This is a genomic window from Albibacterium bauzanense (assembly GCF_004339765.1).
GTDB lineage: Bacteria > Bacteroidota > Bacteroidia > Sphingobacteriales > Sphingobacteriaceae > Albibacterium > Albibacterium bauzanense.
Map to the genome: position 1 here is coordinate 519,044 of NZ_SMGO01000002.1, position 115,343 is coordinate 634,386.

Here is a 115,343-nt window from a genome sequence, read left to right on the forward strand (position 1 = left end):
AAGCGATTATTGACGATTGGATCCATACAAAAGGGATAAGATACTTCAGTGAATTGACCAATACAGCCATATTAATGGAAGAAGTTGGTGAAGTAGCACGTATTATGTCTAGAAAATACGGCGATCAATCTTTCAAAGGATCAGAAGAAAATGTCGACCTGGGAGATGAAATGGCCGATGTATTATTTGTGCTTATTTGCCTGGCCAATCAAACCGGAATCAATCTTACCGAATCATTGATTAAAAATCTGGAGAAAAAGACTATCCGGGATAGCGATCGTCACAAAAACAACCCCAAGCTTAAACCTTAAATAGATTTTGATTTCAGATCTATACTTAAATCTACCTGACTGCCATTTAAGGAGCTTTTCACCTCATTCAGCTTGATTAACTTTCCATCTCTTAAAACCGGAATTGTATCAATCAGATCAACCTGCAGGCAAAATTCTACATCTTTCCCAATATGCAGTTTTTTCAAACGCTCACGATGAGATGACTTTTTCAGATAGCCATTTAAGTTGCCTTTAGCACAGTGATATAAGTCTAACGATGCAATAGCGCCATCGTCATGTATTTCAAAATCATGCTGAAGCTTTTCAACTACAGCACCTGCAAATAAAGCATCTTCCAGACAAAAATTATCCTTCCAGCCGGCACAAACCAATACGACTGATTCACTTTGTTTAGCAAGCCAGTTACATAAAGCAGTTAAATTCAAGAAAGAACCCAGTACTACTTCTTTGGCATTCATCGAAAGACGGATAGACCTTGTTCCATTCGTTGTCGTTAATACGATTGTCTTTCCCTGAACTTTTTCAGTAGTATATGAAAATGGAGAATTTCCAAAATCGAACCCTTCAACAACACGGCCATCGCGTTCTGCTGCCAATAAATAATCTTCGTCCTTATGCGATAGACATTCCTCAATCGTTGATACCGGTATAATGGCTTCAGCTTTATTATGGATACCATAACATATGGAAGAAGTGGCTCTGAAAATATCTATTATAACCGCAATCTTGCCTTCTAATGTATGTAGAGGCAGCATGGCCGGTGATAAGCATACGCTTACTGTTCTGGATTTAAGTTCTTTAATCAATATGTATCTTTATTTTACAAACGGAGGTTTTACCACAACAGCCTTCACTGCTTTATTTCGAATATTTACAAATATTTCAGTCCCTTCTTTACTGAACTCTTTTTTGACATAGCCTAAACCAATTGGTTTTTGAAGTGTAGGTGATTGTGTTCCGGAAGTAACCCGACCAATATTTGCTCCTGAAGCATCTTGTATCTCATAATCATGCCGGGCAATTCCACGTTCAAGCAACTCAAAGCCAACCAGTTTATTAGCAATTCCTGCTTCCTTTTCCTTCTTTAAATTTTCTGAATTAGTAAAGCTCTTTGTGAATTTCGTTACCCATCCCAAACCAGCTTCTAATGGAGAAGTTGTTTCATCAATATCATTACCATATAAACAGAAACCCATTTCTAAACGCAAGGTATCGCGTGCACCCAAACCAATAGGAGTAATTCCATACTCTTTACCTGCTTCAAAAATAGCATCCCAAATAGCATTGGCATTGGCATTCTCAAAATAGATTTCAAAACCTCCTGCACCGGTATAACCCGTGGCAGATATTAATACATTCTTTATCCCTGCAAAAACGCCTTTCTTAAAGCTATAATAATCCAATGCAGATAAATCAATGTCAGTCAATTTTTGAAGAACATCAATAGATTTCGGCCCTTGTACTGCTAACAAAGACGTTTTATCTGAAATATCAATCATTTCAACACCTTCAGTATTGAATTTTGATATCCACTCCCAGTCCTTTTCAATATTAGAAGCATTAACAACCAATAAATACGTCTTTTCGTCAATGCGGTATACAAGAATATCATCTACAATTCCACCTGTTTCATTCGGCAGGTAAGTATATTGAATCTTTCCATCAAATAGTTTAGAAGCATCATTGGCGCTAACTCGTTGAATCAGATCCAATGCTCTCTCTCCTTTTAAGATGAATTCGCCCATATGGCTCACATCAAAAACTCCTACCGAATTACGGACAACCTCATGCTCGCTGTTTATCCCGGCATATTGAACGGGCATATTAAAACCGGCAAAGGGAACCATTTTGGCACCCAAAGAAATATGTACGTCGGTTAAAGCGGTATTCTTCATTATTGATTATTAATTATAAAATTCTCGCAAAACTACATAAAAGCTCTCAATTAACTAAATATTTCAAGCTGCAAAGCATTGGTGCGAAAAGTTTTACGATGATAAGGACTCAAGCCATGTTCTGTCACTGCCATCCGATGTTTCAAGGTAGCGTAGCCTTTATTATTTTGCCAATCGTATTGAGGATATTGAATGGCCAGATTAGCCATATAATCATCTCTGTATGTTTTTGCTAAGATAGAAGCCGCAGCTATCGATAAATATTTACCATCTCCCTGAACAATACATTCGTGAGGTAAGGACCGATAGGGTTTAAAGCGATTGCCATCAATAATAAGGAAACCCGGCGATACGGCCATTAAATCCAGTGCACGGTGCATAGCAAGAAAAGAAGCATTCAAAATGTTAATCTCATCAATCTCTTCAGCATCCACTTGTCCAACCGCATATGCGATGGCTTCTTTTTGAATAAGCTCCCGTAAAGCATAACGTTGCGAGCTGGTTAATTTCTTTGAATCGTCTATTCCCACATATTTAAAATCAGGAGGAAAGATCACTGCCGCAGCAAAAACAGGTCCTGCTAAACAACCTCTTCCGGCTTCATCACAACCGGCTTCAATGTGTTTATTCTGAAATGCTGAATATAACATTTTGTTTTTTTAATGAGCTTCTAACCAATTCTTCCCTATTCCTATTTCTACTACGATAGGAACTTCCATTTTTATTGCATTCTTCATCCGAGATTCAACGATCTGTTTAAAGATCTCTATTTCATCTTTTGGAACATCAAAAACAAGCTCATCATGAACCTGCATAGTCATCCGGCCTTTTAAGCCTTGTTCTTTTATATCATTATGAATTCCAATCATTGCAACCTTAATCATATCAGCAGCAGATCCTTGTATAGGTGCATTAATTCCATTTCGTTCTGCAAAACCACGAACAGTTGCGTTTTGAGAGTTAATGTCCCGTAAATATCTTCTTCTTTTTAATAAGGTCTCTACATAGCCATGCTCTCTTGCAAAATTGATGGTATCATTCATGTAGGCTTTAATACCCGGATATTGGATAAAGTATTGTTCAATCATATCCGCAGCCTCACGTCTTGGTATCCCTAAATTCTGAGACAATCCAAAAGCAGACTGACCGTAAATAATACCAAAGTTAACAGCCTTTGCATTTCTCCGCATAGCAGAAGTAACTTCATCCAAAGAAACACCGTAAACCTTAGCTGCAGTTGCAGTATGAATATCTACTCCTTCTATAAAAGCCTCTCGCATGGCTTTATCGCCACTTATTTCAGCAACGATACGTAATTCAATCTGCGAATAATCGGCAGCCATAATAACATGATTGTCGTCTCTGGCAACAAAAGCTTTTCTTACTTCCCGACCCCTTTCTGTTTTAATTGGAATATTTTGAAGATTAGGGTTGGTTGAACTCAGCCTTCCGGTAGAAGCAACTGCCTGATTAAAGGAAGTATGAATACGTGCCGATTTAATGTTTAAAAGCTCAGGAAGAGCATCTAAATAAGTTGATTTCAGTTTCTGTAATTGTCTGAAATTTAATATATCCTGAACAATATCACTTTTAGAAGCCAATGCAAGTAAAACATCTTCTCCTGTTTGATACTGACCTGTTTTCGTTTTTTTAGCCTTCGGGTCAAGTTGTAATTTATCAAATAACACCTCTCCAAGCTGTTTAGGAGATGCTATATTGAATTTAACACCAGCCTTTTCATGGATTTGACCCTCATGTTCAAAGATCTCTATCGTAATAACCCTTGAGATTTCTTTTAAAACACTTATATCCAAACATACCCCCTCGCGCTCCATTGCAGCCAATACATAGATGAGTGGAAATTCTACTTCGTTTGCTAACGAAAGGGCACCTATTTCCTCCAGCACAGGCATAAAAACCTCTTTTAATTGCAAGGTTATATCAGCATCTTCCGAAGCATAAGGAGCAGCATCTTCTATAGGCACATCGCGCATATTTCCTTGCTTCTTGCCTTTAGCACCAATAAGTTTACTGATTGGAATGGTTGAATAGCCTAAATAATTTTCAGCTAAAACATCCATATTATGTCTGGAATCGGCATCTATAAGGTAGTGGGCCAACATGGTATCAAAGAGCTTTCCTTTAACTTCAATATCATACCAGCTTAAAATCAGAATATCATATTTCAGGTTTTGACCAATCTTTTCGATCTCTTCATTCTCATAAATAGGCTTAAAGAGATTTAATACGCTCAGGCATTCCTCACGATTTTCCGATAAAGGAACATACCAGGCCTTTCCAACTTCAACGGAAAAAGAAAGACCTACCAAATCACAGCAATTAGCATCAATACCTGTCGTTTCAGTATCAAAACAAATGGCCTTTTGCTGGCTCAGGAAATGAACCAGTTCATTGATTTCCTCCGCCGTTTGAGCAATCCTATAATCGTGCTCTGTATTATCTATATTTTTACCAGCTTGCGGAGCTACGTATTCAGCCTTATTTAAATTGCCTGCTGATTGTGGCTGGCTAAATAAATCAATTTGAGTACCTTCCTGCAGTTTAGACTCATTAACATTGAATCCTTCTCCAAAAACTCGTTTCCCTAAGGTTCTAAACTCTAATTCAGCAAATAAAGGTTCAAGCAATTCTTTATCCGGCTCCTCAAGTCTCAGCGATGCTTCATCAAAATCAATAGGAACATCCAGTAAAATAGTCGCTAGTTTTTTAGAGATTATTCCCTGTTCGGCAAAATTCTCAATGTTCTCACGCTGTTTCCCCTTCAGCTCATGGCTGTGCTTAATAATCTCTTCTACACTTCCGTATTCCTGGATAAGCTTCTTGGCAGTTTTCTCTCCAATTCCGGGGATACCTGGAATATTATCAACCGCATCTCCCCATAAACCAAGAATATCAATTACTTGTTCAACCCTTTCAATTTCCCATTTCTCCAATACCTCTTTTACACCATGAACTTCAGCACCATTACCCATTCGGGCAGGTCTGTAAAGCAATATATTTTCTGAAACTAACTGTGCAAAATCCTTATCCGGAGTCATGCAGTATACCATGAAACCTTCTGCCTCTGCTTTTTTTGCAAGAGTCCCGATAATATCATCTGCTTCAAAGCCATCGTAAGTGATAACCGGGATATTAAATCCTTTAATAAGCTGATATATATAAGGAATTGCGGCCGAAAGATCTTCAGGCATAGCTTCCCGATGGGCTTTATAAGCCTCAAATTCAATATGTCTTGTGGTAGGTACTGCCGTGTCAAAAACCACTGCAATATGTGAAGGGTTCTCTTTCTTCAATACCTCCAAAAGTGTATTTGTAAAACCCATAATAGCAGAGGTATTAATACCAGCTGCCGTAAAACGGGGAGTTTTACTTAATGCAAAGTGCGCGCGATAAATCAGCGCCATTCCATCTAATAGAAAGAGTTTTTTCACCAGGTTCTAATTTTTTATATATTTCATTAAATCGAAGCCAATATCTGTTCTGAAATAACGTCCGTTATAGAAAATTCTTCCAGAATCAGCCGTAGCCTGTTGTAAAGCTTCAAAAAGGCTGTTTTCTAATGCAGTAACGGCAAGTACACGTCCTCCATTAGTTTGTACGGTACCGTCTTTTAGCGTGGTTCCAGCATGAAAAACAATCGATTCATGGACATTCTCCAATCCGGTAATAACCTTTCCATTTTCATATTTTTCAGGATACCCTCCTGAAACCAATACAATAGTAGCGGCCGTCTTATTGGATAAAGTTAATGTTTTCTCGTGTAAATTTTGATTGGCTACTCCCGAAAGCAGATCAACAAGATCACTTTCTATCCTTGGCAGAACGCTTTCTGTTTCCGGATCGCCCATTCTAACATTATATTCAATCAGGTAAGGATCATCATTTACGATCATTAAACCCAAAAAGATAAATCCTTTATACGGGATCTCTTCTTTCTTTAAACCCTCTATGGTAGGGATAATAATTCGATCTTCTACCTTTTTAAGGAATTCATCGCTGGCAAAAGGAACGGGAGAAATTGATCCCATACCTCCTGTATTTAAACCTTTATCTCCTTCACCAATTCGTTTATAGTCTTTTGCCGAAGGCAATATTTTATAAGAAACACCATCTGTAAGTACAAAAACCGAAAGTTCAATTCCATTCAGGAATTGCTCTACAACCACCATATCTCCTGCTTCTCCGAATTTAGCGTCCATAAGCATGGCTTTTAATTCTGTTTTCGCTTCTTCACGGCTTTGGCAGATTAGCACTCCTTTTCCGGCAGCTAATCCATCTGCTTTTAAAACAATCGGCAAGCTATGGCTATCCAGATAAGCCAATCCTTCCTGTAAAGTTTCTTTTGTAAATGTTTCTGAAGAAGCTGTAGGAATTCCGTGCTTATTCATAAATCTCTTCGAGAAATCTTTACTTCCTTCTAATTGAGCGCCGGCTTGTTGAGGGCCAACCACTGCAATTTTGGCTAAATCCGGGCGGTTTAAGAAATAATCATGAATGCCTTTTACTAAAGGTTCTTCCGGACCCACAAGAACGATATCAATTGCATTTTCAGTAGAAAAATTAGCAATGCCCTCAAAATCAGTAATCTTTAAAGGAACATTGGTGCCATAAATACCTGTACCGGCATTTCCTGGTGCAATATATAACTTGTCAATTTGTTTGCTTTGTGAGATCTTCCAAGCAAAAGCACATTCTCTTCCTCCCGAACCTACTATTAAAATATTCATATTTTTATTTATTCTTCGCCAATATGTAATTTAAAAAGTCAAATATTTACAAAGATATTTTTTTTATAACATTAACCTGTTTATTAAGGCAATTTCTTAATAATCATTATTTACTGCTCCTCCAATAAATCGTATCTTTACATTTCTTTCAAAATACCCCAAGAATGGAAACTTTAAAAGTAACGATAAACGAACGTATGGCCCTAATAGGCTTAGATCGGGGAAAATCGAACGCCATTAATTTAAAAATGCTCCAGGAGTTAAATGTCCTCCTAAAAGGCATCGAGAATGATGATTCCATAGCCGGAATTATTTTACATGGCAAAGAACGTTTCTTCAGTTCCGGATTGGATCTGATTGAGCTTTTTGATTATAACGAACAAGAGATCAAAGAATTTTGGATACAGTTTCTAGATTTTGTAAAAACCTTTGTTGGCTTTAAAAAACCAAGCGTTGCTGCCATTAGTGGTCATAGTCCGGCCGGAGGATGTGTTTTAGCTCTTTGTTGCGATTACCGTATAATGAACGAAGGCGATTTTATTATTGGATTAAATGAGGTGCCGGTTGGAATCATTGTTCCTGATAGTATTTTCCACTTATATAGCTTTTGGATCGGACAGGCAAGAGCCTACCGGAACCTTCTGGAAGGAAAACTTCTAAGTCCTCAACAAGCTTTAGAGATCGGTTTGATCGATGAACTTGTTAGTCCGGATAAATTAAGAAGCAGAGCAGAAAAGCAATTGTTAGTCTATTTACAACAAGATGCAAATACCTGGCAGCAAAGTAAATTGAACATGCGTAAAGATTTAATAGGCCAGATGGGAAATACATCCGATGAGGTATTAAATAACATTTTAAAGCAGTGGTGGTCTCCATCTACCCGCTCTATTCTAAAAACCATTATCACAAACCTAACTGGTAATAAGGAAAATGGAAAATAACAATCATAGCCAAGGCGCGCTTCGGGACGATTCGTTGAAAGGAAAAACCATTGTAATAACTGGTGGAGGAACCGGTTTAGGAAGAGCGATGGGAACCTATTTCTTAAAGCTAGGCGCAAACTTAGTGATCACAAGCCGCAAACTTGATGTATTGCAAGAAACGGCCAAAGAATTGGAAGCCGAAACAGGTGGAAATGTATTAGCCGTAGCCTGTGATGTTCGAAACTACGAAGAGGTTGAAAATATTTTAAAGGAAAGTATAGCCCGCTTTGGAAAAGTTAACGGACTAGTAAATAATGCAGCGGGTAATTTCATTTCTCCCACTGAGCGCCTATCAGCAAACGCTTTTTCTTCCATCATCGATATCGTCTTAAAAGGAACGGTTAATTGTACCTTGGCATTTGGTAAACATTGGATTGCGGAAAAACAAGCTGCCAGCGTTTTAAACATTGTAACAACCTACGCTTTTACAGGATCAGGATATGTGGTTCCATCTGCAGCAGCAAAAGGAGGTGTCATTTCCTTAACAAAGTCACTTGCTGTAGAATGGGGAAAGTATGGAATAAGACACAATGCGATAGCTCCAGGGCCTTTTCCGACAAAAGGAGCATGGGAACGATTGCTACCTGGTGATCTGGCTGAGAAATTCGACTTCAAAAAACGAGTTCCCCTTAATCGTGTAGGCGATCATCAGGAACTGGCAAATTTAGCAGCCTTTTTAATATCTGATTTCTCAGGATATATTAATGGTGAAATAATTACCATTGATGGCGGCGAATGGCTGCAGGGCGCCGGACAGTTCAACGATCTTAAAGAAATTCCTGACGAAATGTGGGATTCGCTGGAAGAACAAATTAGAAAAACAAAGAAATAACAAACAACCTGAATTTATAAACCTCTTTTAACAAAAATTGTAAGCAAATGGCGGATACTCAAGTCGAGGAAAAAACCTATACCCTGGATGAGATATTGACGGTGGTAAATAGAAATCATCGTCTGATTTTATGGAATGATGATACCAATACTTTTGAACATGTAATTCATTGCCTGATTAAATACCTGGATTATACCGATAGTCAGGCAGAAAAGATTGCCTGGATTGTACACACAAAAGGCAAATGCACGGTACTTGAAGGCACATGGACTGAGATAGAAGTGTACCGTAAAATACTAAAACACGAAGGACTGTCTGTTACGAATGAGTAATCATTTAATCAATAAACCTGTAGTGTTCACCTGAAGATAAACCTGTTTTTTAAAAATAACCTTATAAATGCTGTAGATATTTGAACACTACAGTTATTTATGTTCTAAAACTCCCTAGTAATATTGGTAGTAAAATCAGTAATCTGTATACTATTCACATCGTAAATTATAGGCACCTTTGTATTGTAGGGAGAAACAACATACAGAGGTTTTTGTTAAACGATTTACAGATTAAAGTGCATGATTATGCAAAAGATTAAATTAAATAATGGAATTGAAATGCCTATCCTTGGCTTTGGTGTTTTTCAAGTAAAGGATTTAGATGAATGCGAAAGAAGTGTAGTGGATGCAATACATACGGGTTATCGTTTAATTGATACCGCAGCATCTTATGCAAATGAGGAGGCTGTTGGGAGAGCTATCAAAAATAGCGGTGTAGAAAGAGAAGATTTATTTATTACAACAAAGCTTTGGATCCAGTCTCATGGCTATGAGGGCACAAAAAAGGCTTTTGAAGATTCGATGCGAAGGCTCCAATTAGATTATCTTGATTTATACCTGATCCATCAACCCTTTGGCGATATATATGGAGAATGGCGGGCTATGCAAGAATTATATAAAGAAGGAAGAATCAGAGCCATAGGTGTCAGCAATTTTCATCCCGACCGGCTAATTGATTTAATAGTTCACAATGAAATTACACCAGCTGTAAATCAGATTGAAATACATCCGTTTCATCAGCAAAATGAAGCGCAACAATTTTTGCAAGAAAACAAAGTTCAAACCGAATCTTGGGGACCCTTTGCAGAAGGGAAGAACAACATTTTTCAGAATGAACTATTAACTGCTATCGGCAACAAGTACAATAAAACCGTGGCACAGGTAATACTTCGTTGGTTTATTCAAAGAAATATTGTGGTAATTCCTAAATCAGTACATAAAGAACGAATAGCTGAGAACTTCAACATTTTTGATTTTGAACTTAGCCAAGAAGATATGGAGAAGATTAAAGCTTTAGATGAAAAAGTCAGTGCCTTTTTTGATCATAGAGATCCAGCTATGGTGAAATGGCTAGGTGAGAGAAAAATAAGTTAAAGGAATTATACAACCAGTAGGTTATGAAATATGTTGCAAGCTTCTTTTTGATAATAAACTTGGCTATTTGTATACTCTCTGGATGTGCAAATGCACAAAATTCATCAGCTGAAAAGAAGGAATCATTAGTAGATAAAGAATCGTTGACAGATGAAAATATCTTAATAGTTTATTTATCGCGCACCAAAAACACCAAAGCAATTGCTGAAATCATTCATGAAAATGTAGGCGGAACCTTGGTAGAGTTGGAACTAGAAAACCCATATCCTGAAAATTACAGAGAAATTGTCGATCAGGTAGCCGATGAAAATGCGACAGGGTTTTTACCTCCCCTCAAAACGAAAATCGACAGCATTGAAAAATACGAGGTAATATTTATTGGCTTCCCAACTTGGGGAATGCGATTGCCACCACCAATGAAAAGCTTTTTAAATCAATATAATCTGAGTGGGAAAACTGTAATTCCATTTAATACCAATGCAGGCTATGGTATTGGAAGCAGTTTTGAGACTGTTAAACAGCTATGTCCTGATAGTAAAATTTTAGAAGGATCCTCAATCAAAGGAGGTATAGAAAGGGACGGGTTCTTTTTGTAATGGAAGGTGAAAAAGAAAAGCAAGCACAGGTTGAAGTGAAGAAGTGGTTGCAGAAGATTGGCTTAATGAAATAGGGCTTTCTATTACATCCTTTTACACTTAATCACAGTTATAAATTTTGCCTTCGTTGTATCTGCGTTAAAACGGCCAAAAAAACGCAGACTCAACGGAGGGACCACTCGGTAACAATCCGTGAATGTAAAGCAATGTATTTACAAGTTAAATATCAGCTATGTTTTTTCATAAAAATGATGGATTAAGCAGCTTTATAGCAGAGTTTTTGAAATAGTTGTTTGCTCAGTTATTGACTATTCCTTTCCGACAAACGTATGATCACTTAAAGTTTTAATAAAAGAAATAGCATCTTGTTTTTCCTGTTCGGTTAGAGGTATCCTATTGCCGTTCTCTTTTAAAAAAGGGTCGAGATTATCGGCATATAAAACACCATTATCGAAATAATCCAAAACAGCTTTCAAAGTAGGAAACTGACCGAAACTTCCATATGGTGCAGTATACTCGACATTCCTTAGAGAAGGAACTCGAAAGCTCATATAATCTGCAGGAATTCCAGTTATTCTGGCACGGCCGGCCTCTTCTATACTAGGGTTTATAGGAAAACCAACATTTCTGAAACTTTGGTCAGTAAACAGTTCTGTACTGTGACAACTTGCACATTTCTGTTTAAATACCTGATAACCTCGCGCTTCGCTTTCTGTAAATATCTCTCCTTCGTTTCGTTTTACTCTATCATATTTGCTATTAGCAGAGATCAGTGTATATTCATACTGCGCAATGCTTCGATAAATTCGCTCGGAGGTTATGCTTTCATCACCAAATGCTTTTTTGAACAGGTCCTTATATTCGTGTACCGTACTAATCTTATCAATGACTTCTAAAATGGAAGAGTTCATTTCTTCATGCGTTATAATGGGAACCAATGGTTGCTTTTCTAATTGAAGAATATTTCCGTCCCAATTATAAAAGTTCATAAATGCCATATTTTGAATGGGTGGTGTATTCCGAAGTCCGACGCGGTCATGGATTCCTATGGCTTGAATATTTTTATCGGAAAAGGCATTCGATTGTTGGTGACAACTGGCGCAGGAAACTGTATTGTTTGCGCTGAACATCTTTTCGTGAAAAAGTTTTTCTCCTAACTCTACACCGAACTTTGTGGGCTTATTTCCGTTTACTGAACTGTTCAATGATGGAAAACCAGTAGGTATAGTCAATGAAATTTCGGGATTTTCTTCAGGCGCAGGCTCAATGATATCCTCTTTGCTACAGGATATCAACAGCAAGAAGATGGGTAAAATTGCAATTGCTTTTTTCATTTCAATGAGTCTATATATTAAGAGAGCCGCCATTCTTTTAAACTTCAGGCGGCTCTTTTAATTAATTGTTTTCTACGTTACTGATAGAAAACATTCCTGAGGTGTCGTTTGATCCGTTTCCTCCCAAGTTATCGACAAACAGGACCATATTAGCTGCCGTATGTACGCTAGGTGTAGCATTTCCTGATCCTAATGTAATCGTATTGGTTTTTCCACTCAACAGTTTGTCAAAATCAGCATTGATCGTGATCTTAGGAGCATTCCTGCCAACTATAGGATGAGCAGGAAAATCCAAAATAATTTCCCGATATGCATCCACGCCTTGCGTGTAGGCGCCTTCTTCTCCCTCAATAGTACTTCCTGTATGAATGGACATTTCTTTATTATCAGTATCATAAAAGCCTTCTAATTTAGTAAAGCGGTATCCGGTTCCCCACTCCCAATGCATTTCGGTATCGTTAGCTCCGGCTTCTGCATAAAATTTAGGAAATTTTGTTTGGTCCAGTGTATTCAACTCCTGTTTAACTCCCAATCCAAATTTTATCTGTTTGTATTCACCTGCTGGAATATTACTTAACACATAGTCAAGCGTCTGCGGTTTTGATTGATTTACAACAGTTGCACCTTTATCCAGATCATTGATGTTATAAGGGATTTCATTACCGTCTGCTTTTATAAGACGAATATTACTGATCACATATTTTAATTCTGAAAAGTGATGAACTTGTCCATTAGCAGAGGTATTTACTGTGGCAGTGGAAGATGCGGCATCTCCGAGAACAATTGTTGTAGTTTTAAAAGTGTTGTTGAAATGCAAGGTAATATTGTTTGCGACAGGAGTGCTGTCGTTTTTACTACAAGAAATCAATGCCAATGGTAAGATTGATAATAATAAATAGTTTTTTATATTTTTCATTTTTAAAATTTTATTTCATTTATGTTGGTTCATTTATCATTTAAATTCACTTAAATAAATCTGGCAATAGGAGGCGGTACAAAAATGTCTCGGTAAGGTTCCGTGTATAAGGTTTCCTTATAGATGAATCTTTTTGGCGATAATTCTGTTATCAGACATTGTGTCTCGAGCTCAATGACTGCAACAGGTAGCATATCAACCTTTTGATATATATTAATTGAGGCGGACTCGGTATCCTCTTTTTGCTGCAATTGCTTTTTTAAATAACAGGTTCCATGACATTGCAACTCCGGCTTATCTTTGTTGATACAAAATTCTTGTTCTATGGTGTCCTGATTTAGCTTAAAGTGCATGACAATGATCGCTTGCTGAAACCCGATCAGTAAGGATAAAGCCATTAACAGAAAACTAAGAACCCTTTTCATCCTATTAGAAATTGACTTTCAATGAAGTGAAAATATTCCGTCCCATTCTTGGAATATTCCCCCAGTCTGCATAAGTGCTATAATATTTGTTGGTAACATTCTCCGCCCCTACCTGTAAAACGGTTTTAAAGCTTTTGAAATTGAAATTATAATCTGCTGAAATATTCCAGATCATATAAGATGGAGTTTGATCTTCACCATATTCAGGGCTATAATTTTCTTGTGTAAAATCGCCACTCACCGAAGTTTGAAAGCTAAATTTATTATACATCCAATGAAGAGATGTTTGATAATTCAAGGGGCGAATGAACGGTAAATTTCCATCCTTATCGTCTGTGCCCCGCGCATAATTGAGGGTTCCTTTCCAATGTAAATGATGCAGAATATCGTAATTCGCATTCAGAGACATATTGAAAAGTCTGGCGTGGCTTAATGATGTATATCCTTTTACACCAACTGACTGATAATTCATCGGGCTTCCTAGACTCAAAACCCTTCCGATGATGTAATTTTGAATATGGAAGTAGTTCACTTTGCCTTCTATACTCAATTTTTCGTTCTTAAATCCTGCACTTGCATTGGCTTCGTAAGAAATTTCATCTTTTAGATCGGGGTTTCCAATGTAATCATAACGGTCAAAACTGTTGTAGATATAATATCCATAACCTTCTGATACAGAAGGTGCCCGTTGCCCGTATCCCGTTCCAACAGAAAAATCAAATTGATCGATACTCAATTGATAGCTTGCGTGCAAACCAGGCAAGAGCCTGTTTTTTTCCTGTGGTGCTCCAGGGTGGAAGATCCAATTGAATTCTACATATTTGGAATGATTGTAATTCAAACCTAAGGAGCCGCCAAAATTCAATTGACTCCTGTCTGAGATTTCCCACGAATTATTCATCGAAAGTCCTGTAAAACGAGTTGTAACCCACGGCCAGCTATAGGCAAACATCGTTCTCTTGTTTCGGTCTTGCGGATACATTCGCATCTCCGCGATAGATACATTTTCATATGCATTTAGTTGAATTTCAGAAGAATAACGGTCTTTTTGAAGATTAATATTAGAAACCAGTCCGTAAGTAGTACTCCAGCCCGGCATATCCATGTGAACCAGGTTTTCGGGACGCGTAGTATCATCCATGTAGTGTTCTATTGCGTTGAAGTATAATTTGGTGTCCCAAACTCTCACTAAGCCTTCTTCAAATAGCTGTTTATAGGAAGCCGATGTAATAATTGCACGAGAAAGCCACAGGTCCATGGGAAGCGCTGGGTAGCCTACATCTTTTGCTTGGTCAAAAATGGCATCCACCCTTACCGAAGACAAAGGACTTATCTTGTATGCCAGCGCCAGGGAGGTATTGAATTTATTGTATTGCGAATGATTAACTTCATCCTGATTTCCATCAAAGTAGTTGTCTGCTTTCCTGAAGGAAATGCTTCCATCTGCCACAATCTTGTCACCTGCATAGGATGCGTTTGCAAGATTGAAGAACTGTTTATTATTGAATTCAAAACCGGTTTGGTAAGCACCGCTAAATTTCTTTTCAAGACCAAACGGCGTATTTTTCCTTTTCAAGTCAATGCTGCCACCAATTGTAGCGCCGTGCAGACTGCCTTCCTGGCCAGATTTTATATCGATGGTAGAAAGGTTATTGCTTTCTACATACGAGGTGATCGGATCCATTTTATCGGTACATGCTCCGAAAATATGCATTCCGTCTATTGTCAGAGTAGAACGTTCCGAACTCATGTTATTGAGTAACGGTTCCCATGCATAGGCGCCACGTTTAATAAAACTTATATTTTCTGAAGAGGCCAGAAACTCATCGACCGAAACGGCCATTTTCATATCAGTCTCGATTTTTCTTTTGGCAACCCCAATTATTTTTACTTCTTCCAGGCGTTTGCTGGTGTCTCTTGATGCTTCAATATCTTGTGCATTTGCGTTCATTCCAAGAAAAAGAACTAAAAGAATAACACTTAACTTCTTCATAAACTTTAGAATAAAATATCGATATATAATTCACTTTTAACTCCTTCAACTCCCGGGGTAAAATCTCCCGGTACCTTGGTTCCTTTCAGGATTTGGCCATTTTGGTTTAGCATAATGAAATTCAATGTCCAGTTCCCTGTCATGGTGTAATTGACGACTCCATGATAAAGGCCGTCGCTTTGCTGCACCAAATTTTTATTATTGAGAGAAGAGTGATTCCCCATCGAGGGCTCTGGCATGCGTGGATCCAGCATTAAGGTATAACCACTGACCTCAGTATATGAGAACTGTGATGGGTCTGGAAAAGTTCCTGATGGAGAATTGGTGGACTTGTTGAATTTGTAAATTCCGGCAACCAATTCGTTTTCTGCAATTTTCGGCTTTTGCGGAGAAACTAAAGCTATAAAGTACTGCTCGTCGTCTTTTCCTGTAAATGCTGTCATATTCAGGTTCTTGTTGGGTTGATCCTGAACAGAAATGCTTTGCTTTGCTGTATATGTTTGATTAGCAACGGTGAAACTGATGTAAAGTTCCCACTCTTCATTTACATTGCTTTCACTTGTAAATACTGAATATCCAGAAAAATAGTTATCATCAGGTTTATACAGTAAATCGTACTGATGGGGACAGGAAATATTGCTCCCATCAGCATGGGTCATAATTGGCAAAAAGGTTGCTGCAGATACATTTACTTTTTCGTTGTTCTGTGTATTTGTTATTATCAGATGGATTTCGTTGTAACCCTTATAGAAAGTTCCGTTCAATGCTTCAATACTGATTTTATAATCTTCACTATTGATCGAGGCGGCTTCCTTAAACTCATAATGTTCGGTAACTACAGTATCTATCTCTGCTTCGTAATCCGTTTTTTCTTTTGTACATGACGCAACAGCAAAGCACACTGCGGCCAGAAAAAGTATTATTTTTTTCATTGTTGATGAATGTTTTGTGAGAAATAATTTGAGTCCAGCAGTCTGTTTTCAGATTAATAGCGTCAGGTGGCAGAGACCGGCATTGCTTCAGGATTTAAGGATGCAATATTACAGGCACCTCTCATATACTGAAATGTTGTTTTCAAATCTACTCTAAAAATGAGACTGTACCGACCTAATATAGATCACTTCAGCTCTATCGTTATCAGAAACGAAAAAGACATTCAATAAAGGTCAAGTTGACGTTAAATTTTGTTCCGCTGGTTAGAGTTAACTAACTGGAGGCCGGAATATCGAGGTGTTATATTCGAATCGGTAATCAATTAGATAAGGTGAAAAAGACTTTTCACCGCTTTCTTCATTCGGTTGGTATATTGTTAAGGTAATGTGTTCTTTGTGGACATAGAGTGCACTATAATCATATACTACTAGATTCTTTTTTGCTTCCTTCTGCTCATTTTCCTTTATCTTTTCCATTAATACACACTTGCCGTTACAGTGGAGCTCAGGTTTATCTTTATTTATACATTTCGATAGATATTCGGGTAAATGTATCTGATATTCCATAAACATAATGTTGCGGTAAAACGATTGCAACATCAGAGTGATTAATAGAATATATGTACAAAAACGTCTCAAGACTTATTTTAGTTTCTATTGAAATGATCTTTTCAAAGATATAAAAGATTCTTCCATAAAAATGACGGGCATCATTTTATAAGAAATGTAATCTTAACTATCCTTTGCAAGATTGAAAAAACAAATATAGAAATTTGGCTTTAAAGTTTGCTAGAATCAACGTTAATCAAAATCTAAAGAAATAGTTGAGCTTCTCAAAAAAATCTGTAGATTTGAGGTAAAGAAAAAAACGATATGGATCTATATTTAGCATTGAAACACCTACATTCGGGATGGCGTTTTGTAGCTTTGGTGTTACTTATTCTTGCTATAGTTGGCGCACTTTCGGGTTGGTTAAGCAAAAGCAATTACACCCCGCGCAGCAGGAAATTAAACCTGTTTACTTTAATCGCATTTCATATACAAATCTTGATAGGCCTGGCGCTTTATTTTATGAGCCCAAAGGTTCGTTTAGATGATATGGCATTGGCGATGAAAGATACGATTAGTCGTTATTGGACAGTTGAACACATCTTTATGATGATTCTTGCTGCTGTATTGATTACGATAGGTCATTCTAAGTCTAAAAAGATCTCTGAATCATACCAAAAACATAAAACAATTGCCATTTTCTATATCCTTGCTGCAATTATTGTAATTGTTGCGATACAAATGAGCGGGATCCCGATTTGGGCGATGTCTTAAAAATAATTAAATAAAATTCTTCTTTGTGAGAAATCTTTATAATTTTGCTTGCATGACAAACATTAACTATATAAACAATTGGTGGTGGTACGGTAAAAACCGCGCCGGGAAACTTATATAGTAAACATAAAGATATTATATTAATAACGAACCCGACGTGTAAAATGTCGGGTTTTTTTATGCATAAAAATTGGTGAAATGAAACAAATAAATATTAAAACATCCTATAAGAAGATGCTTGCAGATACTACAACCCCGGTTAGTATCTATCTGCGACTGCGTGATATTTTTCCAAATAGCCTGTTACTGGAAAGCTCTGATTATCATAGCCGGGAAAATAATATGAGCTATGTATGCTGCATTCCTATTGCAGGAATAAAGCTGGATAAGGATGAATTAGAAATTAGTTATCCGGATGGTGAAGTAGTTAGCAAGCCTGCTGATTCTATTAATCTTCGTCAAGAGGTTTCTGATTTCTGTTCTTCTTTTACAGGCGATAAGGATGCTGAATTCAAATTTATATCGAACGGTCTTTTTGGGTATTTCACTTTTGATACCATTAGCCATTTCGAAGATATTACTTTAACAACTGAGGCTGATCCGGGAAGGGGTATTCCTTTTATGCAATATAATATCTATCAGTATGTTATTGCAATTGACCATTTTAAGAATGAACTTTATCTTTTTGAGCATCGGGCTACAGATGATGAGCCTTATGGTTTAGAAAGGATCGAGTACTTGATTCAGAACAAAGATTTCCCTGATTATCATTTCTCTTTAAATGGAGAAGAGCAATCAAACTTGACCGATCAGGAGTTTAAAGATACGGTTGAAGTGATGAGAGAGCATATTTTCAGGGGCGATGTTTTCCAGATTGTGCCATCAAGAGCTTTTTCACGTTCCTTCCGGGGTGATGAATTTAATGTATACAGGGCTCTTCGATCAATTAATCCTTCGCCTTATCTTTTCTATTTTGATTACGGAGATTTCAAGCTATTTGGCTCTTCTCCGGAGTCTCAGCTTACTATTAAAAACAATGAAGCAGCGATTTATCCTATTGCAGGAACCTTTAAACGCAGTGGGAATGATGTGGAAGATAAGCAAATTGCAGAATCATTAAAGAACGATCCGAAGGAAAGTGCAGAACATGTTATGCTGGTTGATTTGGCGCGGAATGACTTAAGTAAGCATTGTGAAAGTGTAAAAGTACAGTCTTTTAAAGAGTCGCAGAATTATTCGCATGTTATTCATTTGGTATCAAAGGTTACCGGACAAGTTTTGCCGGGTGTTAACCCGTTTGATATAGTGGGCGATACATTTCCGGCAGGTACTTTAAGTGGTTCGCCGAAGCATAAAGCGCTTACATTGATTGATAAGTATGAGAATTTGCAACGAAGTTTTTACAGCGGTGCTATAGGTTATATGGGCTTTAATGGCGATTTTAACCATGCTATTATTATACGATCTTTTCTAAGTAAGCAGAATACGTTGCACTATCAGGCTGGAGCAGGAATTGTAGCTGACTCAGTTGCAGAAAGTGAACTCAAAGAAGTAGATAATAAAATTGCTGCTCTGCGTAAGGCTTTAGAATTTGCCGAAACGATTAATAAAAGATCCGATAAATAGTATGAAAACGCTTATTAAAAATAAAGTCGTTGTAGTTGATAATTACGACTCTTTTACATACAACTTAGTACACCTATTGAATGAATGTGGATACGATGCTACGGTATGGAGAAATGATAAATTTGAATTGAAAGATTTGGCTACGTTTGATAAAATTTTATTGTCGCCCGGACCAGGTTTACCTTCAGAATCGGGACTCCTGCTGGATGTTATCAGAGAATATGGCAGTAAGAAAAGTATTTTGGGTGTTTGCCTTGGATTGCAGGCGATAACCGAAGTATATGGTGGATCTTTATATAACTTGAAGAAGCCGGTTCATGGAACGGCAACACCATTGAATATTTTAAAACCAGAGGAGATCCTTTTTAAGGGCATCCCTAATAATTTTATGGTAGGAAGGTATCATTCATGGGCAGCAGATAAGGCAAATTTTCCGGATGAGATGGAAATTACAGCCGTAGATAGTGAAGGAGTGATTATGGCAATAGCTCATAAAACATTGGATGTAAGGGGTGTTCAGTTTCATCCTGAATCAATATTGAGTGAGCATGGCAAGGAAATTGTAAGTAACTGGTTAGAGAATTGATATGAATATCTTAGAAAAAATAGTTCAACACAAAAGGATTGAGGTAGCTGAAGCGAAAAAGGGCATATCTGTTGATGAACTGAAGGAAAAGTCGCTTTTTAACAGAACTTGCTACAGTTTGCGGGAGTCGGTTTTAGATCTTGATAGGAATGGTATCATAGCAGAATTTAAGCGTGCTTCCCCTTCTAAAGGGATTATTAATGACCGTTCTGATGTAAGTGAGATTGCTAAAGCGTATGAGCAAAATCATGTGTCTGCTATTTCTGTTTTAACAGATTCTGAATTTTTTAAAGGCACGCTAGACGACCTGGTTGCAGTAAGGGAGGCGGTTAAGATTCCTGTTTTACGTAAGGAATTTATCGTTGATCCTTTTCAGATTACGGAAGCGAAAGCATATGGTGCAGATATTATTCTGTTAATTGCCGCTTGCCTTTCTTCAAAAGAAATTAAAGAATTTTCGGCTTATGCTAAAAAGATAGGACTGAATGTTTTATTGGAAATTCATAACGAAGAAGAGTTAAAGGATAATAAGTTTGACACGATTGATGCTATTGGGGTGAATAATAGGAATCTGATTGATTTTTCTGTGTCGATACAACATTCTCTTGATCTTGCTAGTTTAATTCCGGTGCAATATATTAAGGTTTCCGAAAGTGGGATCAGTGACCCTGATACAATAAAATTATTGAAGAATGAAGGTTTTCAGGCTTTCTTAATTGGCGAAAACTTTATGAAAACGGAGGATCCTGCTCAAGCAATTCAGGATTTCGTTAAACATATCTAATTCTATTTTAGAATATATTATAGAGGTTAGCCGGGTTATAGATTTTTAATCGGGGAAACTTATTTTTCCAAAGCAAACTGCTGGTGCGCCTGCCATTTTAGGAAAGGTGGTTGCTGCACCGGCAACAGTTTCATTTGCCAATAATGAAAAAAGGATGGCTTCTTTAGCATCCGGATCTATTCCTAAGGCAGTAGTATTTTCAATTGCGATATCTGGCAGATAGTTTGATAGCATTTTTAACAAGGTAGGATTCTTACAGCCTCCTCCGCTCACATACATTTTTGCATCAGGATGCTGAGCTGTGATTGCTTCGATAGGCTGAGCAATAGATTTTGCCGTTAAGGCGCATAAAGTGGCCATGATATCTACATGGTCGATCGTAATTGTATTACTTTTTAGTTGAGCATTTGATAGAAAGGACAGATTGAAATCTTCAGGACCTGTAGTTTTAGGAAAACTGTAGGAGAAAAAGGGATGATCTAATAAGGCTGTTAGTAGTTCATCATTTACCTTTCCAGACGCAGCAATAGCACCACCATCATCATAAGGCTTTGAATAATATTGTTGAGCGTATTGATTCATTAATGTATTTCCAGGACCAATATCAGTTGAGATGAGATCATTAGTCTGGCCTCCTATGGGTAGGAATGTAAAATTAGAGACCCCACCGATGTTAAGTAAAACTCTGTTCTCATTACTATTGGCAAATAGAAGATAATCGCCATAAATTACTAATGGAGCGCCTTCGCCGCCCGCAGCTACATGCTTTTGGCGAAAGTCAGAAACTGTAATAATTCCTGTGTTTACTGCAATATGATCACCATCACCTATTTGCAGGGTGCTGTTAGGATAATTACTTGTTTTATTATGAGTTTTTGGGGCATGAAAGACAGTTTGTCCGTGGCTGGCAATCAGATCTACATCTTTGGCTTTAATCTTCCATTTAGCCAATGCTGCATTTACCAAATGTGCATGCTCTATCCCGATGCTCGCATTCATAACGCATAGCAATTTCATATCTACGGTGTCTTTTGAAAAGACAGCTTTAATACTTTCCCGAAAGGAGATAGTATATTCAATAGTTTCAAAAGCCAGCATTTCTATCTGTGTTTGGATGCTGCAGCCTTTTACTTTGCATAGAACAATATCAAGTCCGTCTAACGAAGTACCCGACATAAGTCCAACTATTAGCCTGGATTCTTTGTTAGCTATGTTATAGAGTTTAAGGATGTTGTTATTCATGCAGTATTACCAGCTCTAATTTTTGATTTTTGCTCTTTAAATTAAGACAAATTAGTGAAAAGGTATGACTGTACAGATATATTAATTAGATTTGTTACTTACCCTAAACGTATTTAACCATAATGGCAAGATTAAATCTTTTGGAAGAAACGCGCTTCGAAAAACTCCCTGTTACAGTTTATCCGAACCCTGAAATAGCTTCTATTGCAGTTGCTCATAGAATTGCTTCTCTCATTAAAAACAAACAACAAAAAGGAGAATCAGCTGTATTGGGTCTTGCCACAGGATCAACACCTCATCGGGTTTATGTAGAGCTTATTCGTATGCACAAGGAAGAAGGCTTAAGCTTCCAAAATGTTATTACGTTTAATCTTGACGAATACTATCCAATGCAGCCAGATGCAGAGCAAAGCTATGTGTCTTTTATGTATAATACGTTTTTTGATCACATTGATATTGATAAGAATAATGTTCATATACCTGACGGAACCATTTCTAAAAATGAGATACATGGATATTGTTTAGAATATGAAAGAAAGATATCAGCCCTCGGTGGTCTTGATTTACAATTATTAGGAATTGGCCGTACCGGGCATATCGGATTTAACGAACCGGGCTCTGCCCCTAACTCAGGCACCAGGTTGGTTACCTTGGATGATCTTACTCGCAGAGATGCTTCCCGCAACTTTGGAGGGAAGGAAAATGTGCCTACGAAAGCAATTACGATGGGTGTTGGTACTATTTTTAAAGCCAAGGAAATTATCCTGATGGCTTGGAATAGTACAAAAGCAGACATTGTAAAAAAGGCAGTTGAGGGTCCGATTACTGCTGAAGTTCCGGCTACCTATTTACAGCTTTCGGATAATGTGGAGTTTGTTTTAGATACCGAGTCGTCATCAGCTTTAACTCGTTTTGATACACCATGGCTTACAAACGATTGTGAATGGAATGAAAAAACGATCAAGAAGGCAGTTATTTGGTTAGCAAAGACCCTAAAAAAACCTATTCTGAAATTGACGGAAGAGGATTATAACAATAATGGGATGGCTCAACTAGCTACTGAGAAGGGCCCGGTTTACAATATTAATATACAGATTTTTAATCTGATTCAACATACCATAACCGGTTGGCCGGGTGGAAAGCCGAATGCAGATGATAGTCAGCGTCCGGAGCGTGCAGAACCTGCGCAGAAAAGAAGTATTATTTTTTCCCCTCATCCGGATGATGATGTGATTTCTATGGGCGGAACGTTTATTCGTTTATGTGATCAAGGTCATGATGTGCATGTTGCCTATCAGACTTCGGGCAATACAGCGGTTTGGGGCGATGATACCTTGCGCTTTATTGAGTTTGCTCGTGATTTTTCTAAATCAATGGATCTGGATACGAGTGTGTTGGAGAAAGTATATGCAGATACGCGAGATTTTTTAAAGACTAAGAAGCCCAATCAAACAGATATTAAAGAGATATTAATGGTGAATGAGCTGATCCGAAAGGGCGAAGCTACAGCTGGTGCCCGCTTTGCGGGATTGCCTGATAAGAACATTCATTTTCAGAATCTTCCATTCTATGATCGAGCTAAATATGCCAAGAATGTATCTGTAGAGGATGATATTTTACAAACTATGGAGTTTTTGCAGCAAATAAAACCACATCAGATATTTGCTGCAGGCGACTTTGCCGATCCTCATGGAACTCATAAAGTGTGTTTTAATATCATTAGAGAGGCTCTTATCCGACTGCGTAAAACTGAAAGCTGGATAAAGGATTGCTGGATCTGGCTGTATCGGGGAGCCTGGCATGAGTTTGAGATCCATGAAATTGAAATGGCTGTTCCGCTATCACCGGCTGAGGCTATCCGTAAACGAAATGCTATCTTTAAACATCAGTCGCAGAAGGATACACCTGTTTTTCCGGGAGATGATTCCAGGGAATTCTGGGTACGTGCAGAACAGAGAACTACAGAAACTGCAAGGATCTATGATGAACTAGGACTTGCAGAGTATGAAGCTATTGAAGCTTTTATCCGCTGGAAATTTGATGATGAAGTGGCAGGCTAATTGCGCCTGTTATTAACGTTGGAAGTTGCCTTTTTCATTAACTTTAATACTAAAAGGCTGCAAATAGGTATCAATTAAAATGGCGGCCTGTTTTCTGGTTAATAAGCATTCGGGATCATAACTGCCTGTAAAATTGAATTTCTTTTCCCAACCATTTTCTATTTGAGTATCCAGCTCATCTCCTTTGAGGGCGATGAACTTTATTAAGCTTATTAAGTCTTTTAATTTTAGCTCTTCAATGGATTTGTCACTAAACCAGATTTGGCTTCTCGTATAAAGACTGCGCATAACGGGTTCCAGTTCCATAGAAGATACATGCTTATCGACATCAAAGATCAGCTTAGCGCCTTTTCCATCTTCATTGTCCATTCTGCCTTGTATAATTCCGGTTAAGCCAACCCGTTGAATGCTCGAATTATTGACATCCTCAAAGGCCACATCATGGAAAGGCAATAGCTGAGCTTTATATGCTAATAGTTCACCTTGCAAAGTCCGGATATTGATTTTATCCGACGTTGTTTCAAAGAATGCACAATAAGAAGCGATTGCCCCGATAGATTGTCCATATAACATGAGTGAAGGTACATCTTGAATGGACTCTTTAGGCTCTTTGATTAAACCGTTTGAGCCATGAACCACAAAAAAGTTCTCTGCATAAGGTTTTAATAAGGAGGCGGTTGGAATTATCCATTCTTGTTGATCTCTGTCTTCCACCATTAAACTCGTTCTGTAGATAGTTGAGCCATACAGTTGATCGGTAGTAACAGGATTAATTGAATCAGCTTCTTTTGCTGGAAGTTTGTCTTTGTCGTTTATTAGTGGAACTAACTTAGCTTGCAGGCTAGCATCAACTACGGCATAAACGCTATAGTTTTGACCGTTTGAGAGATCTATTTTCCATCTTTTACCTGATTTCTTCATTCTTTTTATCTCAGTATTATAAACTACGGTAAGATTCTTTGAGGAATCAATCATTTGCTCAAAGGTGTTCTTTGAGATCTGCGGACTGAGGTAAACTTTGGCATGGTTGAAAACTGAATCTGAATAATCTTTTGCATTCAGCGATAGTTTCAGGAATTCGGCCCAGAGCCCGGCGTCTAAGTTCTGATATGAATTTATTGATTTAATATCCTGGCCTTCTGTAAGAGCGCTGTTAAAAGATGCATCCGGGTTTATCCATAAAGCAGAAACGCCAGATTTTGAAGCCTGGACTGCGCTGGCCAATGCTGCTTCGCCTTGACCATATATAATAAGTTTTGCTTTGCTTGGCTTTTGAGCAAAAGAAACAGAACTAATTAATAATAAAACACACAATACAGAGATTCTATACATTTTTAATCAATTAATTTATAAAACTAACAAAAAAAAGCTGCGATGGAAACCCATCACAGCCTAAAGAAACGTTTTTGTTTTTAAATTATTGACCTGCTTCTGCTTTAGCTTCAGCTTTCATTTTATCGTTTGCAACGATAACAATTTCAACTCTTCTATTTTCAGCTCTTCCAGCATCTGTTTCATTACTAGCGATGGGTTCGCTGGCACCTTTACCAGTTGTTCTGATACGGCCGGCATCTAAGCCTTGTGTAGTGGCATAGCTCTTAACAGACAATGCACGGCGTTCTGATAATCCTTGATTATATTCTGCTCTACCTACATTATCTGTATGGCCGACTACTAAAATATCTGTATCAGAATTTTCGTTCATTGATTTAACTAACTGACGAATGTTTTCTTTTGCATTGGGTTTTAAATCAGCTTTATCGAAATCAAATAAAATACCTGAATCGAATTTTACGATAATACCTTCACCTGCTTGAATTACTTCTGCACCCTGAACGGTGTTTTCTATCTGAGCAGCTTGCTTATCCATCTTTTTCCCGATCAAACCTCCGGCTACACCACCAATAGCACCACCAATAACGGCACCTACAGCTGTATTACCAGCTTTATTTCCAATCAGCGCTCCTATCCCGGCTCCAGCACCTGCTCCTATCCCAGCTCCTTTTTGAGTGTTCGTTAAATTGGATAGTGAATCACAACTAACTAATAACATGGTAGAGGTTGCAATTGCTATCGCATATACAGCTACTTTTCTTTGAATATTCATAATGTTGATATTTTTATTTTGTTTTGTTGATTATTGCAAACACAATGCCAAAAACGTAAATTCGCCGCTTATACAATCATCAAATTATGCTACCAAAAGTTAATTTTAACGAAACCCCGGCTTTTAAATACCTTAGTAATCACTATATTGAGATCGCACCTCAATCAATGAGAGATTTGTTTAAATCAGATCCTCAACGATTTGAAAAGTTTTCTATCAGCAATGGGGATATTTTATTTGATTATTCTAAGAATCGGATAAACGATGAAACCATGGCATTGCTTCTTCAATTAGCACGTGAATGCAAGGTGAAAGAAGCAATTCAAGCGATGTTTTCTGGAGATCTTATTAATGAAACTGAAAATCGTGCTGTTTTACATACAGCTCTTAGAAGCCAGGATGCTAATCCAATTCAGGTTGACGGGGAAGATATTAAACCAGAGATCAAAAAGGTATTGAAGCAAATGGAATCTTTCTGCGACCGGATATTATCAGGCGAATGGAAAGGTTACACCGGTAAAGAAATAACCGATGTGGTAAATATTGGAATAGGTGGTTCTGACTTAGGACCTGTGATGGTTACTGAAGCATTGAAGGCATATAAAACCCGACTTAATTTACATTTCGTTTCTAATGTTGATGGAACGCAAATGGTAGAGACGTTAAAGCCTTTAAATCCTGAGACTACGTTATTTTTAGTAGCATCAAAAACCTTTACAACTCAAGAGACTATGTTGAACGCTTTTTCGGCTAAAGACTGGTTATTGAAAAGTGGAGGAAAGGAAAGCGATGTAAGTAAACATTTCGTAGCCCTATCAACCAATACAGAAGCTGTTAAAAAGTTTGGTATTGATACTGATAACATGTTTGTGTTCTGGAATTGGGTTGGAGGACGTTATTCTTTATGGAGTGCAATTGGTTTATCAATTGCTTTAGGGATAGGATATAAGAACTTTGAAGAACTTTTAAAAGGTGCTAACGCGGCTGATGTTCACTTTCAAGAAAGTGAATTCGAAGAGAATATTCCGGTGATTATGGGAGTATTAGGCGTTTGGTATAACAATTTCTTTGACTCTGAAACCCAGGCTATTTTACCATACGACCAATACATGCATCGCTTTGCAGCATATTTTCAACAAGGAGATATGGAAAGTAACGGTAAGAACGTTGATCGTAACGGTAAAAATGTTGATTATCAAACAGGACCTATTATTTGGGGAGAGCCAGGTACGAACGGACAGCATGCTTTTTATCAACTTATCCATCAGGGAACAAAGTTAATTCCTTGTGATTTTATAGCACCTGCTCAAAGTCATAACCCGATAGGCGCCCATCATACTTTTTTACTTTCTAACTTTTTTGCCCAAACAGAGGCATTAATGAATGGAAAAACAGAAGAAGAGGTATATAAGGAACTTCAGGATAGTGGGCTAAGTGAGGATGCAATTAAGAAATTGCTTCCTTATAAAGTGTTCGATGGGAATAGACCTACAAACTCTTTCCTGATCAAGAAAATAAATCCCTATACTTTGGGTACTCTGATAGCTTATTATGAGCATAAGATATTTGTTCAAGGCATTATTTGGAATATCTTTAGCTTCGATCAATGGGGTGTAGAGTTAGGTAAACAACTCGCAAATAAAATTTTGCCTGAGTTGGAAAATAACGATGAAGTTAATACACATGATACTTCTACCAATGGTTTGATTAACCAGTTTAAAAAATGGCGGTAAGTATATTTAATATGTAATCGTTAACTTTGCAAATGTTTCCTGTCAATTTGACGGATAGCGAGTTTTGGATTATTTATTGACAAACCAAAGAAGATCAATTAAAAATATTATAGATGTTAGGATTCTTAAGTAAAGTTTTCGGAAGCAAATCTGCACGAGACATAAAACACATTCAGCCTTTAGTTGAAAAGATTAAAGCTGAATACGCAAAGTTAGATTCAATCACGAATGACGAGTTGCGTAGTAAAACAATCGCGTTTAAAGAGAGGATAGCTGAGCACTTAAAGGAAACTGACTCGGAAATAAGCAAGCTTAAAAAAGAAGCTGAGCAGCCTGATCTGGAAATGTCAATAAAGACATCTTTATATGAGCAAGTTGATAAACTTGAGAAAAATAGAGATAAGGAATTAGAAGAGGTATTGATGGAAATACTTCCGGAAGCTTTTGCGGTTGTTAAAGAAACGGCCCGTCGTTTCACAGAAAACAAAACGCTGGAGGTTACGGCTCTTCAATTTGATAGAGATTTAGCTGCTACTCGCCCTCATATAGAAATACAAGGTGATAAAGCTGTTTGGCAGAATACCTGGATAGCTGCCGGAACCCCGGTTACCTGGAACATGATTCATTACGATGTTCAGTTAATTGGAGGTATTGTACTACATGAAGGTAAAATTGCGGAAATGGCTACTGGGGAAGGTAAAACCTTGGTTGGTACGTTGCCTGCCTATTTAAATGCTTTATCGGGTCAGGGAGTTCATATTGTAACAGTCAACGATTATTTAGCACGTCGTGACTCTGAGTGGAATGGCCCTATCTTTGAATTTCATGGTTTGAAGGTAGATTGTATTGATAAACATCAACCGAACTCGGAAGCCCGTAGAAAAGCTTACGCTGCAGATATTATATTTGGTACGAACAATGAATTTGGTTTTGATTATCTACGTGATAACATGACTCAAAATCCTGAAAGCCTGGTTCAGAGAAAATTGCACTATGCAATGGTGGATGAGGTTGACTCAGTTTTAATTGATGATGCTCGTACTCCTTTGATTATTTCAGGCCCGATTCCTCGTGGTGATGAACATGAGTTCTATGAATTGAAGCCCAGAATTGAGCGCTTAGTGAATGCACAAAAAACCTTTATCAATACGGTTTTAAATGATGCTAAGAAAGCAATCAGAGCTGGTGATACAGAACCTGAGAGCGGTGGCCTGGCATTATTACGTGCATATAGAGGTTTACCAAAGAATAAAGCTCTTATTAAGTTTTTAAGTGAGGGAAGCAATAAGCAAGTGCTTACGAAAGCTGAGAACTTTTACATGCAAGAGCAAAGCAAGAATATGCCTAAGGTTGATGCTGAACTGTTCTTTGTTATTACTGAAAAACATAATCAAGTAGAGCTTACTGAGAAAGGTATTGAACTGATCACTGCTTCTGGCGAGGATGCAGGGTTCTTTATTATGCCGGATGTAGGTTCTGAAATTGCTGAATTAGAGAAGTCTGATTTAAATGCTGAAGAGAAAGTTGCAAAGAAAGATGAAATCATGCGTGATTTCTCTATCAAATCTGAGCGTATCCATTCAGTTAACCAATTATTAAAAGCATATACCTTATTTGAAAATGATGTTGAATATATCATTGATGAAGGCAAGGTAAAGATCGTGGATGAGCAGACAGGCCGTATTATGGAAGGCCGTCGTTATTCTGATGGTTTGCACCAGGCAATTGAAGCAAAAGAAAACGTTAAGGTTGAAGATGCTACTCAAACTTATGCTACTGTTACATTACAGAACTATTTCCGTATGTATCATAAGTTAGCGGGGATGACCGGTACTGCAACAACGGAAGCAGGTGAGTTATGGCAGATCTATAAATTGGATGTTGTTGAAATTCCAACCAATGTTCCAATTCAACGTGAGGACTTACAGGACGCAGTTTATCGTACTGCCCGTGAAAAATATAATGCAGTAGCTGAAGAAATACAGCGATTAACAGAAGCGAAAAGACCAGTACTAGTTGGTACAACTTCGGTTGAAATTTCTGAATTGTTAAGTAGGATGTTGAAGATACGCGGAATTAAACACAATGTTTTAAATGCGAAGCTTCACCAACGCGAAGCAGATATTGTTGCTGAAGCCGGTCATGCCGGAACAGTAACGATTGCTACAAACATGGCTGGTCGTGGTACGGATATTAAATTAGGAGAAGGTGTTAAGGCTGCTGGTGGTTTAGCTATCATTGGTACAGAGCGTCATGAATCCAGACGTGTCGATCGTCAGTTAAGAGGTCGTGCTGGTCGTCAGGGAGACCCGGGTTCATCCCAATTCTTCGTTTCTCTTGAAGATAACTTGATGCGGTTATTTGGTTCAGAAAGAATCTCCAATATCATGTTAAGAATGGGAATTGAGGAGGGAGAGGTTATTCAACACTCCATGATTACCAAATCTATTGAGCGTGCCCAGAAAAAGGTTGAAGAAAACAACTTTGGTATACGGAAACGACTGTTAGAGTACGATGACGTAATGAACTCTCAGAGAAGTGTAATTTACTCGAAAAGAAAGAATGCGCTCTTTGGTGAACGTTTAGATGTTGATTTAAATAATACCATTTTTGATACTATTGAGGAAATAGTTAGCGAGTGTAAAGAAGGCGGACATTATGAAGACCTTCAACTTGAGTTTATCCGTACTTTTTCAATAGATCCGGAGTTAGATGAAAACATCTTTAATAATGAAGGTATATCTTCTTTAACTCATAAGTTGTTTGATAAGGTAAATGAGTTCTATCACCGTAAGGCTGAAGTGATTGCTAAACAAACATTCCCGGTTTTAAAAGATGTATATGATACTCGTGGAGAACAAATTGAGAACATTGTTGTTCCTTTTTCAGATGGAACAAAAGGTATTCAAGTAACTTCTAACCTTAAGAAAGCAGTTGAATCAGATGGTAAGGAAGTTTTCAAATCATTTGAGAAAGGTGTTGTTCTTGCTTTAATTGATGAAGCATGGAAAGAGCATCTTCGTGAAATGGACGATTTAAAACAATCTGTGCAGAACGCTGTTTATGAGCAAAAGGACCCAATTATTATTTATAAAATGGAGGCCTTTAACCTGTTTAAGGATATGTTGATTAACATGAATAAGGAAGTTGTCAGCTTCTTATTCAAGGGAGGAATTCCTACTCAGAATCCACAGGAAGTTAGAGAGGCTAGACCTGCGCCATTACAAAACAAAAACATTAAGGTGTCTAAACCAGAATTAGCTACTGCAGGAGCAGGTGTTGGAAATTTGGGAGAAGATACCCGAGAATTGCAAAAGACTCAACCTATTAGAAACGATAATAAAGTTGGTAGAAACGATCCTTGCCCATGTGGAAGTGGCAAAAAATATAAAAACTGTCATGGGATCGGGCAGGTGTAATTAGATATTAGCATATGAATTGCAAATCGGTTTTTCTTGGATTAAGCTTTCTGTTATTTTCCTTTGCTGCCATGGCGCAGAACAAGAAGGGGAGCCTGGAGATTGTTAAGGATCCGATGATTGACCTTTTACAACAGAGCCGTATTGTCTTTAACAATACTTTAACTGAAGATGAGCCTGAAGTTAGAAACGAGAAAGGTACGAGAGGAACTGCTTTAGGTTTTCGGATTCAGATATTTTCTGGCTCAAGTCGTAATGAGGCCTATGCAATTCAATCACGTTTCCAACAACGGTATGGAGATATCAGCACTTATATAACCTATACTCAGCCTAATTATAGGGTGAAAGTGGGAGATTTTCGTAGCCGGAGTGAAGCCCAGTCATTTATGGCTGAGTTGAAAAAAAGCTATCCTTCTGTCTTCCTGTTTACCGAACAGATATACGTGTATTATTAGATTTGAAGTTCATGTTAAAAGAAGAGATAAAGGAATTAGCAAAGAACAATTTTTCAGAAGTTGTCAGCAATCGCAGGCATCTGCATGCTAATCCAGAATTGTCTTTTGAAGAATATAATACTTCATCTTTTATTAAAAATAAACTCGACGAACTAGGTATTAGCTATCAAAGTATGGCTAATACGGGTATTGTTGCTCTGATTAAAGGCGATAAGCCTTCGGATAATATTATTGCATTAAGGGCCGATATAGATGCGCTACCCATTCAAGAAGTTGAAGGCCGTGAGTATGGCTCTAAAAACCAAGGAGTAATGCATGCTTGTGGACATGATGTGCATACTTCATCTTTATTGGGCACCGCTAAAATTTTATCTCAGTTAAAAGATAAATTTGGAGGAACGGTGAAGCTTATCTTCCAGCCTGGTGAGGAAAAACTCCCGGGAGGTGCAAGTATTATGATCAAAGAAGGGGTACTAGAGAACCCTGTTCCGCAAGCCGTTATTGGACAGCATGTAATGCCTTTTATTGAAATAGGTAAAGTGGGTTTCCGCTCTGGAAAGTACATGGCTTCTTCTGATGAAATTTATGTACGCGTAACTGGTAAAGGCGGCCATGCTGCCCAGCCACAACAAAATATTGATCCCATTGTAATTACGGCTCATATTATAACAGCTCTTCAACAAATTGTAAGCCGGGTGGCTGATCCTAAAATACCATCTGTTCTTTCTTTTGGAAAGATTAAAGCAGAGGGTGCTACCAATGTAATCCCAAACGAAGTTTATCTGGAGGGCACGTTTCGTACATTTGATGAAGCCTGGAGAAAGCAAGCGCATCAAAAAATGAAAAAGATGGCTGAAGGTATGGCTGAAAGTATGGGTGCAACATGTGAATTTGAAATCAGACATGGGTATCCTGTCTTAATAAACGAAGAAAAATTAACGACTTCCGTTCGTTCGTATGCAGCTGATTTTCTTGGTGAAGAAAATATAGTTGATCTTGATCTTTGGCTGGCAGCAGAAGACTTTGCTTATTATTCGCAAAGTGCTAATGCATGCTTTTATAGGTTAGGAACTGCCAATACTCCAAAAGGAATTACTTCGGCCGTACATACACCTTCTTTTGATATTGATGAAAATGCTTTACAGTTAGGTACAGGATTAATGGCCTACCTGACTATAAAACAGCTTGGTAATTAACCTGGCTTATTTTATAAACATAATTAATTCCCCTTTTCTTTATGAATGAATTAGAAAATAATTTAGAGACATCCTCCAATTTTATCAGTCGGTTCTCTTATGATTTACTTATAAAATGGGGGGTGGAGCAAGATCAGGCGGCATTGGTAAATTGCTTGGTATTATTGGCCGCATTAATCATTCTGATATTTGTTGTTCTAAGCATTGTTCGGGGGATTCTGAGACTGGTTATAAACTATATAAGTAAAGCTCAGAAACTAAAGTTTTTAAATTATTTAAGAGCACATCGATTTGCACATTACCTGGCACTAATAGCTCCTGTAAGTTTGGTTCGTGCCGGCATACCCATTGTATTCGAGAGTTTCCCTGCGTGGATTAAACCACTATCATTGCTTACAGACATTTATTCTGTTTATATGGTGGTTTCTATCATTACTTCCGTTATAAGGGCTTTAATTGATTCTTTAAAAGAGTCGAATGAAACTTTCCGGTATAGACCAATGGAAAGTTATATTCAGGTAATGAATTTTGTGCTTTTCTTTTTTGGGGCAATCTTCATTTATGTGCGTTTAACCGGTGAATCACCTTTAGCATTTTTTGGAGTGCTGGGGGCTACTTCAGCTATATTATTATTGATTTTTCAAGATACCATTAAAGGATTTGCAGCGAGTATTCAGGTTACGACCAATGATATGGTTCGAATCGGTGATTGGATTACCATACCAAAATACAATGCCGATGGGACTGTACTGGAAATTACTCTGACTACTGTTAAGGTACAGAATTTCGATAAAACCATTACCACTGTTCCAACCTATTCTCTGATTTCAGACTCATTCAATAACTGGAGAGGGATGCAGCAATCAGGCGGCAGACGAATTAAAAGGTCGATAACTGTTAAACAAACATCCGTTCGTTATTTAGAGGATGATGAACTGGAAACTTTCAAAAAAATAAGTGGTATATCAAGTTATATTGATAAACGGCAACAAGAAATATCAGAACACAATACCAGGCTTGGATTCGATAGGAATCTGCGCGTAAATGGCCGGAATCTAACTAATGCTGGTTTATTTCGTAAATATATTGAATGGTATTTGCTTTCTCATCCCGGCATTAATAAAGATATGTCATTAATGGTGAGGCAATTGGAGCCAAGCAATAAAGGACTTCCTTTTGAAGTATATGCTTTCACTAATACGGTAGTTTGGAGAGATTATGAGAATATTATGTCTGATATCTTTGATCACCTGATCGCAGCGGTGATGTATTTCGACCTACAAATTTTTGAAGATGTTGCAGGGAGCGACGCAGATGCCTTAAAACTTCAGAACCCAATTTGGAGGGATATAATTCCAGGTAAAGAAAAATAATTAACTTTACTTAGGAGGAAATGAATTGATAAAGCAAACAACCATTGACCGGGTATTTGATGCCATTCAGATAGAAGAGGTAGTTGGAGACTTCGTTGATTTAAAAAAACGTGGTACCAGTTTGCTTGGTCTTTGTCCCTTTCATAATGAAAAAACTCCTTCCTTTAATGTTTCAGTAAGTAAAGGAATCTATAAATGTTTCGGTTGTGGAGAAGGCGGTCATGCTGTCGACTTTGTCATGAAGCATGAAAAGTATTCATATCCGGAAGCTATTCGTTACCTCGCTAAGAAGTACAATATTGAAGTAGAGGAAGATGAACAAAGCGAAGAACAACAACTTGTACAGGATCAGAAAGAAAGCCTCTTTATTGTAACCAATTGGGCTGCAGAATTATTTCAAGACAGCTTGTGGAATACCAATGAAGGTAAAACAATAGGTTTAAGCTATTTTAAAGAGCGTGGATATCGAGAAGATATCATCAAAAAGTTTGAATTAGGATATTCGCCCGAAAGCTGGGATTATTTATATACAAAGGCAGTACAGGCAGGGCATCAAGAAGAATATCTTGAAAAAACGGGCTTGATCATTAAGAAAGAAGGGGGAAAAACATACGACCGATTCAGAAGTCGCGTCATGTTTCCCATTCATAATCTTACAGGAAGAACATTAGGATTTGGAGGGCGTACCCTTAAAACGGATAAGAAGATTCCTAAATATGTTAATTCTCCAGAAAGCGACATCTATCATAAGTCAGCAGTTTTATACGGACTATATTTCGCTAAGAAATCAATTGTTACGGTTGATAATTGCTACTTAGTTGAGGGCTATGCAGATGTTCTTTCCATGCATCAGGCTGGCGTTGAAAATGTGGTTGCCTCTTCTGGTACCTCTCTTACGATAGAGCAGATAAAGCTAATAGCACGTTTTACGAAGAATGTAACCATGTTATACGATGGAGACGCTGCTGGGATAAAAGCATCGCTTCGGGGAACGGATATGCTCCTAAAGGAAGGCTTGAATGTTAAGGTATTGCTTTTTAGCGACGGTCATGACCCGGATTCTTATATTCATAAGTTTGGCCCTAATTCCTTCCAGGAATATATTCAGAAGAATCAGCAGGATTTTATTTCCTTTAAAACTCAGATTCTTCTGCAAGATGCTGGTAATGACCCCATCAAGCGTGCTGGAGTTATTCGTGAAATCGTTGAAAGTATTGCTCTGATTCCTGATCAAATTAAGGCTTCTGTTTTCATTCGTGATTGCAGTGTTAAGCTTGATATTGAAGAAAGGGTTTTGATATCTGAGCTTAATAAAATGCGGCTACAGCAGTCGAGGAAACAGAATCCTTCACGCAATGAATCTTTATCAGACTTGCCACCTGAAAACCTGTTTGATGATGAAACAGTTGCTACAGAGAACCAATTGCCAGAGGTCAATTCAAATGATCTGCAAGAGCAGGAGATTATTCGTTTATTATTGCATTATGGAGAGATGCCTGCAACCTGGTTAGAGGAAAAGAACTATCCGATTGCGATATTGATCTTATCGTCTTTACAAGATGTGGAATTTACTGATCCTGTTGCGAAAAAGGTTGCTGCCATTTATATTGAATATTTAAACCGGCAAGAATTACCGGAACAACGGGTATTTATAACAAATTCGGATAAGGAGGTTTCAAACCTGGTTATCTCATTGCTTTCGTCACCTTATAATTTAAGTCCGAATTGGAATGATGATAAACGGCAGATTTATGTGAAGCAGGAGACCGATAATTTAAAAGAGACAGTTTTAAAGGCTATCTTTAGAATGAAAAAGCGTAAAATAGACGAGCGGATTCAAAAAGTTCGCGATGAAATTAAGGAAGAGACCAATCCTGAAAATATTGCTATTTTATCACATAAATATTTAAAACTAAAGGAAGTCGAAAAAGAAACTCTGGCATTCTTAGGAACAGTTATTAGCAAATAAATGGCTAAACATTTGGAAACCGGCCAATCCGGAGAAATTGCTGCATTACACTACATTGAAAACCTAGGATATAGAATATTAGCTAAAAACTGGCGCTATAAGCACTTAGAGGTTGATATTATTGCAATGGATGGTTCTGTCCTTTTATTTATAGAAGTGAAAACGCGCCGTAGTTCTTCATATGGTCTGCCTCACGAAGCTGTAAATTATCAAAAACAGCAACAGCTTGATCGTGCCGCAAATCTCTATATTTCTTATATTAAGCATATAGGAGAAATTCGTTTTGATATTGTCTCTATTTTAATAGATGGCTCAAGCAATTACCAAATAGAACATATTAAAGATGCATTTTGGCCAGAATAATAGAATTAGTGTAGAAATAATTACTTTAGTATCAATAAAATTTTAGTCATCGCCATTTTAAAACAATTATTCTGATGAAAAATTTACTCTTTCTTTCTCTTCTTAGCTTCTTTTCAATTGCTGCTTGTACGAGTCAAAAGAAATCAACAAGTATCTCGTTTTTAACTCCTCAACCGGGGCTCGTAAGTTTAGGAGATACTATAAAACTGCAGTTAGATGTCCCTGAAGATCAAACAACCGACTCAGTATTGTATTTTGTAAATAATGAACCTATTAATAAAACTATTGGCAACGAACCTGTGTATTTTAATAGTAGCGACCTGAGCTTTGGAGATCAGCTATTAACTGCAAAACATTATGAAAAGGGAGAGGTAGCAGAAAGTAGCGTAGCTGTAACGGTAGTTGCCAATAAGGCTCCTGTACAATATAGTTTTTCAGTGGTTAATACTTTCCCTCATGATGCAGGAGCTTATACACAAGGCCTGGAGTACCATGATGGCGTACTTTATGAAAGTACGGGGTTGAATGGTGAATCAAGCTTGCGGAAGGTAGATTTAAAGACAGGAAAAGTTCTTCAGCAGATCGACCTTCCTAAAGAGTTATTTGGTGAAGGTTTAACCATAGTAGATGATCATATTATACAACTTACCTGGGAAGCAGGTTTTGGGATAGTTTATAATAAAAACACCTTTGAAAAGATCAAGGAATTTAGCTATCAAGCTAGTAAAGAAGGATGGGGATTGTGTTATGATGGCGAAAAGTTAATCAAATCTGACGGTACCAACCGGATCTATTTCCTTGACAAAAATACGTATGCAGAAACAGGTAAATACATTGATGTGTATAATGATAAAGGGCCGGTAGATGCTATTAATGAATTAGAATACATTGATGGAAAGATATTTGCCAATGTGTATCAAACAGATAAAATAATAATTATTGATCCATTAACAGGGCAGGTAGAGAGTGAGCTGAATATGATCGGGCTTCTTCCTCAGAAAGATTATACGCCAGATACAAATGTACTCAACGGTATAGCCTACGATCATCAGAACAAGCGTATTTTTGTTACTGGTAAAAAATGGAATACTTTGTTTGAGATTAAGATGCTGGAACGTTAATCCAGGTTCAGTTCTTTATTCTCTGCTCAATTCCGGAATAACCAGTTTTGGCAAAGTGGGAGCTTTTGGCCGGCCTTCTCCATCAAATTTCGTAAAAGCCTTTTTAATATAACTGGTAGCATCGTATTCGTTCCAGTTTCTCACTAAATCGCTGGAAGGACGATAGATAAGCATAAAATTAGTTAAATCTTCATCCTTTAAATCGGTTAAAGAAGCAATTAATGCTTTGTTAAACTTGCGATCTACCAAGAGTTCTTCCTGCTCATAATTGATGTATTCCCGGAAACGTTTTGCACGCTTACCTGTTTTACCAAAAGTTTCATGAAGTGCAGAAATAGGATTAAATATATACGCTAAAACAGGTGGCTTACCATTATAATAGCTTCCTTGTTTGCGATAATCATTCATCGCATCCTGCATTTCCTGCTCTTTTGTTATTCCATATACGTTAACAGCCTTAAGCTCTGTAATACCCTTTAGGCGTACAACAATATCCTCATTAGAGGCAATAACAATATTTTGTTCATTATATCCGGTTCTGGCAATTTTTAAAGTATCGCCTATATTACCTACAACGTTAAATATCCCTAAGCCATTACTTACTAAAGTCTGTTGTGTTCGTAGATTTGTAATTTCCGCATTCCCAATTCGAACTTCCGTTGCATAATCTAATACTACACCTCTTATTCCATCTTGACCGAAAAGAGTATTCGGCAATAAGAAACATAAGACTATTATATATTTAATTAAGCAATTCATTTTTTATAATATCGGGTAAACTTAGGCAAATCACCACAAAGAATATGCTAAAAAATGTTAAATGGGCATATGATGTCTTAAGGGAAAATATAAAACAATAGAAATTAATTTATCTTTGCGAATGATTAAATCAATGACCGGATTCGGTACCGCAAATTTCAACAATGAGCAAGGGCATTATGCAGTTGAAATTAAATCGCTAAATTCCAAGTTTTTAGAGCTTAGCCTTAAAGTTCCAAAGGCATTTGCAGACAAGGAATTGTTTTTAAGAAATGAATGTACCAGACTGTTAGAGCGTGGTAAAATCAATATCAGTATTAGTGCTGAACAGGATGATGCTACCGCAAGTGCAGCGACTATAAACAGAGATCTTTTAACGCATTACTATACTGAATTAAAAGAGATTGCCGATAACTTAGGTGCATCGGATGCTGACTTGTTAAAAACAGCACTTAATTTTCCGGATGTAGTAAGCTATAAGGAAGAAAAAGCCGACGATAAGGAATGGGAAAAGGTTTATGAAGTTTTTTTATTAGCTGTTCAGGAGTTTCAACAATTTAGGATGGATGAAGGTGCAGTTCTGAAAACAGACTTAGCCATGCGTTCTAATAAATTATTAGGATTACTTAGTCAGGTAGAAGCAAAAGAAACAAGCCGTATTCCTTTGATTCGCGAAAAGATTAATCATTACCTGGAAGAAGCAGTAGGCAAAGAGAATGTTGATAAAAATCGCTTTGAACAAGAGCTGATCTATTACATTGATAAACTGGATATCACAGAAGAGAAGGTTAGACTAAGGAGCCATTGCAATTATTTCATTAAAGCTTTAGAAAGCGAAGATGCAAATGGAAAGAAACTAGGGTTTATATCACAAGAAATGGGACGTGAAATTAATACCTTAGGGTCAAAAGCAAACAATGCCGAGATTCAGCAAACAGTTGTGCAAATGAAGGAGGAGTTGGAGAAGATCAAAGAACAACTATTGAATGTTTTGTAATATGGAAGGTAAACTTATTATATTTTCGGCTCCTTCAGGAGCAGGGAAAACTACCATTGTTAAACATTTGCTTAGTAAATTCCCAGATAAATTAGCTTTCTCGATTTCAGCCAGTACCCGCCAGCCACGGACTAATGAAGTAGATGGAAAAGACTATTACTTTATCTCCAAAGAAGCATTTCTACATAAAATTGCGCATAAAGAATTTGTCGAATTCGAAGAGGTATATTCAGGAACCTTTTATGGAACCCTGCGCTCTGAAATAGATAGAATTTGGGCAAGTGGAAAAATCGTTATATTTGATATTGATGTAATTGGTGGGTTGCATTTAAAAAAGAAATTTGGCAAACAGGCTTTAGCCATCTTTGTTCAACCGCCATCATTAGACATATTAATACATCGTTTACGTTCTCGGGGAACTGATAGCGAAGATAAATTAAAAGAACGTATTGCGAAAGCAGATAAAGAGTTGAAATTTTCTAGCGAATTCGATATCATTCTCGAAAATGATAACCTGGAGGATGCATGCATTCAGGCAGAAAAGCTTGTAGAGAGTTTTTATACGAACAATTTGGTGGTCAATGAGTAAAATAGGTTTGTTCTTCGGATCGTTTAACCCCATTCATATCGGACATCTGATAATTGCCAATTATATGGCTAATCATACAGACCTATCCGAAGTATGGTTGGTGGTATCCCCACACAATCCTTTAAAGAAGAAAGATAACCTGGCTAATATGTACGACCGTTTGGAGATGGTTAATTTAGCACTTGCTGATGCTGAAAATATAAAGAGTAGTGATTTCGAGTTCCGACTTAAACAGCCTTCCTATACCATTGATACATTAACCCATCTTAAAGAGCGCTATCCTCAAAAGGAATTTGTTCTGATCATGGGTTCAGATAATTTGGTTAGTTTGAAGAAATGGAAGAATTATGAGATCATCCTTCGTGATTATCAGATCTACGTTTATCCGCGTCCGGATTATTATGATGAGGAAATGGCAAAGCATTCATCCATCACCATTACTACAACACCTTTAATGGAATTCTCTTCCACCTTTATCCGAAAATCAGTTGCAGCTAATAAGAACATCAAGTACTTTCTGCCTGATGCTGTGATAGATTTTATTGATAAGAAAGGTTTATATCGTTAGAATTTCCATTTCATTACCTCAATCATATAGGTATCAATCAGGTTGGCATTAACAACATCGTGTATATAGGCAATATACATATCTGGACGTACTAAGATCATTTTATTTTGCTCCTGATTTATCTCAAAAGCGTCAAAGACGGCTTGATTCTTAGATGAATAAGGCAGGTAAAACAGATGCATATAGCTGGTATATTTTTGCTTCATCCATTGAGCTAAAATAAAAAGAGAGTTGTTGCTCAGGTTTCCCAATACCAATAAAACAAAGCCCGGGCGCTTACACCATTGAAACAGATCGGTTTCCTCCTGCTTCTTTTCATCATAAATATTAATAAAAGGAAGTCTGTCTCCTGCCTTAATCTTCCTTCCTCGAGAATGATGAACCGATAGATTGCTCTTCTGATAATTAGAATCAACATCATACCAATCACTCTTCTCGAGAATCTTTTTTATAGAATATTTACGTGTGTTATAAGGTAAAATTAACGAGCCTTTAAATAGCTTAAATAGCCAGCTGATTTTCTTAAAACGAGCATCGTTTATGCCCTTCCGTTCTTCCTGATAGGAATTTAACAACGATTCTTCTTGTTTGCCCAGGCAAATGTTTGCAAGCTTCCACCCGATATTGTAGGCATCTTGCATGCCGCTATTAATCTCATTTCCCATAAATCCGGATTGCCGAAAAACAGCATTTCCAATTAGTAGACAGCGTTGTTTATAACATTCATTGGCTAAATACGATTGTAAAACAGTTGTTTTATGCCACTCCTCGGATTCAACAGGGATAGAAAAGCCTAAAGCTTTATCCAAATGTTGCTTAATATCGTTAAAGTCTATTTCTAATGAGGTTCCTTTTGGTAAAGACCCCACAAAATCATAGCTCCCAGAATCGTTAATGGGTGTGGCAAATGCAAAACCATTTCCTTTTAAAAATAAGTGTTGGTTTCGGTTATGTAATTCGTCTGTTCGAAGAACCAATTGATAAATAGAGCGATTAGTTGACCAGTGATTATAAGAAATATTGAGGTTCTCCTTTATATTAAATTGTTCTTTCTCGGCAACTACTAACCATTTAAAGATCCTGGTGCCAACATGGCCATCTTTGTTTAATTCAATACGAACGGTGCTGGAGTTTTGGTTAAAACTTATTAATTCCGAATTCCAATAGATCGGACAAGCTTTAACCGTCAGGTAGTTTATCAGTACTTCCTCAATTTTTCGCTGCTCAATATTTAATAGAGAAGAGAATCCTGACTCTGAAACCCATTGAGCATAGCTAATGTAATTAATAACCTCACTTTCTATCTGTATCGCAAGTCCATCACATTCTAAACCTGCATGCAATAGTTCGTTAACCAGATCCAATTGATTGAATATTTCAAATGTTCTTGGTTGAAGGAGGATAGAAGGTGATATTTTTGAAGACGAAGATTTGTGATCAATAACAACAGGATGTATACCAAACCTTAATAATTGGGCTGCCAGGAGTAGGCCTGCAGGGTTAGCACCAATAATTAAAACTGTATCTGTTTGATCACCAGTATTCATTTAGAATAGTAAAAAGATAGCGGGTATTTTATGAAGGTCGATCTTTCTTTTCTTCCAATCTTTTATTGATTCGCTGATAATAACTTCATCCACACCTGTTAAATTACAGGCAATGCATAGCATCCTTTGATCACTGCAGGTATTCAGGATGGTTTCTAACATTCGATTGTTTCTGAACGGTGTTTCTATAAAGATCTGGGTTTGTTGTTTTTTCGAAGCGTCCTGTTCTAATTGTGCTAATCTTTTTGCACGAGGCTCCTTATCTATGGGTAAATAACCGTGAAAGGCAAAACTTTGTCCGTTAAAGCCAGATGCCATTAAGCCCAACATAATAGAGCTGGGGCCTACTAATGGAGAAACCTTTATGCCTAATTTATGAGCATGCGCAATAATGTCTGCACCCGGATCTGCAATACCCGGGCAACCCGCCTCACTCATTAAGCCAACATCTTTGCCTGCTAATAAACCTTTAAAGAAAACGTTGATAGAAGCCCGTTCTCTTTTATGCTTTCCATAATCATGAATTGTAAGATTGCTTTGCGGAGTTTTGAGACCAGCTTCTTTTAAGAATTTGCGTGCAGTCTTTTCATTTTCAACAATATATTCATCAATGTGATTAATTGTATCACTCAAATAAGGAGTAAAGGAAGCAGCACCTGCTAAAGGAGCTAATGGAACAGGGATTAGAAAGAGACAGCCTTTTTTCATCAGAATAAATTGTTTTTAGTTGTGATGAAGCTATCATGAGTGTTTATTTTATCTCGATTTGTGCAGTTTGCAAACTCATGATGGTTTCATTTACAAATATGATGTTTTATCAGATAAGCGGGCTATTAAACGATGATAAATTGAAAAAGAAAAAGGGAGATCGCTATAATCTCCCTTTTTCTAAAAAAATCAACATAAAAAATCAACAATTAAAAATTTTTTGTTTTTCTTAAAGCTTAACCTTGTAATACTTGACTGAAACAGATAGATGGCTTTCTAAAATAGGCTTTAAGTACGTTCCCTTAACTAGTGTTAAATTTAACAAAAAATTCGAAGCGGATCCAATTAAGTTTTCAACAGAAAATGGGTTATCAACATAAGATTGTTAATAACCCATCATCACTTATAATCTAAAAAGCTATTTATCGATAGATCCCAGAACGCGTTTCATAAAGCTATTTAATGCTTCCTTTTTGTCCATTCCTTCGTTTTTAATAAGTTTGTCAACTTCCAATGCACCATACATATTTGAAAGTAATTCACCTATCACATCTAATTCTTCATCTTTTAAACCTGGCGCATCAATGATAGACTCTAATGTTTCAATAGTTTCGATTACAAAGTCTTCGTCATTATCCTCAATAAATTGAGTCAAATGCTTAATTACTGGTAATTTCATTTATCAATTGTGCTAAGGGCTCTAACTTATTTGTTTGTACTTGATTCAATAATTTACCACCCTTAAAAGTGGCAAAAGTTGGCAAGTTATTTACATTCGCTAATTTTCTTGATTCAGGAAAATTCTCCGCATCAGCAATAACAAATTTATAACTCTCATTCTCTGAAGCCGCTTTCTTAAACTTTGGCTTCATAATTTTGCAGTTTCCGCACCATGAAGCAGAATATTGTACAACGACAATGTCGTTATCATTTACTATTTCTGCTAAATTGTCTTTATCTAATTCTAATATCATCTTCTTTTATTTTAGTGAGCTGCTAAATAACTTGCAACTCCATCGCGATTCGCATTCATTGCATCTTTTCCTTCTTCCCAGTTAGCCGGACAAACTTCTCCGAATTTCTGAACATGAGCATAAGCATCAATTAAGCGAATATATTCTTTTACATTTCTACCCAAAGGCATATCATTCACACTTTCATGAAAGACTTTGCCGGTTTCATCTATTAAGTATGTGGCTCTATAAGAAACATTAGATCCTTCAATGATCATTGTATCCAATTCCTCATCATATTCAGCTTTTTGAACGTCTAATATTCCTAATACATTGGATAGATTACGAGTAGTATCTGCAATAATAGGATAGGTAACTCCTTCGATACCACCATTGTCTTTAGCTGTATTTAACCATGCAAAGTGAACTTCATTTGTATCACAAGATGCTCCGATTACAATCGTATTACGTTTTTCAAATTCAGGAAGAGCTTCTTGAAAGGCATGTAGTTCTGTTGGACAAACAAAAGTAAAATCTTTTGGGTACCAGAATAATAAAACTTTTTTACCTTTTGAACTGGCTTCCTGAAAAATATTAATTTTTAAATCGTCGCCCATATAATCCATCGCATCCACTGTAATGTTTGGGAATTTCTTTCCTACTAAACTCATAATTTTATTTTCTTTTATTGTTGTTTTTTGATGGTGCAAATATACATAATACATCCCTTTTAAGGTATCTTTTATATTGATATCATATAGTCTAAATCTATAGTGACAATAGTATGATATTGCTAAAAACAATACTTGTCTGTACTTAAACAATTCTACAATTATTTCCAAATAAGCGTGAAAATATTATTCGAAATCGTATTTTTGCGGACTATGGCCTCGTAGTTCAACGGATAGAATAGAAGTTTCCTAAACTTTAGATATGAGTTCGATTCTCGTCGAGGCCACAAAAATAAAAACCTACTTAGCCAAAATTAAGTAGGTTTTTTGTTTTATCATAAATCAGACAAATCTTCAATAGAATATTGACACGAATTTTAATTTATTGAATCAATAATATCACGCCATGAAATATTTGTAATTTCATGGGTGATATTTTGTTCATATAATACACTTAATAATAAACACTCAATATATAATAATGGATAACGACAGATTATCAACGGTTGAACTGCGTGAAACTTTTTTTATGGCGCTTTACAAAAAGGCTTTTTTCCCTGTTAGCCGTTATGTAGCGCGGATGGGAGGCAGCTTTGAAGAAGCTCAAGATATTTTTCAGGATGCGCTAGTTATATACTATGAAAAAGTAATGTCTGCGCAGGACGAAATCATTTTAAATGAGAAAACGTATGTGTTAGGTATTGCTAAAAGATTATGGCTTCAGCGTTATAAAACCAGTGGTAAGAATCAGCCTTTAAATGATTATGATATTGAAGCTGTACCTGATGAACAACTGGCTACCGCCAAAATACTGTATTATCTTGAATCTGCTGGTAAGAAATGCATGGAATTGCTAAAAGCTTATTATTATGATCATTTATCAGTCGGAAATATTGCAACGTTGTTTGGTTACTCAAGTACGCATTCAGCTACGGTAGCAAAATATAAATGCCTGGAAAAAGTTAGAGAAACTGTTAAAGAAAAATCATTGAATTATGCGGACTTCATTGAATAATATCAAAACTATTGACGACTATGTTTCAGGTCGAATGGCCCCTGATGATGCGCTTTTGTTTGAGGCCAACATGTTATTGAACGATGATCTGAGAAACGAAATAAATGATCAGCAAAAAACGTATGCAATTATCAGGAAATATAGCCGGAAAAAGGTAAAGGGTGAGATCATTGCTGTGCAAAAAATATTTACTACTGCACCACAATATCAGGGCTTTATGCAGCGCATTGCCAACCTATTTAAAAAGCAATGAAACAAGGACAAGCTATCCTTAATCTAGACCATACAGTAGGGAATACAGACTAAATCTGTTTATATAATTAGAGTTAAAAAATAAATGTAATATCATGAATGAAGAGAGAATACTTAAAAATCAAGAGCTAATTAAAGATGCTTATGCTGCTTTTAACGCCAGAAATATTGATGCAATATTGCAGGTTATGCACCCGGAGGTAAAATGGTCAAAAGCATGGGAAGGAGATTATGCAAATGGACATGATGAAGTTAAAGCTTACTGGCAAAGACAATGGAAAGAGATTGATCCGAACGTTATTCCGGTTGGTTTTCGTGAAAGAGAAAACGGAACTTTAGAAGTTGAAGTTCAACAACTGGTGAAAGATTTCGATGGCAATATTTTATTTGATGGAAAAGTAATGCATGTATATGTAATTAGTGATGGTTTACTGCAACAGATGGATATTGAAATGAGCTGATATAATGTCTTAGAACGCTAATGCAGCCCCATTTTCTAATCCCTCATTGTATTTCTCTTTATCAAATCTATAAAGAAAAGGAGATCGATGCGCACCGATTCGCTTGGTTTCATTTAATTTTACAATAATTCCGGTTGCCATTAAACGTTTGGCGAAGTTTCTATCGTCTAAAGGCTTTCCTAAAATGGTTTCATATAGGCTATGGATTTCTGGTAATGTGAATTTTTCAGATAGAAGTTCATAGCCAATCGGATAGTGAGCAATATGCAATCTTAAGGCCTTTAGAGCTTCAGAAATAATATGCTCATGATCGAACATGAGTGCCGGCAAGTCATCTATAGGCCACCATTGGCATTCTGCCTCATAGACCCCTTTCTCTATTTTAACCATCGAAAATTCTGTCAGCGTATAAAATCCAACTGATACGAAATAATCGAAGATCCACAAATCATCAGGCACCTCAATTCCTGATAGTTTGGTGAAGTTTTTTGCATTCTTGGAACCGTCTATTGATCGGGTAGGATTTCCAAAAGCACGAAATTGCTGAAAGAACAGATTTTTTAACCCAGTCCTTGAATAAGCAATTCTATTAGCAGCTTCTTCAATTGATTCTGTTTTTTTGATATAACCACCAGTAACCGTCCATTTATCTAAAGCAATAGGTTGCTGCAGCAATACCTTAAGCTCTTTATTATGGTAACCAAAGATGACATTATCTACAAGAACATTTCGGAGGTATTGATCCGGATTTATAAGTATATCGTCAATGTCTGATTGCTTCATATTAAATTAGGATGCTGATTGAACAGACTCAATGTGTGCTTATTGAGCTCTCAAAACTACAAAAAATATCATTACGTAAAAAATACGGATTAAAAGTTTGGAAGTATGGATTTAGTATTATACTTTTATTCCGTTAAATATACGGAATAGTAGCTAAAGCAGTCATGTTTAACTACTTGACCCGGAAGGATCAATTTAAATTATAAAAACTATTATTATGAAAAAGCTAAGCTTACTATTCGCGATTGTTATGGGGTTATTTATGACTTTGGATACCAATGCGCAAACTACTGAAGGTACTTTTGAAGGTAAATGGAATGTAACTATTTTCGATACGCCTAATGGCGATGCTCAAATGACCTTCGTATTTGAAAACAAAGACGGAAAATTAAACGGCGTGGTTTTAGATACGAATGGTGGGGAAATGTCTAAGGTTACAGGAATTACTATGAGCCAAAATGATAAAAGACTTTATGGCGATTTTACTGCCGAAGGTTATGATATTAATATCATGCTAAATCTTGTAGATAATGATCATGTTAAGGGAAATGTAATGGATATGTTTGATGCCAGTGGTGTTCGTATAAAAGAGAATCAATAATCAACTTTACCTCAATATATTAAAAACCATCTATTAAAAAAGGGAAGATGCATTGCATCTTCCCTTTTTTAATAAGTAATTATATCTTTAAAAGCTTTCCTAAATTTCTATCCTTATAAGGAGAGTGAAAGTGTTTCTGGCTTTTCTTTTCCGTTATGGCAGGTCTGACAAGAAATATTGAGCATTGATCCATCCATCCCTGGGTCATGGAAATACTTCTTGTTTATTTGAGCTGTCATCTTCATCATCTTCCTTGCCATTAGTTTCTCTGGTTTTTCATCACTGGCAAAATCAAGTTTTTTCGGATCAGCAGCTTGTGAAGCATGGCAAAAGCCACATTTAACACCTAAAGCAGCTTTAAATCCATCCATTACATCATCAAGTTCGTCCTTTGTAATATTCTTCGGAAGGACTTTTAGATTTTTAGCTTTAAATGCTGGTTCTGGTTGTTGAGGTTCAGGCTGTTGAGGCATAAATGCGCTTAACATAAAGCCAACAGCTACAACGAATAGTAGGATAATTGAGGTTCTATATTTCATGGTCAGTCATAATTAAGTAATCTTAACACTAATGTATATATAATTTAGCATTAAAATGACAATTTGATTTGTAATTTTTATGTGCTATAATTCCAGGATTTAGATTATAGTTAGAGCGCTTAATCGTATAATTCTGCTGTCCTTGAATAATATCAAACAAGGACCAAACAGGGTTTAAACAGGGACCAAACAGGGGCAAAACAGTCATTTTTTCCCTGTTTGATCCTTGTTTGGTCCTTATTACATTCCTTTTATATAATACTCATGTCTTTTTAAATAGGTTGATGGGTTGTTTTCTATTTATTCATATCGTAATGCTTCTATCGGATCTAATCCGGAAGCTTTTAATGCCGGATAATAGCCGAAAAAGATTCCGGTTACAGCGCAGACAAAAAAGGAAACAATGATCGAGGTGTCAGAAATTGAAGCAGGCCAGTTTAATAATGACGAGATGATTAATGATGCTGAAACTCCGAGAGCTACACCTATAACTCCTCCTGTAATGCTGATCATGATTGCTTCGATTAAAAATTGAAGAAGGATATCAATTCCTCTGGCTCCAATAGACATTCTTAATCCGATTTCACGGGTTCTTTCGGTTACCGAAACATACATGATATTCATAATCCCGATACCTCCTATGACAAGAGAGATGCCGGCAACAGCAGTTAATAGAGTTGTTAACATGCTGCTTATTGAATTTAAGGTCGACATTAGCTCTTCTTGCGTTCTTACCTGAAAATCATCTTCCTGGTCGGCTCTTAAACGGTGGGTTCCGCGAAGTGCATTTGTAACATCTTCTACCGCAGCAATGGAAGCACTTTCGCTGATTGCAGAAGCGTAAATACTGTTAAAGTAAATGGAAGACAACAATCTTTTCTGTACGGTGGTGTATGGGGCCAGTATAATATCATCCTGATCTTGTCCGAAATTACTTTGTCCTTTAGGAACAAGAGTACCGATTACCTGCATTGGGATTTTATTAAAGCGAATGATCTTTCCGATAGGATCTTCTCCATTTGGGAATAAATTATCTACTACGGTCTGACCTAATAAACACACCTTGGCTGAAGACTTTACATCTTCTTCTGAAAAAGGAATACCGTCCTTTATTTCAAGTTTTCGGATATCCAGATATTCCGGGCTTACACCTTGTATACTGGTAGGCCAATTGGAAGCACCGTTAATAGCCTGACCGCTTGACGATGCTAATGGTGATATTTTATCAATATTAGGTGCATCTTTTTCCAAGGCTTCAACGTCTACGATCGTTAAATTCTTAAGATTGCTTCCCATCATTGTGGCACCTCCTGGTTCGTTGCTATAAGGAGTAATGGTGATCATATTAGAGCCCATACTGGATAAAGATTCATTGATGCTAAGTTTGGAACCTTCTCCAATAGACATCATTGTTATTACAGCTGCTACGCCGATAATGATACCTAACATAGTTAGTAATGCGCGCAGTTTATTGCGTTGTAATGCTCTGATAGCGAGTCTGATGAGGTTTGTTATTTTCATGATAATAATAATTAATAGTCGTCGCTTACAGGAAGGGAAATTAAAGCTTCTCTTGCCGAACGGCTGTTCATATTTTGAGTATCTTTTTGTACTTTACCATCTTTCAGCATTACTGTTCTGCTGCTAAAAGCGGCTATATCAGGCTCATGAGTAACAAATACAATTGTTTTTCCTTGCTGGTTTAATTCTTGCATCAAAGACATGATTTCATAGGAAGTACGCGTATCTAAGTTACCCGTTGCTTCATCAGCAAGAATCATGACCGGCTCATTGACCAGCGCGCGGGCAATGGCTACCCGCTGTTGCTGGCCACCCGACAGTTGATTGGGCGTATGGTCTAACCGATCACCTAACTTTACAGCTTCCAGGGAAGCAATGGCCCTTTCCCTTCTTTCTTTGGTGCTGATTGAAGGATTATAGAGCAAGGGCAATTCAACGTTTTCAAGTGCGGATGTTCTGGGTAATAGATTATACGCTTGAAAAACAAAACCAATTTTTGTGTTTCTTAGTTTGGCAAGTGCATCTCTTGATAGCTCCTTTATATTTACATTGTCTAACATATAGATTCCGTTAGAAGGTTTATCCAGACAACCTAATATATTCAAAAGCGTTGTTTTGCCTGAACCACTGCTTCCCATAATGGTGACAAATTCTCCTGCATTTACATCAAAAGAAACACCTTTTAAAGCTCTTACAGTTTCACTTCCCATGGTAAACTCTCGTTTTACATCATGGATTTCTAAGATTTTCTTGCTCATTATCTTGCGGGTCTTTTAGGTAAGAATGGACTTGAAGCAGCTCCTTGAACAGCTACTGCCTGGCTTTGTGTTCCGGTAGCAATTACATCATTGGGTGTTAAACCACTTAGAACCTCTATATGGGTATTGTTATTCAAACCGGTTTTCACTCTTTTTTGAACAATTTTATTGCCTTCAACTACCCAAACGCTACCTTCACCTACTGCTGAAGGATTGGTTTCTGCATCTGCCAGCGGGATAATTTGATATTGACTTACAAGAGCTGCATCTGGTTGATAGTTTAATGCCTTGGCAGAAATTAATGTAGCACCTTCTAGCTCTTTTGTATAGATAATAATGCTGGCTGTCATACCGGGTTTAAGTTTCTTATCGTCATTGGGTGCATCTATTAAGGTAGAATAGGTAACAACGTTAGAAGAAATTGATGGTTGTAAGCGGATGTCTTTTACCGTACCATTAAAGGTGTCATCAATAAAAGCATCAACAGTAAAGGTAGATCGTTGTCCTTTTGCAACAGAGCCTATATCAGCCTCATCGACTTTTGCAACAACCTGCATTTTTGTAATATCTTTTGCGATTGTAAAAATGGTTGGTGTGTTGAAACTGGCTGCAACAGTTTGTCCGATGTTTACACTTCTACCTAAAACTACTCCATCAATTGGCGAGTAAATGCTGGTAAAAGAAAGGTTTCTTTGGCTTGATCTTAACTGTGCTTCAGCATTGGTTACACTGGTTTTTGCTACCTGGTAATTGTTAAGTGCCAATTCATATTCAGCTTTGCTGATAGATCCTGAATCATACAGTTTCTGCTGACGGGCAAAGGTTGTCGATTGGTAATTTTCATTACTTTTCGCTTGGGCTAAGCTTGCTTTGGCTTTATCTACATCTGCTTGAATCAGTGTTTTATCTAGCTCAGCTAAGAGTTGGCCTTTGGTAACAGTTGAGTTAAAATCGGCATATAAGGCTGATATTGTGCCTGATACCTGTGTTCCTACACTTACGGTATCTACCGGTTGTATAGTTCCGGTTGCAGTTACACTGGTAGAGATTTTTCCTATTGTTGGTTTTTCCGTAGTAAGTACAAGCGGTTGCTCTGTAGTTCTAAGAAAGAAGTACCAGATTAGTCCAATTAAGACGATAATCGAGATAAGGATGGTGATGGTTTTTTTTGATTTCATGATTTATAGATTAATAGGTACTCCAATATAAAATTCATAGATTTTGGCAGCTAATACAGCATTGTATTTGGCTTGAATGTTTGATTGTAAGGCTTGTACGTATAGGTTTCTTTGTTGATAGAAGTCGACGATATCAACCTCGCCTATTTCTAATTCTTCATTTGCTATACGATAAGCTTCTTCGTTATATTTTAACTGTTCAGAAGCTGCTGCGAGTTGATTTCTTGAATTCTGAGCATTGATAAAAGCATTTTCGGTTGCAAGCGAAAGGGTTGTTTTGGTATCCTCATAAGCTAATTGGGCTTTTTCGGTTGCTATATTCGCGAGTGCAACATTAGTTTGATTCCTCTTTTTAGTAAAAATTGGAATGGATAAGTTGATGTTAGCCTGCTGATGAAAATTATTATCGAATTGCTGTAGGGCATTGTAAGTAGGGTCGTTGGCATAGCTGGTTCCGATTCCTGTACTCAAAGTAATGGTAGGAAGATAGCCTGCTTTTGCTTTTCCAAGACCCAGGTCAGCAATTTGTATTTGTAGAGCTGCATTTTTTACTTCCGGACGGTTGGCTAAAGCATATTCTTGTACGGCTGAAAGTTCAGGAATAATTTGATCGGTTACTATGGTATCCGGCTTTACGATATCGAAATTCTCTAGCTCCGGTAATTGCAGTAGCTGTTTTAGTGTGATCTTATCTTGGCGTTCTGCATTTTCAGAAGCGGTTAGATTGTATTGATCGCTTGCAAGCTGTGCTTCTAATTGAACTAGGTTTTTACGGGCAGTTGCACCAGCATCATACAGTCTTTGTGCTTGTTCAAGTTGGGCGATGGAAGTAGCAACCAGATCCCTGTTATAAATAATGCTCTCTTTATCTAAGAGAATACTTAAGTATGCTTGTGTAATTTGTAACGTAATGTCGTTTTCTGTCTGAAGGATATTATAGTTAGCAGACTGAACGGCCAGGTCCTTTTGCTGGATGTCCATTTTTAAATAGCCAGCCTGGTATAATGTCCAGGTTGAATTTAAACCATAAGAGCCCGATGCATTGATAGATGATGAGTTACCTGAGTTTAAATTGTAGTGGTTGAATGATTGAGAAGCTGAACCGCTTAAATCAGGAAATACGGCAGCTTTAGCAAGTATTTGATTCTGCTCAGCACTTTGCTTGTCTAGTTTTAAACTCTGCACCTGAATGTTATTGTCTTTAGCATATTGTAGGCAAGCTGCCAGATCCCATATTTCAGGTAATGTTTTTGTGGCCGGGGCTTGGCTAAATCCTTCTAACCAGAAGAATCCCAAGAGAGGAATGAGGAGGTATTTAATTTTGAAATGTGACATAAAATGTTGTTTAATTTCTGTTTATCTTCACCAAATCAACGCTTCTTAAATCAAACCTGAAAACGTAATAGACGAGCGTCAGAATCATGTAGACCAACGGCAGATTGTAATCGATGAAAATATTTGGACAAGTCTTATAAGGTTGATTACCTTGGTGAACCGTTAAACGTATTTAACTTTACAAGAAATGAATCCATTAAAAAGGCGCTCTTATATCACTGTTCTATTGCATGTATTGCTGTGGACGCTGTTTGCCGTTACTCCATTTTTTATTCTCCCTTTAACATGGAATGTTAGCCTTCCCTATCAGTTTTGGATTAAACAAGCCGGGGTTATTTTTATGTTAATTGGCATATTCTATTTTAACAGCGATATACTGGTACCCCGCCTTCTTTTAAAGAACAGGATCTTCTTATTTATAATATCAGTTCTTATTCTGTCTTTATTGGTGGGGCCTTTGGCTAAATTATTAGATGATGTATTGCAGTTGCAGAGTGCAATGAATGAAACATTTCAAAATTTAGGGATGAGGCCAATGAGGGGAATTGAAACGGAAATATTTAATTCAGTTCTAACCTTAATGGCCCTTTTTATTGTTACGATTAGTACAAGCGTTTCATTAATGCAGAAGTGGCAGGCAGATAAACTTCTTCGGGAATCGTTGGAGAAAGAAAAGATAGGATCAGAACTATCTTTCTTAAAAGCACAGATTAATCCTCATTTTTTCTTCAATACATTGAATAATATTTATGCATTAACCTATGTAGACGTAGAGACTTCGCGCAGTGCTTTACATAAACTATCTCGCATGATGCGTTATCTATTATATGATACTCAGGCAGGTAATACACCATTAAGCCAGGAGCTGTCTTTTGTGAAAGACTATATTGAATTGATGAAACTGCGGTTAAATGATACCACTAAGGTTATATTTAAAGAACCGGACTTGAAAGAGGATATACAGATTCCGCCGATGCTCTTCTTACCTTATATTGAAAATGCGTTTAAATATGGAGTGAGTACTGCGGTATCTTCTGAAATATCAATTGAGTTTAAATTAGAAGACAATAAATTGGATATGATTGTTAAAAACTCAGTATTTAACGAGCATATAGCAGCGGTAGATGAATATAGCGGTATTGGTTTGACCAATACTAAAAGACGTTTGGATTTGTTGTACCCGGGTAAACATGTGTTTACTGCTCGTAAAACAGATGACGATGAGTTTATTGTTCACTTAACATTAATACTCAATGATGCTTAATTGTATAGTTGTAGATGATGAGCCTTTTGCTCTTGGTTTGGTTTGCAGTTTTATTGAAAAGACTCCCTTTTTAAAGTTAGCCGGTAGTTTCTCTAATGGAATAAAGGCGTTGGAGATGTTGCATGATCAAGCAATTGATTTGATTTTTCTGGATATTCAGATGCCAGATATAACTGGAATTCAATTAGCCCGATTATTGGAGAGGCAGCCGGGAGGTGCTGGTCCACGGATAATTTTTACTACTGCTTTTAATAATTTTGCATTGGAAGGATATAAAGTAGATGCCCTGGATTATTTGCTCAAGCCTTTTGATTATGAAGATTTCTTAAGAGCTGCAAATAAGGCAAGAGCCTATGCTGAGATGTTAAAACCGGAATCGGAGGTACCTATCAGTTCTGAAGAGTATATTTTCCTGAAAGTTGAGTATAATCTAATTCGTGTTGCGATTAAGGATATTGTTTATATAAAAGGCTTGAAGGACTATGTGATGGTTTATCTGGAAAATACGGATAGGCCTATACTTACTTTAATGAGCTTGAAATCACTTGAACAGAAGCTTTCTTCAAAAAAGTTTATGCGCGTACATCGTTCTTATATTATTGCGCTTGAAAAGGTAAACTCCATAACAAAGAATGCCGTTAATATTGGAGATGTGAATATAGTTATTGGCGATCAGTATAAAGATGCCTTTAATGAATACTTAAGCAGATGGCTATAAAGTTTCGTTTTTTATAAAGCGATATAGATAAGGTGCCTTATGCGCTCCTCCTGTCATTCTTTTAGCTACACGTTCCAATATTGCTAAGCTTAACATTTTTCGTTGAAAGGCGGTGCGTTGTAATTTCTTATTTAAAATAGTTTCATAAACAGATTGTAGTTCTGCCATGGTAAAGGTTTCGGCTAATAGGTTAAAGCCGATAAGTTTGCTATCAAGGTTGGTTTGCAGTGTTTCTAAGGCTTTTTTTATAATGAGATTATGATCGAGCATGATATTGGGCAAATCAGAGAGATCATACCATTGACAATTATTTGAAATCTGATCAGGTTGAGGTATAACCTTTTTGAAATCTACGAGTGCAAAGTAGCCCACACTGATAAATCTATCTAGCAGCCAATGGTCAGGTTGTGTTGAAGCTCCTTCAGCAGAGAGGATTTTTTTTATAGGTTTGGTATCATGGCGACTGGTATCTCCGAAAACATAAAATTGTTCTATAAAGATATCTTTTAAGCTTGTTCGTTCACTTACCACGCGCCTGGCAGCATCGTTTAGATTTTCATTTTTAAGGATATACCCAGCTGGCAGACCAAGTAAACCGGTACTTTTATACTCAAGCAATAAAACTTTTAATTGATTTTCATTAAATCCAAAAATTACAATGTCGATGGCAATGCCTTTTAAATATTCTTCTCCTTTTACGGAAGTTACATTGTGATTATTGCTCATTAAGTTTTGTTTTATATGAATGTAAAAATAGGTTTTAAAAAGTATATTTTAATATTGTAACATATTGAGACAATATGTATCTTACATTATAATTCAATGGCTCTAAAATATAAATTAACCAATAAACATGTAAAAATGAAACTATTTAATCTAATTATTGCAATACAATTTGTAAGTCTGATGGCCTTTTCACAAACTAATTCAAACCTTCAGGTGAAGGTTTCTAACGGGACTCTTGAAGGTGTCCTTGAATCTTCTGGTATCCGCAGTTTTAAAGGAATACCCTTTGCTCAAGCTCCTGTGGGAGATCTTAGGTGGAAGGACCCTCAGCCTGCTAAAGACTGGACGGGTGTAAAAAAGGCTGATAAGTTCGGACCTAATGCGATGCAGACAAAAGTTTTTGGAGATATGAATTTTCGTTCTGCTGGTATGAGTGAAGATTGTCTTTATTTAAATGTGTGGACTCCAGCGAAATCACCTAATGAGAAATTACCGGTTTTGGTGTATTTCTATGGTGGTGGATTTATGGCAGGTGATGGATCTGAAGCTCGTTATGATGGTGAAAAAATGGCTGAAGAGGGTATTGTTGCTCTTACAGTAAATTATAGACTTGGTGTATTTGGTTTCCTTGCACATCCGGAACTGACGAAAGAGTCTCCTCATAATTCATCAGGAAATTATGCTTTAATGGATCAAAATGCGGCTTTAAAATGGGTACAGGAAAATATAGCTGCTTTTGGCGGAGACCCTTCACGTGTAACCATCGCCGGTGAATCAGCGGGTTCAATTGCGGTATCTGCACAAATGGCGTCTCCGTTATCAAAAGACCTGATTGCTGGTGCGATCGGTGAAAGTGGTGCTATGATCTTCCCAACGCTTGCTCCTGTTACGATGGAACAAGGCGAGAAAAATGGTCTTGCTTTCGCTGAAAGAGTTAAAGCAGGTTCTTTAGCTGCATTGCGTGCAATGCCAGCCCAAGATTTGCTTCAAGCAGCTTCAATGCCTGGGGCATTTAGTGCATCTTCAACTATTGATGGTTATTTTTTGCCTAAGCAACCTTCTGCAATTTTTGCAGCTGGAGAGCAAGCTAAAGTTCCTTTGTTAGCAGGGTGGAATTCAGCAGAGATACCTTATCAGGCATTTATGGGGGCTGATTCACCTACTCCTGAGAACTATGCAAAAAAGGTTAAACAGGAATATCCTGATCAGGCGGATTTGGTTTTGAAATTATACCCTGGAAATACTCAGCAAGAAGTAGTTCAATCGGCTACAGATTTGGCGAGCGATCGGTTTATTGTTTATAGTACATGGAAGTGGATTGATTTACAAGCAAAAACTAGCGGAAAGCCCGTTTATCGTTATTTGTTTTCGAAATCAAAACCACCAATGACTTCTGAGTTCTCAAATTCAACTCCTGGTTTGGCTGGCGGGATAACACAAGGCGGACAAGCAGCAACGGCACCTAAAGCCCCGGTTTCAGAAGGTGCTCCACATGCATTTGAAATAGAATATGCGATGGGAAATTTAAGTACAAACCCTGTGTATGCATGGACTCCTGATGATTATAAGGTATCAGCAACTATGTTTAAATATTTCGCCAATTTTATAAAGACAGGAAATCCGAATGGTTCGGGACTACCCCAATGGTCGCCTACCACAAATGCAGACAATGCTCCATTTATAAATATAGATATTACTACCAAAGAGGAAAAGGCAACTGATCGTGGCCGATATCTCTTCTTAGATGGAATATATACTAAATAAAAGCAGCTTTTTGTTGGATGGGACAGGATAGAGGTGGATGGTACAGGATAGTTGTTTAGAATATAAAAGTTAGTTTCGTAATGATTAATTATTATGATGGTTTATTTAAATGGTAGTACATATTTGTAAGGGTGGTGTTTAATAAAACTTCACCCCTGCATATGTACTTTCAATAATCATTTGGTAATTATGACGAGGTACGAGAGATCCTTGCTACGATTTATTATTGGACAGAATAAAAATATTTAATATCTGCATTGATTTTATAATTCCTTAACAGGACGTAAAAATATAATGCAATTGAGAAATTCCTTTTGTTAAGACTGGAATAGAGTGGTTTATTGATCGGTTTATTGTAAGCATGTTTATTGTACGAAGATCTTCTGATCATGGTACAATAACATGCTTTTTTTATTAAAATGCAGTAAATTGGTCTAAAGAATAGAAGATCTCGTTCAGGTTTTTACTGTATACGTTTTTCTCATTATTATATAAAGATTACTTTTTTGATTTTTTTATTGTAAATTTCAAATATTAACTCCAATTATTATGAAGCTAATGCCTTTTTTTGAGCATGTTACGATTGATGAACATTCAATAACTCCAAAATATATACAACTTACAAACTCAGTATTAAAGGCAATTGAAATGGGTAAGTTGAGAAAGGATGAAATTCTTCCTTCTATCAATGAGCTCAGTTATATTCTTGAAATATCAAGAGATACAGCTGAGAAGGGGTATAAACATTTGAAAAAGATGGGAGCCTTAGGGTCTGTGCCGGGAAAAGGATATTATATATTAAATACACATTTAAAACAAAAGCTGCATGTAGTTCTCTTTTTTAATAAATTAAGTGCGCATAAGAAGTTAATATACGATGCTTTTATTTCAACCATCGGAGAAGATGTTTCTGTTGATTTTTATATCTATAACAATGATTTAACCTACTTCAAGAAGCTTCTATTAAATCCTAAGCGTGAATATACTCACTATGTAATCATCCCTCATTTTGTTGATGGTAGAGATAAAGCAGTAGAAATAATTAATTCAATACCGAAGGAGAAGCTGGTACTGGTAGATAAGGAGATTCCGGGTGTTGATGGTAATTATGCAGCGGTATATGAAAGTTTTTCAAACGACATCTATAATGCGCTTGAACAAGCTAGAGAGAGGTTAAGTAAATATGACACTTTGAAGTTGATATTTCCTGATAGAAGCTATTACCCGAAAGATATTATAAAGGGTTTTTATAGATTCTGTCAGCAGTATGCATTTACTCATTTATTAGTAAGCGATATATCTAAAGAACCAATTAAAGCCGGGGAAGTTTATATTAATTTGATGGAAGATGATCTCGTAAAATTACTGGATAGAATTATGTTGTTAAAGTTGGAAGTGGGAAAAGATGTGGGTGTGATTTCGTATAATGAAACACCGCTGAAAAAGTTTATTATGAATGGGATTACAACTGTATCGACAGATTTTAGCCACATGGGGGTCACTGCAGCGAAGTTAATTCTTGAGAATTCGACTCGTCATGAGGAGGTGCCTTTTTATTTAACTATTCGTTCATCACTTTAAAAAATGCCTTATGTAGAATGATGATTTAGTGGAGCTATTACTTATCTCATAACAGCACATGACAGTTATATAGCTCATGTTTTTTATCATTGTGACATAGAATAATCAATTAATATTAAACTTTAAATCTTATACATTGCTTGTTAATCTTCTAAATAAATAGGGGGGTTCATAGAGAATTGATAAAAGAATTGAATTAGATAACGTAACTATATGACAAACTTAAAATCCAAACTTACTTTTAGCCATGTTAGCTATCTCTGGGATGAGGAGACTGCGGCTAAGTTGACAGGTGATGAAGTAGCTTTGCTGCTTTATCGTTCAAATCTGCTTGGTTCAGATTTGCGTTTAACCAATTACGGTGGGGGTAATACTTCCTGTAAAACTGTTGAGAAAGATCCTCTTTCTAATAAAGCAGTAGAGGTGATGTGGATTAAAGGATCAGGTGGAGATATTGGAACATTGAAGAGGAGTGGGTTGGCTGCCTTGTACTTAGATAGATTATTGGATCTTAAGAATGTATATAAAGGGATAGATCATGAGGATGAGATGGTGAATTTATTCAATCATTGTATTTATGATTTGGATTCTAAAGCTCCTTCAATTGATACGCCTTTGCATGGGTTTTTACCTTTTAAGCATATTGACCATTTGCATCCGGATGCTGCGATTGCAATTGCAGCTGCAAAAGATGGTGAAAGAATAACTAAAGAGTTATTTAACGGAGAGATTGGTTGGGTTGGATGGCAAAGACCAGGTTTCGATTTAGGCTTGAAGCTTAAAGAATGCTTAGATAATAATCCAGGTATAAAAGGGATTATGTTGGGCTCGCACGGATTGTTTACCTGGGGTGATACAGCTTATGATTGCTACGTTAATACATTAACAGTTGTTGAGAAATGTGCTCAATATATAGAAGATAAAGTAGAGCGAAATGGTTCCGTTTTTGGAGGACAGCGTATTCAGAGTTTAAATGAAGAAGATCGTAAGGCACAGGCTGCAAAAATTGCACCTATCTTGCGTGGGCTTTGTTCTTCTGAGCGACATATGATTGGTCATTTTACAGATGATAAGCGTATTCTGGAATTTATTAATTCAAATGATCTTGATCGTTTGGCCCCTATGGGAACCAGCTGTCCGGATCACTTTTTACGCACGAAGATAAGTCCGCTTGTACTTAATTTAGAGCCTGATGCTGATTTAAGCAATGTGGAGGAAGTTGTTTCAAAACTTCAGCCTTTATATGAGGATTATCGGAAAATGTATGCTGAGTACTATGAGACTTGTAAGCATCCAAACTCACCTAAGATGAGGGATCCAAATCCGGTAATTATTTTATATCCGGGAGTAGGATTGTTTTCTTTCTCAAAAGACAAACAAACTACAAGGGTGGCTGCTGAGTTTTATACCAATGCAATTAATGTAATGCGTGGTGCTGAAGCTATTTCAGAATACACTTCATTGGATAGACAAGAAGCTTTTAATATTGAATATTGGTTGCTAGAGGAAGCGAAGCTTCAGCGTATGCCAAAACCGAAACCATTATCAGGTAAGATTGCTTTGGTAACAGGTAGCTCGGGTGGTATTGGAAAGGCAATAGCCAGAAAGTTTATTGAAGAAGGTGCTGTTGCAGTTTTGAATGATATGGATCAGGAACGTCTTGCAATTACTGGCAAGAAATTTCTAGAGCAGTATGGCAAGGACAGCTTTATTACAGTGCCTCTGAATGTAACGAAAGATGAAGAGATTCAACATGCTTTTGATGCTGCAGCTCTTAGTTTTGGAGGAGTGGATATTGTAGTGAACTGTGCTGGTTTATCGATTTCAAAATCTATTGAAGATCATACCGAAGCAGACTGGGATCTTTTATATGATGTGCTTGTAAAAGGACAATTTAAAATTACTCAGGCAGCTGCTAAAGTTTTGAAAAAACAAAAGATAGGTGGAGATATATTGAACATTGGTAGTAAAAACGGGTTGGTTTCAGGACCTAATAACTCAGGCTATGGTTCAGCAAAAGCAGCTCAGATACATTTGAGTAGATTAAATGCAGCAGAACTTGGAAAGGATAAGATTCGTGTAAACGTTGTGAATCCGGATGCTGTAATTTCTGATAGTAAGATTTGGGAAGGCGCTTGGGCAGAAGGTAGGGCAAAAGCTTATGGAATTAAAATTGAAGAGCTTCCTGCTTTCTATGCTAAACGTACTTTATTAAATGAAACTATTTTGCCTGAAGATATTGCAAACGCTTGTTTTGTTTTCGTTGGAGGCTTAATGAATAAGGCTACAGGAAATGTATTAAATGTAGATGGTGGAGTTTCTATGGCTTTTGTGAGATAGGATATAGAAGATCAATATGAAAAAACCAGTTATAGCTGTATTTGATGTAGGAAAAACGAATAAAAAGCTTTTCCTATTTGATGAGCAGTATAAGATAGTTTTTGAACGATCGGCTCGTTTCCTTGAGATTACAGATGAAGATGGTTTCCCTTGTGAGAATTTGGAGAGTTTGCGACTTTCGATATTTGATTCTTTGCATGAAGTGTTCCGTAAATCTGAATTTGAGATAAAAGCGATTAACTTTTCTACTTATGGGGCTAGTTTGGTTCATGTAGATGAGAATGGACGGCCTTTAACCCCACTGTATAGTTATCTGAAACCGTATCCTGAAGATATTCAACGAGAATTTTATTCAAAGTATGGCGGAGAAGACCAGTTTACGTTTCAAACAGCTTCTCCTGTTTTAGGGAGCCTGAATTCGGGAATGCAGCTTTATAGGATAAAGAAAGAAAGACCAGAGTTATTTAAGAAAATAAAATACTCTTTGCATCTTCCGCAATACATGAGCTTTCTTATTTCAGGAAAACTATACTCAGATATTACAAGCATTGGCTGCCATACTAACTTATGGGATTTTAGCAAGAATACATACCATGAGTGGGTTGAGAAAGAGGGAATAAAGGATAAATTAGCACCGATTGTACCTTCCGATAGTGTAGTGCCTGCAACTTTTCCAGGCAACAATTATGGAGTAGGCACAGGCCTACACGATAGCTCAGCGGCTTTAATACCTTATTTGGTAAGTTTTCAGGAACCGTTTATCCTTATTTCAACCGGAACCTGGTGTATAAGTTTTAATCCTTTTACATCCAGTCCTTTAACGAAGGAAGAGCTTCAATCTGACTGTCTTTCATACATACAGTATCAAGGTACACCAGTAAAAGCTTCGCGGCTTTTTGCAGGTCATGAACATGAAGTAGAAGTCAAAAGGATAGCAGAGCATTTCAATCAGGCTACTTCCAAATATAAGAGTATAGCTTTTGAAAGTAAATATTTTGAAATAGTGAATGATAAGAGAAATACTCAAGCTTTCTCAAGCCTTGACTTATCTTCATTTTCATCAGATATTGAAGCATATCATTATTTGATGATGAACATTGTTACGCAACAAAAGCGATCGACAGAATTGATTATTAATAACTCCGGAGTTAATCGAATTTTCGTAGATGGAGGTTTTAGTAAGAATTCAATATATATGAACCTTCTATCACGAGTATTTCCTGAAATGGAAGTTTTCGCTGCTTCAATGGCTCAAGCTACTGCAATGGGAACTGCCCTGGCAATCCATAAGTCATGGAATACTCAGCCATTGCCCAATGATTTAATTGAGTTGAAATTTTACGCTGCTTCTAAGCAGACGAAGATATAATTTAACATACGTAATGGAAAAGATGAACGGAAATGATAGTTTATTGAAGTACAATCCTCAATATCCATCTATCTCTGATTTGAAAAGAAAAGCCAAACAGAGAATGCCGAAATTTGCCTTTGATTATCTTGAAGGCGGTTGTAATGATGAAGTTAATTTATCACGCAACGAAACAGATTTTCACAAAATTACCTTAATGCCCCATTATCTTAGAAAGCTTAAAGGAATGGACATGAGTGTTGATCTGTTTGGTCATCGTTATGCTGCTCCTATTGGGATTTCTCCCATTGGGTTGCAAGGTTTAATGTGGCCTAATGCTCCTGAAATATTAGCAAAGGCTGCTTTAAGACAGAATATCCCTTATATTCTAAGTACTGTTTCAACTAGTAGTATTGAAAGAATTGCAGAGGTTTCAGAAGGTCAGGCTTGGTTTCAATTATATCATCCAACTGAAAATAGTTTGCGTGATGATATTTTAAGAAGGCTGGATGCCGTTCAATGCCCGGTTTTAGTTGTGCTTGTTGATGTTCCCTCTTTTGGCTTGCGTTACAGGGAAATAAAGAGCGGTTTATCTATGCCTCCGAGAATGACTATTAATAATTTTCTGCAAGCCGCTATTCGTCCAACCTGGGGTATTGAAACACTTCGGGTAGGTATACCTGAATTCGCTACCTTAAAACCTTATATGTCTAAAGACTTAAATTTAAGTCAGCTAGGTAAATTTATGAATTCTACTTTCACTGGTAGAGTTGATATGGATAAGATTGCTGCTATTCGTGATATTTGGAAAGGAAAGCTGGTAATTAAAGGGGTCGTAAATGAAGAGGACGCAGAGAAGGTAACAGCTATTGGTGCAGATGGAATTATTGTATCGAATCATGGTGGCCGGCAGATTGATGCTGGAGAATCGACCATTAAACCGTTGAAAGGTTTGGTGGATAAATTTGGCGATAAATTAAAAGTAATGATTGATAGTGGCTTAAGATCCGGACCAGATATTGGACGGGCATTAGCTTGTGGTGCTGATTTTACTTTTATGGGCAGACCGTTTATGTATGGAGTAGGCGCATTGGGTAAAAAGGGAGGTGATCATACCATTGCTATTTTAAAGCTGCAATTGAAGCAGGTTATGGAGCAATTAGGTTGCGAAACACTAGAAGATTTCAAAGAGTGTTTGATTCAAGAATAATGAATCAGGTTACTGGGAAAATGTAATTAAAACGCTTCTCCTAAACTTATTGAGACTCCGGAATAGCCTTTACTTAAACCATAATCGATCGCAATATTCGTATTAGAACCTTTATTGAATTTTACACGTAACCCTGCACCTGCGGCAGGGTTAATGTGTTTAAACCTTTTGCTATCAGGCTCTGTTACAGAGTTGATGCTGGCAAATACTACAAATCCAAATAAACCATTATTAGTGATATCCCTGCGGTACTCGCTTTCAAGATAAATCAGGCTTTTCCCCCGATAACGGCTCTGTTCTATCCCTCTACCCGATTTATATTGAGGTTCCATCCCAATACTTGGTAAGTTCAGGTAAGGTGCATGGTTATCTAAGATTGTCCAGAAATAAGACCATACGGCTAATACATTTTGTTGACCAGGTTTCTTAGCTAAAGGAATATATTTTCGGGCATCGAAATAGATTGATCGCCAGGTAGTTTTAGTTCCTAAAAAGGTTGGATTTATTCGATATATTAAGTTGGCATAAACACCAGGTATAGGATTGATTGAATTATTACGAGTATCGTATAATAAGTTTAAAGTAATGCCCGATGAGAAAGAATTAGAACTTTCTTTAGTTCCATAATCATAGCTCGTAAACCCTGCTAAACCTGTTGGATAATCTGTATGGATATTGTGAAAGTAGTCCAGATTGTATCCAATACCTGCATAAAAATAGGGCTTAATTCGTTTCAGGGCACTTTGGTAGAACCGAATATAATTATAATTAATCAGGAGCTTATCTTCATAAGGCTGCCCTCCTCCTAGTCCCCAGGTATATTGCGGATAAACCATAAAATGCGTATCGCCTTTAATATTCCAGGTATTATTAGCAAGCCAGAGGTTGCTTCTGAATGGAATACCAAAACGACTTTTAAAATTCCAGTAAGGAGTAAAAACTACAGAAGATAAATATGTGCTGTCTCGATTTCCTAAATAAAAGCCGGCTGTTGTAGAGGTTATTAAAATATTGCCACCGCCAGGTAAGGCTCCTGAGGTTGGTAATATTGAAAAATAAGCTTTCTTGTTTTTCTCCTCTTCCAGAGTTTTGGGTTTTATCTTTAATATTGATTTGCCAATATCAAGTAAATCTTTTTGTTTAGAAGTATCGCTGGCTATGTTGTTTTCAGCTATTGCATTACTAGCATTCTGAGAATAAGTAAAAAGTGGGATTATTGCTAATAAAAGGCAAAGGTGGATCAAGCGCAATAATCTATGCATACTTATACATGGTATATTTTTTAACTTCAAGAGATGGTTTCAGCATTTTTATGATTCAAAATGTTTCAGATCCTATTAATTGATGAACATAGGTACTAGTTCTTTTGTTTCGTACATTTAATAATTAGGGATTGTGTAAAATATTAATGACTTTAGTGATTAATTGATATAGGTCAAGATTTCTTAAGTAAAGGTAGTGTACCTTTGAAGCAATAAAAGGAAAATTAATTAATATTAAAAGAATACAATTAGATTATCATGAGAAAAATCACTTTATTTTTAGCCTTGCTATTTGTTTCAGCTGGAGTATTTGCACAAACTACGTGGGTAGCAGATCCAAATCATTCGAAACTAGGATTTACTGTAACACATTTGGGTATTGCAGATGTTCCTGGACATTTTGATAAATTCGATGTAAATATTACTTCTTCTAAAGAAGACTTTAGTGATGCTGCAATTGAATTGACGGTTCCAACTAACACAATTAATACGCGTGTGGAACAAAGAAATACTCATTTAAAGAGCCCTGACTTTTTTGATGTTGAAAAATTCCCTACAATGACATTTAAAAGCACTTCAATTGAAAAAGTAGGTGATGCTAAATATAATGTAAAAGGAAATCTTACTTTATTAGGCGTGACTAAACCTATAACTGTAACGATGAATCACCGTGGAACTATTGTAAATGCTCAAGGAGCATCTGTTGCGGGAATCCAGATTTTAGGTGCGTTTAAACGTTCAGATTTCGGACTTGGACCTAAATTTCCTGCACCAATGATAAGCGATGAAGTAATTGTTAAAGCAGACGGTGAGTTTCAGCATAAGAAATAAGATCACATAAATAGAATTTGGAAAGCGGATTATTAATAATCCGCTTTTTTTGTGCATTAATTTGTTATTTTACAATTTGAATAAATCTATTAGATTATTGGGATGAAAATTCTTCATACAGCAGATTGGCACCTTGGAAAACGTCTTGAAAAATTCTCGCGTATAGATGAACAGCGCGAGGTTTTGGAAGAGATTATACAAATTGCAGAAGATAATGATGTAGATGCAGTATTGATAGCCGGAGATTTGTTTGATAATTTCAATCCTTCTACTGAGGCTGTGGAATTGTTTTATAGAAGCCTTAAAAGACTTTCAAATAATGGAAAGAGGGTGGTTGTTGCTATTGCAGGTAACCATGATTCTCCAGATCGGATTGAAGCTCCGGATTCTTTAGCACGAGAGTGTGGTATTTTATTTGCCGGATACCCGGATTCTACCATAGCTGTCGGAGAATTGGAATGTGGTATTTCTATCCTTCAAAGTGAACCGGGTTTTCTTGAATTAAAATTACCTGAACATGAGGCGGCGCTTCGTATAATCATTACTCCATACGCCAATGAATATCGTTTAAAAACGTTTTTAGGAATAGAGGAGACAGATCGTGAATTGCGGAATGTTTTAGAAACCAGGTGGAAGGAACTAGCAGATAGATATTGTGATAATAAGGGTGTCAATATATTATTGACGCATTTGTTTATGATGAAGAAAGGTTCTACACCCCCTGAAGAACCAGAAGATGAGAAGCCGATTTTACATGTTGGAGGCGCGCAGGCTATATATTCTGAAAATGTACCTCAACAGATTCAATATGTGGCATTGGGGCATCTACATAGATATCAGGTAATAGACAACAAACCTTGTCCTTTGGTTTATTGCAGCAGCCCTTTAAGTTATAGCTTTGCTGAGGCCGAACAGCAGAAATTTGTTGTGATATTAGATATAGAGCCGGCAAAAGAGGTTCAGTATTCAAAGATCCCTTTAACAAAAGGTAAAAAGCTACAACGTAAGCGCTTTGAAGATATCGATGTGGCCGTTAACTGGCTGCAAGAGAATGCAGATTCGCTTGTAGAACTTACTATGGTTACAGATCAATATATGCGATCTGACGATCGGAAACGGCTGCTACAAGCACATAGTGGAATAGTTACCCTTATCCCGGAGCTGGTCAATTTAGGAGCATTAGAATCTCATGCTCAATCGCTTGATCTTAATCAGAGTATTGAGGATTTGTTTAAGCAATATTTTCAACATAGACATGGCGTAGAAGTGAATGATGAATTATTCGATTTATTTAAAGAGATTAAAGCTGAGCAGAACGAAGAATGATACCTATATCATTAACTATTAAAGGATTATACTCCTATCAGGAATCACAGACGATTGAGTTTGATCGGCTGATTGAAGGGCAACTGTTCGGAATATTTGGATCTGTTGGTTCTGGTAAGTCCTCAATTCTTGAGGCTATCTCTTTTGCACTTTATGGAGAAACCGAAAGGTTGAATCAGCGAGATAATCGTAATTACAATATGATGAATTTGAAATCGGATGATCTATTAATCGATTTTAAATTCAGAAATTTTGATGATGAGGAATATCGTTTTATAGTGCGGGGAAAGAGGAATGGAAAAGATTTCACCAAAGTAAATACTTTTGATCGCAGCACTTACAAATATGCAAATGGTGAATGGTTACCATTAGAACATACTTCGGCAGAATCGATATTAGGCCTTAGCTATGAGAATTTCAGAAGAACGATTATTATTCCACAAGGAAAGTTTCAGGAATTTCTGCAATTGGGTGATAAGGCCAGAACGGATATGTTGAAAGAGATATTCAACCTTAATAAGTATGAGTTTTTCTATCAAACGGCTAGTTTGGAACGCAAGAACAATGAAAATCTTCAGAATTTAATTGGCCAACTTTCTCATTATGATAACCTTATAAAGGAAGTAATTGACGAGAAGGAAATAGAAGTGCATCAATTAAAAGAAGAATTAGACCTTAAAAAGTTGCATCTACTTGCAGAGGAAAAACTATATCAAGTACAATTAAAGCAGAAAAAACTTTATGATGATCGTGCTTCCTATCAACAGCAATTAGACTTGCTTCTAGAATCTGGATTGGATATAGAACAGTTAGATAAAAAGGTACAAGATTATGAATATTGTCAATTACATTTTAAGAGCAAATTAGAACGCAAAGCGGAGATTGAGGCTTCCATTAAAAAGCAAAGAGATTCTCTGGATGAATCACTACGTCTTTTCAATGAATGTTCTACAGAGCTTGAATCTTTAACAAAAGAGCAAGAAGGGATAGAATCAGAATATAAGAATCAAGAGAAATATAGAGAATTAGCGATTGATTATAAGCACATTCTTTCTTTAATTCAAATAAAGGTTGATGAAGAGAAACTTAAAAAGCGGATCGAAGAGGGACAGATTTATGTAGATAAAGAGGCTAAAGAAAGAGAAGTTGTTGAGAATAAATTAGTTGCATTAAAGACAAAGAATCAAGAGCTAAAGGCATCTTTGCCAGATTTAAATATTCTTTCAGATTTAAGAGCATGGTTCTTTAAAAAAGAACACCTGGATCAATTGATAAAAAATTACGAGGGTAAATTAACTGACTTAAATGAGAAAGCCAAGGTTACTGCTTCAACTATTCAACAACAATTAACTCACCCTTTATTGAAAGATGTTGATTCTGGCGTTTCTCCTAATTATCATCGTGAACAAGTTTTGCGATTGAGGGAGCATTATCGTGGAAAACATCGGGAGGTTCAAGGGGCAATAGATCAATATACCCTGCAGGTAAAATTAGGTGAATTTAGCAGCCAGCTAAATGATGGAGAGCCTTGTGTTTTATGTGGTTCAATCCATCACCCGGAGCCTTTAAAGGCAGATAATGTGTTAGCGCATTTAGAGAATGCAACTACTCATTTAGAAGAACTAAGGGGAATTGATGAATCTTTAGAAAGACTTCTTGCAGACCTGTCGCATCTTTTATATGAAGAGCAGATAATTTTACAGCAGATTGCGAGTATCAAACAGCAGTTGGAGCAGGAAAATTTGGCTAAGCTAGAACATGAAAAGGCTTTTATATGGACGGATTATTCTTCACAAAAGCCAGAATTGGTGGATTCGGCAGTTAAGCAAACTGATAAAATACAAGCGGAAATCAAGGCTATAGAAAAAGAAATTACGGATCATGAGACCTTATTACTACAAAAGAATGCAGATTATGATCGGTATCGGAATGCAGTTAATGGATTTGAAATTCAGTTGGTTGGAAAGAGCACAGAGTTTTTAACTCTTGAACGGCAACTTAAAAGTCTTTCTTTTGAAGATCATCAACAAGTATCGGAAGCTGATTTGAGATTAAAGATTGAAGAGTTGTATGCTAACATCGAGTCTGTCAAAGAACGCTTTGAGGCTTTCGCTGAAAAACAAAAGGTTCTTACTAATCAGAAGATTACTTTATCGGAGCGGATTAATTCATCCAAGCGGTTTATATCTGAAAATGATCAGCTACTTCAAAGGCTTGAGATTGAATTAACGAATGATTTAGCACAGTCTCCTTATTCTGATTTTGAACAAATCCAGTTGATCTTAAAAGAATCAATTGATCTGGTATCAATTAGAAAAAGGATAATAGATCATAAACAGCAAGTGTTTGCAATTCAACAGCGCCTTAGTCAATTACATGATGTATTAGGCGATCGTGTGTTTAATGAGGAAGCATTCTTATCGCTCGAAACAGGGCTTAATGAGTTGAAAAATCAACTTGAAAGTATTCATTCCAATTATGTACGGGAGTCGGAATTGCTAAAAAAGAATAAGCAAGATTATGATAAGAAAGTCCTTCTTGAGAAGGAATATGAGAAGTTACAACACCGAGCTTTAAATATTAATACACTTAAACAGCTCTTTAAAGGAAGCGGTTTTGTTAGTTACATATCGACAGTTTATTTGCAGAATCTATGCCATGCCGCAAACAATCGCTTCTATAAGCTCACAAGGCAGCAGCTACGTTTAGAAGTTACCGATAAGAATGATTTTCAGGTAAGAGATTTTTTAAATAATGGGAAAGTTAGAAATGTAAAGACCTTATCAGGCGGACAAACCTTTCAAGCCTCCCTTTCGTTAGCATTAGCTTTGGCTGAGAGTGTACAGCAGCAAAACAAATCGAATCAAAACTTCTTCTTTTTAGATGAAGGTTTCGGCTCCTTAGACAAAGAGTCACTTCAAATTGCTTTCGAGACCCTGAAATCACTTCGCAAAGAAAACCGTATTGTAGGAATCATATCGCATGTAGAAGAACTACAACAAGAGATTGATGTGTTTCTTACTATCGTAAACGACCCTTTTACAGGAAGTAAGATTACCGGGAACTGGGAATAATTACCGAACCTTCCACAGGAAGGAAAGAGTTAAAGGAATATTATAATTCCTTTAACTCTCCTACTAATTTGGTTATAGTTTGTTTGGCGTCTCCAAAAAGCATTAAGCAATTATCAGCTCCGAATAGCTCGTTTTCGATACCTGCATAGCCTTTACCCATACTTCTTTTAGTTACAATTACAGTTTGCGCTTTCTCAACATTAAGGACAGGCATTCCAAAGATCGGACTATCAGGATTTGTTTTTGCAGCTGGATTAACAACGTCATTTGCACCTACTACAAATACTAAATCTGTGTTTGCAAAGTCATCATTAATTTCATCCATTTCAATTAGTTTATCATAAGATATATTCGCTTCTGCTAGCAAAACGTTCATATGGCCGGGCATTCTTCCTGCAACAGGGTGAATTGCAAAACGAACATTTATATTTCTTTTTTCACACAATTCACTTAATTCACGAATAGCATGCTGTGCTTGTGCAACAGCCATTCCGTAACCCGGAACAATGATTAGAGAAGATACAGAATCAAAGATTTGAGCAGCTTCTTCAACACCTACTTCTTTAACAGCAATCTCCGGCCCGTCAGCCTGATTGCCACTTCCAGACGTTTGTCCGAAGCCACCTAATAAAACATTGATCAATGAGCGATTCATCGCTTTACACATGATTTGAGTAAGAATAATTCCTGACGCACCTACCAAAGCTCCGGCTACGATTAATACATTGTTATTGAGCACGAAACCAGTAGCACAAGCCGCCATTCCAGAATAAGAATTCAGTAAGGAAATAACTACCGGCATATCAGCTCCCCCAATAGGGATTACAACCAATACTCCTATAACCAACGATAAAATTGCCAGGGCAATCATAAAAGTAGGATTTGAGAAATCAGTCAATGCAAATACTGAAACACCAACTGCAGCAATTAATAAGAGAAGGTTAATAAGGTGTTGACCAGTAAATGTGATGGCCTTTCCTGAAACCTTACCATTAAGTTTTAAATAGGCAATTAAAGAACCAGTGAAAGTAACCCCGCCAATTAAAATACTGATCGCAACACTGATACCAGTGATTTGATCAACCTGTAGGCCTTTTTCTTGTGTATTTAGCCAGAAATCTGCTAAAGCTACTGTAAGGGAAGCCAAGCCTCCAAATCCATTGAATAAGGCAACCATTTCAGGAACCTTGGTCATTTGAACTTTAAAGGCAATAAATAAACCAAGGGCAGAACCAATGATTACACAGATTAAAATATCAACCAAGGTTATGGCCTCAACTTGAATGACAGTAGCAAAGATGGCAATGAACATACCTAAAGAAGAAAGGAAATTTCCCTTTCTAGCAGTACTGGTACGGCCAAGCATTTTAATGCCAATAATAAATAATATAGATGCTGCTAAATAAGCAATTTGTATAAGAATATTCATTACAATAGGTTAGTAGAGTTTGTATAATTCCTCTAAATTGAAGAGTTTATTTCTTTTTGAACATTTTAAGCATACGATCGGTAAGAGCGTATCCTCCTACAACATTTATGGTAGCTAATATTAATGCAATCATACCTAACCATTTACTAATAGCTCCATAATTTAATACGTTACAGGCAATAATTGCTCCTACAATAGTAATCCCTGAAATGGCATTTGAGCCAGACATTAAGGGCGTATGGAGTGTAGGCGGTACCTTATTAATTAATTCAAAACCTACATAGCTGGCCAATACCAGGATGTATAATAAAATGATAAATGATTCTGCAGTCATAAAATATATTTTCTAGATTTTTATTTTATTTAGATAGAATAGACTTAGTAAATTCATGCACAAGCTCACCCTGATGGGTTATCAAAGCTCCTTTTGTAATATCCTCTTCCATTTCCCATTTAAAACCCTCTTTGTTGGCTAAGTGCAGTAAAAGAGTACTTATGTTAGTAGCATAAAGTTGGCTGGCATTGATAGGAAGAAGCGCGGGTAAATTAGATTCACCGATAATCGTAACCCCATGCTTTACTACTGTTTTATTAAATTCAGATAGCTCACAATTTCCTCCTGATTCAACAGCCATATCAACAATAACAGATCCTGATTTCATAGATTTAACCATCTCTTCTGTAACCAATAAGGGAGATTTCTTGCCAATAACCAAAGCTGTAGTTATAACAATATCTGCATCTTTTATTTTATCTTCAACTAGCTTCTTTTGCTTAGCTAAGAATTCAGCAGAAACCTCTTTGGCATAGCCACCTTCAGTTTTTACTTCATCTGCACCCTCTACAACCAGGAAACGGCCACCTAAAGATTCAACCTGCTCTTTGGTTTCAAGCCTTACATCAGAAACCTCAACCACTGCGCCCAAACGTTTAGCAGTAGCTATGGCTTGTAATCCTGCAACACCGGCACCAAAAATCAAAACCTTCGCTGGAGTAATAGTTCCTGCTGCAGTCATCATCAAAGGAAATATTTTACCCAATGCATCGGCAGCCATGATTACGGATTTATAGCCAGCAAGATTTGCTTGCGAACTTAAAGCATCCATTTTCTGAGCTCTTGATATACGAGGTACAGCATCCATTGCAAAGGCAGAAATCTGTTTGGTTTTAAATACTTCTAAAAGTTCCTTTTGTGTGTAAGCATATAACAGAGAGATACTTATTGCACCATTCTTCATAAGATTTGCTTCCTCTAGAGTGGGAGCATTTACTTTCAGGATAACATCAGTATTGCATATCTCAGATTTGGAAGCGATACTAGCTCCTGCAGCTATATAATCGCTATCAGAAAACTTTGATTCATCTCCTGCACCCTGTTCGATAAGGATTTCAAATTCTTTTTTAATAAGCTGTTTCACCAATTCAGGAGTAAGAGCTACTCGCTTTTCCTTCTCTTTGGATTCTTTTAGTACGCCTAATTTCATTCGATTTTAAGGTTTTTAATTTTGGTCTTGCTTAGTGTTAATTGCAATAGATTCAAATATAAAGGTTTAATTATTAATTGCTTAATCTATGTGGCAATATTAAAAATTATGGACGATATGACTGTTATGTGCTGTTATGAGCTATGTGTGTAATGTTTTATGAAGATTGTCAATCTACACATGACGTTTTTCTTTTAAAAAGATAAACGAGCATGTTAGTATCGTTGTAATTCTATTCATTGAATAAATTGATTGAAAATATATTTGAGTATTCTTTGATTTGTAGTATAAAGGATTATCTTTGCAGTCCGAAAATAGGATGTTATTTTCGATTACAATGGCCCGTTCGTCTAGGGGTTAGGACGTTAGATTTTCATTCTAGAAACAGGGGTTCGATTCCCCTACGGGCTACATTAAATTCAGCGGATTGCTTTCAATCCGCTTTTTTTATGCTCTAAAACCAGACTTTCATTTCAGCACTACGCAGGTTAAAGCAGTAAAAGGCATATAATTCATGCTCTTGTTGTACCCATTGTTGTACCCAACATTAACTCTATCTTCAACCTAATTCTAGAATTAATGGCAACTACACGAGTAACGAACTCAGTTAAGCAAACGAAAGGAAGACAATACAAAACTAAGTTTGCACGTTTGCAAATCCTTATATAAGGATTTGCAAACGTGCAAAGACCCATAATTATCCTTTCTCAATAATTTCTAATTGATCATAATTCAATCTATTAGTTTTTTAGGATTCTCTCTTTTTATTAAAGGTCAATAATAAGCTGAATTAGAATGAGGCAAAATTAGAAAGATTCCAAGTTTAAATTAACGATTCTAATATTCCAAAGGATAGGAATAAGTAAAATATTAATGGATGATCTGTTAATCAGTAGTTATAAGAGTTAACATAAAATACTCTATATTCGTTAATGTGTAAAGTCTTAGTTAATTAGATTAACCACTAAAAATTATTATTATGAATGAACTTGATCTGATAAAAAGAATCAAGAATTGGTTATAGTAGCATTTATATTTGAATTTTATTAAATCAACTTTTTGAATTATGGCAAATTATGAATTTGTTACTTTAGTATTTTCAGGAATTGTAGCATTATCTACAGTTGTATATTCTATTTTAACTTGGAAACTTGTAAAAGAAAGCCGTTTAACAAGAGAATTTCAAAACACACCTGATATCAGCATATATTTTAAACGTGCTGAAGCAGATGTATCATTCATATATATAGTATTTGAGAACACTGGGTCGGGTTTTGCCAAGAATGTTCGATTCGAAATTATAAAAAATTTCGGATTCTATGACAACAAGCTATTTGACTTGGCGTTAAAAGGTATTATTTTAAATGGGAAAGAAAACTTTTATTCTAAACAGAGATTTGAATACTTTTTTACTGATCTATCACAGGAACATCAGGCGAAGATTAAAGATAACATAACTTTAAAAATTAACTATAGTAATATTTATGGAAAGAGATATGAAAGGAAAATAAATCTTGAGCTAAAAGAATTACTAGGAGTAAGTATTACTAACCCACCTACTAATTATGCTGGGAGAATTGCATACGAATTAAAAGAAATTAAAAACATTCTTAAAAATAATAAAAACTAAAATTTGCATCCACACTTAATTTCCTTACCTGGCACACGAAAACAAATAATGCAACCCAACCAGCAAGCCAAGAAAAGTTATTCCTCCTCCTGAAATAACCCCATCACAAATTTTCTTCGCTTCTAACTCCAACTGAGTTTATTAATAATATGACTAATATTCCCAGAAAATACCTCCAGTACAGAGTGTCGATTAAAGACCATCAATTGAATATGGTTAATTGCAGCACTTGTGGTAGATAAACGTAAATTTTGGGTAGGAACTTAATGCATAGGATAAATTCTGTGTAAAGGCAACAAAAGTTTTAAAGGATAAAGAATGAGAATGAGCTTCTAAGTTTTATAAAAGTGATCGACATTACGTTTGTAAGTGACTTGAAGCAAATCAAGCTCTTCACTAAAGCTTTACCTTCGTTGTAGTTATAGATAAAGTACATTTAAATTATACATTATGAAAAGATTAGAAAATAAAATTGCTTTAATAACTGGAGGTGCTGGTAGTATTGGTAGACAGACTGCTAAGGTGTTTCTAGAAGAAGGAGCCAAGGTGTTTTTGGTGGATCTAAACGAAGATGATTTAAAAAAGACGGTAAAAGAGTTGGGTGAAGAAAATGTTCAATATTGCGTTGCTGATGTCTGTAAATCTAGTGATGTTCAGAAATATGTGGATGAAGCAGTAAAGGCTTATGGAAAGATCGACATCTTCTTTAACAATGCGGGGATAGAAGGTGTAGTGAAACCTATTGAGGATTATCCGGAAGATATGTTTGACAAGGTAATCGCTGTAAACGTAAAAGGAGTTTGGTTAGGTGCTAAATATGCTTTACCACAAATGAATGATGGTGCAAGCATGATTATAACCTCATCGGTTGCAGGTTTGAATGGTAGTCCAAATGTAAGTGCTTATATTACTAGTAAACATGCCGTTGTAGGAATAATGAGGGCAACAGCTGTAGAGGCTGCACCTAGAAAGATACGAGTAAACTCGGTACACCCTTCTCCTGTTGATAATAGAATGATGCGTTCTTTGGAAGAGGGTTTTGCGCCAGGAGCGGCTGCGGAAGCTAAGAAAGAGCTAGAGAAAACAATTCCTTTAGGTCGCTATGCTACGGCGGATGAAATAACGAAAGCAGTTTTGTTTTTGGCGAGCGACGATAGTCAGTTCGTAACTGGAACCACTGTTGTTGTGGATGGAGGATTGAGCGTTCAATAGATAATAAGGCTGTAAGCCTCGTTTTTAATGGGCTAAAGACAGAAAAGTTAAACTATATATTCATTTATTCAAAGGGGCGGTATTTCATTGGTTCGCCTCTTTGAATTCCCTACTGCTATCGACTTACATCTCAAGTCAAATTGAAATATACATTTCTTTTCGTATGTAAAAAGCGGCCCAATCCAAATAGCGAAATGCTAATTCTCTTGTTATGGTAAAGTACCAGTGCATTTTGAGATGATTTGGCTGCAGAGTAATATCCACTGGAAAACTGCGTAGATAAAGACTTATCGACATTTGTTTTAGCACCGGCAAGTCGTATATTGTATTCTTCAAATTAAGAGAAATGAACGGAATGATATAATATTCAGAAGAGATTACTTGTTAAGTGTAACGAAGAACATAATGAATAAAACTTTCGATTTTCAGGGCTTGTCTAATGAAGAGGTTCTTCTAGCAAGAGAAAAGTTTGGCCAAAACCAATTAGTTTTTAAAAAAGAAAATAGATTTATTGATGCTATAAAAAGCCTCTTGAAAGAGCCCATGATTGCCTTATTGTTGGTCGCTTCGCTTATTTATTTTATAAGTGGGGAATACAATGACGCTATTTTTCTTGCAGTAGCTATCATATTGGTTGGTACAATTTCTTTATATCAGGATTCAAGAAGCCGAAATGCCCTGGAGAAACTGAAAGATATATCTCAACCACATTGTAAAGTCATACGCAACGGCCAGGCCCAAGAAATTAAGAGCGATGAATTGGTCATATGTGATTATTTAATAGTCGAAGAGGGGACATTAATTTCTGCAGATTGCTCAATCGTATATTCTAATGACTTTTCGGTAAATGAATCCATCCTTACTGGAGAATCGTTACCTGTCATTAAAGATAAAACAAAAGAAGATAATACTATATATCGCGGAACGAGTGTGGCTACCGGTATGGCTATTGGTAAAATTACTGCCATTGGAAATAATACTAAATTAGGAAAGATTGGGAAGAGCTTAGAGAATATAAAAGAAGAAAAAACACCGTTAGAACAGCAGATTAGTAGTTTCGTTAAAAAAATGGTTTTCGTAGGTGCCATTGTGTTTTTGATTGTATGGGGCATAAATTATTTTCGTTCTTTTGATTGGTTAGATAGTTTGTTAAAAGCATTAACGCTTGCCATGAGTATTCTCCCTGAAGAGATTCCTGTTGCGTTTACAGTATTTATGGCCTTAGGTGCTTGGCGATTGATGAAAATGGGGGTTGTTGTTAAGCAGATGAAAACGGTTGAAACCCTGGGTAGTGCAACAGTAATTTGTACCGATAAAACAGGAACCATTACCGAGAATAAAATGAGTCTGGCTAGGATTTTTGCATTGCAATCGACCAAAATATCAACTCTTGAAAACAATATCAATGAAGATGAAAAACACCTAATTAGTATAGCGATGTGGGCGAGTGAACCCATTCCATTTGATCCTATGGAAATAGCATTGCATGATGCTTATACCAAAACCATAGAGATAGATGAACGTCTGGATTTTAAAATGATTCATGAGTATCCATTAGGAGGAAAGCCTCCTATGATGACTCACATCTTCGAAAATAAAGAAGGAAAGAGAATCTTAGCGGCTAAAGGTGCACCCGAAGCCATCATAGCGGTGTCCAGCTTGTCTGTCTCAGAAAAGGAGCAAATAGAAAATGCTATTATAACCTTGGCTGAAAGTGGTTTTCGGGTATTGGCTGTGGGTGAAGCCCAATTCGATGGTGATATGTTTTTAATTGAACAACAAGCCTATAATTTTAAACTCCTAGGCATCGTAGCTTTTTATGATCCTCCCAAAAAAAATATTAGAGAGGTTTTAAAAGGGTTTTATGGAGCAGGAATGGATGTAAAAATTGTCACTGGAGATAATGCTGCTACCACATCAGCCATTGCTAAACAAATAGATTTCAGAGGTTGTGAAGCTAGTATGAGCGGTGATGAGTTGATGAAACTCAACGATATTGAATTACAAGAAAAAGTAATGGATATCCAGATCTTTACTCGAATGTTTCCTGAAGCAAAACTAAGAATAATCAATGCGTTAAAGGCGAATAATCAAATTGTAGCGATGGTAGGTGATGGTGTAAATGACGGTCCGGCTCTTAAATCAGCACATATTGGTATTGCTATGGGTAAAAAGGGTACTGAAATTGCCAAACAGGCAGCGTCTTTAATTCTTTTGGAAGATGATCTTGCCAAGATGGTCGATGCAGTCGGGATGGGAAGAAAAATCTATACCAATCTAAAGAAAGCCATTCAATATATCATATCCATTCATATTCCGATTATCCTCACGGTTTTTATTCCTTTGGCATTGGGTTGGGTTTATCCCAATATTTTTTCACCTATTCATATTATTTTTCTAGAGTTGATTATGGGGCCAACTTGTTCCATAATTTACGAGAACGAACCAATGGAGAAAAATATTATGGAAGCTAAGCCAAGACCCTTTACATCTACCTTTTTTAATTCTAGTGAGTTGATTACGAGTGTGATACAGGGCTTGATGATTACCGTTGGAATTTTATTTACTTATCAATTAGCAGTTAACCAAGGTTTTGACGAATCTGTGGTAAGAACCATGGCATTTTCTGTTTTAATTTCTGCCAATATTTTTTTAACGCTTATTAATAGATCGTTCTATTATTCGATACTGACCACATCCCTCTATAGGAATAATTTAGTATATATGATTATTGGAATAACTATACTGGCTGTAGGCATCATGATTTATTCGAGTGCAACAGCAAATTTTTTTGGTTTTGAGTCATTAAACTATAAACAGTTAGGTATTAGTATAAGTATTGGTTTTTTATCTGTTATTTGGTACGAATTAGTGAAGTTGGCGAAGCGCAGAAGATTTTGAATGAAGGGCTAGTTCATCGTATCAGAACTTTAATCGAACACCTATCCCAAGCTGAAAAATATCAGATAATGATAGAGACGAAGTATTTTGAAGATAATTAACAATATAGAAATCGTTGGTATTGAATTCTGTATATAAGCCTATTTTATTAATACCCAAACCATCCCATGATTCTGGTATAGAAAGTTCAATTTCGTTGGAAAACGATAGATGCGGTCTTAACGCCGGTGACCAATAATAATAACCTCTCGGGTATTCACTTGAGTGAAATTTGTAAGCCAGGTCTTCTTGAAAAGTATAACTAAGAAAGAAACCTGGATTAAAAGGATATAGTTTTGCCCAATCGCTCAATTTTATTTCAAACGGTTTATAAGCCAATTTTACTGTTACAGCATGAAGTTCTCCTCCTTTAAAAGCAGGCACATAACCATAATTGAAGTCTAAATATCCTTTTTTATTCTTGAAGATTTCATACCCGGCACCTACGCTGAAGTATCCAATACTGCCTGCATGTTGCACTATGCCTGCATCAGGAATTAAGAATTTTAGTTTTTGTGCAAAAGTTTTCGCTGTTCCTAAAAAGAGAAACAGGATGATAAATGATACTTTAAAAAGAAATTTGTTCAAAACTTAATTTAGTATTTATAATCTCCGCCAATAAGAACTCACGCTTTCCCATAGCACTTGTAATTACATAAGGGATATTGGAGTTATCTAATTTGAACTCTTCGAAATTATGAGTGTGTCCATGAAAGGAAATAAGAAAACCCGGAGTCTCATCAAAAGCAGCTGCATAGTCTTTTACAAGCTTTTCATCAAAGTCGTCAGAAATAGGAGGCACATGAGAAATTGCTACATAATTACTTATTCCAACTTCAGGCTGCAGCTGTTTTCTAAGCCACGGTATATTTGGTACATTGCCACTAAACTGATATTCTCTGCTATTTGTATCATGGCAAATAAACTTTACTCCTCCGTAATTAAAAGAATAATTGAGCTCACCATACATTCGTTTAAAAACATCTCTTCCTCGCATGGTCAGATCATGATTTCCTATAACAGTTACGTATGGAACCGTTAGATTATTCAGTTCCCGGGCTAACCATTGCATTTCTTTTAAAGTACCAAACTCGGTAACGTCCCCGGCCACAATAACAAAGTCTACTTCTGGTATGGAGTTAACTTTTCTATAAAATTTAATGGTTTCATCGTATGATCTTTGGGTGTCGCCAGTTACAATAAACCGTACAGTATCATCCTGGCTGCCATCACCTAATCTTTCCAAATTACTTGCATTTATATTTTTATAAGAGTCTTTATCAAGTATTTGACTGGGGCTGTATTCGAGATTTTTACAACTGAAAATGCTTATACAGAAAAACAGTAATAAATAAGAAGCTTTCATTATTACAAAAATCGCTATCAATTACCTCTTAAAAAAGGTTGGATCTTCGTCTAAACTGGTCAAATCATCTGATTAAAAATTATTGACATAGAGATGATTTTTTATTAACCAATTAAAGCGGCTTATGTACTTTTTCTTGTTTTCAGAAAAAATTATAAAAAATATTTTGCACTTACGAATAGTTTCGTACATTAGTATACGAATTGATTCGTACATATGAATGACATAAATAATGATTGAGAAAAAACCCACTGAAAGTGAAATGGAGATTCTTCAAATATTATGGAGGATGGGATCTTGTACTGTTCGGAGTGTACATGAGGAATTGATAAAAAATAAGGAATCTGGATATACTACGACATTAAAGTTAATGCAGATTATGCACGAAAAAGGCTTAGTAGACCGAGATACTTCCAGTAAATCCCATGTATATAGTGCGATGATCAATCAAGATAAAATAGAAAAGCAATTGGTTGGAAAAATGATTGATGATATTTTTAGTGGATCAGCATCTCGCTTGGTAATGCAAGCTTTAGGGAATCAGCAAGCCAGCGAACAAGAGATTGAGGAAATTAAAAGGTATTTAGATAGTTTAAAATTGAAATAAGATGGAAGAGTTTGTTGTAAAATTTAGCTCCGCTCTTGGATGGAGTATATTGCATTCTTTATGGTTTGGCTTTATTATTTATATATTAATTCTTTGTTTGTTTTATGTTTTTCCAAAAATGAGCGCTTCAGCGAAGAGTCACTTTTCTCTCCTAGGTTCTTTTGCTTTGTTTTTCTTTTTTATAACAATATTTCTGAAAGGTTTTCTTACAATGAATGCCGAAATAGCGATGCAGCTATTAGAAAACCCTTTACAGTATCCTTCTGCTCTTGTAAACACTGTTGAAAGCCATCTTTTCATTGAGCCTTATTTTCCCATTATTGTAAGCGTGTATATCATTGGAATACTGATAGAAGGAATAAAGTTGGTAAGAAGCTATTTCAAATTGAACAAAATAAAATCTAAAGGTCTTTCATCTGTTCCACATGCCTGGCAGTTACTATTTGATGATTTAATAATAAAGATGGGAGTAAAAAGGAAAGTAAATTTTCAAATCTCATCTTTGGTAGAAGTGCCCATGATGATCGGATATTTAAAGCCCTTTGTATTTTTTCCCATTGCCGCGGTCAATAGGTTAGATATGCAGCAAGTGGAGGCGATATTGATTCATGAATTGACGCATATTAAGCGCAACGATTATTTACTCAATTTCTTAAAAGTTTTCATTGAAACTATTCTTTTTTTCAATCCGTTTATTTGGCTTTTGGGAAACTTGATCGAAAAAGGAAGAGAATATGCTTGTGATGATTCCGTTATCAAATTAAATGTTCAACCCAGAATATATGCTGAAGCTCTTTTGCACCTCGAACAATTAAGAAAGAAGGGCCATCATCCTTTGGGAATGGCAGCATTTTATACTAAATCTGATTTATTAAATAGAATTAAACGTATAATAACCATGAAAACAAATTATGTAAACCGCAAACAAAAATTGGTAGCGCTGTCTGTAGGGATTATCGGTATAGCAGCTATTGCTTGGACACAACCCACCGCACAGTCTTCCAAAAATCAAATAAAAATAACTGGATCAACGTATTCACCAAACTCTCTTAATACAGTTCTTCATCCTAACGCAAAACCTTCTTCTGTCAAAGTTGATTTTATAGCAAAAGTATCCAATATGGATGCGACCAAGAAAATGGAGAAACGAGATACTCTATGGAGCAGTTTACAAGATTCTACTGCAACATATTTTCAATCACCGGAATGGAAATCTAAAATTGCCGGGATAGAGAAAAATGCTCAAGGCCTATCTGAAACCGCTAAAGAATTGGCCGCTCAATTTAATTCTGAAGAGTGGCAATCACAAGTAAAAGCGCAAGTTGAAGCAGGGAAATTATTATCAAAAGAGTGGGAAGAGAAGTTACAATCACCTGAGTGGAAAGCAAAGATAGCCGACATAAACAATGCAGCTAAGATTTCTGAGAAAATGGCTAAAGAGTTCGCTGAAAAATTTAACTCTGAAGAATGGCAATCACAAATAAAAGTACAAGTTGAAGCGGCTCAATTATTATCAAAAGAATGGGAAGAGAAGTTACAGTCGCCTGAGTGGGAAGCAAAGATAGCCGACATAAAAAATGCAGCTGATATGTATGAAAAAATGACCAAAGAATTCGTTGAAAAATTTAACTCTCTAGAATGGCAGGATAAAATAAAAACACCGGTTGAAGAAGGGCAAAGCAATAAAAGAAATTAACAAATAATCTAATATCTGTTCTTATTCAGAATTTATGTTAACTTAATATCAAATTAATAACATGGTTGTAGATTTAACTCAAATATGAAACGTATCCTTTTCAATTTGATTGTTATTTTCGGAATGTGGACACAAGGTGTCTATGGTCAAGATATTTTAAAAAGTGGTTACTTGGTTGCCACTGGCGATGATAAAGTATTTATTATCGATCCCAATAAATCCAATGAGAATCACACTGAAGTAATCTGGCAATGGAATGCCGCGGAGGCTACCGATATACCTGCAGAATATAAGAACTATCTTAAAAGTCTGGATGAATGTAAACCAGTTTTAAACAATACTAAGATATTAGTTTGCTCATCATCTGGCGCTACGCTATTAATCGATATTGCTACTAAGAAAGTCGATTTTTATGCTAAAACACCCATGGCTCATTCAGCAGATCTTCTGCCGGGAAACCGGATTGCTGTTGCCAATTCTACACATAAAGAGGGTAATAGTTTAGAACTCTATGAGATCGGCAAATCAGAACATAGATTGTTTTCTGATACGTTATACTCAGGACATGGGGTTGTTTGGGATGGGGAGCGAGAAAGGCTGTTCGTTTTGGGCTACAAACTCCTAAAGGCATATTCTCTGGAAAACTGGAATAGCAACTCGCCGGGCCTTAAACTTGAAAAATCATGGATTATTCCAGATGAGGGAGGGCATGATCTTTCAATGGTCAACGGAAACCATCTATTGGTCAGCACACATCGCAATATCTTCAATTTTGATATCGAAGAAGAACAATTCACCGAATTTGCACCCTTAAAAGGACGTGAAAATTTAAAATCAGTGAACTATAATCCAGAAAGGGAGAACATTATATATACCATTGCTGAAGAAAGCTGGTGGACAAAAAATATCTATCAAACCAACCCCAAGAAAACAATCAGTCTTCCAGACGTTCATTTATATAAAGTTCGTGTCGCCAAATAGAGATAGAATAATCCAATATCTCTAACTTCGCTCACTCTTGTTATAAACCTTTTGTTATATAACGCCCCATACTTGTAGCATTAAACAAACGGTAATCGTATATATCTTAATAGCCAATATATCTTTTACCTAATTTCTAAAAATACTACAATGAACAAAAAAATTTGCTTACTTATCTTATTGATCGGATTCTTTTTCACCTCTTGTAAAAAAAGCGACATTGAATATCAGAATAGTTTCGAAAAAAGTCAACAAGCATGGTTGAATTTCAAAAAGGCAAATAACAATTCTTATCAATATACAGTAACAGGGGGAACTTGGATAGGTAGGTCATGGGAAACAAGATTAAGTATTACTAATGGAAAAATTACCCAACGTCATTTTAAGTATACTAATCTTGATGAAGAATTCGAGAGTAACATCCCGGAAGATCAATTGGAATGGACTGAAAATGAAGATGAGCTTAATTCACATGAACAGACTCCTGCTGCTGCTAGTCTCACGCTTGATGAAGTGTACGAAACCGCCAAGAACGTATGGCTGAAAAAGCAAGAAAATGCCACTACATACTTTAAAGCAGATAACGATGGACTAATTTCTTCCTGTGGATTTGTAGAAAACAACTGTATGGATGATTGCTTTGTTGGCATCACAATCGCAAAAATAGAACCTTTAAACCAGTAAATATCATCATCGATATTTTACTGGCGAGATCACAGACACTCCATGATGGTTGTATAAAATTTGGTTATTATCTTACACTATGCGTTTATTCATCTATCTATTTATTGCTTTTGGGTATGTGTTGCCCACCTTTGGTCAGGAAAAAAATGAAGCTTCATTTATAGCTCCCTTGCATTTTACGAAGATGAAGGTTTCTTCGGAAACTTATGAATCTGTGGGTGTCTTCGATGTGAATGGAGACGGTCATCCCGATCTTATTTCTGGTGCGTTTTGGTATCAAGGACCCAAATTCATCGAACGTCATTTAATTACCGAAGTGAAACGAGTTGGAGAATATTGGGATGATTTCTTAACCATCCCTCTAGACGTAAATGGAGATGGGAAAATGGACGTTATAACTGGAGGATGGTTTGGAGCTACTCTCTATTGGCTCGAGAATCCGGGCACAAACGGAACGTGGAAGCAGCATATCATTGATGAAACAGGGAATATCGAAACAGCGCATGGATGGGATATTGATGGGGATGGAATAATGGAAATCTTTCCTAACAACCCAGGTAAGCCGTTAAAATATTACAAATTAAACAAAGATGCTGAAGGAAAGGGAACTGGTCTATTTACGAAATTTGAAGTTGCTGAAACACAGGGTCACGGATTAGGCTTTGGCGATGTAAATGGTGATAGCCGGAGTGATATTATTGTTAATAATGGTTGGCTGGAGGCTCCCTCAGACTCGAAAGGGAAATGGTCACTTCACCAAGAATTTGATTTTGGAGATGCTAGTGTTCCCATTTTGGTCGTTGATGTAAACAATGACGACTTAAACGACTTAATTGTCGGTCAAGCCCATTCCTATGGATTGGACTGGTATGAACAAAAAGTAGATCAAGAAGGAAAACGGAGCTGGATAAAGCACCCCATTGATCCTTACAATTCGCAGTTTCATACAATGCAATGGATGGACATTGATGGAGATGGTAAACCGGAGCTTATCACAGGAAAGCGATATCGTGCCCATAATGGTAAAGACCCTGGAGCGAACGATCCTTTCGGACTATATTATTTTAAATGGAATGGAGAATCGTTTACCAAAAACATTATCAGTTACGGCTCGGTAGATCAAGGAAAAGGGGCTGGTATTTACTTTTCGATTGCTGACCTGAGAGGTTCGGGACGAAATGATATTGTTGTAGCAGGCAAGGATGGATTGTACATATTCTTTAATGAAGGATCTGCTTTGTAATGGGGATAAAAGCAGCATTAAAAAGCCATAACTCTTACCTTCAATATACATTGCTTTACATGCTTGAGTACTCTTTGAGTACTTCTTCCGTTGAGTCTGCGTTAAAAGGGCTAAAACAACGCATATACAACGGAAGAACAATTCATAAAGGATTTTAGTAAGCTTACGCAGTTTAAATACAGGAAACCATAAAGTAGTCAATATATTTCCCATTTTTGCTGAAAATATAGCGATACTTATATTGTACTTGAAAAAACACTGTATTGAAACAAACTAGCGAGAAGCCTGAAGATCAAAAACTCAAAAGGGGTTTGCAAAACAGGCATATTCAGTTAATTGCTCTCGGCGGAGCTATAGGAACCGGTTTATTTCTAGGTGTTGGCCCGGCAGCTGTATTAGCTGGTCCGGCTGTAATTTTAGGCTATGCGCTGGCAGGCATTATCGCCTTTTTTATTATGCGTCAGTTAGGTGAGATGGTGGTTGAAGAACCTGTTTCGGGTAGCTTTAGTCACTTCGCAAATAAGTACTGGGGATCTTTTGCAGGCTTTGCTTCTGGCTGGAACTATTGGGTGTTATACATTCTGGTAAGTATGTCGGAACTGACCGCCATTGGCATATATGTGCATTTCTGGTGGCCTGAAATCCCACTTTGGACATCAAGCCTTTTCTTTTTTATCGTTATTAATGCCTTAAATCTTACTTCAGTTAAGGTGTATGGTGAGGTAGAATTCTGGTTTTCTATAATCAAGGTGATAGCCATTATCGCTATGATCATTTTCGGAGTCTATTTGCTTATTAGTGGCAACGGAGGTCAACAGGCAAGCATTCAAAACTTATGGAATGATGGGGGATTTTTTCCAAAGGGTTTCTTAAGTGCTGATGGAAAAGGAGGCTTTCAGGGATTGTTTGCTGCAATTGCATTAATCATGTTCTCATTCGGTGGATTAGAATTAATTGGGATAACGGCTGCAGAGGCCGAACAGCCTGAAAAAACGATCCCAAAGGCTACCAACCAAGTTATTTACCGGATTCTGATTTTTTATGTAGGTGCGCTTGTGATCCTATTTTCATTATCTCCATGGAGAAATATTACCACCGATAGCAGTCCTTTTGTAATGGTTTTTGAAAGTTTAAAAGGCTTTCAGTTTAGCTTTTTGGGAAAAACCATTTACTTTACGAGTTTGATTGCTAATATGCTGAATGTTATTGTGTTGACAGCGGCCTTATCTGTCTATAATAGTTGTGTTTACAGTAACAGCAGGATGTTATTTGGGCTGGCGGAACAAGGAAATGCCCCTTCTTTTTTATCGAAATTGAATAAGAATTCAGCACCTATCAATGCGATTCTAATATCGAGCTTATTTGCGGCGATCTGTATTATAATCAATAAGATAATGCCCGAGAAAGCATTGGAGATTTTGATGTCGTTGGTAGTGTCTTCGCTAATTATCAATTGGCTGATGATCAGCATTACCCATTTAAAATTTAGAAGAAGTAAAGAGGCGGATCAGATTAAAACCAAGTTCCCGTCTTATATTTACCCCCTATCAAACTATATATGCCTGATATTTTTAGTAGGTATTTTAGTGATTATGTGGATAACAGGGTTGAAAATATCGGTTGAGTTGATTCCAGGATGGATTTTACTGCTTTACGTTTGTTACCGGTTTATTATTAAAGGAAAAAGCAAAAACGAGAGGGAAACTAAAACAAATTAAAGATTTGTAATGATGTAAACTTGATGGTTATCTCTGTTTACAACTTCATTATTACCTGACGGTAATTATACTTCATGAGGTTCTTCTACTTGTGCAGGAGCCTCTACAGGTTTCTTTTTATTTGTAAACAGCTTGACAATTACCGGTGCTGTTGCAAGCACAACAATTCCCATGATAACGTATTCGAGATTTCGTTGTACCCAAGGATTCTCACCTACTAAGTAGCCAAGAGTTACTAAAGTTCCCACCCAAATAATGGCGCCCACGATATTATAAAGTGCAAATTTCCTGAAATCCATTTCTACTATACCAGCCACGATTGGTGCAAATGTACGTACGATGGGTAGAAACCGGGCTAAAATAATCGCTCCTCCTCCCCGCTTTTCATAAAACTCTTGAGCTTTGTGGATATATTCTTTCTTGAAAAGCCAGTTATCTTTCATCTTTAGCAAACGATGACCAAAGTATTTGCCGCACCAATAGCCCACAAAATTTCCCACAATAGCTGCTATCGAAATCAATATTATCCAATATAAAAGCGTCAGTACGGGATTGGTGGCGCTAAGCGACATGTTAGCGATAATAACTCCTGAGATGAAGAGAATAGGATCGCCTGGTAAGAAGAATCCTATTAGAATTCCGGTTTCAGCAAAGACGATAAACAACAGCAAATAAAGACCGCCATGAGTTACGATCCAGTCTGGATCGGTCAGGTTATTGAAGAACTCTAAAAACACTTCCACAAAATCATTCTAATATTCAGCTGCAAAGGAACGAACAAATACTGGAAACATAATGTAAAAATCCGATTATATATAAATATTGTGGTACCAAAGGAATCGGTACCTTTGCGCCGTGAAATTATTCCCCCTGCTGTTATCTATAATTTTATTGACACTTAATCATGAAAACATTAATTACGCTGATGGCTATGCTGTTTCTTACAGCTTCTGCCTATGCCCAGAATACTTATAAAGCAATCATTAAAGATGCCAATACGCATCAAACATTATCTGGTACAACAGTCAAAATCCAAAATACAACGTTAGGTACAATATCAGACGCAAATGGACTAGTTGTCCTGAATAATATTCCATCAGGTAAACAAGTAATTGAATTTAGTTACGTTGGTTATATAAACGAAACCGATACACTAACCTTCCCAATCGACAATACTACTCCATTACTTGTGATGTTAGAAATAGCTAGTGAACACGAGGAACTGGAAGAAGTAGTAATTTCGGCTACTAGAAGCACCAGAACTATTGATAATATTCCCACCCGTGTAGAAGTTATTGCAGGAGAAGAATTGGATGAAAAGGGCAATATGAAACCTGGAGATATCCGCATGCTGCTTGCAGAAAGTACAGGTATACAAACTCAACAGACTTCTGCGACCAGTGGAAACTCAAGCATTCGTATACAAGGGCTTGATGGGAAATATACCCAAATTATTCGTGATGGATTTCCTTTATATTCAGGATTTTCAGGAGGATTGGGGCTGCTTCAGATAGCACCGTTAGATTTGCAACAAGTTGAGGTAATCAAAGGGTCTTCCTCTACCTTATTTGGAGGGGGCGCTATAGCAGGTTTGGTAAATCTTGTATCTAAAAAGCCCACCGAGGAACGCCAATTTAATATTCTTTTAAATGGAACATCAGCTCTAGGTGTTGATGCAAGTGCGTTTTACGCTCAAAAACTTGAAAACATAGGGACAACTATTTATGCTGCTTATAATAAAGGTACAGCTTATGATCCTTCAGATATTGGATTGTCGGCTATTCCAAAATTTGACCGCTTTACTTTTAACCCCAAATTGTTTCTGGATTTCAATGATGCCACTAAACTTTCCGTAGGATTGAACACCACCATAGAAAAACGTATAGGAGGTGATATGGAATATCTAAAAGGAAATGGCAGTGTTACCCATTCTTATTTTGAAGAAAACAGAACACAGCGATATAGTACACAGCTTGAATTGGAACATATACTAAATGATAAAGCAAAGCTAGTTTTTCGTAATTCTGTAAGTTACTTTGACCGTAGTATTCGTTTGCCTGATTATTTGTTTTCAGGGTTACAGCTATCTACTTATTCTGAAGCTAATTACAATCGTCATGATGAAAGAACAGACCTCGTAGCAGGGATTAACTTTCTTACAGATAACTTTAAAGAAGATCAGAACAGTGATTTTGCCTTAAGAAGCTATAATTACAAAACAATTGGCGGTTTTGTCCAAAACACATGGAACGCAACAGAGAAATTTACAATTGAATCAGGTATTCGTGGAGATTATCACAACGAGTATGGCTTCTTTTTTCTGCCAAGAATTTCAGGTTTATGGAAAGTCAATGACCATTTCTCAACTCGTTTAGGTGGCGGCTTGGGCTATAAGGCACCAAGCGTTTTTACTGAAGATGCTGAAAGAGTTCAATTCAGAAATGTTCTGCCAATTGAGGTTGCTACTACAAAAGCCGAACGTTCATATGGTGCCAACTATGATATCAATTATCGCACAACATTATGGGACGGTGAAGTTGGTTTCAGCATGAATCAATTGTTCTTTTATACCAGAATCAATAATCCTATTTTACTAACTGCTTCCACTAGCAACGACTTGGCTTATGTACAACCACAGGGTAATTTAGATACCAAGGGAATAGAAACTAATGCTAAAATTACTTATCAGGATTTTAAATTATTCGTTGGATATACATTTGCTGATGTAAACCAGCATACAAACAGTAGCAATACTGCTTATCCACTTGTATCCAAACATCGATTGAATAATGTGTTGATGTATGAGGTAGAAGATCAATGGAAAATTGGTGCAGAAGCTTATTACTTCGGAAAACAAAAGTTAAATGATGGAACTACAGGGAAAGCGTATTGGACAACAGGGCTAATGGTTGAGAAACTATGGGAACGTTTTTCTATCTTCATTAATTTTGAGAATTTGACCAATACTCTTCAAACAAAATTTGATTCAATTTATACTGGTAATATAACCAGTCCAGTCTTTAGAGATATTTATGCACCTGTGGATGGTATGGTAATTAATGGAGGGATAAAAATAAAATTGTTTTAATAATAAGTAAATAGTGCCATAGAAACTAACAATAGTACAATGAGGAGGTTTTTCTTAGTCGTATCTTTGTATTGCTATGAGACATCAAAATACCGCTGTTAAATATGAGTTAGTTCCTATTGGCAAAGCTCTGTGGAACGCCAAATGTGTTCGTTGTCGTAAAGGGAATATGTTTAAGCCAGGCTTAATGAGTCAGACTATGTATAAAAGATGCCCTTATTGTGATTTGTTTTATGAAAGACATCCGGGCTATTTTTATGTATCCATGTTCGTTAGTTACGCCATGGCAGTAGCAGAGATAGTTACTTTTGGTGTTGCAACCTCGGTGCTTTCTGGCGGTTCTGAAAATGTATATCTTTATCTAGTAGTCATATTATCTGCTATTGTATTACTTTCTCCTTTCAATTATAGGTATTCAAGGGTGTTGCACATGTATTTTCTAGATCCTGGATTGAGATACGAGCCTGAAGTTGCAGAGAAAATCCATCAGGAAATGGTTTTGGCTATGCAAGAGAATATTGCTAATAAATTGTAAATTGGATAAATGCCAGAACTACATATAAAAAATATGGTATGCGATCGATGCATATCAGTTGTTCGCCAAGGATTCAATGAATTAGGAATTCACCCTGAGGAAGTAGGCTTGGGAGTAGTAAAACTTAAGGAAGCTTTAGATGCTAAGACAAAATTGGTAGTTTCTGAAATGTTGATATCCCTGGGTTTCGAGTTATTGGATAGTGATAAATCACGCTTAATTGAGCGTTTGAAAAATAGCATTATCGCTAAGATCCATCATACAGATTATGTGGATGTCAAAGTAAACTGGTCAGTGCTTTTGTCAGAAGAATTAAAACAGGACTATAATTCTTTAAGTTCTTTATTCTCTTCAGTAGAAGGTATTACTCTTGAGCAATATATTATTCGTCAAAAAATTGAATGTGTAAAAGAACTCCTATTTTATGATGAACTTACTTTAAGTGAGATCTCTTATAAAGTAGGATATAGCAGTGTTCAACACCTCTCCAATCAGTTTAAAAAAATAACAGGCCAAACACCTACCCAGTTCAAATCCACAAGAAACCTTGAAAATTCAAGGAAATCCTTAGATTCCATTAATAATAGTCGTTCTTAAGAGGCTGGTCTTATTGCCGACAGCTATTTTCTTTATGAAATTATATAAAAGAGAATGGGATTTATGTAAGTAGTCGCACTGCCTTATTGGTGACCTTTGTATAGACAAAATAAAAGGTACACTAAAGCAGTAGATAATGGAAACAGAAGTTTTAAATAAGCCAATACGTAAAAGTTTTCCTGTTACAGGGATGAGTTGTGCTTCCTGTGCGGTGAGTATTGAGTCTAGCCTTAAATCCTCATCTGGAGTGATCGATGCAGGTGTTAATTTTGCCAATGAAAGTGCTTGGGCTGAAATAGATGAGGAAGTAACAAACCTTATCGATTTACAGAAAGTGATTCAATCCATTGGTTTCGATCTAATAATTGATGCTGAAGATCCTTTACAGCAGCAAGAAGAAATACAACTAAAACATTATGAGCAAGTAAAGCAAAGAACCATTTGGGCTTCAATTTTTGCATTCCCAGTATTTTTAATAGGAATGTTTTATATGGATCTGCCTTATGGTAACTGGATATCCATGGTTCTTACAGCGCCTGTTTTATTCTGGTTTGGAAGAAATTTCTTCATCAATGCATGGAAGCAGGCCAAACATGGAAAGGCAAATATGGATACTTTGGTAGCATTAAGTACCGGTATTGCCTTTATCTTTAGTGTTTTTAATACCCTGTATCCTGAATTTTGGGAAAGTCGTGGATTAGAAGCTCATGTCTATTATGAAGCAGCAGCAGTAATCATTGCCTTTATATCTTTAGGGAAGTTGCTGGAGGAAAAAGCGAAATCGAATACTTCTACCGCTATTAAAAAATTAATGGGCTTGCAACCTAAAACGGTTCGGATTGTGGTTGATGATGTAGAAGAGGAAATTCCGGTGTCTCAAGTTATACAAGGGGATGTTATTATCGTCAGACCAGGAGAAAAGATTCCGGTTGACGGAACAGTGATTTCCGGATCGTCTTATATTGATGAAAGCATGATCAGTGGAGAACCAATTCCTGTCCTAAAGAAAAATAATGATGAAGTATTTGCAGGTACAGTAAATCAAAAAGGAAGCTTTCGATTTAAGGCTGAAAAGGTAGGAAGCGATACCTTGCTTTCACATATCATAAAAATGGTGCAAGAAGCCCAGGGAAGTAAGGCTCCTGTACAAAAACTGGTAGATAAGATTGCTGGAATCTTTGTCCCGATTGTTATTGGTATTGCCTTGCTTACTTTTTTAACCTGGATACTAATTGGCGGTGATAATGCATTTACCTATGCTTTGTTGACATCGGTTACTGTATTGGTAATTGCCTGTCCTTGCGCATTAGGCTTAGCTACACCAACTGCAATAATGGTTGGAATTGGAAAAGGTGCTGAGCATAATATTCTGATTAAGAATGCCGAAAGTTTAGAATTAGGATATAAAGTAAATGCCTTGATTTTAGATAAAACGGGTACAATCACTGAAGGAAAACCAAAGGTTACTGCCATGGAATGGGAAATAAAAGAGGATCTTGAAGTGTATAAACAAGTATTGTACAGTATGGAAATTCAATCAGAACATCCCTTAGCTGAGGCAGTAGTGAATGAGTTAAAAGATCAGCAGGTTTCAGGTATAAGTTTTAACTCTTTTGAAAGTATTACAGCAAGAGGAGTTAAGGCAGAATATAATGGTATGTTTTACTATGTCGGCAATAAAAAGCTCATGGATGAGCATAATATTCAAATCAGTGAGAGTCTACTTGAGAAAACAAATGCTTTTCAAAAACTGGCCAATACCGTTATTTATTTCTCTGATTCGAGAAGAGTAATCTCGGTTATTGCCATTGCCGATCAGGTAAAAGAAACTTCTGCTAAGGCTGTAAATCAATTGCAAAATATGGGAATTGAGGTCTATATGCTTACTGGCGATAATTTGCAGACTGCCGCAGCCGTTGCAGATGAAGTAGGCATAAAGCATTTTAGGGCGGAAGTTCTTCCTTCTGAAAAAGCAGATTTTGTTAAAGAATTACAAAGTAAAGGGAAGGTTGTAGCAATGGTGGGAGATGGAATTAACGATTCGCAAGCTTTAGCCCAAGCAGATGTAAGTATTGCTATGGGAAAAGGGTCAGATATTGCAATGGATGTTGCTAAAATGACACTTATTACATCCGATCTTCAATCCATTCCCAAAGCGTTGAACCTATCCAAGAAAACAGTTCGTACGATTCGTCAAAATCTATTCTGGGCTTTTATATACAATATAATAGGAATTCCTTTAGCAGCAGGTGTATTGTATGCCTATAATGGATTTTTGTTAGATCCTATGATCGCAGGTGCGGCAATGGCGTTGAGTTCTGTTTCTGTGGTTAGTAATAGCTTACGATTAAAAACAGCAAAACTTTAAAAATAAAACAACTGAATTTTTAAATATAATTTATAAAAAATGGAAACATTAAAATTTAAAACAACTCTTAAATGTAGCGGATGTGTAACTAAGGTAACCTCCGGTTTGAATAAAATAGCAGGTGAAGGAAACTGGGGGGTGGATCTTGAAAATACACCTAAAGTTTTAACTGTAACAGCTGCGGTTTCTGATAAGGAAATAAAGGCAGTATTAGAAGAAAACGGTTTTGAGGCAGAAAGGGTTTAACAGATTCATCTTAATTAGATTAGTTGGTTCTGGAATTAATATCCTTTAAATAAAAACCCTTGCTTACACGCAAGGGTTTTTCATATATTTATTGTTGATAACGATATGAGTACAATAAATTCCCATATAGAACAATATATAGAAGGCTTCGATAGTGAGAAGAAAAACATTTTAGAAAAACTATTGCTTATTATCAGAAATGTAGTGCCACCGGAGACTGAAGAGACCTTCAGCTACCAAATGCCGACATTTCGCTACAATGGTAATTTGATACACTTTGCAGCATTCAAAAACCACATAGGTCTTTATCCCGGGCCTGATGCTATACAGCATTTTGCCTCAGAGCTACAAACCTATAAAACAAGTAAGGGAGCGATTCAAATTCCTCTTGATAAACCTTTGCCTCAAAAATTGATAGAGAGCATTGTATTGTATAATGTAGAAAAGCTAAGAGATAAGAAAGCTCCGAGATGGGATAGCTATCGTGAACAATGGGTTTCGGCCGAAGAAATCATGAATCAAATTATTGTACAGACGCCTTTAAAGAAAGAATTTAAGTGGGGTACAGATATTTATACATTCCAGGGGAAAAATATAGTTGGCTGGGGTGGATTCAAATCATTCTTCTCCATTTGGTTTTACAATGGCGTATTTTTAGAAGACAAAGAAAAAGTGTTGGTTAGTGCATCAGAAGGAAAAACCAAGTCTCTCCGGCAATGGCGTTTTACTGATGTCAAAAAAATGGACGAGAAGAAAATACTGGCCTATATTCAAGAATCTATTCAAACAATTATTGACGGTAAAATCCTTCAACCACAAAAAAGTAAGCCCGTAAAACCTGAAGGAGTTTTAAAACTAGCATTACAAAACGACAAGGTATTCCAATCTTCTTTTGAGTCGCTTACAGCGGGAAGAAAAAAGGAATATATAGAATATATAAACGAAGCCAAACAAGAAACAACCAAGCAAAAGAGACTGGAAAAAATAATTCCTCTCATTATGCAAGGAAAAGGTTTGCACGATCAGTATAAAAACAAATAGCAGATAATCAAGATGTTAATTACCTATACTGGCAGTTTCTTTAATGGTATTCATGCTTTGAGCAAGGTTAATTAAAGGATCAGAAACACTTACTTTCTTTGCGTCCAATGGCGCATATAGTTCCAGACTAGACTTCAGTAAGGAGTCTTTTGCGAGGTAAGCAATTTCGTCCGGGTTCATGGCCGACCGATAGAATAGCCAGTTTTTATAAGCTACTTTTTTAGGAATGTCTGCTCCTCCAATGTTAATACCAGTAGTTATAAGTCTTTCATCCAACGTTCCTTGTAGTGTGCTGCCACTGTAAAGCATGGTAACTCCTTTAGCATAATAATGCGTGATAGTAACCTGATGCCACTTATTGTCATTAACTTTTGTAGTTCCGGCGATGTTGCCCGATTTAGCCGATGAATATACAAGCTGTCCGTTCTCGTTGATGGATATTGTTCCTTTTCCTGCCACATCATTAATCTCTAATAAAGTTCCCGGATTACTTGCTTTAAAGCTGATAGACGTTGTAAACGGATGAACAATGTTTTCAGGAGTAAATGCTATGTACTTACCCTGCGATTTGTTTTTAGAAAACTTAATAGATGATCCTTTTACTTTTTCAGGCATAGGTTTTTTACTTTCCAACGCATCAAATAATGAAGGCACAATTGTATAAGACATCTCTTCATGGCCTTCATCATTTGGATGTGCAGCATCAGACCAGAACCCATCCATCCAATGGCCAGAAAGATCATCTACTGCACCCAGTAAGTTAATACTTGGAACATCCCATTGGTGAATTAACAGGTTCATCTTTTTTATAAAACTGTAATCCTTTTCATTGTAATCATTTCTAGTATAGCTATTGGTAATAATGGGAGTATAACCATCGGATCTTGCTTTATTGATCAGAATCTTCATGTTCTTCTCAAACTGATCAAACATCGGTTGCCCTTGTTCATGAATACCTTCGTTACCCAAGGCCAATGCAAAAATGACGTATTTGCCTTTTTGAGGCAGGAAGTCTTTTTCATATCTATTCAATACCCTTACTGTATTATCCCCTCCGATACTAATGTTGGCTGTTTCCCAAACAATTCCACTTGTAGAGACCCGGTTCTTAAGAATATCTGAAAATAGGCTGGTATAACCTTTTAGGTTAGTTGCTCCTTGTCCGTATGGAACAGAAGAACCAAAATAGACAATCTTTAAGTGATTGCTATTCTGTGGTGTTTGACTTTTTGCACTAAACGAAAGGAGAATTGTTAAAGCGAGAATTAACGCTTTTTTAAAATAGCTATATTGCATCTGTTGGTATTTTTATTTGTGAATTTAGTCCTTTTCCGTCCTCGACAAAAGGAAGTTCAGGCCACCTTTACCTGGAAGTACCCCAGCCATCGAATGTTCATTAAAGATCATAACGATACCGTCATTTGGTTTATAAACTGGCCAGAGAGGAAGCCCTTCGCTATTTGGATTACCTGTTTTAGCAAAGTTTGCCCAATAGGAAGACATTAATTCAGCTAATTCATGATCTGCTGGTTGTAATGGCCGGTTTAAGAACTTAAGAGTATTTAATACATAGGGAACTTCTGCAGTATGAAAAGCTCCGTATTTTTCAAACTCAGGAGTAGCAGGAACTTTTCTTCCAAAGTAATAAAGATAGATTGGATTCTTAGCTTGAGCGCTTTGCACAGCACCCCATTTATAACCTGATAAAGCAAAGGTTTGATCGCGGCTGATTTTAACGTTTGAAGCACCAGCTTCTGCATCTGTATTAGCCGGATAGTGTTTTAAAAATTCAGCTGCATCAGCACCATATTGATCTTGAGCACGCTTAATAAAATCTTCTTTCTTTTGCACTGCAGATGAGAATGAATCATCTGCGTTCCACCCAGTTATAACAGGAACCTGGTTTTGCTTCCCTTCAGCAAATATTTGTGAGACAGGTTGTGACAGCACGTAGCCATCAATAATTACCGAAAAGCGGCCTTGCAGTTTTTGTACAGCTTCTGCTGGCATCTCGCGTAATTGTTTCAGGGTAAGTGAGTTTGCCTCTGCTAATTTCTGACCTTGTTCTTCAGCACCTTTCAATGTAGTTGAATTGCTTAATAAAAAAGATCCGCTTTCTGAGATAGCTTTGGCAAATAAACCCTTCGCTAAAGGTGATGCAACCAAAGCGTTAACACTCATAGAACCTGCCGATTGGCCAGCAATAGTTACATTATCAGGGTCGCCTCCAAAGGCTTGAATATTTTGTTTTATCCATTTTAAAGCAGCTATTTGATCTAGTAAACCGTAATTTCCTGAGGCATGATTTGGAGATTCTTTTGTTAAGTCAGGATGAGCCAGAAATCCAAGAATTCCTACACGGTAGTTGATGGAAACAAAGATTACATCTTTCTTAGCCATCGCTTCTCCATCGTAGATTGGCACTCCGCTACCGCCGCTTGAGAAGCCACCACCATATATCCAAACCAAAACCGGTCGCTTATCCTGCTTGGTTTTTGCGTTAGTCCACACATTCAGGTACAAGCAATCTTCATCTATCGGTGTTTCAGGAATTAAAAATTCCGAAGTATAAACACCAAAAGGAACTGGTTTGCCCTGTATTGGGCTTGCTCCAAATTTATCTGCTACCCGAACACCTTGCCAGGATTTTGCAGGTTGCGGAGCCTTCCATCGAAGATTACCAATAGGCGCTGCTGCATAAGGAATTCCCTTAAAAGACAGAACATCTCCGCCTGTATTTTTTACGCCTGAAACTAAACCTGACGTTGTTTGAACGACATTCAGTCCATCTTGTTTAAATTTTATCAAAGTAAATGCAGAACTGAAAATGATGATACTTAAAACAACAATTTTAAGTCCGATTGTTTTGTGTGGCTTCATAGAGATTAATTTGGCAGCTAAAATTACTGATTATTTATGAAACGAATTGCAGGTTAGAGACTAAGCTTAACCTAAGCTTGATAATTATTTAATATATGTGGCAACTAATCTATCGACCTTTGTATTGTTATTTAGGATACATACATGCCAAAAAGGGAAATAGATTTAGTTGTAATCTCCGACGTTCACTTGGGTACTTATGGTTGTCACGCCAAAGAGTTAATTCGCTATCTAAAAAGCATTCGGCCAAAAAAACTTATTCTTAATGGTGACATTATCGATATCTGGCAATTTAGTAAATCGTATTGGCCCGATTCTCATATGAAGGTTTTACGAAGGATTATGAAGATGGCATCGGATGGTACTGCGGTTTATTATATTACAGGGAATCACGATGAAATGCTACGCAAATTCGTAGATCTTAAGATGGGTAATTTTCGACTGGTAAACAAACTGATTCTGAACTTGGGAGGTAATAAAGCATGGTTTTTTCATGGAGATATTTTCGATGTCACCATGCAGAATTCGAAGTGGCTTGCCAAATTAGGTGCTATAGGTTACGATTCCCTGATTCTGCTTAATAGCTTTGTTAATTGGTGTCTTACCACCATCGGCAAAGAAAAAATGAGCTTTTCGCAACGTATTAAAAAGCAGTTTAAAAATGCTGTAAAATTTATTAATGATTTTGAAAATACAGCTGCTGACCTGGCTATCGACAAGGGATATAAGTATGTAGTTTGTGGTCATATTCATCAGCCGGAGATAAGGGAAATTAAATCAGATAATGGCACTGTTCTTTATCTGAATTCTGGCGACTGGGTAGAAAGCCTTACTGCCCTGGAGTATCATAAAGGACAGTGGGATATTTTCAAATACAAACCTGAAGACTTTATAAATCATTCTTCTGATAGTGATGATATTTTAGACAACCAGGATCTGAATTCTCTTCTTGATATCAAATCTTTATTGAGCCAAATAAGCTAATTTGATCTTTTAGGATAAAAAAAGCCGCTCAGGAATGAGCGGCTAAAAAAATTAGTGTATGTTATTTGTATAACCTGAAGTTATTATTTGTATAACGGAAAGCGTTCCATTAAGTCGTTTACTTCATCGTGGATTTCAGCTAATTTCTCCTCATTTTCAGGATTCATTAAAGCCTGGTCGATTAGGTTAACGATGGTTTGCATTTCTTTTTCTTTCAATCCGCGAGTGGTTACTGCAGCAGTACCTACACGAATTCCAGATGTTGTAAATGGTGATTTATCATCGAAAGGAACCATGTTTTTGTTAACTGTAATTCCAGCTTCTCCAAGAACTCTTTCAGCAACTTTTCCGTTGATGTTTTTATTGCGAAGGTCGATCAGCATTAAGTGATTGTCGGTTCCTCCGGAAATGATGTTATATCCTTTATCAGTAAATGCTTTTGCCATAGCTTGAGCATTGGTTTTAACTTGCAGGATATATTCCATGTATTCGTCGCTTAAAGCTTCTGCGAAGGCAATTGCTTTTGCAGCGATGGTATGCTCTAACGGGCCACCTTGTATTCCTGGAAAAACAGCCATGTCTAATAGAGATGACATCATGCGTATTTCTCCTTTTGGAGTTTTTATTCCGAATGGATTTTCAAAGTCTTTTCCTAATAAAATCAATCCACCTCTTGGTCCGCGAAGGGTTTTATGAGTAGTAGTAGTTACGATATGGCAATGTGGAAGCGGATCTTTCAATAAACCACGGGCAATCATTCCGGCAGGGTGTGAAATGTCAGCCAATACCAAAGCGCCAATTTTGTCAGCTACTTTACGGATGAATTCATAATCCCAATCTCTTGAATAAGCTGATGCACCGCAGATAATCAATTTAGGTTTCTCGCGTAATGCAACTTTTTCTAATTCTTCGTATTCGATCAGCCCGGTATCTTTATTAACACCGTAGAAATACGGGTCGTATAATTTACCTGATGAGTTTACAGAAGAACCATGGGTTAAGTGCCCCCCGTGTGATAGGTCGAATCCTAATATTTTATCGCCTGGTTTTAAAACAGCTAAGAAAACAGCTGCATTTGCCTGTGCTCCCGAGTGCGGTTGTACGTTTGCCCATTCTGCATTGAATAGTTGCTTAGCACGCTCTATTGCAATGGTTTCAATCTCATCTACAATTTCGCAACCACCATAATAGCGTTTCCCCGGAAGTCCTTCTGCATATTTATTCGTCAATACAGAGCCAGCAGCTTCCATAACTTGCTTGCTCACAAAGTTTTCGGAAGCAATAAGTTCTAAGCCTTCCTCTTGGCGGTCTAATTCTTCCTCAATTAGATCAAATATTAAGGTATCTCTTTTCATGTTTTTTTAATGTCATTCGGATAAACGGCAAAGATATTAAAAATGAATGTTTTAATCAGGATAATAATGCACAAATTGTATACATATTATACAAATTGATTACAGATAATATTGTTTACACCTAGGCGGTTGGGGTATATCTTTCAATACGGAAATTGTTATAGCCGCTAAGAACTTGAATGTTGATGAGCTGTTGCTGCAGCATTTCTAAGATTGCCAGGAAATTATAAACGAACTGCACCTTATCTTTCGAATGTTTCAGGATGGTTTGAAAGTCTAGCTGCTCATTCACTTCCAATAAGGAAGCTATTATCTTTCTTTGTTCTTCAATGGTATAAGGGTACTGTTCAATTCGATGTTTAACTTCCTGTGTGCGGTTAGTATGATTTTTTATGGCCCGGTCATAAACCTGCATGAGTTTATAAAGGTCAAAAGACTCAAGCTCTTCGTTATATTCATTGCTTTGTGCAGCCAGATTTAGATCGTATGCAATATTTCTGCGTTTTTCGAGCATGCTACGATCTGCTTCTAGCAAGCGCAAATCTTCACAAACAACTTTGAACTGTTTATAAGCAATTAGTTTTTGTATCAGATCTTCTTTTAGGTCTATTTCACTTTCTTCATCATCCAAACGAATACTTGGGAGGAGAGATTTAGCTTTGATTCGCATTAATGTGGCCGCAACAAAAATAAACTCGCTTGCTATTTCCATATTCAGTGCTGCCATTTGTTGAATATAGAGCAAGAAATCCTGGGTTATTTTGGCAATCGGGACATCCATAATATCCAATTCATCTCGTTCAATAAAGAATAGTAGTAAGTCAAAAGGACCTTCAAATTGCGGTAGATTTATTTCGAAATTGCTAGTACTCATGAACCCCGGGAGATTGCTTTTTTACAAAAGTATTGAAAACTCTACAAGTTATTTATTAATTTGGAACCTTCGTAATTTAATTATAATCATTTGAATCATGTTCAAAATCCAACTTATATTACTTTATGCTTTTTTTACTTTTTTCAGTTTTTGGTTAAATCTGGAACGTCCTAATGTTTCTGATGGGTTGAAAGTACAAAGCGACGATACCTTAAAAGGTGTTACCTGGCCTGATGAATTTACTCTTACCAAATTTTCAGGGCCTGATCTTACACCTAGTCCTGCTTGTTTAGCAGTAGCAGCCACCGGAGAGGTGTTTGTTGGTGTCGATAAAATTGGATCATTGGGTAAGACACCAGGGAATGGAAGCATTATTAAGCTTGTTGATAGTAATAATGATGGAAAGCTAGATACCCATACTGAGTTTGTAAAGGTTAATAATCCGCGTGGTATTATTGCAATGGGCGATCAGGTATTTGTTCTTCATGCTGTCTTTTCTGAAGAGACGGGAAAGGCTTCCGGTATGGATTTGGTAGTTTTTGAAGATAAGGATCATGATGGAGTGGCTGATGGGCCGTCGAAGCCATTGATTCAAAATATCAGTTCTCCTAAGTTTATATCAGACCGAGGTGTTGACCATGCAACGAATGGCATTAGAATGGGTATTGATGGTTGGATTTACATTGCTGTCGGAGATTTTGGCTTCTATAATGCAGTTGACCAAGCGGGTACTAAATTGACCATGCACGGTGGTGGTATTGTACGTGTCAGGCCTAATGGAACAGAGATGGAGATTTACACCCATGGTACGCGTAATATTTATGACGTGGCTATTGACCCCTACATGAATATTTTTACGCGTGATAATACCAACGATGGTGGAGGCTGGAACATTCGTTTTAGCCATCAGATCCAGTCGGGAGAATACGGCTATCCCCTTTTGTTTAAGAACTTTACAGAAGAGATCATTCCTGCTTTAGTTGACCTGGGTGGTGGATCAGGAACGGGTTCTTTGTTTATGGATGAACCTACCTGGCCAGCAAAATACAACCATGTGCCGATGATGGCTGATTGGGGAAATAGCAAGCTTTATATTCATCGGGTTACTCCGGATGGTGCAAGTTTTACACAAGAGGAGGAAGAATTTATAAAGCTTCCGCAAATTACGGATTTGGATGTTGATGGTTCGGGCCGTTTGTATCTTTCTGCCTGGGATGGTGCTGGTTACTCAGGAAGCCCGGATAAAGGCTATGTTGTGCGTGTGGTACCTAAAAATTGGAAATACAGTGCTTTTCCTGATATTAAAAAAGCATCGGTAAAGGAGCTGGCAACTTTATTACAATCAACAAGCAGCGTTGCTCGTTTGAGTGCTCAACAAGAATTGCTAAAACGTTCGGCTAAAGATGCAATGAAGGTTTCATGGGCTATGGCAGCTGATAAAAAATTGCCATTATATAGTCGTGTGGCTGGTATTTTTACTTATGCACAAGCGGCAGGCGAGAGTGGAACAAATAATTTGCTTAAACTGGTGTCTGATAGTGATGTAAAAGAATTCGCATTACGCGCTCTTGCTGATCGCAAAACTGCTAGTAAAAATGTTCCTGTTGAACCTTTTATTCAAGCTTTGGCAGATCAATCGCCACGCATTCAGGCAACAGCTATTATAGGTTTAGGTCGTCTAGATCGTCCTGAAGCAATTAGCTATCTTTTAAAGACAAAAGTTCCGGCTTCATTTGTTGCTCTTCCAAAGAATATGGAAGGTCCGCATGCAACGCCAAACTCTGCAATTATTCCTGCACATCTGGCTGTACAAGCATTGGTAAAGCTGAATGCGGTTGATGCATGCGTTGCAGCTATCGGGACCGAAAACTCAACCATCGCTTTGTGGGCTTTGCGTTATATGCATGATCCAAAAGCTGTTGATGGGCTAATTGCTGCCTATGGAAAAACAAACGATGAAGTATTAAAGAAACAAATTATAACCACGCTTGCACGTCTGGATAAAACAGAGGCTCCTTATGAAGGTTTGACTTGGTGGAGTACAAGGCCAGATGGTCACGGCCCTTATTATAAAGCTGTTGACTGGGAGTTAACTCCAAAAATTAATCAATTCCTGATCGCAGAAAAAAATAAAGGCGAAGGTTCTGTAAAGGAATATTACGCTGATCTGAATGCGAAGTTTCAAATGGGAATTGATGAATTTGGAGGCAGTGAGAATCTTTTGGCCGGGAATGAAAATGAGGTTGCGATTGATCTGGAGTCGATAAAAAATAAGAGCGGGCAAATAGGTAAAACTTCTATTGAGGATGTGCTGCTTGCTATTCAGGATATAAAAGGAGACCCAACAAAGGGTAATGCTATTTTTATGAAGCAAGGGTGTGTTGCTTGTCATAGTATTAATAAAGGCGATCCATTAAAAGGGCCGTTTATGGGCCAAATAGGTTCGATTATGAATCGTGAGCAGATTGCAGAATCGATCTTGAAACCGAATGCTTCTATATCTCAAGGTTTTGCAACAGTACTTATTGTTACAAAGTCTAAGGATAGTTATATGGGTTTTGTTACCGCAGAAAATGCTAACGAGGTAGTTTTAAGAGATATTACCGGGCATGTTTCAACAATAAAGACATCAGATATTGCTTCTCGTGAAGAAATGGAGATGTCTATGATGCCTAGTGGTTTAGCAAATTCATTATCGATTGAAGAGTTCGCTTCTTTGGTTACTTATTTATCGGAGCAGAAATAAAACAAAGTTTTATGACTTGTGTCCTGCATATTTTTTAATAGCAGAATGTTTTGTATTAAGCTTTAGGAAGGCTGGTCAAAATAGGATGTTTTAAATATTATGCCGTAATTTGTACAAGTTTGAAGAGGAACTTATTGGATATGGATTTTGAACCGGGAAAGTTATTAAAGAACATTAATAGCCCCGCTGATATAAAAAAGCTTAAAGAATCTGACCTTGAGCAGCTTAGTAAAGAGCTACGTCAATATATAATTGATGTAGTTTCTGTATATGGCGGTCATTTTGGAGCGAGCTTAGGCGTGGTTGAATTAACGGTGGCTTTGCATTATGTTCTAAATACGCCTTACGATCAATTAGTTTGGGACGTAGGTCATCAGGCTTATGGACATAAAATCCTTACTGGTAGACGTGATTCATTTTATACCAATAGAACTCATCATGGTATTAGTGGTTTTCCGAGACGTTCAGAAAGTGAATACGATACATTTGGAGTAGGGCATTCTTCTACTTCTATATCAGCAGCTTTGGGTATGGCGGTTGCATCTGTTTATAAAGGTGAAACTGACCGTCAGCATGTAGCTGTTATCGGTGATGGTGCGATGACTGCCGGTATGGCATTTGAAGCGTTAAATCATGGAGGTATTGCTAATTCTAACTTATTGGTGATCCTGAACGACAATTGTATGTCTATTGACCCTAATGTAGGGGCATTAAAAGAATATCTGACACAAATTTCTACATCGAGATCGTATAATAGATTTCGGGATGATATTGGTTATGTGTTAGGAAAAATATCTGAATTAGGGCCGGATGCTTTAGGGGCGGTTAAGAAGATTGAGAAGAGCATTAAAGGTACTTTGTTAAAAAACAGCAATCTTTTTGAAGCGTTGAAGTTTCGCTATTTTGGACCGGTTGATGGTCATGATGTAAAGCGATTGGTGAAAACGCTGGAAGATTTAAAGACCATTCCGGGTCCTAAACTATTACATGTTATTACTACGAAAGGCAAAGGTTATGCTTTGGCTGAGAAAGATCAGACCAAGTGGCATGCCCCTGGTTTGTTTGATAAAATAACGGGTGAGATTAAGAAATCAAGCTCTGTAGCGCCTGCTCCACCTAAATATCAGGATGTTTTTGGACTTACCCTGGTAGAGCTGGCAGAGAAGAATAAAAAAATAATGGGTATTACACCTGCAATGCCATCAGGCTCTTCATTGAATATTATGATGAAGGCTATGCCTGATCGGGCATTTGATGTGGGTATCGCCGAACAGCATGCTGTTACCTTTTCGGCGGGGTTGGCTACGCAAGATCTAATTCCTTTTTGCACCATCTATTCTAGTTTTATGCAAAGAGCATACGACCAGGTGATCCATGATGTAGCTTTGCAGAAATTGAATGTGGTTTTCTGTTTGGATCGTGCTGGTGTGGTTGGCGCAGATGGCGCAACGCATCATGGTGCTTATGATTTAGCTTTTATGCGCTGCGTTCCGAATATGATAGTTTCTGCACCAATGAATGAAGAGGAATTGCGGAATCTGATGTTTACAGCACAGCAAGATAATATGGGGCCATTTGCTATCCGCTATCCACGTGGACAAGGTGTTATGGTTGATTGGCGTAGACCTATGAAGGCGATTGAGATTGGAAAAGGAAGAAAGATATGTGATGGGGAAGAACTTGCTATCCTTACTATCGGGCATATAGGTAATGAAGCTGTAAAAGCTTGTCGTACAGTGAACGAGCAAGGAATATATCCGGCTCATTATGATCTTCGTTTTGTTAAACCGCTGGATGAGCCATTGCTTCATGAGGTGTTTAAGAAGTATAAGAAGATTATTACTGTTGAAGATGGCACGATAGAAGGTGGAATGGGTAGCGCAGTGCTGGAATTTATGGCTGACCATAATTATTCGAGCCAGGTTGTCCGCTTGGGCATTCCTAATACAATAATAGAACACGGTGAGCAGCAAGAGCTTTGGGCTGAGAGTGGGTATGACGCTGACTCTATTGTGAAAGAAATTAAGCGTTTAGCAGTTAGCAGAAAGACTAACACATTGGCGGGTTAGCTCAAAATACGATATACAAAATTTATATGCTCAGAACACATACATGCGGTGAATTGTCGCTTGCCGATTTAGGAAAAGAAGTAAAACTTTGTGGTTGGGTTCAGAAATCACGTGATCTTGGAGGGATGACTTTTGTGGATATGCGTGATCGTTTTGGTATTACACAATTAACGTTTAATACGGATGATGATGCTGCTTTACGGGCAAGTGCACGTGAACTGGGTCGTGAATATGTTATACAGGTTTCGGGTACGGTTATAGAAAGGGCGAGTAAGAACTTAAAAATGGCTACGGGTGAAATAGAAATTAAAGTTTCACAGCTTGATGTTTTGAACCCAGCTAAGTTACCTCCCTTTTTAATTGAGGATGAAACAGATGGAGGGGAAGATATTCGATTAAAATATCGTTACCTGGATTTGCGCCGTAATCCGGTTCGTAATAATTTGATTCTTCGCCATAAAATGGCGCAAGAAATTCGTAAGTATTTGGATGCTGAGAATTTTATAGAGGTTGAGACACCGGTTCTAATTAAATCTACACCCGAGGGTGCAAGAGATTTTGTGGTTCCAAGCCGCATGAATCCCGGTGAGTTTTACGCATTGCCTCAATCGCCGCAAACTTTTAAGCAGTTATTAATGATATCTGGCTTTGACCGTTATTTTCAGATTGTAAAATGTTTTCGTGATGAGGATTTGCGCGCAGACAGACAGCCTGAATTCACTCAGATTGACTGCGAATTGACATTTGTTGAGCAAGAAGATATTCTGAATATTTTTGAAGGTTTGGTTAGGCATCTATTTAAGAATATTAAGGGAGTTGTTTTAAATGGTTTCCCTAGAATGGATTATGCAGATGCTATGCGTTTGTATGGATCTGATAAGCCGGATATCCGTTTTGATATGAAGTTCATTGAAATCAATGAGCTTGTGCAAGAGAAGGGTTTCTCTGTATTTGACAAAGCGGAATTGGTTGTTGCGATTAATGCTCAAAACTGTGCTGTTTATACAAGGAAGCAATTGGATGAGCTTACTGATTTTGTAAAAAGACCGCAGATAGGAGCTACAGGACTGGTTTATATCCGTTATAATGTGGATGGTTCATTGAAATCATCAGTTGATAAATTTTATACAGAAGAACAGTTAAAAGCGATTGCTGATAAGGCAGATGCTAAGCCGGGTGATTTGATTTTGATTATGGCTGGTGCGGTGGATAAAACACGTAAACAGCTTAGTGAATTGCGTTTGGAGATTGCGAACCGGGAAGGTTTGAGAAACAAAGAAACTTTTGCGCCTTTATGGGTAACTGATTTTCCTTTATTGGAATGGGATGAAGAGTCTAATCGCTATCATGCTATGCATCATCCATTTACAGCTCCTAAGCCAGAGGATATGGTTAAATTAGATACTGAACCATTGAGTGTTCGGGCTAATGCCTATGATATGGTTATTAACGGAAGTGAAGTTGGAGGTGGATCCATCCGTATCTTTAATCAGGATGTTCAGGCTAGAATGTTTGATTTATTAGGGTTTACTCCTGAAGAGGCCAGAAAACAATTTGGGTTCTTAATGGATGCCTTTACATACGGAGCTCCACCACATGGAGGGATTGCTTTAGGTTTTGATCGATTGGTTTCCATCTTCGCCGGATTAGATTCTATCCGCGATGTAATTGCTTTCCCTAAAAACAATGCGGGCAGAGATGTAATGATTGACTCACCCTCAACGATTGATGAGAAGCAATTGACTGAATTATCTATTCAGGTGAAGAAGAAAGACTAATTGATTTAGAAAGGTAAGTCACCCTCTTCATCTTGGTTCTCTTTGTAATTAACCGGGTTTTCGTTTTCAAAACCAGATGTACCTGTAGATTCGAAGTCGCTTTTGCGTCCTAACATAGTGAAGTTGTCAGCCACAATCTCGGTTGTATAGCGTTTTACGTTTTCCTTATCTTCATAAGAGCGTGTACGTATTTTACCCTCGATGTAGACTAATTTTCCTTTGTGAAGAAATTTCTCAGCAATTTCTGCTAGTCCGCGCCACATGACAATATTGTGCCACTCTGTTTGTTCAATTCTTTTTCCGTCTTTATTGTAAGTTTCAGAAGTTGCAAGCGGAAAACTGGCTACGGTTACGTTATTGTCTAGATGACGAACTTCTGGATCTTTACCTAGGTGCCCTACTAATATAACTTTGTTTATTCCCGACATATCAAAATTAGTTAATTAAAATACACATCCATAAAAGAGAATATAAGCTTTGACTTAGCTAATTTATCTAAATCTTTTATCAATACATAATTCCAGTCTCTATTTTTGAGTGCATCTTTTTTAATATTCGTGATCTCAAAAAATCGTGCATGGATATTTTGATGACTAAGGATATGCTTTGTAGTAGCACTGCTGTATATAATTTCTGCCTGTTCTCCGAAAAGTTTGATGAATTCTTCTGAGAGCTTTATCTCCTCATCATTCAATGAGAGGGAGCTTTCTAGCAGGGGTAATTCGAATAGGCCTTCCCAGATATCACCTTCTTTTCGTCTTTGTATTAAGATCTCATCATCCTTTCTTATTACGAAATAATTGAAATAGCGGTTTCTGCTCTTTCCTGCTTTTATTTTTACCGGTAGTTTATTAACAAGGTTATTCTGATAAGCAAAGCAGGTTTGTTGCAGTGGGCAGCTATCACAATCAGGGCTTTGAGGCTTGCATTGCAATGCTCCAAATTCCATCATCGCCTGGTTATGAATGCCTGGATTTTTTCTATCTAGTACTTCCTGTGCCAAGCGATTGAACTGCTGTTTGCCTTTAGAAGAGTTTATGGGTTCATCAATTCCAAAATATCGGGCTAATACGCGGCTTACATTGCCATCGACTACCGCTTTGGACTCATTTATAGAGAAGGAAGCGATTGCTGATGCTGTATATTCACCAATGCCGGGCAGCTCAATTAATTTGTCATAGTTTGATGGAAAAATGCCTGCATACTCCTGCATAATTAATTTAGCTGTTTTTAGCATATTCCTTGCACGAGAATAATAACCGAGACCTTGCCAATGCCGTAATATTTCTTCTTCAGGTGCTGATGCAAATGACTCTATATTGGGGTAATGTTCTGTAAATTTATAGAAATAGGGAGTGCCTTGGTTAACGCGTGTTTGCTGTAAGATAATCTCTGATAGCCAGATAATATAAGGATCATTGGTTTCTCGCCATGGAAGATTGCGTTGATTCTTATGGTACCATTGGATTATTTGTTGAGAAAAATACATTCTGCAAGATTCGTAAATAAAATTAAAATAGTATTAAATTTTTATTTTTAAACTTTGTGAATATCTTACCATTAATCAAGATCTTTATGTAATATTTAGATTAGTTTTGCTTAACTATTGGTTAATAGCGTGTTTAGAAGAAATATTTGTTTATAAGGATTTTGTTTAATCATTATAAAAGGATACTTTTGCGTCCCAATTCGTTTAGAGAATCATATAATAAAAGCATATATAATAAATTAAATTAAAACATGACTAAAGCAGATATTATCACGGAGATATCCAATAAGACTGGATTAGAGAAGACGGATGTACAGGCTACTGTAGAAGCATTCTTCAAGGTGGTGAAAAACTCCATGATTGAGGGTGAAAATGTGTACGTTAGAGGATTCGGAAGTTTCGTTGTAAAGAAAAGAGCTCAGAAGACCGCTCGTAACATTTCTAAGAATACCGCAATCATTATTCCGGAACATTTTGTTCCTAGTTTCAAACCTGCTAAGGTTTTCGTAGAGAAAGTTAAAGCAGGCAATAAGTCTAAGTAATAATTAAGGGATTATGATCAATACAAAACAAATAATTGTGATTGCAGGAATTGTGGTGCTTATGGGCGTCATTCTATTGCAGCCAGTAAAAAGTTTGACTAAGGAGGAGCCTGTCGCTACTGAAGATGCTATGGCTTCTGCTACAACTGATCAATTTTCCCTGGAATCGGTGTCTCAGATAGCGAAACAAGGCCTTAGTGCTAATTTGACAAAAGAGATTACTGATTTAGAAACTAAATTAAATGCTGCATCTGATGCAGATAAATTACCTTTATATAAAGAGCTGGCTCAACATTGGCTTGATGTGAATCAACCTATGCCTGTAGCCTTTATATATGAAGAGATTGCTCAGGAAGAACCAAGTCTTGAGAACTGGGTGAAAACAGGCGATCTATTTACAGATTCTTATCAACACTTAAGTGATACGGTTATGGCTCCTGCTTTTACGGAACGAGCTAAAAAAGCTTATGAGTCGGCATTGGCTATTGATGATAAGAATTTGGATGCAAGGACCGGTTTAGGTACAGCTTTAGTAAATGGCCCGGCTCCAATGGCAGGTATTACAATGTTATTGGATGTGGTTAAAGAAGATCCTGCAAACTTAAAAGCAAATTATAATTTGGGATTGTTTTCGATGAAATCGAGACAGTTTGATAAAGCAGTTGAACGTTTTAATACGGTGCTTGAGCAGACCCCAAATAATGCTGAAGTTTGGTTCTATTTAGCCACAAGTTATGAAAATATTGGCTTGAAAGCAGATGCAATAAAAGCTTTCCAGAAAAGCAAGGAGCTTGCTGCTGATCCAAGCCTAACTCAATTTATTGACCGGAAGGTTGAAGAGCTGAGTAAGTAATTAATAAAATTAAAAACATTTAAAAGAATTATTATGCCAAGCGGAAAAAAAAGAAAAAGACATAAAATGTCAACTCACAAACGCAAGAAACGTTTAAGAAAAAACAGACACAAGAAAAAATAGATTTTTAGATTGAAAAAAGGCTGCCTGTAACCGGAAAATGGTTACAGGCTGTCATATTTCAGAACTATTTATTTATTTCTAAGGGTTGTTTCCCTTAGAATGTGTTCGTTTATAAAGTCTTATGGTTTCATTGAAAGTTGCCATATGCTATTTATTGTATTAGTATTCGCAACTTTCTAATACACTAGCTGTTGGTAAAGGAATTAATAATTGATTCTACTCCTGATTCAGGAGTTACAATCGCCCTACTCCAAGATAAACAGCTTGTTGAGCTTAATACCGAACAAGTAAATAATAATTACGCTGTAGGCGATATCTATCTGGGCAGGATAAAGAAGATTATGCCTGGGCTGAATGCCGCTTTTGTGGATGTTGGCTATTCTAAAGATGCATTTTTGCATTATTTGGATCTGGGTCCGCAGGTAGAAACACTCATCAAGTTAACTAAGATGGTGAAGAATGGTAGTTTTAAAGATAAACTGCTATCGACCATCAATCTTGAAAAGGATATAAATAAATCAGGAAAGATATCTGAGATTTTGTCTCGGAATATGCTTTTGCCTGTTCAAATTGCAAAGGAGCCTATTTCTACAAAGGGTCCTCGTTTAAGTGCAGATTTATCGATCGCCGGTCGTTTTGTAGTGCTGGTTCCATTTTCAGAGGCTGTCTCAATCTCAAAGAAAATCAAGTCTAATACAGAACGTAACCGCCTTAAGAGAATTGTTGAAGGAATTAAGCCACCTAATTTTGGTGTGATCATTCGGACGGTTTCTGAAGGTAAGGGTGTTGCTGAATTAGAGAAGGACATACTGGATCTCGTTGATAAATGGGAGAAGTTTACAAGACGCCTTCAGGTTGCAGAACCTAGTAATAAGGTATTGGGAGAGATGGATCGTACATCGACCATCTTACGTGATATTCTAACGGATGAGTTTTCTCATATTCATATTAACGACCCTCTGATCTTTGAGGAGACAAGGTCTTATATTCAAGGAATTTCTCCTGATTTGGAGAAGATCGTAAAATTTTATAAGCATAAGGAGCCTATTTTTGAGCACTTTGGTGTTGAAAAACAGATAAAATCTGCTTTTGGAAAGACTGTCAATTTGCCTGGTGGTGCTTACCTGGTTATCGAGCATACGGAAGCTCTGCATGTTATTGATGTGAATAGCGGTAACCGTACGGCAAATAAGGAGAACCAGGAGGAAAATGCTTTTCTGGTTAATAAAGAGGCCGCAAAAGAAATAGCTCGTCAGTTGCGTTTGCGTGATATGGGAGGAATTGTAGTCATTGACTTCATTGATATGCACAAAGCTCCAAATCGTAAGGAGCTGTTTGAGTTTCTTAAAGAATGCATGAGAGATGACCGTGCTAAACACACTATTCTGCCTCCAAGTAAATTCGGACTTGTTCAAATTACTCGTCAGCGTGTGCGCCCGGAAATGAATATAATTACCAGTGAAAAGTGCCCAACTTGTGATGGAACAGGGGAAATACGTGCAAGCATTGTTTTAATGGATGATATAGAAAGTAATTTAAACTATATCTTAAATGAACAAAACGAGAAAGACATTACCTTGAATGTACATCCATATATTGAAGCATATATTAAGAAGGGATTAATATCACAACGAATGAAATGGCTTTTCAAATATGGAAAGTGGATTAAAGTAAAGAGTGTCGCTTCTTATAACTTAACGGAGTTTCATTTCCAGAATAAGAAAGAAGAAGAAATCAAACTATAAGGTATATGGCCAAAGCAAGGAGCACCTATTTCTGTCAGAATTGCGGTTTCGAGAGTGCCAAATGGTTGGGGAAGTGTCCTTCTTGCGACCAATGGAATACTTTCGTTGAAGAGGTAATTGAGAAGACAGCAAGCAAGGTTCCTGATTGGCGTACCGAAAAATCTTCTAACAGGACATCTAAAGCTGCGGCTATCCATTCTATAGTTTATAAGGAGGAAGCCAGGTTGCAAACTCCAGATAAGGAGCTAAATCGGGTTTTAGGTGGAGGTATCGTACCAGGTTCTTTGACTTTAATTGGCGGAGAACCTGGTATTGGAAAGTCTACGTTGATGTTGCAACTGGCTTTAACTATGCCTAAGCTCAAGATTCTTTATGTTTCTGGTGAGGAAAGTGAACAACAATTGAAAATGCGTGCTGAGCGAATTAAACAATCGTCTCAGGCATCTTGTTATATATTAACCGAAACCGCTACTCAGAATATATTTAAACAGATTGAACAGGTGGAGCCTGAGTTGGTAATTATTGACTCTATTCAAACGCTTCATTCTGCTCATATTGATTCTTCGCCGGGTAGCGTTTCTCAGGTCCGGGAGTGTACGGCTGAGCTTTTGCGGTTTGCAAAAGAGTCTGGAACACCTGTTTTTATTATTGGTCATATCACAAAAGAAGGATCGATTGCCGGGCCTAAGGTTCTGGAGCATATGGTAGATACAGTTTTGCAGTTTGAAGGGGATAGGCATCATGTATATCGAATTCTACGTGCAGTTAAGAATCGATTTGGATCATCGTCAGAACTTGGTATTTACGAAATGCAGGGTGCTGGCCTCCGAGAAGTTTCTAATCCTTCTGAGATCTTGCTTTCTCATCGGGAGTCTACTACCTTAACGGGTATTTCAATTGCATCTATGCTAGAAGGTGCACGACCTATGTTGATTGAGGTTCAGGCATTAGTGAGTACTTCTGCTTATGGAACGCCTCAGCGATCGGCTACAGGCTTTGATGCCAGGAGAATGAATATGCTGTTAGCAGTATTAGAGAAGCGATTCGGTTTTCGTCTTTCTATTCAGGATGTCTTTTTAAATATAGCAGGTGGTTTACGTGTGGAAGATCCTGCTATTGATTTAGCTGTAATCATGGCTATTATTTCTTCACAGCAAGATATCCCAATACCATCAGGTGTTGTTTTTGCAGGTGAAGTTGGTCTATCAGGAGAGATTAGGGCAATTAACCGGGTTGATCAGCGAATTGCTGAAGCTGAAAAACTTGGCTTTGAGAAGATATATATATCGAAATATAATTCAAAAGGACTGGATATCAGTCGCTATAAAATTGAAATAGTTCCTCTTTCTAAAGTAGAGGAACTATTTCAACAATTGTTTGGTTAAGCTTTAAATGCTTATTTACTTAGATACATTGATTTCTTTGCACTAAGCTCTCTAAATCTAGGATGTTCTAAATCTTTAATAAAGAGAATGGATTCTCCTGTTGATTTCATTTCAGGACCTAATTGCTTATCTACTTCCGGGAATTTATTGAAAGAGAACACCGGTTCTTTAATAGCATATCCTTTTAACTTACGCTCAATTTTAAAATCTTTTAGTTTATTAGCACCTAACATAACTTTGGTTGCAATATTTACATAAGGCACATCGTATGCTTTTGCAATAAAAGGAACCGTTCTGGAGGCTCTTGGATTGGCTTCAATTACGTATACTTTTTCGTCTTTTACAGCAAACTGGATGTTAAGCAACCCGATTATATTTAATGCTTTTGCAAGTTTAATGGAGTATTCTTCCATTTGACGGATAACATTGTCTGATAAACTATAAGGAGGTAGCACAGCATGTGAATCGCCTGAATGGATACCTGCAGGTTCAATGTGTTCCATTAAGCCAACAATATGAACATCTTCGCCATCGCTGATTGAATCAGATTCAGTTTCCTCGGCCCGGTCTAGGAAGTGGTCAATTAAAACTCTATTTCCTGGTAAGTTGCGCAAGAGTTTAACAACTGCCTTTTCCAGATCTTCGTCATTAATGACGATGCTCATTCCTTGTCCTCCTAAAACATAACTAGGACGAACAAGTACCGGATAACCTACTTCTTTAGCAACCAGTAAGGCTTCTTCTGCACTTTCTGCTACACCATATTTAGGATAAGGGATATCAAGTTCTTTTAATAGATCGGAGAAGCTTCCACGGTCTTCAGCGAGATCCATGTCTTCAAAAGAGGTTCCTATAATCCTTATACCATGTTCTTTTAGTTTTTCTGCCATTTTTAATGCAGTCTGGCCACCTAATTGAACAATCACTCCTTCTGGTTTCTCATGTTCAATGATTTCACGAACATGTTCCCAGAATACCGGTTCAAAGTATAGCTTATCGGCCATGTTGAAATCAGTAGAAACGGTTTCAGGGTTACAGTTAATCATGATGGCTTCATAGCCTGCTTCTTTAGCAGCGATTAATCCGTGTACACATGAATAATCAAACTCAATACCTTGTCCGATACGATTTGGACCAGAGCCTAATACAATAATCTTTTTCTTATCTGTAACGATTGATTCGTTTTCGTCTTCAAAGGTTGAGTAGTAGTAAGGTGTTAAAGCCGGGAATTCTGCAGCACAGGTA

The 115,343-nt window shown here is 37.0% G+C and carries 100 protein-coding genes and 2 tRNA genes (2 of these 102 running past the window's edge); 61 read left to right on the plus strand and 41 right to left on the minus strand.

From position 1 onward, the window contains the following. Positions 1–311, plus strand: partial view of a nucleotide pyrophosphohydrolase gene (locus C8N28_RS08185; RefSeq protein ID WP_132223617.1) — the 3' portion only. It extends 19 nt beyond the left edge of the window; the window shows 311 of its 330 coding nt (coding positions 20–330); the start codon falls outside the window, past its left edge; its stop codon occupies positions 309–311. Here C8N28_RS08185 and C8N28_RS08190 read toward each other — a convergent pair. The 5 genes from C8N28_RS08190 to purD are packed head-to-tail and all read right to left on the minus strand — an operon-like array spanning position 308 to position 6,936. After that, positions 308–1,099, minus strand: a complete 792-nt coding sequence (locus C8N28_RS08190) for a 2-phosphosulfolactate phosphatase (RefSeq protein WP_317127332.1) — start codon at positions 1,097–1,099, stop codon at positions 308–310. The genes C8N28_RS08185 and C8N28_RS08190 overlap by 4 nt on opposite strands. 9 nt (positions 1,100–1,108) lie before the next feature. Then, complete coding sequence (gcvT, locus tag C8N28_RS08195; protein WP_132223620.1) at positions 1,109–2,188, minus strand: glycine cleavage system aminomethyltransferase GcvT; 1,080 nt, start codon at positions 2,186–2,188, stop codon at positions 1,109–1,111. Between the two features lie 50 nt (positions 2,189–2,238). Then, entirely contained in the window at positions 2,239–2,838 is a 600-nt protein-coding gene (locus C8N28_RS08200) for a ribonuclease HII (protein WP_132223623.1), read from the minus strand. 9 nt (positions 2,839–2,847) lie between these two features. Beyond that, positions 2,848–5,640, minus strand: a complete 2,793-nt coding sequence (gene polA, locus C8N28_RS08205; protein ID WP_132223626.1) for a DNA polymerase I — start codon at positions 5,638–5,640, stop codon at positions 2,848–2,850. A 6-nt stretch (positions 5,641–5,646) separates the two neighbouring features. Beyond that, positions 5,647–6,936 (minus strand): phosphoribosylamine--glycine ligase, encoded by a 1,290-nt coding sequence (gene purD / locus C8N28_RS08210; RefSeq protein ID WP_132223630.1) that lies wholly within the window; start codon positions 6,934–6,936, stop codon positions 5,647–5,649. Positions 6,937–7,100: 164 nt separating this feature from the next. On the opposite strand from purD, the gene C8N28_RS08215 reads away from it, so the two are divergent. From C8N28_RS08215 to C8N28_RS08235, 5 genes are all read left to right on the plus strand, one after another. Further along, positions 7,101–7,877 (plus strand): enoyl-CoA hydratase/isomerase family protein, encoded by a 777-nt coding sequence (locus C8N28_RS08215; RefSeq protein ID WP_132223633.1) that lies wholly within the window; start codon positions 7,101–7,103, stop codon positions 7,875–7,877. Further along, on the plus strand, positions 7,867–8,751 hold the full coding sequence (locus C8N28_RS08220; protein ID WP_132223636.1) for an SDR family oxidoreductase: 885 nt from the start codon (positions 7,867–7,869) through the stop codon (positions 8,749–8,751). The genes C8N28_RS08215 and C8N28_RS08220 overlap by 11 nt, the downstream gene beginning before the upstream one ends. Before the next feature lie 47 nt (positions 8,752–8,798). Further along, positions 8,799–9,083 (plus strand): ATP-dependent Clp protease adaptor ClpS, encoded by a 285-nt coding sequence (locus C8N28_RS08225; protein ID WP_132223639.1) that lies wholly within the window; start codon positions 8,799–8,801, stop codon positions 9,081–9,083. 246 nt (positions 9,084–9,329) lie between these two features. Beyond that, the gene (locus tag C8N28_RS08230) at positions 9,330–10,178 is read left to right on the plus strand and encodes an aldo/keto reductase (protein ID WP_132223642.1); all 849 of its coding nucleotides are present in this window, start codon (positions 9,330–9,332) and stop codon (positions 10,176–10,178) included. 23 nt (positions 10,179–10,201) lie between these two features. Beyond that, positions 10,202–10,774 (plus strand): flavodoxin, encoded by a 573-nt coding sequence (locus C8N28_RS08235; protein WP_246012777.1) that lies wholly within the window; start codon positions 10,202–10,204, stop codon positions 10,772–10,774. 308 nt (positions 10,775–11,082) lie between these two features. Here the strand turns inward: C8N28_RS08235 and C8N28_RS08240 are convergent, their stop codons facing one another. From C8N28_RS08240 to C8N28_RS08260, 6 genes are all read right to left on the minus strand, one after another. Continuing rightward, complete coding sequence (locus C8N28_RS08240; protein ID WP_132223645.1) at positions 11,083–12,108, minus strand: cytochrome-c peroxidase; 1,026 nt, start codon at positions 12,106–12,108, stop codon at positions 11,083–11,085. Between the two features lie 61 nt (positions 12,109–12,169). Beyond that, positions 12,170–13,024: an MbnP family protein gene (locus C8N28_RS08245; RefSeq protein WP_132223648.1), complete on the minus strand. Its 855-nt coding sequence runs from the start codon at positions 13,022–13,024 to the stop codon at positions 12,170–12,172. A gap of 50 nt (positions 13,025–13,074) precedes the next feature. Next, the gene (locus C8N28_RS13790) at positions 13,075–13,422 is read right to left on the minus strand and encodes a hypothetical protein (protein ID WP_165870315.1); all 348 of its coding nucleotides are present in this window, start codon (positions 13,420–13,422) and stop codon (positions 13,075–13,077) included. Between the two features lie 31 nt (positions 13,423–13,453). Beyond that, complete coding sequence (locus C8N28_RS08250; protein WP_132223651.1) at positions 13,454–15,442, minus strand: TonB-dependent receptor plug domain-containing protein; 1,989 nt, start codon at positions 15,440–15,442, stop codon at positions 13,454–13,456. Positions 15,443–15,447: 5 nt separating this feature from the next. Then, positions 15,448–16,374 (minus strand): hypothetical protein, encoded by a 927-nt coding sequence (locus C8N28_RS08255; RefSeq protein WP_132223654.1) that lies wholly within the window; start codon positions 16,372–16,374, stop codon positions 15,448–15,450. Positions 16,375–16,644: 270 nt separating this feature from the next. Then, the gene (locus C8N28_RS08260) at positions 16,645–16,851 is read right to left on the minus strand and encodes a hypothetical protein (protein WP_132223657.1); all 207 of its coding nucleotides are present in this window, start codon (positions 16,849–16,851) and stop codon (positions 16,645–16,647) included. Positions 16,852–17,247: 396 nt separating this feature from the next. Between C8N28_RS08260 and C8N28_RS08265 the strand changes: the two genes are divergently transcribed. The 4 genes from C8N28_RS08265 (at position 17,248) to trpC (ending at position 20,693) form a co-directional block, all read left to right on the plus strand. Then, positions 17,248–17,697 (plus strand): cytochrome B, encoded by a 450-nt coding sequence (locus tag C8N28_RS08265; RefSeq protein ID WP_132223660.1) that lies wholly within the window; start codon positions 17,248–17,250, stop codon positions 17,695–17,697. Positions 17,698–17,895: 198 nt separating this feature from the next. Beyond that, a complete protein-coding gene (locus C8N28_RS08270; protein WP_132223663.1) occupies positions 17,896–19,323 on the plus strand; it encodes an anthranilate synthase component I family protein in 1,428 nt (475 codons plus the stop codon). A 1-nt stretch (position 19,324) separates the two neighbouring features. Next, entirely contained in the window at positions 19,325–19,909 is a 585-nt protein-coding gene (locus tag C8N28_RS08275) for an anthranilate synthase component II (protein ID WP_185140134.1), read from the plus strand. Position 19,910: 1 nt separating this feature from the next. Then, entirely contained in the window at positions 19,911–20,693 is a 783-nt protein-coding gene (trpC, locus tag C8N28_RS08280; protein ID WP_132223666.1) for an indole-3-glycerol phosphate synthase TrpC, read from the plus strand. A gap of 45 nt (positions 20,694–20,738) precedes the next feature. Here the strand turns inward: trpC and C8N28_RS08285 are convergent, their stop codons facing one another. After that, entirely contained in the window at positions 20,739–21,935 is a 1,197-nt protein-coding gene (locus C8N28_RS08285) for an anhydro-N-acetylmuramic acid kinase (RefSeq protein WP_132223669.1), read from the minus strand. A 122-nt stretch (positions 21,936–22,057) separates the two neighbouring features. Between C8N28_RS08285 and nagB the strand changes: the two genes are divergently transcribed. Further along, positions 22,058–23,995 (plus strand): glucosamine-6-phosphate deaminase, encoded by a 1,938-nt coding sequence (nagB, locus tag C8N28_RS08290; protein ID WP_132223672.1) that lies wholly within the window; start codon positions 22,058–22,060, stop codon positions 23,993–23,995. Between the two features lie 12 nt (positions 23,996–24,007). On the opposite strand, the gene C8N28_RS08295 is transcribed toward nagB, so the two are convergent. Together C8N28_RS08295 and C8N28_RS08300 are read right to left on the minus strand one after the other, a co-directional pair. Next, on the minus strand, positions 24,008–25,327 hold the full coding sequence (locus C8N28_RS08295; protein ID WP_132223675.1) for an FAD-dependent oxidoreductase: 1,320 nt from the start codon (positions 25,325–25,327) through the stop codon (positions 24,008–24,010). Between the two features lie 85 nt (positions 25,328–25,412). Then, positions 25,413–26,102 (minus strand): OmpA family protein, encoded by a 690-nt coding sequence (locus C8N28_RS08300; protein WP_132223678.1) that lies wholly within the window; start codon positions 26,100–26,102, stop codon positions 25,413–25,415. Between the two features lie 86 nt (positions 26,103–26,188). On the opposite strand from C8N28_RS08300, the gene pgi reads away from it, so the two are divergent. The 8 genes from pgi (at position 26,189) to C8N28_RS08340 (ending at position 37,731) form a co-directional block, all read left to right on the plus strand. After that, the gene (gene pgi, locus C8N28_RS08305) at positions 26,189–27,835 is read left to right on the plus strand and encodes a glucose-6-phosphate isomerase (protein ID WP_132223681.1); all 1,647 of its coding nucleotides are present in this window, start codon (positions 26,189–26,191) and stop codon (positions 27,833–27,835) included. A 113-nt stretch (positions 27,836–27,948) separates the two neighbouring features. After that, a complete protein-coding gene (gene secA / locus C8N28_RS08310) occupies positions 27,949–31,254 on the plus strand; it encodes a preprotein translocase subunit SecA (protein WP_132223684.1) in 3,306 nt (1,101 codons plus the stop codon). A gap of 14 nt (positions 31,255–31,268) precedes the next feature. Continuing rightward, positions 31,269–31,709 carry an SPOR domain-containing protein gene (locus C8N28_RS08315; protein WP_132223687.1) on the plus strand — a complete coding sequence of 147 codons (441 nt, stop codon included), beginning with the start codon at positions 31,269–31,271 and terminating at the stop codon, positions 31,707–31,709. Between the two features lie 11 nt (positions 31,710–31,720). Further along, a complete protein-coding gene (locus C8N28_RS08320; protein ID WP_132223690.1) occupies positions 31,721–32,905 on the plus strand; it encodes a M20 metallopeptidase family protein in 1,185 nt (394 codons plus the stop codon). A gap of 41 nt (positions 32,906–32,946) precedes the next feature. Then, on the plus strand, positions 32,947–34,278 hold the full coding sequence (locus tag C8N28_RS08325; RefSeq protein WP_132223693.1) for a mechanosensitive ion channel family protein: 1,332 nt from the start codon (positions 32,947–32,949) through the stop codon (positions 34,276–34,278). Between the two features lie 25 nt (positions 34,279–34,303). After that, positions 34,304–36,247 carry a DNA primase gene (gene dnaG, locus C8N28_RS08330; protein WP_132223696.1) on the plus strand — a complete coding sequence of 648 codons (1,944 nt, stop codon included), beginning with the start codon at positions 34,304–34,306 and terminating at the stop codon, positions 36,245–36,247. Further along, on the plus strand, positions 36,248–36,610 hold the full coding sequence (locus C8N28_RS08335) for a YraN family protein (protein WP_132223699.1): 363 nt from the start codon (positions 36,248–36,250) through the stop codon (positions 36,608–36,610). Positions 36,611–36,684: 74 nt separating this feature from the next. Continuing rightward, positions 36,685–37,731 (plus strand): glutaminyl-peptide cyclotransferase, encoded by a 1,047-nt coding sequence (locus C8N28_RS08340; protein ID WP_132223702.1) that lies wholly within the window; start codon positions 36,685–36,687, stop codon positions 37,729–37,731. Positions 37,732–37,746: 15 nt separating this feature from the next. Here the strand turns inward: C8N28_RS08340 and C8N28_RS08345 are convergent, their stop codons facing one another. After that, complete coding sequence (locus C8N28_RS08345; RefSeq protein WP_132223705.1) at positions 37,747–38,490, minus strand: hypothetical protein; 744 nt, start codon at positions 38,488–38,490, stop codon at positions 37,747–37,749. A gap of 121 nt (positions 38,491–38,611) precedes the next feature. On the opposite strand from C8N28_RS08345, the gene C8N28_RS08350 reads away from it, so the two are divergent. From C8N28_RS08350 to nadD, 3 genes are read left to right on the plus strand one after another with little or no spacing between them, the layout of a single operon-like run. After that, on the plus strand, positions 38,612–39,487 hold the full coding sequence (locus C8N28_RS08350) for a YicC/YloC family endoribonuclease (protein ID WP_132223708.1): 876 nt from the start codon (positions 38,612–38,614) through the stop codon (positions 39,485–39,487). A gap of 1 nt (position 39,488) precedes the next feature. Further along, entirely contained in the window at positions 39,489–40,076 is a 588-nt protein-coding gene (gene gmk, locus C8N28_RS08355; protein WP_132223711.1) for a guanylate kinase, read from the plus strand. Further along, a complete protein-coding gene (gene nadD, locus C8N28_RS08360) occupies positions 40,069–40,644 on the plus strand; it encodes a nicotinate (nicotinamide) nucleotide adenylyltransferase (protein WP_132223714.1) in 576 nt (191 codons plus the stop codon). The genes gmk and nadD overlap by 8 nt, the downstream gene beginning before the upstream one ends. Here nadD and C8N28_RS08365 read toward each other — a convergent pair. From C8N28_RS08365 to C8N28_RS08385, 5 genes are all read right to left on the minus strand, one after another. Then, a complete protein-coding gene (locus tag C8N28_RS08365; RefSeq protein WP_132223717.1) occupies positions 40,641–42,191 on the minus strand; it encodes an FAD-dependent monooxygenase in 1,551 nt (516 codons plus the stop codon). The genes nadD and C8N28_RS08365 overlap by 4 nt on opposite strands. Beyond that, positions 42,192–42,899 carry an SAM-dependent methyltransferase gene (locus C8N28_RS08370; protein ID WP_132223720.1) on the minus strand — a complete coding sequence of 236 codons (708 nt, stop codon included), beginning with the start codon at positions 42,897–42,899 and terminating at the stop codon, positions 42,192–42,194. Positions 42,900–43,317: 418 nt separating this feature from the next. Then, positions 43,318–43,578 carry a DUF6952 family protein gene (locus C8N28_RS08375; RefSeq protein ID WP_132223723.1) on the minus strand — a complete coding sequence of 87 codons (261 nt, stop codon included), beginning with the start codon at positions 43,576–43,578 and terminating at the stop codon, positions 43,318–43,320. Next, positions 43,559–43,873, minus strand: a complete 315-nt coding sequence (locus C8N28_RS08380; RefSeq protein WP_132223726.1) for a thioredoxin family protein — start codon at positions 43,871–43,873, stop codon at positions 43,559–43,561. Before C8N28_RS08380 ends, C8N28_RS08375 begins: the two co-directional genes overlap by 20 nt. Positions 43,874–43,884: 11 nt before the next feature. After that, the gene (locus C8N28_RS08385; protein ID WP_132223729.1) at positions 43,885–44,523 is read right to left on the minus strand and encodes a peroxiredoxin; all 639 of its coding nucleotides are present in this window, start codon (positions 44,521–44,523) and stop codon (positions 43,885–43,887) included. 215 nt (positions 44,524–44,738) lie between these two features. Between C8N28_RS08385 and C8N28_RS08390 the strand changes: the two genes are divergently transcribed. From C8N28_RS08390 to C8N28_RS08405, 4 genes are all read left to right on the plus strand, one after another. Continuing rightward, a tRNA-Arg gene (locus C8N28_RS08390) sits at positions 44,739–44,810 on the plus strand. 194 nt (positions 44,811–45,004) lie between these two features. Next, entirely contained in the window at positions 45,005–45,538 is a 534-nt protein-coding gene (locus tag C8N28_RS08395; protein WP_132223732.1) for an RNA polymerase sigma factor, read from the plus strand. Beyond that, positions 45,519–45,791 (plus strand): hypothetical protein, encoded by a 273-nt coding sequence (locus C8N28_RS08400; protein WP_132223734.1) that lies wholly within the window; start codon positions 45,519–45,521, stop codon positions 45,789–45,791. Before C8N28_RS08395 ends, C8N28_RS08400 begins: the two co-directional genes overlap by 20 nt. Before the next feature lie 94 nt (positions 45,792–45,885). Then, positions 45,886–46,251 (plus strand): nuclear transport factor 2 family protein, encoded by a 366-nt coding sequence (locus C8N28_RS08405; protein WP_132223737.1) that lies wholly within the window; start codon positions 45,886–45,888, stop codon positions 46,249–46,251. Between the two features lie 9 nt (positions 46,252–46,260). Here the strand turns inward: C8N28_RS08405 and C8N28_RS08410 are convergent, their stop codons facing one another. After that, positions 46,261–47,034 carry an NUDIX hydrolase gene (locus C8N28_RS08410; protein ID WP_132223740.1) on the minus strand — a complete coding sequence of 258 codons (774 nt, stop codon included), beginning with the start codon at positions 47,032–47,034 and terminating at the stop codon, positions 46,261–46,263. Between the two features lie 217 nt (positions 47,035–47,251). On the opposite strand from C8N28_RS08410, the gene C8N28_RS08415 reads away from it, so the two are divergent. Further along, a complete protein-coding gene (locus C8N28_RS08415) occupies positions 47,252–47,635 on the plus strand; it encodes a hypothetical protein (protein ID WP_132223743.1) in 384 nt (127 codons plus the stop codon). 113 nt (positions 47,636–47,748) lie between these two features. Here C8N28_RS08415 and C8N28_RS08420 read toward each other — a convergent pair whose 3' ends face one another. From C8N28_RS08420 to C8N28_RS08440, 5 genes are all read right to left on the minus strand, one after another. After that, on the minus strand, positions 47,749–48,174 hold the full coding sequence (locus C8N28_RS08420) for a c-type cytochrome (RefSeq protein WP_132223746.1): 426 nt from the start codon (positions 48,172–48,174) through the stop codon (positions 47,749–47,751). Positions 48,175–48,474: 300 nt separating this feature from the next. Further along, positions 48,475–49,695: an ABC transporter permease gene (locus C8N28_RS08425; RefSeq protein ID WP_132223749.1), complete on the minus strand. Its 1,221-nt coding sequence runs from the start codon at positions 49,693–49,695 to the stop codon at positions 48,475–48,477. A gap of 11 nt (positions 49,696–49,706) precedes the next feature. Next, entirely contained in the window at positions 49,707–50,453 is a 747-nt protein-coding gene (locus C8N28_RS08430) for an ABC transporter ATP-binding protein (RefSeq protein WP_132223752.1), read from the minus strand. Further along, entirely contained in the window at positions 50,453–51,631 is a 1,179-nt protein-coding gene (locus C8N28_RS08435) for an efflux RND transporter periplasmic adaptor subunit (RefSeq protein WP_132223755.1), read from the minus strand. Before C8N28_RS08435 ends, C8N28_RS08430 begins: the two co-directional genes overlap by 1 nt. A gap of 3 nt (positions 51,632–51,634) precedes the next feature. Next, on the minus strand, positions 51,635–52,966 hold the full coding sequence (locus C8N28_RS08440) for a TolC family protein (RefSeq protein ID WP_132223758.1): 1,332 nt from the start codon (positions 52,964–52,966) through the stop codon (positions 51,635–51,637). Between the two features lie 187 nt (positions 52,967–53,153). Between C8N28_RS08440 and C8N28_RS08445 the strand changes: the two genes are divergently transcribed. Both C8N28_RS08445 and C8N28_RS08450 read left to right on the plus strand, forming a co-directional pair. After that, positions 53,154–54,230, plus strand: a complete 1,077-nt coding sequence (locus tag C8N28_RS08445; RefSeq protein WP_132223761.1) for a sensor histidine kinase — start codon at positions 53,154–53,156, stop codon at positions 54,228–54,230. Continuing rightward, positions 54,220–54,948 carry a LytR/AlgR family response regulator transcription factor gene (locus C8N28_RS08450; RefSeq protein WP_132223764.1) on the plus strand — a complete coding sequence of 243 codons (729 nt, stop codon included), beginning with the start codon at positions 54,220–54,222 and terminating at the stop codon, positions 54,946–54,948. Before C8N28_RS08445 ends, C8N28_RS08450 begins: the two co-directional genes overlap by 11 nt. Here the strand turns inward: C8N28_RS08450 and C8N28_RS08455 are convergent. Beyond that, entirely contained in the window at positions 54,943–55,674 is a 732-nt protein-coding gene (locus C8N28_RS08455; protein ID WP_132223768.1) for an NUDIX hydrolase, read from the minus strand. The genes C8N28_RS08450 and C8N28_RS08455 overlap by 6 nt on opposite strands. Positions 55,675–55,809: 135 nt before the next feature. Here C8N28_RS08455 and C8N28_RS08460 point away from each other — a divergent pair, with 135 nt between their 5' ends. The 5 genes from C8N28_RS08460 (at position 55,810) to C8N28_RS08480 (ending at position 63,917) form a co-directional block, all read left to right on the plus strand. Next, positions 55,810–57,438: a carboxylesterase/lipase family protein gene (locus tag C8N28_RS08460; RefSeq protein WP_132223771.1), complete on the plus strand. Its 1,629-nt coding sequence runs from the start codon at positions 55,810–55,812 to the stop codon at positions 57,436–57,438. A 549-nt stretch (positions 57,439–57,987) separates the two neighbouring features. Beyond that, complete coding sequence (locus C8N28_RS08465; protein ID WP_132223774.1) at positions 57,988–59,019, plus strand: GntR family transcriptional regulator; 1,032 nt, start codon at positions 57,988–57,990, stop codon at positions 59,017–59,019. Between the two features lie 213 nt (positions 59,020–59,232). Further along, positions 59,233–61,359 carry a bifunctional aldolase/short-chain dehydrogenase gene (locus tag C8N28_RS08470; protein WP_132223777.1) on the plus strand — a complete coding sequence of 709 codons (2,127 nt, stop codon included), beginning with the start codon at positions 59,233–59,235 and terminating at the stop codon, positions 61,357–61,359. Between the two features lie 16 nt (positions 61,360–61,375). Beyond that, entirely contained in the window at positions 61,376–62,728 is a 1,353-nt protein-coding gene (locus tag C8N28_RS08475; protein ID WP_132223780.1) for an FGGY-family carbohydrate kinase, read from the plus strand. A gap of 13 nt (positions 62,729–62,741) precedes the next feature. Beyond that, a complete protein-coding gene (locus C8N28_RS08480) occupies positions 62,742–63,917 on the plus strand; it encodes an alpha-hydroxy acid oxidase (protein ID WP_246012778.1) in 1,176 nt (391 codons plus the stop codon). Positions 63,918–63,943: 26 nt separating this feature from the next. Here the strand turns inward: C8N28_RS08480 and C8N28_RS08485 are convergent, their stop codons facing one another. After that, positions 63,944–65,179, minus strand: a complete 1,236-nt coding sequence (locus C8N28_RS08485) for a BamA/TamA family outer membrane protein (RefSeq protein ID WP_132223783.1) — start codon at positions 65,177–65,179, stop codon at positions 63,944–63,946. A 258-nt stretch (positions 65,180–65,437) separates the two neighbouring features. On the opposite strand from C8N28_RS08485, the gene C8N28_RS08490 reads away from it, so the two are divergent. The 3 genes from C8N28_RS08490 (at position 65,438) to C8N28_RS08500 (ending at position 70,410) form a co-directional block, all read left to right on the plus strand. Continuing rightward, the gene (locus C8N28_RS08490; protein WP_132223786.1) at positions 65,438–66,010 is read left to right on the plus strand and encodes a YceI family protein; all 573 of its coding nucleotides are present in this window, start codon (positions 65,438–65,440) and stop codon (positions 66,008–66,010) included. Positions 66,011–66,112: 102 nt separating this feature from the next. Continuing rightward, entirely contained in the window at positions 66,113–67,336 is a 1,224-nt protein-coding gene (locus tag C8N28_RS08495; protein WP_132223789.1) for a metallophosphoesterase family protein, read from the plus strand. Continuing rightward, positions 67,333–70,410 carry an SbcC/MukB-like Walker B domain-containing protein gene (locus tag C8N28_RS08500; RefSeq protein ID WP_132223792.1) on the plus strand — a complete coding sequence of 1,026 codons (3,078 nt, stop codon included), beginning with the start codon at positions 67,333–67,335 and terminating at the stop codon, positions 70,408–70,410. Before C8N28_RS08495 ends, C8N28_RS08500 begins: the two co-directional genes overlap by 4 nt. Positions 70,411–70,450: 40 nt before the next feature. On the opposite strand, the gene C8N28_RS08505 is transcribed toward C8N28_RS08500, so the two are convergent. Genes C8N28_RS08505 through C8N28_RS08515 form a run of 3 tightly spaced genes read right to left on the minus strand, consistent with a single transcriptional unit; the run spans position 70,451 to position 73,323 of the window. Continuing rightward, a complete protein-coding gene (locus tag C8N28_RS08505; protein WP_185140135.1) occupies positions 70,451–71,839 on the minus strand; it encodes an NAD(P)(+) transhydrogenase (Re/Si-specific) subunit beta in 1,389 nt (462 codons plus the stop codon). A gap of 46 nt (positions 71,840–71,885) precedes the next feature. Beyond that, positions 71,886–72,173 (minus strand): NAD(P) transhydrogenase subunit alpha, encoded by a 288-nt coding sequence (locus C8N28_RS08510; protein ID WP_132223798.1) that lies wholly within the window; start codon positions 72,171–72,173, stop codon positions 71,886–71,888. Positions 72,174–72,198: 25 nt separating this feature from the next. Beyond that, the gene (locus C8N28_RS08515) at positions 72,199–73,323 is read right to left on the minus strand and encodes a Re/Si-specific NAD(P)(+) transhydrogenase subunit alpha (RefSeq protein WP_132223801.1); all 1,125 of its coding nucleotides are present in this window, start codon (positions 73,321–73,323) and stop codon (positions 72,199–72,201) included. Positions 73,324–73,662: 339 nt separating this feature from the next. On the opposite strand from C8N28_RS08515, the gene C8N28_RS08520 reads away from it, so the two are divergent. From C8N28_RS08520 to C8N28_RS08535, 4 genes are all read left to right on the plus strand, one after another. Further along, positions 73,663–73,734: transfer RNA gene (locus C8N28_RS08520), tRNA-Glu, on the plus strand. 655 nt (positions 73,735–74,389) lie between these two features. Continuing rightward, positions 74,390–74,953, plus strand: coding sequence for a hypothetical protein (locus tag C8N28_RS08525; protein ID WP_132223804.1), 564 nt, complete (start codon positions 74,390–74,392; stop codon positions 74,951–74,953). 450 nt (positions 74,954–75,403) lie between these two features. Continuing rightward, the gene (locus C8N28_RS08530) at positions 75,404–76,165 is read left to right on the plus strand and encodes an SDR family NAD(P)-dependent oxidoreductase (RefSeq protein ID WP_132223807.1); all 762 of its coding nucleotides are present in this window, start codon (positions 75,404–75,406) and stop codon (positions 76,163–76,165) included. A gap of 405 nt (positions 76,166–76,570) precedes the next feature. Continuing rightward, the gene (locus C8N28_RS08535; protein WP_132223810.1) at positions 76,571–79,066 is read left to right on the plus strand and encodes a cation-translocating P-type ATPase; all 2,496 of its coding nucleotides are present in this window, start codon (positions 76,571–76,573) and stop codon (positions 79,064–79,066) included. Between the two features lie 21 nt (positions 79,067–79,087). Here C8N28_RS08535 and C8N28_RS08540 read toward each other — a convergent pair whose 3' ends face one another. Then, the gene (locus tag C8N28_RS08540; RefSeq protein ID WP_246012779.1) at positions 79,088–79,693 is read right to left on the minus strand and encodes a hypothetical protein; all 606 of its coding nucleotides are present in this window, start codon (positions 79,691–79,693) and stop codon (positions 79,088–79,090) included. Beyond that, on the minus strand, positions 79,674–80,351 hold the full coding sequence (locus tag C8N28_RS08545) for a metallophosphoesterase family protein (protein WP_246012780.1): 678 nt from the start codon (positions 80,349–80,351) through the stop codon (positions 79,674–79,676). Before C8N28_RS08545 ends, C8N28_RS08540 begins: the two co-directional genes overlap by 20 nt. Positions 80,352–80,703: 352 nt before the next feature. Between C8N28_RS08545 and C8N28_RS08550 the strand changes: the two genes are divergently transcribed. The 6 genes from C8N28_RS08550 to C8N28_RS08575 all read left to right on the plus strand — a co-directional run bounded on the left by C8N28_RS08550 (position 80,704) and on the right by C8N28_RS08575 (position 87,400). Beyond that, positions 80,704–81,078: a BlaI/MecI/CopY family transcriptional regulator gene (locus tag C8N28_RS08550; RefSeq protein ID WP_132223816.1), complete on the plus strand. Its 375-nt coding sequence runs from the start codon at positions 80,704–80,706 to the stop codon at positions 81,076–81,078. A 1-nt stretch (position 81,079) separates the two neighbouring features. Then, the gene (locus C8N28_RS08555; protein ID WP_132223819.1) at positions 81,080–82,774 is read left to right on the plus strand and encodes a M56 family metallopeptidase; all 1,695 of its coding nucleotides are present in this window, start codon (positions 81,080–81,082) and stop codon (positions 82,772–82,774) included. 84 nt (positions 82,775–82,858) lie between these two features. Beyond that, positions 82,859–83,755: a DUF6528 family protein gene (locus C8N28_RS08560; protein ID WP_132223822.1), complete on the plus strand. Its 897-nt coding sequence runs from the start codon at positions 82,859–82,861 to the stop codon at positions 83,753–83,755. Between the two features lie 150 nt (positions 83,756–83,905). Beyond that, on the plus strand, positions 83,906–84,439 hold the full coding sequence (locus tag C8N28_RS08565; protein ID WP_132223825.1) for a hypothetical protein: 534 nt from the start codon (positions 83,906–83,908) through the stop codon (positions 84,437–84,439). Between the two features lie 79 nt (positions 84,440–84,518). Beyond that, positions 84,519–85,682, plus strand: coding sequence for an FG-GAP repeat domain-containing protein (locus C8N28_RS08570; RefSeq protein ID WP_132223828.1), 1,164 nt, complete (start codon positions 84,519–84,521; stop codon positions 85,680–85,682). A gap of 263 nt (positions 85,683–85,945) precedes the next feature. Next, the gene (locus C8N28_RS08575) at positions 85,946–87,400 is read left to right on the plus strand and encodes an amino acid permease (RefSeq protein WP_132223831.1); all 1,455 of its coding nucleotides are present in this window, start codon (positions 85,946–85,948) and stop codon (positions 87,398–87,400) included. Between the two features lie 65 nt (positions 87,401–87,465). Here the strand turns inward: C8N28_RS08575 and C8N28_RS08580 are convergent, their stop codons facing one another. Beyond that, positions 87,466–88,143, minus strand: a complete 678-nt coding sequence (locus tag C8N28_RS08580) for a DedA family protein (RefSeq protein ID WP_132223834.1) — start codon at positions 88,141–88,143, stop codon at positions 87,466–87,468. Between the two features lie 161 nt (positions 88,144–88,304). Here C8N28_RS08580 and C8N28_RS08585 point away from each other — a divergent pair, with 161 nt between their 5' ends. The 6 genes from C8N28_RS08585 to C8N28_RS13850 all read left to right on the plus strand — a co-directional run bounded on the left by C8N28_RS08585 (position 88,305) and on the right by C8N28_RS13850 (position 95,275). Next, positions 88,305–90,488, plus strand: a complete 2,184-nt coding sequence (locus C8N28_RS08585; RefSeq protein ID WP_132223837.1) for a TonB-dependent receptor — start codon at positions 88,305–88,307, stop codon at positions 90,486–90,488. A gap of 76 nt (positions 90,489–90,564) precedes the next feature. Beyond that, entirely contained in the window at positions 90,565–91,023 is a 459-nt protein-coding gene (locus tag C8N28_RS08590) for a DUF983 domain-containing protein (RefSeq protein WP_246012781.1), read from the plus strand. A gap of 9 nt (positions 91,024–91,032) precedes the next feature. Then, positions 91,033–91,620 carry a helix-turn-helix domain-containing protein gene (locus C8N28_RS08595; protein ID WP_132223840.1) on the plus strand — a complete coding sequence of 196 codons (588 nt, stop codon included), beginning with the start codon at positions 91,033–91,035 and terminating at the stop codon, positions 91,618–91,620. A gap of 136 nt (positions 91,621–91,756) precedes the next feature. Beyond that, positions 91,757–93,988: a heavy metal translocating P-type ATPase gene (locus tag C8N28_RS08600; protein ID WP_132223843.1), complete on the plus strand. Its 2,232-nt coding sequence runs from the start codon at positions 91,757–91,759 to the stop codon at positions 93,986–93,988. 39 nt (positions 93,989–94,027) lie between these two features. Continuing rightward, positions 94,028–94,234, plus strand: a complete 207-nt coding sequence (locus C8N28_RS08605; protein ID WP_132223846.1) for a heavy-metal-associated domain-containing protein — start codon at positions 94,028–94,030, stop codon at positions 94,232–94,234. Positions 94,235–94,339: 105 nt separating this feature from the next. Further along, on the plus strand, positions 94,340–95,275 hold the full coding sequence (locus tag C8N28_RS13850) for a DUF1801 domain-containing protein (RefSeq protein WP_221410215.1): 936 nt from the start codon (positions 94,340–94,342) through the stop codon (positions 95,273–95,275). Between the two features lie 15 nt (positions 95,276–95,290). On the opposite strand, the gene C8N28_RS08620 is transcribed toward C8N28_RS13850, so the two are convergent. Next, positions 95,291–96,571 (minus strand): GDSL-type esterase/lipase family protein, encoded by a 1,281-nt coding sequence (locus tag C8N28_RS08620; RefSeq protein WP_132223849.1) that lies wholly within the window; start codon positions 96,569–96,571, stop codon positions 95,291–95,293. Positions 96,572–96,595: 24 nt separating this feature from the next. Next, positions 96,596–98,155 (minus strand): carboxylesterase/lipase family protein, encoded by a 1,560-nt coding sequence (locus tag C8N28_RS08625; RefSeq protein ID WP_132223852.1) that lies wholly within the window; start codon positions 98,153–98,155, stop codon positions 96,596–96,598. Between the two features lie 144 nt (positions 98,156–98,299). Here C8N28_RS08625 and C8N28_RS08630 point away from each other — a divergent pair, with 144 nt between their 5' ends. Beyond that, on the plus strand, positions 98,300–99,139 hold the full coding sequence (locus C8N28_RS08630; protein WP_132223855.1) for a UDP-2,3-diacylglucosamine diphosphatase: 840 nt from the start codon (positions 98,300–98,302) through the stop codon (positions 99,137–99,139). An 83-nt stretch (positions 99,140–99,222) separates the two neighbouring features. On the opposite strand, the gene C8N28_RS08635 is transcribed toward C8N28_RS08630, so the two are convergent. Both C8N28_RS08635 and C8N28_RS08640 read right to left on the minus strand, forming a co-directional pair. Further along, the gene (locus C8N28_RS08635; RefSeq protein ID WP_132223858.1) at positions 99,223–100,494 is read right to left on the minus strand and encodes a serine hydroxymethyltransferase; all 1,272 of its coding nucleotides are present in this window, start codon (positions 100,492–100,494) and stop codon (positions 99,223–99,225) included. 121 nt (positions 100,495–100,615) lie between these two features. Beyond that, positions 100,616–101,368, minus strand: coding sequence for a segregation and condensation protein A (locus C8N28_RS08640; RefSeq protein ID WP_132223861.1), 753 nt, complete (start codon positions 101,366–101,368; stop codon positions 100,616–100,618). A gap of 97 nt (positions 101,369–101,465) precedes the next feature. On the opposite strand from C8N28_RS08640, the gene C8N28_RS08645 reads away from it, so the two are divergent. From C8N28_RS08645 to aspS, 3 genes are all read left to right on the plus strand, one after another. Beyond that, entirely contained in the window at positions 101,466–104,114 is a 2,649-nt protein-coding gene (locus C8N28_RS08645) for a DUF7133 domain-containing protein (protein WP_132223864.1), read from the plus strand. Positions 104,115–104,254: 140 nt separating this feature from the next. Beyond that, complete coding sequence (dxs, locus tag C8N28_RS08650) at positions 104,255–106,183, plus strand: 1-deoxy-D-xylulose-5-phosphate synthase (protein ID WP_132224944.1); 1,929 nt, start codon at positions 104,255–104,257, stop codon at positions 106,181–106,183. Between the two features lie 26 nt (positions 106,184–106,209). After that, positions 106,210–107,961: an aspartate--tRNA ligase gene (gene aspS, locus C8N28_RS08655; protein ID WP_132223867.1), complete on the plus strand. Its 1,752-nt coding sequence runs from the start codon at positions 106,210–106,212 to the stop codon at positions 107,959–107,961. Positions 107,962–107,966: 5 nt separating this feature from the next. Here aspS and C8N28_RS08660 read toward each other — a convergent pair whose 3' ends face one another. Together C8N28_RS08660 and mutY are read right to left on the minus strand one after the other, a co-directional pair. Further along, the gene (locus tag C8N28_RS08660; protein ID WP_132223870.1) at positions 107,967–108,389 is read right to left on the minus strand and encodes a single-stranded DNA-binding protein; all 423 of its coding nucleotides are present in this window, start codon (positions 108,387–108,389) and stop codon (positions 107,967–107,969) included. Between the two features lie 11 nt (positions 108,390–108,400). After that, positions 108,401–109,450 carry an A/G-specific adenine glycosylase gene (gene mutY / locus C8N28_RS08665; protein ID WP_132223873.1) on the minus strand — a complete coding sequence of 350 codons (1,050 nt, stop codon included), beginning with the start codon at positions 109,448–109,450 and terminating at the stop codon, positions 108,401–108,403. A 251-nt stretch (positions 109,451–109,701) separates the two neighbouring features. Between mutY and C8N28_RS08670 the strand changes: the two genes are divergently transcribed. The 4 genes from C8N28_RS08670 to radA all read left to right on the plus strand — a co-directional run bounded on the left by C8N28_RS08670 (position 109,702) and on the right by radA (position 114,098). Next, the gene (locus C8N28_RS08670; protein WP_132223876.1) at positions 109,702–109,992 is read left to right on the plus strand and encodes an HU family DNA-binding protein; all 291 of its coding nucleotides are present in this window, start codon (positions 109,702–109,704) and stop codon (positions 109,990–109,992) included. A gap of 13 nt (positions 109,993–110,005) precedes the next feature. After that, entirely contained in the window at positions 110,006–110,845 is an 840-nt protein-coding gene (locus C8N28_RS08675; RefSeq protein WP_132223879.1) for a tetratricopeptide repeat protein, read from the plus strand. A 314-nt stretch (positions 110,846–111,159) separates the two neighbouring features. Then, on the plus strand, positions 111,160–112,713 hold the full coding sequence (locus C8N28_RS08680) for an Rne/Rng family ribonuclease (protein ID WP_132223882.1): 1,554 nt from the start codon (positions 111,160–111,162) through the stop codon (positions 112,711–112,713). 5 nt (positions 112,714–112,718) lie between these two features. Then, on the plus strand, positions 112,719–114,098 hold the full coding sequence (gene radA, locus C8N28_RS08685; RefSeq protein ID WP_132223885.1) for a DNA repair protein RadA: 1,380 nt from the start codon (positions 112,719–112,721) through the stop codon (positions 114,096–114,098). Between the two features lie 11 nt (positions 114,099–114,109). Here radA and carB read toward each other — a convergent pair whose 3' ends face one another. Continuing rightward, a protein-coding gene (carB, locus tag C8N28_RS08690; RefSeq protein WP_132223888.1) for a carbamoyl-phosphate synthase large subunit crosses the window boundary here: on the minus strand, positions 114,110–115,343 show its final stretch. 1,583 nt of this gene lie beyond the right edge of the window; only the last 1,234 of its 2,817 coding nucleotides appear in the window; its start codon lies off the right edge, out of view; the stop codon is at positions 114,110–114,112.

Bases quoted from the DNA above. Each gene is read 5' to 3' on its own strand.
- C8N28_RS08300 (WP_132223678.1), bottom strand. From the start codon at position 26,102: ATGAATATTCAAAGAAAAGTAGCTGTATATGCGATAGCAATTGCAACC.
- C8N28_RS13850 (WP_221410215.1), top strand. From the start codon at position 94,340: ATGAGTACAATAAATTCCCATATAGAACAATATATAGAAGGCTTCGAT.
- C8N28_RS08645 (WP_132223864.1), top strand. From the start codon at position 101,466: ATGTTCAAAATCCAACTTATATTACTTTATGCTTTTTTTACTTTTTTC.
- C8N28_RS08380 (WP_132223726.1), bottom strand. From the start codon at position 43,873: ATGATATTAGAATTAGATAAAGACAATTTAGCAGAAATAGTAAATGAT.
- C8N28_RS08660 (WP_132223870.1), bottom strand. From the start codon at position 108,389: ATGTCGGGAATAAACAAAGTTATATTAGTAGGGCACCTAGGTAAAGAT.
- C8N28_RS08445 (WP_132223761.1), top strand. From the start codon at position 53,154: ATGAATCCATTAAAAAGGCGCTCTTATATCACTGTTCTATTGCATGTA.
- C8N28_RS08270 (WP_132223663.1), top strand. From the start codon at position 17,896: ATGAAACAAATAAATATTAAAACATCCTATAAGAAGATGCTTGCAGAT.
- trpC (WP_132223666.1), top strand. From the start codon at position 19,911: ATGAATATCTTAGAAAAAATAGTTCAACACAAAAGGATTGAGGTAGCT.
- C8N28_RS08605 (WP_132223846.1), top strand. From the start codon at position 94,028: ATGGAAACATTAAAATTTAAAACAACTCTTAAATGTAGCGGATGTGTA.
- C8N28_RS08200 (WP_132223623.1), bottom strand. From the start codon at position 2,838: ATGTTATATTCAGCATTTCAGAATAAACACATTGAAGCCGGTTGTGAT.
- C8N28_RS08430 (WP_132223752.1), bottom strand. From the start codon at position 50,453: ATGAGCAAGAAAATCTTAGAAATCCATGATGTAAAACGAGAGTTTACC.
- C8N28_RS08595 (WP_132223840.1), top strand. From the start codon at position 91,033: ATGCCAGAACTACATATAAAAAATATGGTATGCGATCGATGCATATCA.
- C8N28_RS08570 (WP_132223828.1), top strand. From the start codon at position 84,519: ATGCGTTTATTCATCTATCTATTTATTGCTTTTGGGTATGTGTTGCCC.
- C8N28_RS08325 (WP_132223693.1), top strand. From the start codon at position 32,947: ATGAATGAATTAGAAAATAATTTAGAGACATCCTCCAATTTTATCAGT.
- C8N28_RS08460 (WP_132223771.1), top strand. From the start codon at position 55,810: ATGAAACTATTTAATCTAATTATTGCAATACAATTTGTAAGTCTGATG.
- C8N28_RS08255 (WP_132223654.1), bottom strand. From the start codon at position 16,374: ATGAAAAAAATAATACTTTTTCTGGCCGCAGTGTGCTTTGCTGTTGCG.
- gcvT (WP_132223620.1), bottom strand. From the start codon at position 2,188: ATGAAGAATACCGCTTTAACCGACGTACATATTTCTTTGGGTGCCAAA.
- radA (WP_132223885.1), top strand. From the start codon at position 112,719: ATGGCCAAAGCAAGGAGCACCTATTTCTGTCAGAATTGCGGTTTCGAG.
- nagB (WP_132223672.1), top strand. From the start codon at position 22,058: ATGGCAAGATTAAATCTTTTGGAAGAAACGCGCTTCGAAAAACTCCCT.
- C8N28_RS08670 (WP_132223876.1), top strand. From the start codon at position 109,702: ATGACTAAAGCAGATATTATCACGGAGATATCCAATAAGACTGGATTA.
- secA (WP_132223684.1), top strand. From the start codon at position 27,949: ATGTTAGGATTCTTAAGTAAAGTTTTCGGAAGCAAATCTGCACGAGAC.
- C8N28_RS08565 (WP_132223825.1), top strand. From the start codon at position 83,906: ATGAACAAAAAAATTTGCTTACTTATCTTATTGATCGGATTCTTTTTC.
- C8N28_RS08235 (WP_246012777.1), top strand. From the start codon at position 10,202: ATGAAATATGTTGCAAGCTTCTTTTTGATAATAAACTTGGCTATTTGT.
- C8N28_RS08490 (WP_132223786.1), top strand. From the start codon at position 65,438: ATGAGAAAAATCACTTTATTTTTAGCCTTGCTATTTGTTTCAGCTGGA.
- C8N28_RS08245 (WP_132223648.1), bottom strand. From the start codon at position 13,024: ATGAAAAATATAAAAAACTATTTATTATTATCAATCTTACCATTGGCA.
- pgi (WP_132223681.1), top strand. From the start codon at position 26,189: ATGCTACCAAAAGTTAATTTTAACGAAACCCCGGCTTTTAAATACCTT.
- C8N28_RS08345 (WP_132223705.1), bottom strand. From the start codon at position 38,490: ATGAATTGCTTAATTAAATATATAATAGTCTTATGTTTCTTATTGCCG.
- C8N28_RS08375 (WP_132223723.1), bottom strand. From the start codon at position 43,578: ATGAAATTACCAGTAATTAAGCATTTGACTCAATTTATTGAGGATAAT.
- C8N28_RS08415 (WP_132223743.1), top strand. From the start codon at position 47,252: ATGAAAAAGCTAAGCTTACTATTCGCGATTGTTATGGGGTTATTTATG.
- C8N28_RS08535 (WP_132223810.1), top strand. From the start codon at position 76,571: ATGAATAAAACTTTCGATTTTCAGGGCTTGTCTAATGAAGAGGTTCTT.
- C8N28_RS08405 (WP_132223737.1), top strand. From the start codon at position 45,886: ATGAATGAAGAGAGAATACTTAAAAATCAAGAGCTAATTAAAGATGCT.
- C8N28_RS08395 (WP_132223732.1), top strand. From the start codon at position 45,005: ATGGATAACGACAGATTATCAACGGTTGAACTGCGTGAAACTTTTTTT.
- C8N28_RS08295 (WP_132223675.1), bottom strand. From the start codon at position 25,327: ATGTATAGAATCTCTGTATTGTGTGTTTTATTATTAATTAGTTCTGTT.
- C8N28_RS08320 (WP_132223690.1), top strand. From the start codon at position 31,721: ATGTTAAAAGAAGAGATAAAGGAATTAGCAAAGAACAATTTTTCAGAA.
- C8N28_RS08215 (WP_132223633.1), top strand. From the start codon at position 7,101: ATGGAAACTTTAAAAGTAACGATAAACGAACGTATGGCCCTAATAGGC.
- C8N28_RS08495 (WP_132223789.1), top strand. From the start codon at position 66,113: ATGAAAATTCTTCATACAGCAGATTGGCACCTTGGAAAACGTCTTGAA.
- C8N28_RS08515 (WP_132223801.1), bottom strand. From the start codon at position 73,323: ATGAAATTAGGCGTACTAAAAGAATCCAAAGAGAAGGAAAAGCGAGTA.
- C8N28_RS08440 (WP_132223758.1), bottom strand. From the start codon at position 52,966: ATGTCACATTTCAAAATTAAATACCTCCTCATTCCTCTCTTGGGATTC.
- C8N28_RS08550 (WP_132223816.1), top strand. From the start codon at position 80,704: ATGATTGAGAAAAAACCCACTGAAAGTGAAATGGAGATTCTTCAAATA.
- C8N28_RS08625 (WP_132223852.1), bottom strand. From the start codon at position 98,155: ATGAAGCCACACAAAACAATCGGACTTAAAATTGTTGTTTTAAGTATC.
- C8N28_RS08455 (WP_132223768.1), bottom strand. From the start codon at position 55,674: ATGAGCAATAATCACAATGTAACTTCCGTAAAAGGAGAAGAATATTTA.
- C8N28_RS08410 (WP_132223740.1), bottom strand. From the start codon at position 47,034: ATGAAGCAATCAGACATTGACGATATACTTATAAATCCGGATCAATAC.
- C8N28_RS08230 (WP_132223642.1), top strand. From the start codon at position 9,330: ATGCAAAAGATTAAATTAAATAATGGAATTGAAATGCCTATCCTTGGC.
- C8N28_RS08420 (WP_132223746.1), bottom strand. From the start codon at position 48,174: ATGAAATATAGAACCTCAATTATCCTACTATTCGTTGTAGCTGTTGGC.
- C8N28_RS08275 (WP_185140134.1), top strand. From the start codon at position 19,325: ATGAAAACGCTTATTAAAAATAAAGTCGTTGTAGTTGATAATTACGAC.
- C8N28_RS08640 (WP_132223861.1), bottom strand. From the start codon at position 101,368: ATGAGTACTAGCAATTTCGAAATAAATCTACCGCAATTTGAAGGTCCT.
- C8N28_RS08675 (WP_132223879.1), top strand. From the start codon at position 110,006: ATGATCAATACAAAACAAATAATTGTGATTGCAGGAATTGTGGTGCTT.
- purD (WP_132223630.1), bottom strand. From the start codon at position 6,936: ATGAATATTTTAATAGTAGGTTCGGGAGGAAGAGAATGTGCTTTTGCT.
- C8N28_RS08365 (WP_132223717.1), bottom strand. From the start codon at position 42,191: ATGAATACTGGTGATCAAACAGATACAGTTTTAATTATTGGTGCTAAC.
- C8N28_RS08505 (WP_185140135.1), bottom strand. From the start codon at position 71,839: ATGAATATTCTTATACAAATTGCTTATTTAGCAGCATCTATATTATTT.
- C8N28_RS08590 (WP_246012781.1), top strand. From the start codon at position 90,565: ATGAGACATCAAAATACCGCTGTTAAATATGAGTTAGTTCCTATTGGC.
- C8N28_RS08425 (WP_132223749.1), bottom strand. From the start codon at position 49,695: ATGAAAATAACAAACCTCATCAGACTCGCTATCAGAGCATTACAACGC.
- C8N28_RS08370 (WP_132223720.1), bottom strand. From the start codon at position 42,899: ATGAAAAAAGGCTGTCTCTTTCTAATCCCTGTTCCATTAGCTCCTTTA.
- C8N28_RS08465 (WP_132223774.1), top strand. From the start codon at position 57,988: ATGAAGCTAATGCCTTTTTTTGAGCATGTTACGATTGATGAACATTCA.
- C8N28_RS08350 (WP_132223708.1), top strand. From the start codon at position 38,612: ATGATTAAATCAATGACCGGATTCGGTACCGCAAATTTCAACAATGAG.
- C8N28_RS08475 (WP_132223780.1), top strand. From the start codon at position 61,376: ATGAAAAAACCAGTTATAGCTGTATTTGATGTAGGAAAAACGAATAAA.
- C8N28_RS08250 (WP_132223651.1), bottom strand. From the start codon at position 15,442: ATGAAGAAGTTAAGTGTTATTCTTTTAGTTCTTTTTCTTGGAATGAAC.
- C8N28_RS08450 (WP_132223764.1), top strand. From the start codon at position 54,220: ATGATGCTTAATTGTATAGTTGTAGATGATGAGCCTTTTGCTCTTGGT.
- C8N28_RS08555 (WP_132223819.1), top strand. From the start codon at position 81,080: ATGGAAGAGTTTGTTGTAAAATTTAGCTCCGCTCTTGGATGGAGTATA.
- C8N28_RS08525 (WP_132223804.1), top strand. From the start codon at position 74,390: ATGGCAAATTATGAATTTGTTACTTTAGTATTTTCAGGAATTGTAGCA.
- C8N28_RS08560 (WP_132223822.1), top strand. From the start codon at position 82,859: ATGAAACGTATCCTTTTCAATTTGATTGTTATTTTCGGAATGTGGACA.
- C8N28_RS08315 (WP_132223687.1), top strand. From the start codon at position 31,269: ATGAATTGCAAATCGGTTTTTCTTGGATTAAGCTTTCTGTTATTTTCC.
- C8N28_RS08500 (WP_132223792.1), top strand. From the start codon at position 67,333: ATGATACCTATATCATTAACTATTAAAGGATTATACTCCTATCAGGAA.
- C8N28_RS08585 (WP_132223837.1), top strand. From the start codon at position 88,305: ATGAAAACATTAATTACGCTGATGGCTATGCTGTTTCTTACAGCTTCT.
- C8N28_RS08485 (WP_132223783.1), bottom strand. From the start codon at position 65,179: ATGCATAGATTATTGCGCTTGATCCACCTTTGCCTTTTATTAGCAATA.
- C8N28_RS08265 (WP_132223660.1), top strand. From the start codon at position 17,248: ATGGATCTATATTTAGCATTGAAACACCTACATTCGGGATGGCGTTTT.
- C8N28_RS08480 (WP_246012778.1), top strand. From the start codon at position 62,742: ATGGAAAAGATGAACGGAAATGATAGTTTATTGAAGTACAATCCTCAA.
- C8N28_RS08240 (WP_132223645.1), bottom strand. From the start codon at position 12,108: ATGAAAAAAGCAATTGCAATTTTACCCATCTTCTTGCTGTTGATATCC.
- C8N28_RS08260 (WP_132223657.1), bottom strand. From the start codon at position 16,851: ATGGAAAAGATAAAGGAAAATGAGCAGAAGGAAGCAAAAAAGAATCTA.
- C8N28_RS08435 (WP_132223755.1), bottom strand. From the start codon at position 51,631: ATGAAATCAAAAAAAACCATCACCATCCTTATCTCGATTATCGTCTTA.
- mutY (WP_132223873.1), bottom strand. From the start codon at position 109,450: ATGTATTTTTCTCAACAAATAATCCAATGGTACCATAAGAATCAACGC.
- gmk (WP_132223711.1), top strand. From the start codon at position 39,489: ATGGAAGGTAAACTTATTATATTTTCGGCTCCTTCAGGAGCAGGGAAA.
- C8N28_RS08340 (WP_132223702.1), top strand. From the start codon at position 36,685: ATGAAAAATTTACTCTTTCTTTCTCTTCTTAGCTTCTTTTCAATTGCT.
- C8N28_RS08335 (WP_132223699.1), top strand. From the start codon at position 36,248: ATGGCTAAACATTTGGAAACCGGCCAATCCGGAGAAATTGCTGCATTA.
- C8N28_RS08400 (WP_132223734.1), top strand. From the start codon at position 45,519: ATGCGGACTTCATTGAATAATATCAAAACTATTGACGACTATGTTTCA.
- C8N28_RS08635 (WP_132223858.1), bottom strand. From the start codon at position 100,494: ATGAAAAGAGATACCTTAATATTTGATCTAATTGAGGAAGAATTAGAC.
- C8N28_RS08285 (WP_132223669.1), bottom strand. From the start codon at position 21,935: ATGAATAACAACATCCTTAAACTCTATAACATAGCTAACAAAGAATCC.
- C8N28_RS08510 (WP_132223798.1), bottom strand. From the start codon at position 72,173: ATGACTGCAGAATCATTTATCATTTTATTATACATCCTGGTATTGGCC.
- C8N28_RS08470 (WP_132223777.1), top strand. From the start codon at position 59,233: ATGACAAACTTAAAATCCAAACTTACTTTTAGCCATGTTAGCTATCTC.
- aspS (WP_132223867.1), top strand. From the start codon at position 106,210: ATGCTCAGAACACATACATGCGGTGAATTGTCGCTTGCCGATTTAGGA.
- C8N28_RS08225 (WP_132223639.1), top strand. From the start codon at position 8,799: ATGGCGGATACTCAAGTCGAGGAAAAAACCTATACCCTGGATGAGATA.
- C8N28_RS08600 (WP_132223843.1), top strand. From the start codon at position 91,757: ATGGAAACAGAAGTTTTAAATAAGCCAATACGTAAAAGTTTTCCTGTT.
- nadD (WP_132223714.1), top strand. From the start codon at position 40,069: ATGAGTAAAATAGGTTTGTTCTTCGGATCGTTTAACCCCATTCATATC.
- C8N28_RS08630 (WP_132223855.1), top strand. From the start codon at position 98,300: ATGCCAAAAAGGGAAATAGATTTAGTTGTAATCTCCGACGTTCACTTG.
- C8N28_RS08385 (WP_132223729.1), bottom strand. From the start codon at position 44,523: ATGAGTTTAGTAGGAAAGAAATTCCCAAACATTACAGTGGATGCGATG.
- C8N28_RS08220 (WP_132223636.1), top strand. From the start codon at position 7,867: ATGGAAAATAACAATCATAGCCAAGGCGCGCTTCGGGACGATTCGTTG.
- C8N28_RS08530 (WP_132223807.1), top strand. From the start codon at position 75,404: ATGAAAAGATTAGAAAATAAAATTGCTTTAATAACTGGAGGTGCTGGT.
- C8N28_RS13790 (WP_165870315.1), bottom strand. From the start codon at position 13,422: ATGGCTTTATCCTTACTGATCGGGTTTCAGCAAGCGATCATTGTCATG.
- dxs (WP_132224944.1), top strand. From the start codon at position 104,255: ATGGATTTTGAACCGGGAAAGTTATTAAAGAACATTAATAGCCCCGCT.
- C8N28_RS08620 (WP_132223849.1), bottom strand. From the start codon at position 96,571: ATGCAATATAGCTATTTTAAAAAAGCGTTAATTCTCGCTTTAACAATT.